General features: G+C 59.1%; 101 protein-coding genes and 1 pseudogene (1 of these 102 cut by a window edge). 51 read left to right on the top strand and 51 right to left on the bottom strand.

The window, feature by feature from the left end:
* Together ispA and M5G20_RS12370 are read right to left on the bottom strand one after the other, a co-directional pair.
* On the bottom strand, nucleotides 1–719 hold the 5' portion of the coding sequence (gene ispA, locus M5G20_RS12375; RefSeq protein WP_273919338.1) for a (2E,6E)-farnesyl diphosphate synthase. Its footprint begins 169 nt before the window's first position; the window shows 719 of its 888 coding nt (coding positions 1–719); it begins with the start codon at nucleotides 717–719; its stop codon lies beyond the left edge, outside the window.
* Nucleotides 716–958: an exodeoxyribonuclease VII small subunit gene (locus M5G20_RS12370; RefSeq protein ID WP_007894317.1), complete on the bottom strand. Its 243-nt coding sequence runs from the start codon at nucleotides 956–958 to the stop codon at nucleotides 716–718. Before M5G20_RS12370 ends, ispA begins: the two co-directional genes overlap by 4 nt.
* 248 nt (nucleotides 959–1206) lie before the next feature.
* On the opposite strand from M5G20_RS12370, the gene M5G20_RS12365 reads away from it, so the two are divergent.
* From M5G20_RS12365 to M5G20_RS12340, 6 genes are read left to right on the top strand one after another with little or no spacing between them, the layout of a single operon-like run.
* A complete protein-coding gene (locus M5G20_RS12365; protein WP_273919337.1) occupies nucleotides 1207–1995 on the top strand; it encodes a YfaP family protein in 789 nt (262 codons plus the stop codon).
* A gap of 36 nt (nucleotides 1996–2031) precedes the next feature.
* Complete coding sequence (locus M5G20_RS12360; protein ID WP_273919336.1) at nucleotides 2032–3744, top strand: DUF2138 domain-containing protein; 1713 nt, start codon at nucleotides 2032–2034, stop codon at nucleotides 3742–3744.
* Nucleotides 3729–4379, top strand: coding sequence for a DUF1175 domain-containing protein (locus tag M5G20_RS12355; protein WP_150734625.1), 651 nt, complete (start codon nucleotides 3729–3731; stop codon nucleotides 4377–4379). The genes M5G20_RS12360 and M5G20_RS12355 overlap by 16 nt, the downstream gene beginning before the upstream one ends.
* On the top strand, nucleotides 4376–8935 hold the full coding sequence (locus tag M5G20_RS12350; protein ID WP_273919335.1) for an alpha-2-macroglobulin family protein: 4560 nt from the start codon (nucleotides 4376–4378) through the stop codon (nucleotides 8933–8935). Before M5G20_RS12355 ends, M5G20_RS12350 begins: the two co-directional genes overlap by 4 nt.
* Before the next feature lies 1 nt (nucleotide 8936).
* Nucleotides 8937–10556 carry a DUF2300 domain-containing protein gene (locus M5G20_RS12345; protein WP_273919334.1) on the top strand — a complete coding sequence of 540 codons (1620 nt, stop codon included), beginning with the start codon at nucleotides 8937–8939 and terminating at the stop codon, nucleotides 10554–10556.
* 3 nt (nucleotides 10557–10559) lie between these two features.
* Nucleotides 10560–11369 carry a YfaP family protein gene (locus M5G20_RS12340; protein ID WP_273919333.1) on the top strand — a complete coding sequence of 270 codons (810 nt, stop codon included), beginning with the start codon at nucleotides 10560–10562 and terminating at the stop codon, nucleotides 11367–11369.
* 66 nt (nucleotides 11370–11435) lie between these two features.
* Here M5G20_RS12340 and M5G20_RS12335 read toward each other — a convergent pair whose 3' ends face one another.
* Together M5G20_RS12335 and M5G20_RS12330 are read right to left on the bottom strand one after the other, a co-directional pair.
* Entirely contained in the window at nucleotides 11436–12497 is a 1062-nt protein-coding gene (locus M5G20_RS12335) for a PDDEXK nuclease domain-containing protein (protein WP_273919332.1), read from the bottom strand.
* A 680-nt stretch (nucleotides 12498–13177) separates the two neighbouring features.
* Nucleotides 13178–13837, bottom strand: a complete 660-nt coding sequence (locus M5G20_RS12330) for a hypothetical protein (RefSeq protein ID WP_273919331.1) — start codon at nucleotides 13835–13837, stop codon at nucleotides 13178–13180.
* A 338-nt stretch (nucleotides 13838–14175) separates the two neighbouring features.
* Here M5G20_RS12330 and M5G20_RS12325 point away from each other — a divergent pair, with 338 nt between their 5' ends.
* The 9 genes from M5G20_RS12325 (at nucleotide 14176) to M5G20_RS12285 (ending at nucleotide 29748) form a co-directional block, all read left to right on the top strand.
* Nucleotides 14176–15387, top strand: coding sequence for a hypothetical protein (locus tag M5G20_RS12325; RefSeq protein ID WP_273919330.1), 1212 nt, complete (start codon nucleotides 14176–14178; stop codon nucleotides 15385–15387).
* Nucleotides 15388–15457: 70 nt separating this feature from the next.
* A complete protein-coding gene (locus M5G20_RS12320; protein WP_248089636.1) occupies nucleotides 15458–15685 on the top strand; it encodes a helix-turn-helix transcriptional regulator in 228 nt (75 codons plus the stop codon).
* Nucleotides 15686–16020: 335 nt separating this feature from the next.
* Complete coding sequence (locus tag M5G20_RS12315; RefSeq protein WP_273919329.1) at nucleotides 16021–16968, top strand: YagK/YfjJ domain-containing protein; 948 nt, start codon at nucleotides 16021–16023, stop codon at nucleotides 16966–16968.
* Between the two features lie 162 nt (nucleotides 16969–17130).
* The gene (locus tag M5G20_RS12310; protein WP_273919328.1) at nucleotides 17131–19056 is read left to right on the top strand and encodes a type I restriction-modification system subunit M; all 1926 of its coding nucleotides are present in this window, start codon (nucleotides 17131–17133) and stop codon (nucleotides 19054–19056) included.
* Nucleotides 19053–20396 (top strand): restriction endonuclease subunit S, encoded by a 1344-nt coding sequence (locus M5G20_RS12305; protein ID WP_273919327.1) that lies wholly within the window; start codon nucleotides 19053–19055, stop codon nucleotides 20394–20396. The genes M5G20_RS12310 and M5G20_RS12305 overlap by 4 nt, the downstream gene beginning before the upstream one ends.
* Nucleotides 20393–21349 (top strand): GIY-YIG nuclease family protein, encoded by a 957-nt coding sequence (locus M5G20_RS12300; protein WP_273919326.1) that lies wholly within the window; start codon nucleotides 20393–20395, stop codon nucleotides 21347–21349. The genes M5G20_RS12305 and M5G20_RS12300 overlap by 4 nt, the downstream gene beginning before the upstream one ends.
* Nucleotides 21350–21419: 70 nt before the next feature.
* A complete protein-coding gene (locus tag M5G20_RS12295; RefSeq protein ID WP_273919325.1) occupies nucleotides 21420–22886 on the top strand; it encodes an ATP-binding protein in 1467 nt (488 codons plus the stop codon).
* Nucleotides 22887–23115: 229 nt separating this feature from the next.
* Nucleotides 23116–26298 (top strand): type I restriction endonuclease subunit R, encoded by a 3183-nt coding sequence (locus tag M5G20_RS12290; RefSeq protein WP_273919324.1) that lies wholly within the window; start codon nucleotides 23116–23118, stop codon nucleotides 26296–26298.
* 453 nt (nucleotides 26299–26751) lie between these two features.
* Complete coding sequence (locus M5G20_RS12285; RefSeq protein WP_273919323.1) at nucleotides 26752–29748, top strand: TrlF family AAA-like ATPase; 2997 nt, start codon at nucleotides 26752–26754, stop codon at nucleotides 29746–29748.
* A gap of 204 nt (nucleotides 29749–29952) precedes the next feature.
* On the opposite strand, the gene M5G20_RS12280 is transcribed toward M5G20_RS12285, so the two are convergent.
* Nucleotides 29953–30771 (bottom strand): hypothetical protein, encoded by an 819-nt coding sequence (locus tag M5G20_RS12280; RefSeq protein WP_273919322.1) that lies wholly within the window; start codon nucleotides 30769–30771, stop codon nucleotides 29953–29955.
* Nucleotides 30772–30880: 109 nt separating this feature from the next.
* Nucleotides 30881–31234 carry a hypothetical protein gene (locus tag M5G20_RS12275; protein WP_273919321.1) on the bottom strand — a complete coding sequence of 118 codons (354 nt, stop codon included), beginning with the start codon at nucleotides 31232–31234 and terminating at the stop codon, nucleotides 30881–30883.
* 137 nt (nucleotides 31235–31371) lie between these two features.
* Here M5G20_RS12275 and M5G20_RS12270 point away from each other — a divergent pair, with 137 nt between their 5' ends.
* Nucleotides 31372–31719, top strand: a complete 348-nt coding sequence (locus tag M5G20_RS12270; protein WP_273919320.1) for a helix-turn-helix domain-containing protein — start codon at nucleotides 31372–31374, stop codon at nucleotides 31717–31719.
* Between the two features lie 9 nt (nucleotides 31720–31728).
* On the opposite strand, the gene M5G20_RS12265 is transcribed toward M5G20_RS12270, so the two are convergent.
* From M5G20_RS12265 to M5G20_RS12230, 8 genes are all read right to left on the bottom strand, one after another.
* Nucleotides 31729–32052 (bottom strand): hypothetical protein, encoded by a 324-nt coding sequence (locus M5G20_RS12265; RefSeq protein WP_273919319.1) that lies wholly within the window; start codon nucleotides 32050–32052, stop codon nucleotides 31729–31731.
* 66 nt (nucleotides 32053–32118) lie between these two features.
* Nucleotides 32119–32331, bottom strand: a complete 213-nt coding sequence (locus M5G20_RS12260; RefSeq protein ID WP_102666332.1) for a hypothetical protein — start codon at nucleotides 32329–32331, stop codon at nucleotides 32119–32121.
* Between the two features lie 57 nt (nucleotides 32332–32388).
* Entirely contained in the window at nucleotides 32389–33285 is an 897-nt protein-coding gene (locus M5G20_RS12255) for a recombination directionality factor (RefSeq protein WP_273919318.1), read from the bottom strand.
* Nucleotides 33286–33373: 88 nt separating this feature from the next.
* Nucleotides 33374–34378: a YqaJ viral recombinase family nuclease gene (locus M5G20_RS12250; RefSeq protein ID WP_055137628.1), complete on the bottom strand. Its 1005-nt coding sequence runs from the start codon at nucleotides 34376–34378 to the stop codon at nucleotides 33374–33376.
* 72 nt (nucleotides 34379–34450) lie between these two features.
* A complete protein-coding gene (locus M5G20_RS12245) occupies nucleotides 34451–35419 on the bottom strand; it encodes a DUF932 domain-containing protein (protein ID WP_273919317.1) in 969 nt (322 codons plus the stop codon).
* Nucleotides 35420–35509: 90 nt separating this feature from the next.
* Entirely contained in the window at nucleotides 35510–35839 is a 330-nt protein-coding gene (locus tag M5G20_RS12240) for a hypothetical protein (RefSeq protein ID WP_262377875.1), read from the bottom strand.
* Nucleotides 35840–36326: 487 nt separating this feature from the next.
* Nucleotides 36327–37202, bottom strand: a complete 876-nt coding sequence (locus M5G20_RS12235; RefSeq protein WP_169839741.1) for a WYL domain-containing protein — start codon at nucleotides 37200–37202, stop codon at nucleotides 36327–36329.
* Nucleotides 37203–37318: 116 nt separating this feature from the next.
* The gene (locus M5G20_RS12230) at nucleotides 37319–38062 is read right to left on the bottom strand and encodes a hypothetical protein (RefSeq protein WP_273919316.1); all 744 of its coding nucleotides are present in this window, start codon (nucleotides 38060–38062) and stop codon (nucleotides 37319–37321) included.
* 358 nt (nucleotides 38063–38420) lie between these two features.
* On the opposite strand from M5G20_RS12230, the gene M5G20_RS12225 reads away from it, so the two are divergent.
* Nucleotides 38421–38678, top strand: coding sequence for a hypothetical protein (locus M5G20_RS12225; protein WP_273919315.1), 258 nt, complete (start codon nucleotides 38421–38423; stop codon nucleotides 38676–38678).
* A 9-nt stretch (nucleotides 38679–38687) separates the two neighbouring features.
* Nucleotides 38688–39740, top strand: a complete 1053-nt coding sequence (locus tag M5G20_RS12220; protein ID WP_273919314.1) for an ADP-ribosylglycohydrolase family protein — start codon at nucleotides 38688–38690, stop codon at nucleotides 39738–39740.
* 900 nt (nucleotides 39741–40640) lie between these two features.
* On the opposite strand, the gene M5G20_RS12210 is transcribed toward M5G20_RS12220, so the two are convergent.
* The 5 genes from M5G20_RS12210 to M5G20_RS12190 form a co-directional block, all read right to left on the bottom strand.
* Nucleotides 40641–40943, bottom strand: coding sequence for a YkgJ family cysteine cluster protein (locus M5G20_RS12210; protein ID WP_169839737.1), 303 nt, complete (start codon nucleotides 40941–40943; stop codon nucleotides 40641–40643).
* Nucleotides 40936–42429 (bottom strand): dynamin family protein, encoded by a 1494-nt coding sequence (locus M5G20_RS12205; protein ID WP_273919375.1) that lies wholly within the window; start codon nucleotides 42427–42429, stop codon nucleotides 40936–40938. Before M5G20_RS12205 ends, M5G20_RS12210 begins: the two co-directional genes overlap by 8 nt.
* A gap of 137 nt (nucleotides 42430–42566) precedes the next feature.
* Nucleotides 42567–44330 carry a dynamin family protein gene (locus M5G20_RS12200; protein ID WP_273919312.1) on the bottom strand — a complete coding sequence of 588 codons (1764 nt, stop codon included), beginning with the start codon at nucleotides 44328–44330 and terminating at the stop codon, nucleotides 42567–42569.
* Nucleotides 44331–44337: 7 nt separating this feature from the next.
* Nucleotides 44338–44931 (bottom strand): hypothetical protein, encoded by a 594-nt coding sequence (locus M5G20_RS12195; RefSeq protein WP_273919311.1) that lies wholly within the window; start codon nucleotides 44929–44931, stop codon nucleotides 44338–44340.
* Nucleotides 44932–44945: 14 nt separating this feature from the next.
* Nucleotides 44946–45812, bottom strand: a complete 867-nt coding sequence (locus M5G20_RS12190) for a GTPase (RefSeq protein WP_273919310.1) — start codon at nucleotides 45810–45812, stop codon at nucleotides 44946–44948.
* 372 nt (nucleotides 45813–46184) lie between these two features.
* Here M5G20_RS12190 and M5G20_RS12185 point away from each other — a divergent pair, with 372 nt between their 5' ends.
* Nucleotides 46185–46670 (top strand): hypothetical protein, encoded by a 486-nt coding sequence (locus M5G20_RS12185; protein WP_273919309.1) that lies wholly within the window; start codon nucleotides 46185–46187, stop codon nucleotides 46668–46670.
* A gap of 7 nt (nucleotides 46671–46677) precedes the next feature.
* Here M5G20_RS12185 and M5G20_RS12180 read toward each other — a convergent pair whose 3' ends face one another.
* From M5G20_RS12180 to exaC, 9 genes are all read right to left on the bottom strand, one after another.
* On the bottom strand, nucleotides 46678–47943 hold the full coding sequence (locus M5G20_RS12180; protein ID WP_273919308.1) for a tyrosine-type recombinase/integrase: 1266 nt from the start codon (nucleotides 47941–47943) through the stop codon (nucleotides 46678–46680).
* Between the two features lie 384 nt (nucleotides 47944–48327).
* Nucleotides 48328–49080, bottom strand: coding sequence for a LexA family transcriptional regulator (locus M5G20_RS12175; protein ID WP_273919307.1), 753 nt, complete (start codon nucleotides 49078–49080; stop codon nucleotides 48328–48330).
* 222 nt (nucleotides 49081–49302) lie between these two features.
* Nucleotides 49303–49830: an inorganic diphosphatase gene (gene ppa, locus M5G20_RS12170; RefSeq protein ID WP_273919306.1), complete on the bottom strand. Its 528-nt coding sequence runs from the start codon at nucleotides 49828–49830 to the stop codon at nucleotides 49303–49305.
* A 113-nt stretch (nucleotides 49831–49943) separates the two neighbouring features.
* Complete coding sequence (locus M5G20_RS12165; protein ID WP_273919305.1) at nucleotides 49944–50756, bottom strand: zinc-dependent peptidase; 813 nt, start codon at nucleotides 50754–50756, stop codon at nucleotides 49944–49946.
* A gap of 6 nt (nucleotides 50757–50762) precedes the next feature.
* On the bottom strand, nucleotides 50763–51419 hold the full coding sequence (locus M5G20_RS12160; RefSeq protein ID WP_150701623.1) for a DedA family protein: 657 nt from the start codon (nucleotides 51417–51419) through the stop codon (nucleotides 50763–50765).
* 238 nt (nucleotides 51420–51657) lie between these two features.
* Nucleotides 51658–52119 (bottom strand): GNAT family N-acetyltransferase, encoded by a 462-nt coding sequence (locus M5G20_RS12155; RefSeq protein WP_150734631.1) that lies wholly within the window; start codon nucleotides 52117–52119, stop codon nucleotides 51658–51660.
* 116 nt (nucleotides 52120–52235) lie between these two features.
* Nucleotides 52236–53060 carry an ethanolamine ammonia-lyase subunit EutC gene (gene eutC / locus M5G20_RS12150; RefSeq protein WP_273919304.1) on the bottom strand — a complete coding sequence of 275 codons (825 nt, stop codon included), beginning with the start codon at nucleotides 53058–53060 and terminating at the stop codon, nucleotides 52236–52238.
* Between the two features lie 8 nt (nucleotides 53061–53068).
* Nucleotides 53069–54463 carry an ethanolamine ammonia-lyase subunit EutB gene (locus M5G20_RS12145; RefSeq protein ID WP_273919303.1) on the bottom strand — a complete coding sequence of 465 codons (1395 nt, stop codon included), beginning with the start codon at nucleotides 54461–54463 and terminating at the stop codon, nucleotides 53069–53071.
* Nucleotides 54464–54804: 341 nt separating this feature from the next.
* Nucleotides 54805–56325, bottom strand: coding sequence for an acetaldehyde dehydrogenase ExaC (gene exaC / locus M5G20_RS12140; RefSeq protein WP_273919302.1), 1521 nt, complete (start codon nucleotides 56323–56325; stop codon nucleotides 54805–54807).
* A gap of 325 nt (nucleotides 56326–56650) precedes the next feature.
* Here exaC and M5G20_RS12135 point away from each other — a divergent pair, with 325 nt between their 5' ends.
* From M5G20_RS12135 to M5G20_RS12120, 4 genes are all read left to right on the top strand, one after another.
* Entirely contained in the window at nucleotides 56651–58564 is a 1914-nt protein-coding gene (locus tag M5G20_RS12135) for a sigma-54-dependent Fis family transcriptional regulator (RefSeq protein ID WP_273919301.1), read from the top strand.
* 96 nt (nucleotides 58565–58660) lie between these two features.
* Nucleotides 58661–60010 (top strand): UDP-N-acetylmuramate:L-alanyl-gamma-D-glutamyl-meso-diaminopimelate ligase, encoded by a 1350-nt coding sequence (mpl, locus tag M5G20_RS12130; RefSeq protein WP_075949048.1) that lies wholly within the window; start codon nucleotides 58661–58663, stop codon nucleotides 60008–60010.
* Complete coding sequence (gene ubiX / locus M5G20_RS12125; protein ID WP_075949049.1) at nucleotides 60007–60639, top strand: flavin prenyltransferase UbiX; 633 nt, start codon at nucleotides 60007–60009, stop codon at nucleotides 60637–60639. The genes mpl and ubiX overlap by 4 nt, the downstream gene beginning before the upstream one ends.
* Nucleotides 60632–60916: a YceK/YidQ family lipoprotein gene (locus tag M5G20_RS12120; protein WP_273919300.1), complete on the top strand. Its 285-nt coding sequence runs from the start codon at nucleotides 60632–60634 to the stop codon at nucleotides 60914–60916. Before ubiX ends, M5G20_RS12120 begins: the two co-directional genes overlap by 8 nt.
* 57 nt (nucleotides 60917–60973) lie before the next feature.
* On the opposite strand, the gene M5G20_RS12115 is transcribed toward M5G20_RS12120, so the two are convergent.
* The 3 genes from M5G20_RS12115 to M5G20_RS12105 form a co-directional block, all read right to left on the bottom strand.
* Nucleotides 60974–61615 carry an oxidoreductase gene (locus M5G20_RS12115; RefSeq protein WP_075949051.1) on the bottom strand — a complete coding sequence of 214 codons (642 nt, stop codon included), beginning with the start codon at nucleotides 61613–61615 and terminating at the stop codon, nucleotides 60974–60976.
* Nucleotides 61616–61642: 27 nt separating this feature from the next.
* A complete protein-coding gene (locus M5G20_RS12110) occupies nucleotides 61643–63361 on the bottom strand; it encodes a C13 family peptidase (RefSeq protein ID WP_273919299.1) in 1719 nt (572 codons plus the stop codon).
* A gap of 113 nt (nucleotides 63362–63474) precedes the next feature.
* Nucleotides 63475–63930 carry a MaoC family dehydratase gene (locus M5G20_RS12105; RefSeq protein ID WP_150701613.1) on the bottom strand — a complete coding sequence of 152 codons (456 nt, stop codon included), beginning with the start codon at nucleotides 63928–63930 and terminating at the stop codon, nucleotides 63475–63477.
* A 197-nt stretch (nucleotides 63931–64127) separates the two neighbouring features.
* On the opposite strand from M5G20_RS12105, the gene M5G20_RS12100 reads away from it, so the two are divergent.
* The 4 genes from M5G20_RS12100 to M5G20_RS12085 all read left to right on the top strand — a co-directional run bounded on the left by M5G20_RS12100 (nucleotide 64128) and on the right by M5G20_RS12085 (nucleotide 66083).
* The gene (locus M5G20_RS12100; RefSeq protein ID WP_075949054.1) at nucleotides 64128–64490 is read left to right on the top strand and encodes a CidA/LrgA family protein; all 363 of its coding nucleotides are present in this window, start codon (nucleotides 64128–64130) and stop codon (nucleotides 64488–64490) included.
* Nucleotides 64487–65203, top strand: a complete 717-nt coding sequence (locus M5G20_RS12095) for an LrgB family protein (RefSeq protein ID WP_273919298.1) — start codon at nucleotides 64487–64489, stop codon at nucleotides 65201–65203. Before M5G20_RS12100 ends, M5G20_RS12095 begins: the two co-directional genes overlap by 4 nt.
* 11 nt (nucleotides 65204–65214) lie before the next feature.
* Entirely contained in the window at nucleotides 65215–65805 is a 591-nt protein-coding gene (locus M5G20_RS12090) for an LON peptidase substrate-binding domain-containing protein (protein ID WP_273919297.1), read from the top strand.
* A gap of 116 nt (nucleotides 65806–65921) precedes the next feature.
* Nucleotides 65922–66083 carry a hypothetical protein gene (locus M5G20_RS12085; protein WP_191635257.1) on the top strand — a complete coding sequence of 54 codons (162 nt, stop codon included), beginning with the start codon at nucleotides 65922–65924 and terminating at the stop codon, nucleotides 66081–66083.
* Between the two features lie 270 nt (nucleotides 66084–66353).
* On the opposite strand, the gene M5G20_RS12080 is transcribed toward M5G20_RS12085, so the two are convergent.
* Both M5G20_RS12080 and M5G20_RS12075 read right to left on the bottom strand, forming a co-directional pair.
* A complete protein-coding gene (locus tag M5G20_RS12080; protein ID WP_273919296.1) occupies nucleotides 66354–67670 on the bottom strand; it encodes a bifunctional DedA family/phosphatase PAP2 family protein in 1317 nt (438 codons plus the stop codon).
* A 79-nt stretch (nucleotides 67671–67749) separates the two neighbouring features.
* Nucleotides 67750–68448: a DNA-3-methyladenine glycosylase gene (locus tag M5G20_RS12075; protein ID WP_273919295.1), complete on the bottom strand. Its 699-nt coding sequence runs from the start codon at nucleotides 68446–68448 to the stop codon at nucleotides 67750–67752.
* A 190-nt stretch (nucleotides 68449–68638) separates the two neighbouring features.
* Here M5G20_RS12075 and M5G20_RS12070 point away from each other — a divergent pair, with 190 nt between their 5' ends.
* The 13 genes from M5G20_RS12070 to M5G20_RS12010 all read left to right on the top strand — a co-directional run bounded on the left by M5G20_RS12070 (nucleotide 68639) and on the right by M5G20_RS12010 (nucleotide 81230).
* Nucleotides 68639–69910: a glutamate-5-semialdehyde dehydrogenase gene (locus tag M5G20_RS12070; RefSeq protein WP_273919294.1), complete on the top strand. Its 1272-nt coding sequence runs from the start codon at nucleotides 68639–68641 to the stop codon at nucleotides 69908–69910.
* 46 nt (nucleotides 69911–69956) lie between these two features.
* A complete protein-coding gene (gene nadD, locus M5G20_RS12065) occupies nucleotides 69957–70601 on the top strand; it encodes a nicotinate-nucleotide adenylyltransferase (protein ID WP_273919374.1) in 645 nt (214 codons plus the stop codon).
* Between the two features lie 73 nt (nucleotides 70602–70674).
* The gene (gene rsfS / locus M5G20_RS12060; RefSeq protein WP_150734645.1) at nucleotides 70675–71169 is read left to right on the top strand and encodes a ribosome silencing factor; all 495 of its coding nucleotides are present in this window, start codon (nucleotides 70675–70677) and stop codon (nucleotides 71167–71169) included.
* A gap of 9 nt (nucleotides 71170–71178) precedes the next feature.
* Nucleotides 71179–71646: a 23S rRNA (pseudouridine(1915)-N(3))-methyltransferase RlmH gene (gene rlmH / locus M5G20_RS12055; RefSeq protein ID WP_007937439.1), complete on the top strand. Its 468-nt coding sequence runs from the start codon at nucleotides 71179–71181 to the stop codon at nucleotides 71644–71646.
* A gap of 10 nt (nucleotides 71647–71656) precedes the next feature.
* Nucleotides 71657–73552, top strand: a complete 1896-nt coding sequence (gene mrdA, locus M5G20_RS12050) for a penicillin-binding protein 2 (RefSeq protein WP_273919293.1) — start codon at nucleotides 71657–71659, stop codon at nucleotides 73550–73552.
* A 31-nt stretch (nucleotides 73553–73583) separates the two neighbouring features.
* Nucleotides 73584–74687, top strand: coding sequence for a rod shape-determining protein RodA (rodA, locus tag M5G20_RS12045; protein WP_273919373.1), 1104 nt, complete (start codon nucleotides 73584–73586; stop codon nucleotides 74685–74687).
* A 17-nt stretch (nucleotides 74688–74704) separates the two neighbouring features.
* Nucleotides 74705–75715, top strand: a complete 1011-nt coding sequence (gene mltB, locus M5G20_RS12040) for a lytic murein transglycosylase B (RefSeq protein ID WP_273919292.1) — start codon at nucleotides 74705–74707, stop codon at nucleotides 75713–75715.
* Nucleotides 75715–76722 (top strand): septal ring lytic transglycosylase RlpA family protein, encoded by a 1008-nt coding sequence (locus M5G20_RS12035; protein ID WP_273919291.1) that lies wholly within the window; start codon nucleotides 75715–75717, stop codon nucleotides 76720–76722. Before mltB ends, M5G20_RS12035 begins: the two co-directional genes overlap by 1 nt.
* A gap of 196 nt (nucleotides 76723–76918) precedes the next feature.
* Entirely contained in the window at nucleotides 76919–78076 is a 1158-nt protein-coding gene (locus M5G20_RS12030) for a D-alanyl-D-alanine carboxypeptidase family protein (protein WP_273919290.1), read from the top strand.
* A gap of 83 nt (nucleotides 78077–78159) precedes the next feature.
* On the top strand, nucleotides 78160–78435 hold the full coding sequence (locus tag M5G20_RS12025; RefSeq protein WP_273919289.1) for a DUF493 domain-containing protein: 276 nt from the start codon (nucleotides 78160–78162) through the stop codon (nucleotides 78433–78435).
* A complete protein-coding gene (lipB, locus tag M5G20_RS12020; protein WP_075949066.1) occupies nucleotides 78435–79082 on the top strand; it encodes a lipoyl(octanoyl) transferase LipB in 648 nt (215 codons plus the stop codon). The genes M5G20_RS12025 and lipB overlap by 1 nt, the downstream gene beginning before the upstream one ends.
* 1 nt (nucleotide 79083) lies before the next feature.
* A complete protein-coding gene (lipA, locus tag M5G20_RS12015) occupies nucleotides 79084–80106 on the top strand; it encodes a lipoyl synthase (RefSeq protein WP_075949067.1) in 1023 nt (340 codons plus the stop codon).
* 173 nt (nucleotides 80107–80279) lie between these two features.
* Complete coding sequence (locus M5G20_RS12010; RefSeq protein WP_273919288.1) at nucleotides 80280–81230, top strand: S66 peptidase family protein; 951 nt, start codon at nucleotides 80280–80282, stop codon at nucleotides 81228–81230.
* Between the two features lie 92 nt (nucleotides 81231–81322).
* Here the strand turns inward: M5G20_RS12010 and M5G20_RS12005 are convergent, their stop codons facing one another.
* The 5 genes from M5G20_RS12005 to leuS form a co-directional block, all read right to left on the bottom strand.
* Nucleotides 81323–82645 carry a lytic murein transglycosylase gene (locus tag M5G20_RS12005; protein ID WP_273919287.1) on the bottom strand — a complete coding sequence of 441 codons (1323 nt, stop codon included), beginning with the start codon at nucleotides 82643–82645 and terminating at the stop codon, nucleotides 81323–81325.
* 62 nt (nucleotides 82646–82707) lie between these two features.
* Nucleotides 82708–82872, bottom strand: a complete 165-nt coding sequence (arfA, locus tag M5G20_RS12000) for an alternative ribosome rescue factor ArfA (protein WP_056855798.1) — start codon at nucleotides 82870–82872, stop codon at nucleotides 82708–82710.
* Nucleotides 82873–82998: 126 nt separating this feature from the next.
* Nucleotides 82999–84036, bottom strand: coding sequence for a DNA polymerase III subunit delta (gene holA / locus M5G20_RS11995; protein WP_150734653.1), 1038 nt, complete (start codon nucleotides 84034–84036; stop codon nucleotides 82999–83001).
* 39 nt (nucleotides 84037–84075) lie between these two features.
* Nucleotides 84076–84681 (bottom strand): LPS-assembly lipoprotein LptE, encoded by a 606-nt coding sequence (locus M5G20_RS11990; RefSeq protein WP_273919286.1) that lies wholly within the window; start codon nucleotides 84679–84681, stop codon nucleotides 84076–84078.
* 88 nt (nucleotides 84682–84769) lie between these two features.
* A complete protein-coding gene (gene leuS / locus M5G20_RS11985; RefSeq protein WP_273919285.1) occupies nucleotides 84770–87376 on the bottom strand; it encodes a leucine--tRNA ligase in 2607 nt (868 codons plus the stop codon).
* A gap of 280 nt (nucleotides 87377–87656) precedes the next feature.
* Between leuS and M5G20_RS11980 the strand changes: the two genes are divergently transcribed.
* Together M5G20_RS11980 and M5G20_RS11975 are read left to right on the top strand one after the other, a co-directional pair.
* Complete coding sequence (locus M5G20_RS11980; RefSeq protein ID WP_273919284.1) at nucleotides 87657–87977, top strand: hypothetical protein; 321 nt, start codon at nucleotides 87657–87659, stop codon at nucleotides 87975–87977.
* Nucleotides 87978–88082: 105 nt separating this feature from the next.
* Nucleotides 88083–88844 carry a YdcF family protein gene (locus M5G20_RS11975; protein WP_273919283.1) on the top strand — a complete coding sequence of 254 codons (762 nt, stop codon included), beginning with the start codon at nucleotides 88083–88085 and terminating at the stop codon, nucleotides 88842–88844.
* 52 nt (nucleotides 88845–88896) lie between these two features.
* On the opposite strand, the gene lnt is transcribed toward M5G20_RS11975, so the two are convergent.
* The 5 genes from lnt to miaB form a co-directional block, all read right to left on the bottom strand.
* Nucleotides 88897–90420, bottom strand: coding sequence for an apolipoprotein N-acyltransferase (gene lnt, locus M5G20_RS11970; protein ID WP_273919282.1), 1524 nt, complete (start codon nucleotides 90418–90420; stop codon nucleotides 88897–88899).
* 8 nt (nucleotides 90421–90428) lie between these two features.
* Nucleotides 90429–91268, bottom strand: coding sequence for an HlyC/CorC family transporter (locus M5G20_RS11965; protein ID WP_007909641.1), 840 nt, complete (start codon nucleotides 91266–91268; stop codon nucleotides 90429–90431).
* A gap of 5 nt (nucleotides 91269–91273) precedes the next feature.
* Nucleotides 91274–91768: an rRNA maturation RNase YbeY gene (gene ybeY / locus M5G20_RS11960; protein ID WP_273919281.1), complete on the bottom strand. Its 495-nt coding sequence runs from the start codon at nucleotides 91766–91768 to the stop codon at nucleotides 91274–91276.
* On the bottom strand, nucleotides 91761–92768 hold the full coding sequence (locus M5G20_RS11955) for a PhoH family protein (protein WP_150701589.1): 1008 nt from the start codon (nucleotides 92766–92768) through the stop codon (nucleotides 91761–91763). The genes ybeY and M5G20_RS11955 overlap by 8 nt, the downstream gene beginning before the upstream one ends.
* Nucleotides 92769–92980: 212 nt before the next feature.
* On the bottom strand, nucleotides 92981–94309 hold the full coding sequence (miaB, locus tag M5G20_RS11950; protein ID WP_273919280.1) for a tRNA (N6-isopentenyl adenosine(37)-C2)-methylthiotransferase MiaB: 1329 nt from the start codon (nucleotides 94307–94309) through the stop codon (nucleotides 92981–92983).
* 136 nt (nucleotides 94310–94445) lie between these two features.
* Here miaB and M5G20_RS11945 point away from each other — a divergent pair, with 136 nt between their 5' ends.
* Complete coding sequence (locus M5G20_RS11945) at nucleotides 94446–94775, top strand: DUF1820 family protein (RefSeq protein ID WP_003185742.1); 330 nt, start codon at nucleotides 94446–94448, stop codon at nucleotides 94773–94775.
* A 164-nt stretch (nucleotides 94776–94939) separates the two neighbouring features.
* Here M5G20_RS11945 and M5G20_RS11940 read toward each other — a convergent pair whose 3' ends face one another.
* From M5G20_RS11940 to M5G20_RS11925, 4 genes are all read right to left on the bottom strand, one after another.
* The gene (locus M5G20_RS11940; RefSeq protein WP_273919279.1) at nucleotides 94940–95494 is read right to left on the bottom strand and encodes a tetratricopeptide repeat protein; all 555 of its coding nucleotides are present in this window, start codon (nucleotides 95492–95494) and stop codon (nucleotides 94940–94942) included.
* Nucleotides 95495–95719: 225 nt separating this feature from the next.
* Entirely contained in the window at nucleotides 95720–97003 is a 1284-nt protein-coding gene (gene hemL / locus M5G20_RS11935; protein WP_273919278.1) for a glutamate-1-semialdehyde 2,1-aminomutase, read from the bottom strand.
* Between the two features lie 15 nt (nucleotides 97004–97018).
* Nucleotides 97019–97642 (bottom strand): thiamine phosphate synthase, encoded by a 624-nt coding sequence (thiE, locus tag M5G20_RS11930; protein WP_075949081.1) that lies wholly within the window; start codon nucleotides 97640–97642, stop codon nucleotides 97019–97021.
* Between the two features lie 32 nt (nucleotides 97643–97674).
* Nucleotides 97675–98472, bottom strand: coding sequence for a hydroxymethylpyrimidine/phosphomethylpyrimidine kinase (locus M5G20_RS11925; RefSeq protein WP_212626479.1), 798 nt, complete (start codon nucleotides 98470–98472; stop codon nucleotides 97675–97677).
* A gap of 334 nt (nucleotides 98473–98806) precedes the next feature.
* Here M5G20_RS11925 and M5G20_RS11920 point away from each other — a divergent pair, with 334 nt between their 5' ends.
* From M5G20_RS11920 to M5G20_RS11905, 4 genes are all read left to right on the top strand, one after another.
* Complete coding sequence (locus tag M5G20_RS11920) at nucleotides 98807–101191, top strand: hybrid sensor histidine kinase/response regulator (RefSeq protein ID WP_273919277.1); 2385 nt, start codon at nucleotides 98807–98809, stop codon at nucleotides 101189–101191.
* Nucleotides 101192–101265: 74 nt separating this feature from the next.
* Nucleotides 101266–102915, top strand: coding sequence for an acyl-CoA dehydrogenase family protein (locus tag M5G20_RS11915; RefSeq protein WP_273919276.1), 1650 nt, complete (start codon nucleotides 101266–101268; stop codon nucleotides 102913–102915).
* 172 nt (nucleotides 102916–103087) lie between these two features.
* The gene (gene amn, locus M5G20_RS11910) at nucleotides 103088–104587 is read left to right on the top strand and encodes an AMP nucleosidase (RefSeq protein ID WP_273919275.1); all 1500 of its coding nucleotides are present in this window, start codon (nucleotides 103088–103090) and stop codon (nucleotides 104585–104587) included.
* Between the two features lie 71 nt (nucleotides 104588–104658).
* Nucleotides 104659–105294, top strand: coding sequence for a pseudouridine synthase (locus tag M5G20_RS11905; RefSeq protein ID WP_150734664.1), 636 nt, complete (start codon nucleotides 104659–104661; stop codon nucleotides 105292–105294).
* Here M5G20_RS11905 and M5G20_RS11900 read toward each other — a convergent pair.
* Entirely contained in the window at nucleotides 105289–105498 is a 210-nt protein-coding gene (locus M5G20_RS11900; protein WP_150734665.1) for a DUF2788 domain-containing protein, read from the bottom strand. The two genes, M5G20_RS11905 and M5G20_RS11900, sit on opposite strands and share 6 nt — an antisense overlap.
* A 213-nt stretch (nucleotides 105499–105711) precedes the next feature.
* A complete protein-coding gene (locus M5G20_RS11895; RefSeq protein WP_056855781.1) occupies nucleotides 105712–106191 on the bottom strand; it encodes an Lrp/AsnC family transcriptional regulator in 480 nt (159 codons plus the stop codon).
* A 436-nt stretch (nucleotides 106192–106627) separates the two neighbouring features.
* Here M5G20_RS11895 and M5G20_RS11890 point away from each other — a divergent pair, with 436 nt between their 5' ends.
* On the top strand, nucleotides 106628–107611 hold the full coding sequence (locus tag M5G20_RS11890) for a DUF6515 family protein (RefSeq protein ID WP_273919274.1): 984 nt from the start codon (nucleotides 106628–106630) through the stop codon (nucleotides 107609–107611).
* Here the strand turns inward: M5G20_RS11890 and M5G20_RS11885 are convergent.
* Both M5G20_RS11885 and M5G20_RS11880 read right to left on the bottom strand, forming a co-directional pair.
* Nucleotides 107593–108501: a cation diffusion facilitator family transporter gene (locus M5G20_RS11885; protein WP_273919273.1), complete on the bottom strand. Its 909-nt coding sequence runs from the start codon at nucleotides 108499–108501 to the stop codon at nucleotides 107593–107595. The two genes, M5G20_RS11890 and M5G20_RS11885, sit on opposite strands and share 19 nt — an antisense overlap.
* A gap of 29 nt (nucleotides 108502–108530) precedes the next feature.
* A complete protein-coding gene (locus M5G20_RS11880; RefSeq protein ID WP_273919272.1) occupies nucleotides 108531–108950 on the bottom strand; it encodes a polyribonucleotide nucleotidyltransferase in 420 nt (139 codons plus the stop codon).
* A gap of 109 nt (nucleotides 108951–109059) precedes the next feature.
* Between M5G20_RS11880 and hrpB the strand changes: the two genes are divergently transcribed.
* The 3 genes and pseudogenes from hrpB to M5G20_RS11865 all read left to right on the top strand — a co-directional run bounded on the left by hrpB (nucleotide 109060) and on the right by M5G20_RS11865 (nucleotide 113063).
* On the top strand, nucleotides 109060–111591 hold the full coding sequence (hrpB, locus tag M5G20_RS11875) for an ATP-dependent helicase HrpB (RefSeq protein WP_273919271.1): 2532 nt from the start codon (nucleotides 109060–109062) through the stop codon (nucleotides 111589–111591).
* A gap of 10 nt (nucleotides 111592–111601) precedes the next feature.
* A pseudogene (locus tag M5G20_RS30285) lies at nucleotides 111602–112159 on the top strand (DUF637 domain-containing protein); the annotation flags it as partial.
* Between the two features lie 688 nt (nucleotides 112160–112847).
* Nucleotides 112848–113063: a hypothetical protein gene (locus M5G20_RS11865; protein WP_273919270.1), complete on the top strand. Its 216-nt coding sequence runs from the start codon at nucleotides 112848–112850 to the stop codon at nucleotides 113061–113063.
* Nucleotides 113064–113242 lie beyond the last annotated feature (179 nt).

The raw sequence follows: 113242 nt of genomic DNA, 5'->3' as shown, positions 1-113242 counted from the left end.
GCGCCCTGGCGCTTGCCGAGGGTTTCGGTATCGCTTTCGACGTCGAGAATGTCGTCCTGCACCTGGAACGCCAGGCCGATGGCCTGTGCATAAGTCTGCAGGGATTTCAGTTCGTCCTTCTCGGCACGGCCGCTGGCCAGGGCACCGAGCTTGACGCTGACTTCGATCAACGCACCGGTCTTGTGCCGATGCATGTATTCGAGGGCTTTCTGATCAAGCTTCAGACCGACTGAGCCAAGATCGATGGCTTGACCGCCGACCATGCCCGCCGGGCCTGCGGCCTTGGCCAATGCACTGACCATTTGCAGGCGAATCTCTGCGTCAGCGTTGCTCAGGCGCGGGTCGAGCAGGGCGCTGAAGGCCAGGCTCTGCAAGCCGTCGCCGGCGAGTATCGCGCAGGCTTCATCGAATTTCTTGTGGGTGGTTGGCTGGCCGCGACGCAGGTCGTCATCGTCCATGGCCGGCAAATCGTCATGCACCAGCGAGTAAGCGTGGATCAACTCCACCGCGCAGGCTGCGCCGTTGGCTTGCTCGGGCTTGCTGCCCAACGCTTCGCAGGCCGCGTAGGCCAGCAAGGGACGAACACGCTTGCCGCCGTTCATCACGCTGTAGCGCATGGCTTCGTACAACCGCGCCAGCTCAGGGCCCGGTGCAGTGAACAGGGTTTCCAGTGCCGCATTGACCCGGCCCTGGCTGGTCGCCGAATACGCTGCAATCATTCTGGCTGGTCCGCGTCGAAGGGTTCCTCGGCCAACTCGCCATCACGCTCGAGCAGCACCTGAACCTTTTGCTCGGCCTGAGCCAGCGCCGCCTGGCAATCGCGGGTCAGACCGATGCCTTGCTCGAAAGCGGTCAACGAATCTTCCAGCGACAATTCGCCATTCTCCAGACGCTCGACCAGCGTTTGCAGGTCGGCGAGAGATTGTTCGAAATCCAGTGCAGCTTTTTTGCGGGCCATGGCGGCGATTTCCGGTTGACGTTAAACCGGCGCGACACTAGCAGATAGGGGGTTCATGGGCAAATGAGCGGGGTGATTCCCGCCGCATTTTCAAAGGGATCCGATTGTGATGAGGCGCAGCAACGTCTAATCTTCGCGCCTTGTACGACCCAACCGTCACGGGTCTTTCAGACGAAACGCAGTATCTCCATCTGTAACGCGCCGAGGATCAGGCGCAAGGTTTCGTCATGCATGGCAGGAGGCGTCACATGCGCTCATTTTTTTTGCTGCTGATCGGGTGGGTCTGCATGCCGGCAATGGCCGCGCCGAGTGCCGAATTGTCGGAACCGGTGGGCGGCTGGCGCTTTAACGGTTTGCTGGACCGCACGGAAAACCCGCGAGTCGCCTATCCCACGCCACCCATCGACCGGGGCGTGCAGCGTAATCGCACGATGATCGAAGGCCAGCTCAAGGCCATCGGTACGCAACGCGGGCCTCACACGCTGGCGGTCAATGGCAATCCCCTGAACCTGTACACCGACGACCAGGGCCGTTTTGCCCGGCCGTATGCGTTCGGTGCCGGTTCCAACAGCGTCGAAGTGCGCAGTGCCGAAGGTCAGTCGCTCAAGCGCGTTCAATTCTATGAAGCCAATAACTTGCGCACGCCGGCGCGGATTCGCGTGGTGCTGGGTTGGGATGATCCGAAGGCCGAACTCGATCTGCACATCATCACGCCTGACGGCCAACACGCGTTCTGGGCTCACTCGGCGCTGACCAACGGCGGCGGCCTCGACCCGGACGGCGTCGACGGCCCCGGCCCGGAAATGTTCACCATGACCGCGCCGATGCATGGCACCTATCTGGTTTACGTCAACTATTGGGGCAACTTTGGCAGCGGCGGCTATAACTTCGATGAGGCTGGCAACCAGAACGAGGTGATCACTTCGCAGATCAACCTGGTGCTCAACGAAAACACCGTCGACGAAAAACGCGAGACCTTCATCGTGCCCCTGCGGGCCATCGGTGACCTGCTGCTGGTCAAGACTTTCAACTATTAAGCATCCCGCACCACGGATGACATCGGGTTTTGTGAAATGAGCGATAACTCTGTTACCCCGGCTGCCGAAACACCGAGCGCCAAACCGTCCCGTCGCTGGCCGGCCATTGTGGTCGGGCTGTGCCTGGTCGCCGGCGTGGCCGCTGGCATGGGCTGGCTGATGAAAAAAAGCACCGCGCCGGCGCCGCAACTGGCGGCGGAAAAACTGGGCATGAGCCGCCCCGATGGTTTGCTCGAAACCCGTTCCTTGAGCCAATTGCCCAAGGATTTGCTGGCCGTGCCGTTCCTCAAGGAGACCCTGACCGAAGATTTCGTCTTCTATTACGAAGCCCACGCCGATCGCCTCGGGCTGATCGGTAGCCTGCGGCGGATCATCTACGAACATGACCTGAAGTTGCAGGACACGCTGATCGAGCATCTGTTCGACCAACCGGCGGACGTCGCGCTGTGGCGCGGGGCGGATGGGCGGCTCAAGGATTTCCTGCTGGTGATGGATCGCGGTGGCTTGGCCAAAGTACTGGAACCGCTGGCAAAAGTGGCGCTGGATGATTCGCAACTGAGCAAAGTCGCAGAGGTGAAAGTCGGCACCGATGACGTGGTGCTTTACCAGCTCACCTACAACGCCAGCAAGGCGCTGGTGTTCGGCTCCCATGGCGACAAACTGGTGGTGCTGTCCAACCCGACCAGGCTTTACGACCCTGACAGTGGCGTGACACTGGAAGCGGGCGGCGTTTCAACCAAGGCCATCGCGGCGCTGCTCAACGGCGAAAAACTGTTCCCTGAAGCCTTCGGCCTGCCACCCCGTGCGCCGGAGGTGAAACAGCGCCTGTCGGTCAACGCCAGTGTGTTGGCCATGGGTTATCAGCGCTTCATTCCCAACTTCGCCGGCTTGCGTTTCGACATGGACGATAAAGGCTGGCACAGCTTCCTGGCCATGGATGAACTGGAGAATCAACCGGACTTCGATTTCAAACCGGTCTGGCAAGCCATGCCCATGGGCGCGAGCGCTTGTGTGGCGCTGCCGCTGGCCGCTGAACAACAGACACCGTTGCTGGTAAAACTCGGTGCCGAAGAGCGCGCCGCTCAAGCGTTGACCGAGCACATGGGCGGTGCGGCAGGCCTTTGCTGGTACGCCGACTCGCGCCTGTACACGCCGCTGCTGGTGGCCAGTCTCAAGGATGAAGATAGTGCCAGCCTCGATGGCGATCTGGGCAAATTGTTCGGTTCGATGGTCGGCGCCTACGAAGGCAAGGTTGATGAACATGCTTTTCCGGTGGTGGAGAAACAGGAAGGCCAAAGCCATCAATGGCAGCGTCAGGTCAGCTCCAACTTTGGTGCCTACCAAGCCAAGGACGCCGAGAATCCGGACGCGATCAGCGGTAAGGCATTCATGCGTGTCAGTCTCGCGCGGCACGGTTCGACGCTGTTGTTTTCCCTCGACGACAAGCTGGTGGACAAGGCACTCGGTACCCTCGACAAACGCTTCCCGCCGATGGCTGACGTGGTGCCGAAAGACCTGCTGATGCCGGTGTATTTCGGCCCGGACTCCATGGCGCAACTGATGCAACGGGAAACCCTCGACAGCCTGCCCCAGGACATGGAACCGGTGTTTTACAACGCCGCGCAAACCTACCTGATCCCGAAACTGCGCAAGCTCGGCGGCTACGGCAAGTACGCCCTGACCCTGCCTGAAGGCAGCGAGCCGGACGGTCATTGGCAATGGCTGCCGCTGGAATGGAAAGCCCTGTGAACACGTTGATCCGCAGCCTCGGTTTCCTCGCTTTGCTGCTAAGCGCGGGTGCCTGGGCGATCGAAACACCCGCGCTGAATGTGCAGCAATCCCAAGTGTTCCGCGCCTGGTTTGTGCGCATCGCCCAGGAGCAACTTAGCCAGGGCCCGAGCCCACGCTGGTACCAACAGGACTGCGCCGGGCTGGTGCGGTTTGCCGCCAACGAAGCGCTGAAAGTCCACGACGACAAATGGCTGCGCAGCAATGGCCTGTCCAACCGTTATCTGCCGCCGGAATTGCAATTGAGCGACGCCCAGCGTGGCCTCGCTCAACAATGGCAACAGGGTGGCGGCAAGGTCGGGCCGTACGTCAATGCGATCAAGTTGATTCAGTTCAACAGTCACCTGGTGGGTCGCGATGTTGCGCAAGCACGGCCCGGCGACCTGATGTTTTTCGATCAGGGCGACGACCAGCACCTGATGATCTGGATGGGCCGCTTCATCGCCTATCACACCGGCACCACCACTCCCACCGACAACGGCATGCGCTCGGCAAGCTTGCAACAACTCATGACATGGAAGGACACCCGATGGATACCCGATGCAGCCAACCCCAACTTCATCGGCGTTTATCGACTGAATTTTCTCTCCCAATGACCGGTGCCCGCATGCTGCGTTTTCTGTCTCTGCTGTTGGTCATGGTGTTGCCTTTGTCGGCGGTCAACGCCGAAGACACTGTTGAACCCAGCGGCTACACGCCGGTCCCCGGCGAAAGTTTTTTCCTGTTGGCCGACAGCAGTTTTGCCAGCGACGAACAAGCGATGGTGCGCCTCGAAGCGCCAGGTCGTGACTACCGGCGCTTTCGCATGGAGCCTTACGGCGGCGCCGACATTCGCGTGTATCGCATCGACAAACCGCTGGACTTCCTCAAGCGCCAGAAGAACCTGCACCGCGTGGTCAGCGATGGCCAGTTCAAGGGCGAAGGCTTGTCCAACACGCTCGCGTACCTGTGGGACAACTGGTATCGAAAATCCCGTCGCGTGATGCAGCGGGCGTTCTCCTATGAGTCGCGCAAACAGGTCACCGAGGAAGTGCCGGAACTGAAAATGGGCGCCGCCATGGCCGCGCCGACGCCTTACGACGCGCCACCACAATTCGCGCTGATTCCGGGCCTGCCGGTAGTCAGTCAGTTCCGCTATCCATTGTGGCAAGCCAAACCGATCCAGCCGCCGCAAGGCGTGAACCTGGCCGGTTCTTCCAGCGAATTTGTCAGTGTCGCACCGGGTAACGTTTACATCCCGCTGGGTAATTTGAAGCCGGGGCTGTATCTGGTGGAAGCGCTGATCGGCAAGTACCGCGCGACCACCATGGTCTTCGTCTCCAACACCGTGGCGGTGAGCAAGATTGCCGGCGATGAATTGCTGGTGTGGGCCGCGCGCAAACACCAAGGCAGTTCGGTGCCCAAGGTCAATGTGCTGTGGACCGACGGCCTCGGCGTGATGAGCAGTGGCGCCACCGATGCCGAGGGGTTGCTGCGCCTGAAACACGTCAGCCCCGAGCGCTCGTTCGTGATTGGCGAGGACGAAGAGGGCGGGGTTTTCGTCTCGGAAAATTTCTACTACGACAGCGAAATCTACGACACCAAACTTTATGCCTTCACCGACCGGCCGCTGTATCGGCCGGGTGATTGGGTGTCGCTGAAAATCGTCGGTCGCGAGTTCAAGAATGCCCGCGATTCGGTGCAGCCAAGCGCTGCCGACGTCAGCGTGACTGTGCTGGATGCGACTGGCACCGCACTGCAAACCCTGGATTTGAAACTCGATTCGAAGGCCGGTACCCAAGGCCGCTTCCAGTTGCCGGACAACGCCGTGGCCGGTGGTTACGAGTTGCGCTTTAGCTACAAGGATCAGGCCTACAGCAGCGCCTTCCGCGTGGCTGAATACATCAAGCCGCACTTCGAAGTTTCCCTCAACCTGGCCAAACAGGATTACCGCACCGGCGAGCCGGTCAAGGGCAGTCTGGTGTTGCTGTACCCGGATGGGAAACCGGTGGCCAATGCCAAATTGAGCCTCAGCCTGCGTGCCCAGCAACTGTCGATGGTCGACAACGAACTGCAATACCTCGGGCAATTCCCGGTGGAGCTGACCAGCACCGAATTGACCACCGACGCCAAGGGCAATGCGACTCTCGATCTGCCGGCCGCCGACAAACCGAGCCGCTACATGCTCACCGTGTTTGCCAGTGACGGCGCGGCGTATCGGGTCAAGACCACCAAGGAAATCCTCATCGATCGTGGTGCGGCGAATTTCCGCTTGAGCGCACCGCAGCGGTTCAGCGCGGTGGGCGACAAGGTGGCGTTCAGCTTCGTCAACGAAAGCGAACAGAGCGCAGCGGTTACCCCGAGCAGTTACGGCTGGGTTCGCCTGGAAGATCAGAGCACTGGCGAAGGCAAGCTGGCGGCCGCCGATAAAAGTTTCACCCTGGCCTTTGAACGGCCCGGCACCTACAACCTGACACTTCGTGACGACCACGGCCGAACCCTCGGCGCCACCGGGCATTCAGTCACCGGCGACGGGGTCAAAGCCGTACCGGGTACCGTGGAAATCGTCCTCGATAAACCGGAGTACAAGGCCGGTGATGAAGCGCTGGCGTTGATCACCTTCCCCGAGCCGATCAACGATGCGTTGCTGTCGCTGGAGCGTGACAAGGTCGAGGCTACCGCGCTGCTGTCCAAGGGCGGCGACTGGTTGAAGATGGACAAACTCAGCGACACCCAGTACCGCGCGCGCATTCCGGTAAAGGACGGTTTCGCACCGAACCTGACGTTCTCGGTGCTGTACACCAAGGGCGGTCAGTACAGCTTCCAGAACGCCGGGATCAAGGTGATTACGCCGCAGATCGACGTGGCCATCGCAACGGATAAAGAGACTTATCAGCCGGGCGAAACGGTTTCTGTCGATCTGACGACGCAGTTCGCCGGCAAGCCGATTCCGGCACATCTGACGGTCAGCGTGGTCGACGAAATGGTCTACGCGCTGCAACCGGAAGTCGCACCCACCATCGACCAGTTCTTCTATCACCCACGACGCAACAACGTGCGCACCAGTGCCAGCCTGTCGTTCATCAGCTATGACGTTGCGCTGCCCGGCAGCCCCGGCGCACCGGGTAAAGCCAATCGCAGCGAACGCGGGGTGAAAGTGCTGGAGCGCCCGCGTCGCGAAGACGTCGACACCGCCGCCTGGCAACCGGAGCTGCTGACCGATGCCGAGGGCAAAACCCGATTCACCTTCAAGATGCCGGACTCGCTGACCCGCTGGCGCATCACCGCGCGGGCCATCGCCGACGACGGTCAGGTCGGGCAGAAAAAGCAGTTCGTGCGTTCGGAGAAACCGCTGTACCTGAAGTGGAGCGGGCCGAGCAAGTTCCGCACGGGTGACCAGCCTGATCTCGGTGTGTTTGCTTTCAGTCAGGCGCAAAACCCGGTCAAGGCTGAGCTGGTGACGCATTACCGGGGCAGTGAGCAGCGCATACCTGTCACGCTCAACAGCGGCATCAACTACATCCCGTTACCCGCGTTCGCGCTGACGAGCGGCGAGTGGACCGCCGAGCTGCTGCAGGACGGCACAATCGCGGACGCCCTGGCTGTGCGCTTGAGCGCAAGCGGCGAGGGCTGGCAAGTGACGCAAAGCCAACGCCTGGATGTCGCCAGCGGTGATACGCCGCTGGCGTTGCCGACAGACGCCACGGACATTCGCCTGCGTCTGGATGACAGCCCGCAAGCGCTGTTCCGTTCAGCGCTGGATGATCTGTTGAGTTATCCGTACGGCGGTGTCGAGCAAACCGCCAGTCGCCTGTTGCCGCTGAGCATCGCCTATCCGACGCTGTCGTCGAATCCGCAGATCCGTGATCGCTTGCGCCTGATCATGCAGAACAGCCGTTTGCGCCTGGTGCAAATGGCCGGGCCTGCGGCGAGTTTCACCTGGTGGGGCATGGATGGCGAGCCGGATGCGTTCCTTACGGCCTATGCCTATTACGCGGATTGGCACGCCAGCCAGGTGCTGGAATTGAGCCTGCCACCGGAGCATTGGCAGCGGGTGCTGGAGGTCTATTCGAAGCAGGCGAAGAACACCCCGCTGTTGCAGCGCGCGTTGATTGTGTCGTTCGCCAAACAGATGCAGTTGCCGGTTAACACCTTGCTCAGCGGCTTGATGGACGATCTGGCGAAAGCCGGCGAGGGCCATGCCGCGAACCTGATGGAGGACGGCGAAGACAGCATTGTCATGAGTGATCCGGATTCGGCGTTGGGGCTGGCGGCGGCGCGTGTGTTGACGGCATCGCTGGCGCGTCAGTCCAAGGTAGCGTTGCCGGATGCTTTCAATCGTCAATTGGCGGACGCGCAGGAGCGTTTGGCCGTCAGCTCGCAGCCGTTCGCCGAAGCGTTGAACCTGTCGCTGCAACCCTTCGATCAGGCACGCGCTCAAGCGTTGTTGCAACGCCTGTTGCCGCAACAATCAACCCTCGAACGGGCACTGGCATTGACCTGGCTGCAACGCAGTATCGAGCAGGCCTCGCCAACCATCGCACTGGCGCCCGGAGAGGGCTGGAAGAAGCAACACGGTGTCACCGGCGAAATGTACTGGACCTGGCAGGGCACAGCGCCGGTACCGAGTGTGTTGTCGCTGTCGGGCGCGCAGGAGCGTCCGCTGCGCGCGGCATTGAGCTTCCAGACCCGACAGCCGCCAGTCGATCCGATGGCCGTGACCATCACTCGTCGCCTGTCGCGACTGGTACCGGGTGACGAAGCCTTCACGTTCAAACTCGAAGCGGTCGGCACCACGCCGCTGTCCAGTGACAGCCTGTATCTGGACGAAGTGATCATCACCAGCAAAGCCGCCAAGCCGCTGCGTTACGGGATGATCGAAGTGCCGCTGCCGCCCGGTGCGGATGTCGAGCGCACTACTTGGGGCATCAAGCTGCAAGGCAAATCCGGCACTGAACCGACGGCACTGGAGAAAGCACGTTTCGAACCGGGACAACTGGCCTATGCCGTGCCCGTCGATGCGCTGAGCGGCGAATTGCGTTTGCGACATTTGGTGCGCTTCTCGCAGAAGGGCCAGTTCAATCTGCCGCCCGTGCGTTTCACTCAGGTCTATGCACCGCAGCATCAAGCCCAGGAACAGCAACCGGCGCTGGGTCAGGTCACGGTCAACTGACATGACCCGACATTTGCTCTGGTGCTTGCTGTGTTTGATCCCTGCGCTGGCGACGGCGCAGGACGAACCGCTGCGCCTGGGCTTCGAAGGCGAACTGCTGTCGTTGAGCCGGACTCAGGTTATCGCTCGTGAACCGTTGCCCGACACTTTGCAGACGCCGCTGGGGAGTTTGTGGAAGTTGTTCGTCTACGGCTGGCTGGTAGACACCGGCGCCCGGGAGCCTGCCTATGAATGTCGCGGGCAGTCGAAAGAGGAAGTTTATTGCTGCGCGGCGGGCGGCAGGATTGAACGTGATCAGGCGTTGGTGAAGTCCTGCGGGTTGTACTTCGAGCCTGCGCGATTGGGCATTTCCGGCGCAGCCTGGCGCCAGTATTGGCAAACGCGGCAAGCGCCGGAGTGGCTGCTTGATTTGCCTTCGATGCAACCCTCCACGCGCGTGTCAGTGGTGGAGTTGCTGCGAATGCTGGCCGTGATGCCCGCGCAGGATCAGGCACGCCGGGTGTTGCTGGACGTCGTGTTGAGCGCCGCCGACGGCAATGTCGTGGGCGAGCTTGGTGGCCGGTTGCGGGTGAAAACCTGGAGCTGGTTGGGGGAGCAGGATCCTTCGTCGCGTCAGGGTGGTTTCGCCGGTTGGACGGCGAATGTCACGCCGATCTGGGCCGGTGGGAGGGGAACCAGTCAGAGGGTTTTGCGCACTTACGCTCAGGCGTTGGCGTCGGTGTTACCGGTTGACTGGCCTGCGGATCCGGGTCGTTGTGTCGAGGTGGGGCTGTTTTCACGTTATCCGATCGGACGCGTTCTGGCGGGCGATCGTGTTGTCTCATCCGGGCCGATCAGGGGCGATTTTCGCGTCGAATTCACCAATGGCAACCAACTCGATATCCACAGCGACGGTGAACTGTTTTTGTTGAACAGCCAGCTGGTCGCCCGCCTGGATCGCGAGGAATACGTCGCCCGCGTGCTTCAGCGTGAAGCCACCGCCGAACCCGTCGAAGCCGCCAAAGCCCTGGCCGTCGCCATCCGCACTTATCTGCTGCAAAACGCCACGCGTAACGGCGATTGCCTAAGCATCGACGACAGCAGCCAGCGGCAACGAGTCGCCCCACGACCGGCCACCACCGAAGCGCGCAACATCGCTGCGTGGACCAGCGACCTGGTGCTGGCGGGCAGCGCCGTCACTTACCATTCTGATCAACCCGGGCCGGACAAATTGTCCTGGCAACACGCCGTCGAGCAGGCCCGCGCCGGCCAGCGTTATGACGCCATTTTGCTGCACGCATACCCGCGCGCCAGCCTCAGCCGCTGGGACAACCCCGTCGCCTCCTGCGAAACACTGCCCGCCGCGCAAGACTGGCTGCAGAAACAACGGCGCGGCTGGCGCCCAAGGCTTGAAAGCGAAACCGGCTACAACGAAGTCAGCACCTTCGCCGTTTGCCGCTTGAGCTTTGGTCGGCCCTATGTCGACCGCGAACGCCAGCGCATCTATGTGCGTGGCGTGCTGTCCCTGCAGGACCGCCTCGACCTGACGCACGAATACCTGCACCTGGCCTTTGAAGCACACCCCAACGGCCAGGATGAAACCTACATCGAAGGGCTCGCCCGCCACCTTTTGCTGGAATAGACCATGACACTTCGTTATTCACCGGTCTTGCTGTTGCTTTGTTCGCTGACGGCGTTGCCGTGGGCAATGGCGCAAGGCATCAAACTCGACACCCCCAGCGGCGGCTGGCGAACCGGAATGCCCGAAGGTGAAGGCGAGAGCTTCCGCCAGACCGTCAATTACCCCGCCTCTTCGGTCAACACCCCGGCAGGGCAGGCCAACACCGCGCGTATCAGTGGCCAGATCCACGCCACACCGAAATCCGCGGAGCCCGGTCGACTGATCGTCAACGGCGTCAGCATGCCCCTGAAAATCGACCCCGCCGGCCGCTTCGACCGCCCGTTCTCATTTCCCAATGGCAGCAACAGCGTGGAAGTGCGCAGCCCCGATGGCCAACAACGCCACCGCACGCAATTCCTCAACGCCAGCGGCGGCGCCACCCCCGCCAAACTGCGCGTACTGCTGGCCTGGGACAGCGATGGCACCGACCTCGACCTGCACCTGATCACCCCCGACGGCGCCCACATCTGGTACGGCGACCGCGCCGTCGCAAACGGCGCAGCCCTCGACGTCGACGTCACCACCGGCTACGGCCCGGAAATCTTCGCCATGCCCGCACCGATCAAGGGCCAGTACCTGGTGTATGTGAATTACTTTGGTGGTGGTTACCGCAGCGATGAAGCAGGGCAGGAGGAAGCGGTACAACCGCTGACAACGGCGCAGGTGACGGTGATTACCGAGGAGGGGACGCCTGATGAAAAAATGGAGACGTTTCTGGTGCCGATGCGAGCGGTGGGGGAGTTGACGTTGGTTAAGGGGTTTAGTTATCCGTGAGGCTCAGATTCAGCGACTGCAATGTTTGCATGCGGCTGCTCTCCTTAAATTTATAGGTCTGTACCGTCATTGCGCGTCGTCCTCCAAGGGGGCGTCATCACTTGCCAGCTCGCGTTCGATCTGTTCGATACTGGGCAGACTGGTTTGTAACTCTGCCGGCAGGGATTCCACCAACTGGTATTCGGCCACGCCAATGGGGCGGGCGTTATCGCGCAAGGCATATTCGGCCACGACCTTGTTCTTGCTCTTGCACAGCAGAAGGCCGATGGTCGGGCCGTCCTGTGGATACTTGAGCTGAGCATCCACTGCAGTGAGGTAAAAACCAAGCTGACCCAGATGTTCGGGTTTGAACTTGCCAGTCTTGAGTTCAATCACCACATAGCAACGTAGTTTGAGGTGATAAAACAGCAGGTCGATGAAAAACTCGTCACCGCCTACGTCCAGCAGCACTTGCTTGCCGACGAAGGCAAAGCCCGCTCCCAGTTCCAGCAAAAAGTCGGTAACGTGTTTAACCAGAGCGTTTTCGATCTCGCGCTCCTGGGCATCAAGAGTCAGGCCGAGGAAGTCGAAACGGTAAGGGTCTTTCAGTGATTCTCGGGCAAGGTCGGATTGCGGTTTGGGCAACTGTCTATCGAAGTTGCTGACGGCCTTGCCGCTGCGTTCCAGCAGACGGGTTTCAATCTGCACCACCAAAATATTCCGCGACCAGTTGTGCTCGATGGCCTGTGCGGCATACCAGCGGCGGGTTTCAGGGTCGTGAAGCTTGTCTAGCAACATCAGATTGTGACCCCAAGGCAATTGTGCAGCAGCTTGTTGCACAAATTCCGCGTCGGGCCACGCTTCGGCAAACGCGCGCATGTATTTGAGGTTGCGTGGAGAAAACCCCTTCATATCAGGAAAGGCTGCGCGCAAGTCCTGAGCCAGTCGGTCGATCACCTTGGTGCCCCAGCCCTGTTGCGCTTGACGGATCAAAATATCCTGACCGATCTGCCAGTAGAGCAGCACCAGCTCGCGGTTCACCGCCAGAGTGGCGCGCTGTTGGGCTTGATGGATTCGGGTTTTGAGGTCGGCCAGCCAATCGCCATAGCCTTCGGGTGGAATGCTCAGGCTAGCGGGGGTGGCGCTCATGCATTTTTCCCTGATGGCTTTTTTCGGCGCGGCCTTCGCCGCGTGTGCCGCTATCTCGGTTTAGAGGTCAGTAGCGACGGTCGAAGATTAGTCAGCCCATTTGTCAGGCGCAAGCAGGTTGGGCTTTATAGGAACTTTCCTTCAAAAGACAGCGAAGATGCTTACTTTTAGGTCGTTATTGCTCAAGACACGGAAAATAAATCTGTCCCGTTTTATCACAGTCCCGTTTTATCCGAACGATCAACGACACGGAGGCGCCCGGCTGGAAGGTGGCTTCGACGACTTGGCGTTTAAAGTTCAGCGGAAAGTTGGGGCGGCGACCAGCTCGACGGGCAGGGGCAACTGTATCCAAGATAGTGTCCACTAAAAAATGGTGTCCACTATCTTGGCCAATTTGGAGGGCTGTCAGGATAGAGTGCTGGCCGGACGGTTACCAACGGGTTCCCGAGCCAGACAACCCTATTCTGATTTTTCAGATGGGAGGTTTGCTTTTCAGCAGGCATTAAAAAGCCGGCTTGTGGCCGGCTTTATTATCTCGTAACTATCAGATAAATAAGGATAAAAATATTATACGTAGGATTAACCCACACCTTGACCCATACTTTGGCGGTGAATGGGTTGGGACTGTGATCGGGAGGGTTTTGTGCTTTTTCCCTATTAAGGGGGGGCGGGCCTGGTCGTTAGACAGACCTTGGGCTCATCATCTCATGCATTGCTACGGAAGCATCGACAGCCTCCTGGATTACACGCATTCGATTCTCTACGTTCGCAATCGCTTTTGCTTCCTCGTCAGCGGTTAGCGTTGGTAGCTCGTTTCCCATTGAAGTCTCCCACAGCGTGAGCCGCTTCAGGCAATGGCGCAGCTGCTTCTTGGTCTCCTCAATCCGTATCTGATTTAGTTCGTTCGCAAGCTTGCTTGTGTTGCGTGTGACCTTCGCCATCAGGTTTTCCTGGAGCCTTGTCTCTTTTTGCGCTTCGGCCAGGTTAGCTGCATCTTCGATAAAGCGCTGGATCAGCGCTGTTTCAGTTGTTCTGTGGTTTTTTGCAAGTCTCTTGAGCGTGGTCTTGGTTTCAAGCGGCAGTGTGAAGGAGCAGGTCTTTCTGCCTCCTTTGGATAGGCGATACCGCCTTTGTCTGATTGCGCTTCTCAAACGCTCGATGAGCTTTACACCTTCAGCCTCGGATTCGAGGGCATGGATCGATCTGACCAGATAGCTGAAGTTGCTATCTGCAAGGGCGCTCAGGCTGTTTTGCAACGACGAAGAACCTCGGCGCGATAGGTAGCTGGCAGCCCAGCGCCACTCATCGCTGTCCTTCTCATTGAGCCAGCTCGGTTTCATCTCTGTCCCTTTCAACCCCGTTCCTCCTGATCAGTACCCTCGGCAGGGTAGCGATAGCTCATAGCTATGATTTTTCGTTAACGGATTTGTTCATTGATCTGTTAGCAGGATCTTATCACGCGTTGTTAATGTATGTGTGAACATTCCTGTTATAGGAGTTGTTAACAGAACTGTTACATGAAGTAGATATTCTGATTTTATAGGTATAAAATCTCATCTAAATTCGCGATTTTTTGGTGGAATTTGTGTCAGAGCTGTTAGCTTTATCGGAAGATCTAGAGATTAGTTCTGATTCTAGGTTCTTTCTTCAAGCCCTGATATGCCGAGAGCAGGCCCTTTTGACTACCTCGATCAAGGTCAAGCCGGTTGCGAAGCTCCTCTGCTTGACGGATAGGTTGGTCAGAGACGCCACGCGAGGGTTGGCCGAAGCTGGGTTGTTGGTGAACAAAAAACAGGCAGGTAAGGTGGGGCGTCCGGGGCAGGAATATGAGGCGTCGCAGTACCTCCTTGATCTGCTCGCTCAGCCAAGAGGGAGTACGCTTGCTCATCAGGAACTGGTCCTGCGTCTCTTTAATGAGCCGGAGATTTATGCCGAGGGGCCTCTGCATGAAGCAGATGGGGGGAACGAGAAGGCTGCTCGTAAACAGATACGTAAGGATGGGCGACCGGCAGCTCCTGGCGCTTGTGGACGCCTGGGGGCTGCCACGAGAATGGTTTTGGCTGCCCTTTTAACCTTTGCCGATCAGTGTGGGGTTGTGACCGTAGTGGGGGAGGCGAAGCTTCGAGCAATGACGGGTTTGAGTTCAGTTGCGCTCAAGCACCAGGTGAAGCGGCTAGTCAGCCTGGGTTTCATTCGTGTTCATGTACCGGGTGTATCCAATGGCTTTTTCGTTGGGGCCAAGGTTCGCAGTACCTACTACCTGAACCTCGATCACCCTCAACTAGGTAAGCAGAGTTTCCGTTGCGCCGTGCTGGTTTATGCAGAAGATGGACTGTCCCACAGCGCAAGGTTGGCCAGTGGGCTGCGGTCTGACGTAGCAGGAGCTCTTCTCGCTCTGGGACCTGCTGCGCTGGATGTCCTGTATCACAAGCTGGCCGGGTATACGTCGCATCTGCTGTCCCTAACATGGGGAGGGCCAGGCGAAAGATACGGCAAAGTTCCTGCGTCTCTAGAGGGCCTGATCGGTCGAGAGCTGGCGCAGCTGAAGGTAGGAAGGCCGGGGCAGGACGAGGCCGGCTACTACTGGCCTGGAGTGCTCGATCACTTCTTTGAGGTGGCGTTCGAGTGGGCCGAACACTTGAAGCAGAAGTTAAATGGCAAGGCGTGGCCGGGGTACCAGCCCCAGGTGATTAGGCTGATACCTGCGCCGGAGTCAGAAGAGGGCGATGGTGATTTGAGGGTCGTTTCCCTGATCGTCTATCCGGCTCCCGAGAATCAGAAGGCCTGCATTGTCTACAAGGATGTCCGTGGCGGATTCCTTCGTGAGTTCGACAGCGAGGCTGACCTGGATGTGTGGAACCGCTACGAGTTTGGCTTGCTAACCGAGTAGGTGCCCGAGCCTTCGAGTTATTTCTTACCGCCCCTGCAGATCCTCTGAACGAATACGAGGAGCCCCGTTCATGAGGATCATCCGCCTGAAAGAAGTCATCGACTCGACTGGCCTGGCCCGGTCGACCATCTATAAGTACATCGGGGAGGGCACTTTCCCGAAGCCGGTCTCATTGGGTGACCGTTGTGTCGGTTGGGTTGAAAGCGAGGTGCACGACTGGATCCTGGCAAGGATTGAGGAACGAGATCTGGCTGAGAGCGCTTCAGCCCGACCTGGCCGTCTGAGTATGGCCAGCTAGAAACCAGCATAAACGCCATGACCGGTTAGTAGCTGGTCATGGCGTTTATGCTGCTTGGAAAGATCCTGCATTCTCAGCTAACTCCCCCAGGACCCCAATGGGTTAATCTCTCGATAGGCTTGGCAATGTTGCTCCCCATTGCTCTGCCTGGCCGGAAGCGTCCACCTTGGGGTGAGGTGCTTCTAGTTATATAGCAATTAACTATCAATCAATAACGACCCAATAGATTATCTAACCCAGCTACACACCACCACCTCAAGCTAGTGATAGGTCATCAGTTAAAAAGTACATAGCGCACCTACCTGATATGCAAACCACCAATCAGGTACACCCCCATGACCAAACGCAACACCTACACATACCTTTCCCAGTCCGACATCGCCATTCAGATTGAACGACTCGTCCAGGCCACCGAGCAGCATGACAGCCCAGCCTTTCGGTTCAGGCAAACCCGTACAGGTTATGAGCGAGTAGAGGAGACCCGGCTCTCCAGGTACTTCACTCACATCCGCCAGATGATGGATCTGTTCGATGACCGAGTTGAATACCGCTACAGCGAACACCTACAAGCGTTTAGGGAAGCATGCCAAGACATTGGACTGGAGCGTCACCCTGATGGTCCTGTCTGCCGGGATGAAAGTGGTACGGCTTGGCTCGATCATCATCACAGCATGAACGTGTTGGTCGCTCGTATCCGTCAGTTGACTCGTGAGCGATGGTATCTCCGCAGGAAGGATGACCTCCGCCTCCAGGCTAAGAAGCAGGAGGGCAGCGTCACCGATTACGTTGATGCTGTGCTTGATCGTTACTCTCGCACCACAATAGTCAGGGTCAATCTCTACTACCGCTCGGAAGCGCAGGCAAGGTTACGTGTTGAGCACGTATTCGACGACCTGGATCGGCTGATTGCTGAGCGTGAGCGCAATCCGATCTTTGACCACCTCACTGGTTACATCTGCGCGGTTGAGCAGGGGGAGGGTCGGGGCTACCACGTCCATGCGGCTTTCTTCTTCAACGGTAATGAAGTGCGCGGAGACATCTATAAAGCCAAGCAGATTGGCGAGTTGTGGGAGCGTATTACGCGGGGGCAGGGCTACTTCAATAGCTGCAATCACAACAAAGAAAAATACGGGAATAGGCGCGGTATTGGCATCATCTTGCGTAGTGATCGAAATATTCGTCCCCATGTCCACGACGCGGTGCGCTACCTGGTCAAGGATGATCAGCAGTTGCGGATGAAGCCGCTCCGGGGCAAATGCCTGCGCAAGGGATTGCCACGGTAGCTATCTACCTGAAATCTTAACAAGTCGCAGCTCGCGTGCTGGTTCTCAGTTCCCTGACCGGTTAAGGTTCTGCCATCTGCAACACTACCAACGCAGGGAGGCACCGGGGCGGTCATCGCACGACAAGCCTCCCTGCGTTCACCCCGTTTAAAGGATTCCTGCGTGAACCAGCAACAGCAAAATCTCGCCGATTTCATCTGGAACGTGGCCGACGTACTACGTGGCGATTTCAGACAGTCCGAGTTCGGTCGCATCATCCTGCCCTTCACCGTGCTGCGCCGCCTAGAGTGCGTACTGGAGCCGACGCGTAAAAAGGTGCGCAGCCAGTTTCTGGCAATGCACGCCAGTGGCGTGGATATGGATTTGATTCTGCCTGCCACTGCCGGGGCTACTTTTTATAACGTCTCGCAGTTCGCTCTCGACAGCGTCGGCTCCACCAGCACCCGCGCCAACCTGGAAGATTACATCGCCAAGTTTTCGTTCAATGCCCATCAGGTATTTCAGCACTTTAATTTTGCTGATTGGCTTAGCCGACTGGAGACCGCCAACCTGCTGTACCTAGTGACGCAGAAGTTCGCTAGCATCGATTTGCATCCCAACGTCATTAGCAACCACGAAATGGGCCTGGTGTTTGAACACCTGATCCGCAAGTTCGCCGAATCCGCCAATGACACCGCCGGGGAGTTCTTCACCCCGCGAGACGTGGTACGCCTAGCCACCACTCTGATCTTCGCTCCCGACCATCAAGCTCTGAATGGTGATGGCGTGGTGCGTACCGTGTATGACTGCGCGGCTGGTACGGGCGGCTTCCTCTCCTCGGCCATCGAGCAGGTGGCCGAGTGGAATCCCAATGCCCGCCTGGTGCCCTACGCCCAGGAATTGAACCCGGAAACCTACGCCATCTCTGTGGCGGATAAGCTGATCCAGGGCTTCGAGACCAAGAACATCAAGCTAGGCAATACCCTCTCTAACGACCTGCTGTCCCATGAGCAATTCGACTACTGCTTGGCCAATCCGCCATTCGGCGTGAAGTGGGAGAAGGTGCAGAAGCAGGTGCAGGACGAGCAAACCAGTCTTGGTTTCGCCGGGCGCTTCGGTGTCGGCCTGCCACGAGTGGGTGATGGCTCGCTGCTGTTTCTTATGCACCTACTGTCCAAGCGCAAACCGGCGGAGCAGGGGGGCACACGGATCGGTATCGTCTTGTCCGGCTCTCCGCTGTTCAATGGCGGTGCGGGCTCCGGCGAGTCGGAGATCCGCCGCTGGATACTGGAAAACGACTGGCTGGAGGCGATCATCGCCCTACCCAACGACCTGTTCTACAACACCGGCATTGGCACCTATATCTGGGTGCTGTCCAACCACAAGGAAGCCGCGCGCAAAGGTCAGGTGCAACTGATTGATGCCACAGCCATGCACGCGCCCATGCGCAAAAGTCTGGGCAGCAAACGCAAGTTTCTTTCCGAAGAGCAAATCGCCGAGATTGCCAAGCTCCACGAGGCCGGCGAGAGCGGCGTGAACAGCAAGGTATTTGCCACAACCGAATTCGGCTACCGCCGCATCACCGTCGAGCGTCCGCTGCGTCTGCGTTTCTCGGTTACGCCGGACAAGCTCGCCGCCTATCAGGACACCAAGGGTTCCGATCAGGCCGAAGCCTTTGCCAAGGTATCCGGCAGCTTCGACAACCTATCTGACTTCCTCAAGGCCGCCAGCATCAAGAAGCTCGGCAAGGGGGCGCAGAAGGCCATGCTGTCCTGCTTCGGCGAACGCGACGCCGAGGCCCAGCCGGTACTGGACGACAAGGGCAAGGTGCAGGCCGATAGCGACCTGCGCGAATTCGAGAACGTGCCGCTGAACCAATCCATCGATGATTACTTCGCCCGCGAAGTGTTGCCCCATGTGCCGGATGCCTGGATTGACACCAGCAAGACCGACGCGAAGGACGGCCAAGTCGGCATCGTCGGCTACGAGATCAACTTCAACCGCTACTTCTACGTCTACCAGCCGCCGCGTGCGTTGGCCGAGATTGATGCCGATCTTAAGACCGTGGAGGCCGAGATCGCCGCACTGTTGGGTGAGGTGACGGCGTGAGTCATTACAAACGCTATCCGGTGTATAAGGATTCCGAGGTTGAGTGGCTGGGGGCGGTGCCGGAACATTGGGCGGTTAAGCGCCTAAGGTTCACTGCAACTTTAAATCCAGCGATACGCCTGGATCTACTAGATAATCAGGATCGTGATGTTTCTTTTCTTCCTATGGAAGCCATAGGCGAGGACGGATCTCTTAATTTTGAACAGACCCGGCCTGTGCGCGATGTACGCAATGGTTATTCCTACTTTGAAGACGGAGATGTGGCGTTCGCAAAGGTCACGCCATGCTTTGAAAATGGCAAGGGTGCCCTAATGCAAGGGCTGCTGGATTCAGCGGGCTTCGGCACGACCGAACTGACAGTTCTCCGACCCAACACAAAAATCATGGACGCTCGTTACCTCAACTACGTTGTGCAGAGCCCGCGGTTCCGGGCACTCGGTGTAGGTGCCATGACCGGGGCTGGTGGTTTAAAACGCGTCCCAGATGAATTCACACGAAATTTCCCTACAGCGTTACCTGATCGTATTGAACAGGAATCCATCGCCGGACACCTCGACCGCGAAACCGCCCGCATCGATGCGCTGGTGGAGAAGAAAACCCAATTTATCGAGCTGCTACGCGAAAAGCGCCAGGCGCTGATCACCCATGCCGTCACCAAAGGTCTTGATCCGAATGTGAAGATGAAAAACTCCGGCGTGGAGTGGCTGGGGGATGTGCCGGAGCATTGGGGGGTACTGCAGCTTAGGCAGACTGCACGGCTTGAATCTGGACACACTCCTAGCCGTTCAAAGCCTGAGTACTGGGTAAATTGTACAGTTCCGTGGTTCACCCTTGCTGATGTCTGGCAAGTTCGCAGTGGCGAGCAGAAATATGTGTCTGAGACCTCAGAGAAAGTCAGCAAACTTGGACTAGAGAACTCCTCAGCGCGTTTGTTGCCTGCAGGGTCCGTATTTCTGTCTCGCACGGCGTCTGTGGGTTTTACTGGGATTTTGGAAGTCGATATGGCGACATCCCAGGACTTTGCGGTGTGGACATGCAGTCGCGATCTTTTTAACGAGTACCTCTACTATGTCTTGCTAGGGATGAAGCCTGATTTTGACCGGCTGATGATGGGCTCCACTCACAAGACCATCTACATGCCGGACATTGAGGCAATTCGGATTACTCGCCCACCGATGGAGGAACAAAAGGAAATTGTCCATGCCTTGGGCGGGCAGCTTGTTCGCTTTAAGTCGATCATTGATAGGACCGAATGCAGCATTGTCCTCCTCAAAGAACGCCGCTCAGCCCTAATCACCGCCGCCGTCACCGGACAAATTGATTTGCGGGAGGCCACATGAACCCAGGGCGCAGCATTCGTCTATTTCTGGTGGATGGTACGCCCAACGGCCTGCTTACTGCCGAGATCATGAACTGGACAGGTCATGTGCTCACCGGCCCGCGCAGCAAGCTGGCCGAGCTGGCCGAGCTGGTGCAGCGTCCAGAGTGTGGGCGAACTGGCGTGTATTTTCTGGTCGGCCTCGACCCGGAGAACAACCTGCGCTCCAAGGTGTATATCGGCGAGTCGGATGACGTGGCCAAGCGCCTCAAACAGCACAACCGCCCCGAGGCCTCCGAAGGCACGACCGGAGGCAAGGATTTTTGGGAAAAGGTCTGCCTTGTCACCAGCAAGGACCAGAACTTGACCAAGACCCATGTGAAGTATCTGGAAAGCCTGCTGATCAGCATCGCTAACCAAGTCGGCCGCTGCGAGCTGCTTAATGGCACTGCGCATGATTATGGCAGTCTGCCGGAGTCCGACCGCGCTGATATGGCCTTCTTCCTAGAGCAGATCCGTACTGTGCTGCCGGTGCTGGGCTTCGACTTTCTGCGCGAGCTGAGTAAGCCTTCCGCCGCCGTCAGTGCCAGCTCGGTCACTCCGGTCAGCCACTCGCCGCGCTTCAATCTGGAGGTGCCGCGTTACAGCATCAGTGCTCAAGGGCAGGAAATCGACGGCGAGTTCTTCGTGCTCAAGGGCTCGAAGGCCCGTGCCGAGTGGGTGGGCACCGAACGTGGCTACCAGGGACTGTTCAAGCAGTTGGTCGTCGAAGCTGTCATGGTCGCACAGGGCAGCAATAACCTGGTGTTTAGCGACGACTATGCCTTCAGCAGCCCCAGCGCTGCCGCCGCCGTGGTGTGTGGCCGTTCCGCCAATGGGCGCACCTCCTGGGTGGTTGAGGGCACGGGGCAAACCTACGCAGCCTGGCAGGATCAGCAGTTAAACAGCGTTACCCCCGAACCGGAGGCAGAATGAGCAAGCCAGACACTTTTCTGTGCAGCTCAGTGAGTCAGTTGTCGGGCACCCATAATTTCAGGAGGGCGTCATGACCTTAGAGCGAAATGCCGATTACCTGATCAGCTTGGTCAGGGAGCTGTGTAAGCTGCCGGCCGAAACCCCTTGGCTGGAGTTCAAACACAACAACGCCGATCCACAGGAAATTGGTGAGTACCTAGCTGCTTTATCCAATGCGGCAGCTCTGGACGGCAAAAGCAATGCCTATCTGGTCTGGGGCGTGAGTGACAAGACCCATGAGATTGTCGGTACTACTTTCAAACCGCACAGCGCGAAGAAAGGTAACGAGGAGCTGGAAAGCTGGCTGCTGCGGCTGCTGAGTCCGCGGCTGCATTTTCGTTTTCATGCCTTCGAGGTCGACAGCAAGCCTTTGGTTTTGTTGGAAATTCCCAGCGCACACAGTAAGCCGACGACCTTTGAGGGGCGTGAGCTAATCCGGATTGGCTCCAACAAGAAGCCGTTGAAAGACTTCCCTGAACAAGAGCGTGCGCTCTGGCGAGTATTCGATCGAACCCCTTTCGAGGAGCTGTCGGCGGCAAGCAATCTAGATGCTTCTGAGGCTTTGGCCTTGCTTGATTATCCTGCTTATTTCCAGTTGCTGGGGCTTCCACTGCCTACGGATCAGAGCGGTATTCTCAACCGTCTGCAAGAAGATGGCATGCTGCGTTGTGATGCGGCCAAGCGCTGGGAGATCACCAACCTCGGCGCGATTCTGTTTGCCCGTGAGTTGCAGAAATTCAAAGGGCTAGCGCGCAAGGCGGTGCGGCTGATTGTTTATGAAGGCAAGGGGCGTCTGAAAACCGTACGTGAGCAGCAGGGGCACAAGGGCTATGCCAGCGGTTTCGAGGGGTTGATTGATTTTCTCAGTGCACTGCTGCCTCGAAATGAGGTAATTGGAAAGGCTCTGCGCAAGGATGTGCCGATGTACCCGGACTTGGCAGTGCGTGAGCTGATTGCGAATGCCCTGATCCATCAGGATTTCTCTGTGTCGGGTGCAGGCCCTATGGTGGAGATTTTTGATGACCGCCTTGAGATCACTAATCCCGGTGAGCCTCTGGTCGATGTTGATCGTTTTCTCGATAGTCCGCCTCGCTCACGCAATGAGGCGCTGGCCTCTTTTATGCGACGCGTCGGCATCTGTGAAGAACGGGGTAGCGGCGTGGACAAGGTGGTTTCCGATACGGAACTCTATCAATTACCACCGCCGCGCTGGGAGCGCCCTGATGGCTCTCTACGGGTCGTACTGTTCGCTCACCGAGCACTCAAGGACATGGACAAGCAGGAGCGGGTATATGCCTGCTATCTGCATGCTTGCCTGCGTTATGTGTTGCGTGACCCGATGACTAATACGACGCTGCGTGAGCGCTTTGGAATCGATGCCAAAAACAGTGCGATGGCATCGCGGATCATTCGGGACGCAAAAGAGGTACAGGTCATTAAGCCGTATGAAGAGGGGCAGTCCAACAAAAACTCACGCTATCTGCCCTACTGGGCTTGAGTGGCGTTGTATTTGACGGGTATTTGATTCGTCGTCTGTTGGGCGGCATATTTTCAAGGCTAAAGCCTATAAATCAGTACGCTTGCGGCTTTAGCCTGATGTTTTTTGTATTTGATGGGTATTTGACTGGCGACTCAGCTTGTCGGCACCGAGCACTAGACGAACTCAAGACCAACTTTAGACAAACTGCCTCTCTCAGATAGGGGTGGGCCAGACGAAGGATCGCCCCATGAGCCACATCCACCACGAATGCGAACTCGAACGCCATATCGTCGAGCAACTGGCTGCTGCTGGTTGGTTGGTCGGCAAGTCCGCCGACTATGACGCGGCGCGGGCGCTGTTCCCTGATGATGTGCTCGGTTGGCTGGAGGAAAGCCAGCCGCAGGCCATGGCCAAGCTGCGGACCATGAACAGTACTGGCACTTGCGATGTGGTGCTGGATCGGCTGATTAAACAACTGGAAAACAAGGTCGATGGCGGAACGGTGAATGTGCTGCGTTACGGCTTCGCCGTGGCCGGTGGCGGTACCTTAGCCATGAGCCAGGGGTTACCGGAGGATGATCGCAACGAGACGGTGATTCTGCGCTATGCGGCCAACCGCCTGCGCGTGGTACCGCAGTTGCGTTACTCGTTGGACAAGACCGACGAGATCGACCTGGCCTTCTTTATCAATGGTATTCCCGTGGCTACGGTGGAGCTGAAGACCGACTTCACCCAGTCGGTGCAGGCTGCCATGCAGCAGTACCGGATGGACCGCAAGCCGGAGCGCAAGAGTGGCGGGCTTGAACCGCTGCTGAGCTTCAAGCGTGGTGCAGTGGTGCACTTCGCCATGAGCGACAGCGACATCCGCATGACCACCAAACTGGCCGGGGATTCGACTTTCTTTCTGCCGTTCAACCGGGGAAACGATGGCGCGGCGGGCAACCCACCCGGCGACAATCACAGCTACCCGGTGAGCTACCTTTGGAAGCGGGTGCTGCAGAAGGATAATTGGCTACACATCTTCCATCGCTTTGTGCTTCAGGAGCGCAAGGAAGCCCAGGATTTGAACGGCAAGACCTACTTCAAGGAAGGTTTGATTTTCCCGCGCTTCCATCAGTGGGAAGGCGTAACCAAGATTATCGACGCGGTGCGCATCGAGGGTGCCGGTCAGCCTTATCTGATCCAACACAGCGCTGGCTCGGGCAAGACCAATACCATTGCCTGGACGGCGCATTCGTTGATCCGTGTGCGGCGCCCGGATGGCGAGCCGTACTTCCATAGCGTGATCGTGGTCACGGACCGCCAGGTGCTGGATCAGCAGTTGCAGGATGCCATCCAGCAGATCGAGCACCAGGCAGGTGTGGTGTGCGCCATCGACCGTCAGCAATCCAGCCTCCCCAAGAGCCAGCAGTTGGCCAAGGCAATGCTAGACGGCGTGCCTATCATCGTCTGTACCCTGCAGACTTTTCCCTATGCACAGAAGGCCATTCTGAGTGAAACCAGCCTGCGTGACCGTCGTTTCGCCATCATCATCGACGAGGCGCATAGCTCCACTGGTGGCAGTACCGCCGATGACCTGCGCTATGTACTGACCGGGCAGAGTGAGGCCGAGTGGGACAAACTGAGCAAAGAGGAGCGTTTGTCGGTATGGCAGTCATCGCGTAGTCGACCGGGCAATGCCAGCTACTTTGCCTTTACCGCCACGCCCAAGCATTCGACCCTAAGTTTGTTTGGCCGCCCGCGAAATGCGGCGCAGCCGGTGAACCAGGAAAATCCTCCGGCACCGTTTCACCTTTACACCATGCAGCAGGCCATCGAGGAAGGCTTTATCCTCGATGTGCTGAAAAACTACACCGGCTATAACGTGGCGTTCAAAATCGGCAGCGAGTTTGTCGACGACAAGCGTGTGGACGAGACGAGTGCCCGGCGCAAGCTGGCCAAGTGGCTGTCACTGAATCCGGTGAACGTGGGGCAGAAGGTCGAGCTGATCGTTGAGCACTTCCGCAAGAACGTTGCACACCTGCTCGGTGGCCAGGCCAAGGCCATGGTGGTGACCAGCTCACGTGCCGCTGCGGTGAAGTATCACCTGGCGCTGCTGGATTACTGCCAGCGTAAGGGTTACGACAACGTGCAGGCGATGGTGGCGTTCTCCGGTGAGGTGGCCAATAGCGATGTGCAGGAAACCGGCCTGCCTGCGGATCACCAGTTCAGCGAGACAAACTTGAACCCCGGCCTCAATGGCCGCGATATGCGAAAGGTGTTCGACACCCAGGACTACCGGGTGATGATCGTCGCCAACAAGTACCAGACCGGCTTCGACCAACCCAAGCTGGTGGCAATGTACCTGGACAAAAAAATCTCGGGTGTGGAGGCAGTGCAGACGCTGTCGCGTTTGAATCGAACCTTCCCCGGCAAGGACAAGACCTACGTCATCGACTTTGCTAACGAGGCAGAAGAGATCCTGGCAGCGTTCAAGACCTTCTACCGTGATGCTCAGGTGGCCGATATTCAGGACCCGAACATTGTCTACGATATCAAGCAACGCTTGGATGGCATGTTCATCTATGAGGCCGCTGAGGTCGAAGCGTTTGGCGAAGCCATCGTGAATCGCAATGTCACTCATCAGAAGCTTTATTCGCTGACTCAATCAGCCACCGACCGTTTCAACGGCAAGCTAAAGATCCTCAACGATGCCATCGACCAGTGGGAAAAGGCCTGGGAGGCCGCTCACGACAACGGTGACGAAAAGGGGATGGAGTACGCCGACGTACAACGGGCGGAGTACTGCATGGGTCGTGATGAATTGATGATCTTCAGCGAGAGCTTGAACAAGTTCGTCCGCACCTATGAGTACATTGCTCAACTGGTGGAGTTCGGCGATCCGGCGCTGGAAGCTTTCGCAAGCTACGCAAGGCTTCTGCGTAAACGCTTGAAGGGCGTCAGCGCCGAACAGGTGGATCTGGGTGATCTCAAACTCAGCCACTACAAGATCAAAAAAGGGGAAGGCCTCGCAGGGCTTTCAGCCGTGGGTGAGGCCCCCGAGCTGTATGGCATCACCGACAACGGTCTGCGTGACGCTCGCGACCGGGAGAAAAAATACCTCGCCGAGCTGATCGAAAAGCTCAATAACGCTTTCGGCAAGGACATCACCGATACAGACCAGGTGGCATTCGCGGTGCATGTGTCCGAAAAGCTGCGTGGCGATACCGTGGTCATGGCTCAGGTGCAGAACAACACCATGGACCAGGCGATGAAGGCTGACCTGCCGAGCAAAGCCATCCAGGCCATTGCCAGTGCCATGAGCAGCCACACCAACATGGCGACCAAGTTGTTGAGCGACGAATCCACGCGGGATGTGTTCCTGACGGTGGTGTATGAGTTGCTGAAGAAAGATGCGGGGGCTGATCTGCTCGGTTCGGCGCGGACTTAAGCGGCAACAGCTAAAAGCAAAAAAAGAAAAATGAGATTGAGGCAGGCAGGAGGCACAGTAGCCCCCTGTCCGCTTCATGCTGTAATTGCAATCACGACAAGTATCAGTACGGTGAACGGTGCATTCTCGGTGTTGTACGACGAGGCGATCTGAATCTCCGGTGCCGTGTTCACTACGCGATGCGTTATCTGGTCAAAAATGACCAGATAACGCATGAAACCGTTGCGAGGTAAGTGCCTGCGTAAAGGACAGCTTCGGTGACCAGGGCGTTATGTGATCACCTGGCTGTCGGGTGGTGAAAAGTCGAGTAGGCTTAGGCCTTTGAACACGGCTTTAGGGCCACCATGCACATGTCTGTAGTGATACTCAGGCAAGCTGATCGGAGCGACTAGCTCTGTTTACGTGAGGTGGAGAACAAGCAGGCAAATGCTGTCCGAGAGGGATCTGAGCAACATGGCAGAAGAAACATGCGAGTTTGGCAGTAAAATGCACAGTGACCGCGGCTCCGAGTGGCACCGGTGGGATCCGCACATACACACTCCTGGCACGGTTCTGAATGATCAGTACAGAGGGGGGGACCCTTGGGAGGCTTTTCTTTCCAGGGTGGAGACCTCCGACCCCACGATTGAAGCATTGGGCATTACCGATTACTTCGGTATCGATCCCTATGAAAAAGTGCTCGAATTCAAGCGTCAGGGACGCCTGCCGAATGTTGGACTCATCTTTGCCAATGTCGAGCTTCGTCTAAACATCGAGACGAATCGTGGAGCGGCGCTCAACCTGCATCTGCTCTTCCCACCGGATGATCCAGATCACATCGGTCGAATCAAGCGTTTTCTATTGGAGTTCGAGTTTCCGTACCAGGGGGAGAACTTCCGCTGTCATCGTGAGGATTTGATCCGCTTGGGTAAGAAGCACAAGCCGGAGCAGACGGATCTTGAGGCGGCTCGTTCTGTCGGTGCAAACCAGTTCAAGGTCAGCCTAGAACAGTTGAAGGCCGCTCTGGGCAAGCATGAATGGGTTAAGCAAAATGCACTGATCGCAGTTGCAGGGGGCCAAAAGGATGGTACTTCCGGTCTAAGAGACTCGGGTGACTCCTGGGCGGCGCAGCGCAAAAACATCGAGCAATTGGCCCATATCATTTTCGACTCCAATCCCAAGCAGATAAGCTTCTGGCTTGGCCAAGGCGCACTTTCAGTGCAAGACCTGGACGCGCAATACAACGGCCGAAAACCTTGTCTTCATGGGTCGGATGCGCATACGGCTGATATGGTGGGCGTGCCGGACAAGCAGCGCTACTGCTGGATCAAAGGCGATCTGGCCTTTGAATCGCTCCGTCAGACCTGCCTGGAACCCGAGGAGCGCGTGTTCATTGGGCCAGAGCCGCGACGCGGCTCCCTGCAGAGCCATACCATCGAGTCTTTGACGGTCAGCGGTGCGCCATGGCTGACGAAGGCAATGGTTCCGCTAAATGCCGGCTTGGTCGCTGTGATTGGTGCACGTGGCTCGGGGAAAACAGCACTGGCCGATTTAGTTGCTGCTGGGGGATACGGGCTGTCATCGCATATCAACACCGAGTCATTTGTTTTCCGGGCCAAACAGCATCTGGATGATTGTAGGGTAGAGCTAACTTGGGAGAACGGTGAGGCAACCGGCAGCGAAGTAGTACATGCTGATTTTGACGATCTTCTATACAGCCCTCACGTACAGTACCTTTCCCAGCAGTTTGTGAACAAATTGTGCTCGGCAGAGGATACGAGTAACCCGTTGAATGCGGAGATAGAGCGAGTCATCTTCAACGCGCACCCGCGAGATGACCGTATGGGCACCTCCGTCTTTCAGGAGCTGCTTGAGCTGAGGCTAGAGGGCACGCATCAGAAGCGCCGGCGCCATCAGGAGACGCTACGCAAGGCCTCCAATGACCTGACAGAGGAGCGCACTCGAAAAGCAAGTTTGGCGGGGCTGCGGAAAGACCGTGATGGGAAGGCCAAGGCGATCGAGCAAGACAAACGCGATCGAACGTCACTGATCCCCAAAGGCAATGAGGAGCGTGCCAAGCGTTTGGAAGATGTCTCGCAGGCCGCTGAACAGAAACGCCTGCAGGTCGAGCGGGCGAAGCGCCGCCACCAGACATTGCTTAACCTGAAAGGGGACGTCGAGGACTTCCGCACCCGTCGAGCGCCAGAGCTTCTGGACGAAATGCAGCAAGAGCGTCCTGATACGGGCTTGTCGGACTCCGACTGGGATGCATTCAAAGTGGACTTCGTGGGTGATGTCGACACGCTGTTAGCGGAGCGGCTGCGCCAAGTGAAGGCTCTGGTGGTGAAACTGCAAGGACCATCCGAACTTGATCCCCCGATTAATGAGGAGGCCGATCCCACGATTTCACTCATTCCTGAGGGGGCGGAACTTCAACTGCAGACTCTTGCATTGCTTGATCGAGAGGTTGTCCGCCTAAACCTGCTGGTTGGCGCCGATAAGACAAAGGTTAAACGCTATTCCGCGCTGAGCGATAAAATCATCAAGGCGGAAAGCGCTCTGACCAAGCTCGATGAGCAGATCAACCGTGCGCAAGAGGCGGATACCAAGATACGGGGCCTGATCCAACTGCGTCGTACTTCCTACGAGGGGGTATTTGAGGCCATTGTGGAGGAGGAGCAGGAACTCAAAGCGCTTTATGCACCGATCCAACAGCGAATCGAAGCTGATACTGGTTCAATGGCTCGGTTAGCCTTCACCGTTAAGCGCAATATTGACATTGAAAGCTGGGCTATAACCGGCGAAAACTTGCTCGACCTTCGTACCGGGCCATTCCGAGGACGTGGCCAGGTTCTGCTGGCCGCTAAAGGAATGTTGATCTCTGCCTGGCAGACAGGAACATCCGCCGAAGCCGCTGCTGCGCTGCTTGAGTTCGTCAAGACCAACGAGGAAAACCTGCGGGCGCATAAACCGGACAACGTCGAGTTCCGCGAGTGGGCCCGTCAGATCTCGGATTGGCTCTACAGTACGGAACACATAACAGTTGGGTACACCCTTCAGTACGACGGGGTGGAGATTGAGCAGCTTTCGCCAGGGACGCGAGGGATTGTGCTTTTGTTGCTATATCTGTCGATCGATGCGGAAGATGATCGGCCGCTCATCATTGATCAGCCGGAAGAGAATCTGGATCCGCAATCGGTGTTTGAGGAACTGGTTGCACGATTCCGGGAGGCTAAGCTGCGACGTCAAATCATCATCGTGACCCACAATGCCAACCTGGTCGTGAATACTGATGCCGACCAAGTGATCGTGGCGTCTTGCGGTCGCCATAGATTGGGGCAATTACCCGAGATCACGTACGAATGTGGCAGTCTAGAGAACCCCCGTATACGGCGGCGAGTCTGCGAGATTTTGGAAGGGGGAGAGCGGGCGTTCAAGGAGCGTGCTCGGCGTTTGCGCGTAGTGCTTTAGTCGGCTACGAACATCTCTCTGGCAATTGCTCTCATGCAGGCTACTGCTCAAAGTGGTCCTCGCCAATGCGATTGTCTGGACAGGCGATACGATTGCACTTGGCCAAAAATAAAAACTGAAGTGAAGTCAATAGGGGGCGTGTGCCCCCTATTTTCTGGATTAGCAAGGCCACTGCCTTAACCTGTCCAGCGGTACTCAGGATCGTTATTGCAGCAGGTAACCCATCAGCTGGTCATCCTTGTCGAAGCAGAGGATGGTTTCACAGCGACCGCCTAACTGGTCGGCATTCGATTCGCTGATGTCCGGTAGCCATTTACCCAGTTCAGCTATTGGCACCTTTTTGTTGTTGATGTAGCAATCGTCGTCAGCGCGTGGGTTGCACCAAGCACTCTTCACGTCCGGCCATTCGGATTTGGCGGTGACCGTTTTTTGCACATTGCTCTTGGATTGCAGGTGCTGACCGTTGTTTAGGTCAGTAAGGTACTGCTTGTAGCCGCCAACGTAATACTCGCCAAACAGGTTCTGTATCGTGCTTTCAGGCGCGCCAGCCTCTTCGTAAAAGCTATGGAGCAATTTCCCCGCCTCTACGTAGCTGAGGCGATCCTGGCCTTTGGCTGGGCCGCTGTCCAAGCGATAGGCGACTGGTTTGCCATCGGTGCTCTGGTCAATGTAGTACCAGAGCGACAGGCGATAGGGGATGTCGGCTGACCAGTGACCGACGATGTTTCCGCCGCCATCCCGGCAGTTCTCTTTGATGCAGCGCCCAGAAAACTGATTCGAATAGATGACATCCTGCTGGCGCTTTTCGTCCCAGATCTTCACGTCACGAGGCTGGTAGTACCAAACGCATTGAAGGCTGTAGTTTTTGTCCATTCCATTGATGAATTCCTTGACTCCACAAGGAATGGCTTGGGGCAAGCCTTCCATTGTTTGCTCGCTAGGGAAATAAAGTCCCAGGCCCTGGTAGGCGTTGGCGGTCATTGAAGTTATCAACAAGACAATGACGCTGATTATTTTTTGCATGAGATAGTTCCTTCTATGGTTTAAGTGAGCGAAGACCGACCGGAGCAGTCAATCTGTAATGACTGCTCTTTTTCATGATTGGAGATGCTTGGTCAGATCGGAGTAAGCGTTATTTCTTGTATCGGACGGTCAGTTTCTTATTGACGTAGTCCTTTACGATTTCGTAATCGGGGTTGTAGGTAGCGAGCGCATGACCGACACCTGCCGCAACAGTGAATGCAGCCAGGGTTAATGACGCTGGTGCTGACATCACGGTGGCTGCCGCCCCAAGCGCCCCACCATGCATTGCAGCACCTTTCAGGTCGCTTATTACGCGGCACTTCATTCCCAGGCTCTCGATCCTGGCCTCGACTAGCTTAATGCCTGCCATAAAGTTTCCCCGAAGGCCGATCACCTCGAAGGAGGTGCGAGTCCTCAGGAGGCTTTCGATCAAGGCTTCGTTCAGACCGGATACGACGTTCATGTTGTTCTGAGCTCCCGTAAGGATGATGGTTTAAGCAAAAAAGTCGAATATCAACCTTTTGAGGTGAGTCTCGGTTTGGGAGGTCCTTCATGTCAACAGGTTGATGCCCAACCATCCAGGTTGAACTGGAGGGCGGCATGTCAAAAACCGAATCGAAGCAGCTGGCAGAGCTTGTTGGCCAAGCAATTGCTCGCCAGCGTGCTCGTTGCAAGCTGAGTCAGGAGCAGGTTGCGGAAAAGCTTGGGATCGGAAGCGAGGCCGTATCCCGTATCGAACGTGGGATCGTCATGCCTAACATTGAGCGTTTGGTCGAACTGGCGGAAATTTTTGGCTGTGAAACCGCCGACTTGCTGACGGCGGGCAGTTCACGCCCAGAAGACCAGGCGCGCAGGTTCTACGATTTGCTGTCCACGCTGGATACGGATGACCGCGCACTCGTCATGGGTGTGGTGGAGCGTCTTGTTGACCGGCTCGGTCGTGACTGAGTTGCTATTTTACGGCGGCTGAGGCGCTTGCTCAGAAGCTTCCTTCACCGCCTCATCGAATAAAGCGCCGCAGCGCAGGCACAGACAGTCGAAGCCTGCGAAGTGATATTTGGCGACATCCTCAGCCAATCGCAGCGCCGATGGGTAAGTCGGTGCGATGGCGGCCAGCCCACTCAGTAGCGAGTTGTATCCGAGGCGATCCTGCGTGCCCTGATTCGTATCCTGAACTCCTCGTAGCGCGCCATCGGCCAGGCCGGCCAGCAGGGCAATGCCTCTTGCGGCCTCCTGGGTCAGGACGGCTCTTGAGTCGCAGATCAAACATTGTCTGATCATCGTTCATTCTCCTGATGGGTTAAGTGCGCCCATTCCCTGTCTGGCCGCTCATAAAGGTTGCTGAGGTCACCCCTGCGATGCGGGATTTCTCGTGGGATTGTCCTGGCCGGATGCGCGCAGCAGCTTGCACAGGCGGTTCAGAATCCAGCACGCAAGGACTACGGCGACCAGCAACGGCGGGAAACGCAGCATTAGCAGAATGCTCAGCACCAGTACGCCTGCTGCAGCCAGCGCCCCGATGAAAATGAATAGGCAGAATAGAAATCGAAGCAGGGTCATGACGGCTCTCCGAAAGAGCCTGCCTGGCCGATGCATTCAGTCCAGGCAGGAGTGGTATCAGTTGGCGTGCGAGGCGAGCGCTTCCAGCTTGCCCGCGAGTGAGTTGGGTGCCGGTTGCGGTTCGTCACTCTGGGCAGCGCCGGTGGCGGCATCCGTGCTCGAATAAAACTCCTCGATCACGGCGCCACCGTCTTCCTCGCTGTCCTCGAACGCCCCGTTGCCGAGCCCATGCTTCGCTGCGCAGTCCAATGAGGCCTGATCGAAGCCCGCAGATTGCCGGGCTTCATCGAGCTGCCGAGCGGCGAGCAATGCTTCCTCCATGCTCATGCCGCTGCGCACGGTGATATCGACGTAGAAGATCGGCGTGCCGTGGCTTTGCCGGGTGGACTTGCCGCGCAAACGCAGTTCCAGCGGCAGGCAGGCCAGGCGGTTGCCCGAGATGGCTTGGAAGTAATGCAGCCGAGCGGCCAGAGTGCGGATGCTATTGAAGCCGGTAGTACGGAACACGAAGCTGCCCAGCGGATCGTCATCACCGATGAGTACGTTCAGCCGACCATAAGGCTTGCAGGCCCCCCCTTTGGCCAATGGACACGCATCCGGCGAGGGGCAGGGGAGTGACTGCATGCCGTCTTGAGTGGCACGCTTGCAGGACTCGCCATTGCCCACGCACAACGGCCTGCCAGACTGCCGGTCGAACAGGGTGTAGTCGGCCCGGAAATTCAGTTCCGGTTCGTTGAACAATAGGCGTACAGGAATGCTGCGCAGCTTGTCTTCCTTACTCTGGCGCAGTTCGTCGTTGAGTGGGTGTAGCAGCCAGCCATCCCTGCTTTGCACCTGGGACGTGATGGTGAACTGATCATCTTTCTCCGGCAGGCGTTTGCCGTTTTTCTCGATGACTTTGCCGATGGAGATGCGTCCGAGCACAGGCGGTGTCACGGCTAAGCCTTTCAACATGATGGTTCTCCTGGAAATGAAAAAAGGCCAGCCACGCAGCGCGAACTGAATGGACTGGCCAAGGGGAGGGAATTGGGGAATAGCGGAGTCAGTTGATCAGGAAGCGGCGACTGCCTTCCTTGGTTTTGGTGTAGCGAACTTGTAGGTAGGGTTTCTCTTGCAATAGGCGTTGGACATCGAGTACGGCACTGTCCTTGGATTTCTTCCAGCTGATGTAACCGCTGGAAAACTCCGCTCGGGTGGCCTCGCCCATGGCCTGCAGCAGTATCTGCTTGAGCTGGGCCTCGCGCGTTTCCTTCTCGCCGATGGACTGGCGAACGGCCTTGAGCTCCAGGTAGGCCGCTGCTAAACCGGCGTGACTGCTGAAGTCGACGGTCTGGCCGTTGTCTTCTGGGTACAAGCAGCGCAAAGCTGCTTCAGCCGATGCGCTACCGTCGGCCGGTGGCGGGGTATCGGTTTCCACGTAGGTCCAGAATTTGCGCTCCAGTTCGATCAGGCGAGCGATCATTTGCTCGTCACGCTCGATGCGATGGATCTCCAGGTGCTGACCGCCCAGCAGTACCGCCACATCCGCGGCCTGCTTGCCAGTGACGGCGAGCTGGTGCATCACTTGAAGCTGCACATACTCGGGGACGCCGTCCTTCCAAAGACGTGCCCCATTTATGCCTGCGGTTTTGCATTCGAGGATCTGTACGTCGTCTGCGCCGATCACCTCGCGGTCGATGTTGGCGAGCATCCAGGGTAATTTGGGATTCGGATGCTGCAGCACGGCGTTGATTCGTCGCACCTTGTTTGTGGTGCGCTTGCTGTAGTGCCAAGCGACGATGGGCTCCAGCACATTGCCCCAATAGGCTGGGCTCTCCTCATCATGAGGATCTATTTTCGGTAACGTGGCATCGCGACCGGTCTTTTCAAGCCATAACTCCAACTGCGATTTGTACGGGTTGAGGCCAACCGCCGCGCCTGCGTCGGAGCTACCGATGCCTCGTTTGCGTATGGCGAGCCAGTCCTCACGCGGCAGCTCTTTAGTGCTGACCAGGCGAAGGGCAGGGCGGGGCTTAGGGGTACTACTATTCAATGAGGTTGCTTTCATCGTGTTCACCTTGCAGGCATAAATACGCCCGACCAGCACAAGGCTGACCGGGGGTGGCGATTGACGAGAAGGTTAAGCTGCGAGACGTAGGGCTGCATCCAGGGCGCGTTGCTTGATCTGCGCACCCTGACCAAACCACGCCGAGTCCATGCGGTACTCATTGCTACGTGCGCGGCGCTCATGATCGACGTACTCCGTCACCGCATTGAGCAAGCCCCAGGCGGTGCCGCGTGCCGATTCGAGCTGGCTGCCCCGACCACGGCCTTCATACAGCTCTTGCACCTTGCGCAGGGCGCGTTCGTTGGGTAGTTGCTCCGGTAGTTGATTGCTCGGATTGACCTCACACAACACCGACATGAAATATCCAAGAGCCTCATGCCACTGGACCTTGCGCTCAGCGAGATGGCGCATGCGGTACATGAACTCGTCCCAACCGGAGACGGCTATGCCGAGTTGCTTCTTCACTGCCTCCGGATCGAAGCGTGTGTTGTGCGGCACCTTAATCGCACGAGATGTGCCGTCCAGGGCTAAGGTCAGGGTGTTGTTGCACACCACCCGAACGGTGGTGGGTGTTGCCGTGGTTGCCAGGGTGCCGTCGCAGGACGTGGCCAGCAGCAGGTAGCCGTTGACCTGATCATTGCCCTTCAGGGCAGCGCCTTGTCCGGTACGCGCCAACGCCCAGAATTTGCGACCGCCCTTAAGTACCCCCGCAGTCTCCAGCTCGTAGCCGGAGACCTCAGTAAGATCACGGTAGAACTCCAGCACCTCACGCGGCTGCACGGTGTGGTAGCGCTGTGAGACCACCGACAGTGGTGCTTTGGTGTCGGAGCGGTACAGCACCTTTTGTTCCGGGAATGAATGGATGGAGCCTAGGTGACCGGCCAGCTCTGCTTTGAAGTGCACCAGGCTTTCTTGGATCGCCCAGTCCATCCCGGCTTCGCGTTGCCAAACTTCGATCGGTTGTTTCTGAGTGAGCTGATTGCCCAGGCCATGCCAGGGAGTTACGCCAGCGTAGGCCATAGTTTCGATGAGATGAGCCATGATTGAGATTCCTTTGGGGGCACGCCGGCATAAAGCGCCGCGCACTGCGCAGCACTGTCCGGACGTAATAAATGAGAGAGTGGAAATGGGTTAAGCAGGTAGGTTGAAACGGTGACCGCAGAGCAGGCAGAGGTTGTGGGCCAGGATATGGCGGTCGAGCGACTCGCCCAGTTGGGCGCCGAGTGCGCAGCCACCGACGCCACCGGCCAACCCGCCGAGGATGGCACCCGATACCGAACCGAGTGTGATACCGACAGGGCCGGCGATAGAGCCAATAAGCGCACCAGCTTGACCGCCAGCCAATGCAGCGCTGACGCCACGCGCAGCACCACCCACGGTGCCGATGGCCGCGCCGACTTTCATGGCGTGATGGAAAGAAGCGACTTTGGGGGAGTGACAGCGAGGACACTGCAATGACATGGGATGAATCTCCTTGGGGGGATGTCATTGCAGTAATATGTGGCTGAGATTTTTTTGAATCGGAATTGGTGTAGAACATGCTCTGAGGAGTGTCGGGGATCAGCAGTTGGCGGCAAATGGTGGACTCTCGTTGCTTTGACTTCCTAAAGGCAAAGCATTCGCGCATATCCAAACGCGCGTGAATGCCTTCAACTCAGTGTAAGCAGCGAGCGAAATCACTTGGTTTGTCATCGCGGAATTGGAATGTGGTCTGCCTAAACAACAACCGGATAACAAGCATCACGCTAAGAACAGCGAGGGCAATACCGCTCGAAATCTGGCCATTCTTTCTGGCTATCACGAAATAGCGGAGCAGTTGTTGATTCGGGAAATTGACAACTACATAAGCGCTTGGCGTACTTGGCACGAAATGTCGACCGGACGGTCATGGATGTCACCGAGTCGAAACGCCTGGCAGACAGTGATCGACTCGGGAGAAGCTTGAGGGTCAGTCATTCATGAGCCAAGGTCGCAGCTCCTTAAGGTTGGTGGCCACGATTTGCTGTGCCTCAGGGTTAGTGGCCTGGTTTCTCGGGTCGATCTGATAGCGTTGCAATACATACTTCACCAGCGCCCTGCGACTGGGTACCACTAACTGGCCATCAACCATGCCAAAATCGGTTTCGATGATTGCCTTCTGCGCCGCGTTCAATCGCCCATCGGCGGAAAATATCACCGGTATCTCAGTGTTCCAGTCTTCATCCAGCTCACGAGTGTTTGGCGATTCGTCGAGCAAATCCGGCTCGCCCCGTAGACGGCTGAGCACAAAGTCGCGGTACTGGCCGTTCTTCTCGCAGTAAGCCCGCACATGCCAGCGCATACCGGTGTAGACCAGTGTGTGAGGGGCGATAAGGCGAATTTCCACGTTTGGAGTGTTGAGTGACACATACTCGGTTTCCAGACGCAGGCCATCGCGACAGGCCTTGAGCAATGGGCGCAAAACCTCCGGGCGAATCGGGCGATCCGGGACTTCAAGTACCTTGGTGTGGGCGTAGGCGAGGGCAAGTCCATCTATATGTGGGGCGCGTTCGTTGTTCTGGTAAAGCAGGTGCAAATAAGCGCTGGCGCTGTCGTCGATGAACTTGGGCTTGAATTGCTTGGTGGGCACGTAACCTTTGAGCTGCTTGTCATATGCCAGGTTTTTTGACGCATGCTCGGTGATGTAGGTATTGATGTCTTTGGAAGCCTGCTGTCGGCTGATGCCGAAACTCTGGATCAAGTGCCCCGTGGTCAGTCGGCCTTCCCACCAAGCAACGGTCTCGATCAGCCTGTAGCGCAGTGCCAGGTCCCAACGTACCTGTTCGATGGATTGCTTGCGTTTCATTGCCCGTCCCTGTGTACGATTGCTTCGATCGCATCACTCTACAATAAAGACCTGTCGCTGTAGGCGACATATCACAGAAATATCACAGGGAGGGGCAGTGTGCTTTGTGCAGGTGCTCAGGCCTCCTCGAACACGTCCAGGGTTTCAAGCTGCAGCCCTTTCCACATGCCCCAGACTTCGTCAGTGACACAGCGGGAGCGGTTGCCCTGGCCCCGGGGTTGCGAGAAGAACGAGATGCCTTGTTTGAGGCTGATCAACTTCCCATCACTGCCGGACTTGCCGTTGCTGCCCACAGCGAAGTGAGGGCTGAAACATTCAATCCCCATCGCCAGTTGCTCACTAATGTCGCCACGATCCTGGAAGTGCGACTCCTTGGCGCGAATCATCTGGCGGATGATGGACAGGTCTATCATGGTGCTTTCATGCCAGAACGCGGCGCAATTGTAGGCAGCCACCCAGGCAAGGTTCGACTCCTGGACCAAGGCATTGATCGTGTCGGCCTGCGAACGGTCGGCAGTGCCAGCAGAGAAACACGAGCCCAAAACGACGCCGGTGATATTGGCTGCCACTGATTTGAGGCTGCACTGGACCATGATGTCGAGGATCCTGGCGCCACCCACACGCTGTCCGTCACCATGGCCGGCGACATAGACGATGGCATTCTTGTACTTGTGCTTGCTCAGTGCAGCGAATGCCAACCTGAAGCTGTTCACGTCGTAGAAACGTGAATGCAGAATCTCGACATCATTGGATTGTTTGGCCAGGCCCTGGAAAAAGGGCTCGACGGAACTGCGGTTGATATCCCCTTCATAGATGTTCCAGGGGGCTTCCAGAATCAGTACTGCGCTTTTGTCATGCATGAGGTCGACTTGTCGGTAAGGGTACTTTCGAGTCGGCGCCTTCCTTAGCAGTTGTCATATGTAAAGTTTCAGGACATATGTCGCTTGATAATTTATTCAAGCCCTTGCCCGCTCTAGCTGGCGCCGGGAATGCTGGATCTCACTTCAATCAAGCATTTCTGTCTGGGGCAGATCCTCCCTTAAGTGGTGGCGAAAAGCTACTTCTTGCTGAGGCTGTTCCCTGCCAGCTCAACCTTTTACGTCCGTTTACCTGCGTGATTTCTTTACCTGTATAAGTCTACATTCTATACCTGTCGTCAAACACTACATATCGTGTATCTGTACTTGGATGGGTCAAGGTCACGAAAAGGAAGTGGATATGAATATGGCTGAAGCGGTTTCGACCGGTGCGTTGGTGATGATGGGGGCAATCCTGCTGGTGCTTCTGTATCAGTGTCTGAGGTTGAACGAACTGTGGCAGATGGCTATGGGTTGCCAAAAGAGTGTTCGCTGGGCGCGGATCTGGGAAGTGGAAAACCGTGAACTGCGTTCAGCGTTGCGAGCTGAGAAAGAGCACGTTCAGCAGTTGCAAAGAAAGCTGGTGGTTTTGCAGGAATTGATCCCGGTCGAGGAATAAGGGAAAGATATGAACAGACTTGAACGCGTCAAAGGCTGCCTGCTGGGTGGCGCTGTCGGCGATGCGCTAGGTGCCCCAGTGGAGTTCCTGGAGTGGTCAGCGATCGAAGCTATGTTCGGTCCACAGGGAATCACCGATTTTGTCCCGGCTTACGGCATCACCGGCGCCATCTCTGACGACACGCAAATGATGCTTTTCACTGCGGAAGGCTTGATGCGGGCTTTTGTGCGCGGCAGCTCACGAGGGGTATGCCACGTTCCCAGCATTGTTCATCATTCTTTGCTGCGCTGGTTGATGACCCAGGATTACCCTGCTGCGATTCCGATCAGCGAGGATGGTTGGCTGATCAAGCAACCAGAGCTCTGGTCTCGCCGCGCCCCAGGGGATACCTGTCTGCTTGCTCTCAAGGCCAGTCGGCGGTTGGGCGCGGTTGCCGAGAACAACAGCAAAGGCTGTGGCGCATTAATGCGCGTTGCACCCTGCGCATTCTTTGCTAATGCCTTTGACTATGCTGCCCAGTCAGGGCGTCTGACTCACGGGCATCCGACGGGCTACTTGGCGGCTGGACTATTCGCCGACATTCTTCAGCGCGTTGTCGATCTACAAGACAGCCTGGAACACGCAGTGACTCAAAGTTTGGCCAAGTATGGGCAACTGCCGGGTATGGAAGAAACGCGCGATCTTATTGAACGCGTACTGTTCTTCTTTTACGAGGGCTATAAGCCCACCCCGCAAAGCATTGCCGATCTTGGCGGTGGCTTTGTCGCCGAACAAGCGCTGGCGATCGGACTGTGGTGCGCGCTGACAGCGCGATCGCTCGAAGAGGGGGTGATTGCGGCGGTGAATCACAGTGGCAATAGCGTCAGCACAGGGCTTATCGCCGGGCATTTGTTGGGTGCACAGCATGGTGCCGCTTCCATTCCTGCCCTCTGGCTCGAGCGTTTGGAGTTACGCGAGGTGATCGTGAAAGTGTCTGAGGATCTTGAGCGCATTCCGCGCGACTACTGCGGGATAGGTGGCGCATTTGATCAACTGATCGAGCAGGCGTATCCCGGTAGTTGAAAGCACTGATGGCAGTGAGTTTGCATAAGTACCAAGGAGAGTAGAAATGCCAATCAAGCCAAGGCCCTTCACCTTTGAATGTGAAACGTGCGGTTGGACGAAAACAGTGGCGCCGCAAAGTGATACGTTGATGCCCGGCGACTGGTTTGACCAGTGCCCGAAGTGTGGGAGCAAGGCGCTTAAGATGCGCACCGCAGGGTGGCTTGAAGGGGCGCTAGCGGAGTTGTTGGCGCGGCGGCGATTATGAGCACACAGGCCAGGGTCCGTAACACGCTGCGTGCCGGCGTTTACCGGCGTATGCGAGTGCGGAGAAATTCATCAGGTTCAACAGAGGTTCTCGTACGAACAAGTTCGCAAACCTCCAGAGCTTTTCGAGCGGCCAGCTTGAACTTTCGACGAAGGCCTTCGCATTCATCCACCAATTTTTCCAGCCCAGAAGAATAGAACATTTACTCAGATATGGGGAATGCTCGATCGATTCTGTCGAACAACGCAGCCCCCCTAATTTCAGGGTATCAACTCTCCTCTACGGCCTTCCAGCTGCGCGATATCGGCTTGAACAGCCTGTTTGTAGGTATCGAATGCGGCTTCGAGCTTGCTGGTAAACTTCCCGACCACGTCCACTGTACGGTTGATTGAGTGCAGGAAGTGGTCGAACTTCAGGCCGCTGGATGGATAGTCTTTCTGCTGCGGGGCGTTGCGGTACGACGTTTGGGAGGACGAGGATGTGCTGTTGTGTCGGTGCGGTTGGGAATACTGTCATTGGAAGCGCGCTTTAGGTACGAATTACTGCGCAAGTAATGCTGGCTCCAATGTTTTCTCGCTCAGGGGCTTAAACACGAGCCCCTTTGCAATAAGTACCTGCGGTTGAATTGGTTGCGGTAGCGCCCGACGGTTTTCTCAAACTGTAGGCACTCCGCTTGTTTCGCTGCTGGCTAGCACCTGTAACTGTTTACAACCTGCCTCATTCATTCTGACGAACGATTCCCATGTCATTGCTTGCTGATAGTGGAGTACGTACTGCCGATCGATGCGGCAAATGTCTGGCCGCTCGTCATAGATGCGACACAATGCATTCAGCTCATCCAAATGCTGGCATACCCCGTCGCCGCGATCCATCGCAGCGGTATCGGGGAGCAAATGGACACGGCGGCAGCATTCCAAGCAGCGGCTGCAGGCGAATGCCGGGTGGGTGTCAGGCATAGTCACCCATGACAGCCAGGCACTGGACCAGACGCTCACGATCCTCGCTGAGGCGTCGCTGATTCTGGTTGAGGCTGCCACGCAGGCTTTGCAGTTTGTCCTTGACCTCTGCAAAGCTGGCTTTGAGGTGCGTCTCGACCAAGGCGTTCAGCGATTGTGAAAACTCCCAAGCGGTTTCCTCACCGAAAGCCTTGATTGCCTGGTCGCGGCGCTCGCGCTCCTGCGCTTCCCGTTGAGCTTGCTCATTCAAACGCTGTTGCTCTGGATCGCCCGCGAACGCTGAATACAGCGTGCTACCAACCTGAAAGGCAATGCCGATTACCGGAATGACCTTACCGACAATCTGCTCGGCAACCTTGCCCATTGTGGCGGGGCCGATTCCCTTGAACAGAGTGGGCAACCATTCTTTTCCGACCTTCATCACGCTAATCACGTGCTCGGCCTTTACCATGCTGCCTGCTTGTCGTACACCCGTCTCAAGCAGGCTCATGTCGATGCCAGGCGATGAAGGCAATTGGTCCGTGTGCTCGACGTGGGCTTTGACGTCCGGGGCAGCTTGGCTACTGTAGGATTGGGGCTGCACCCGAACCTCCCGGATGACCTCGTCGAGCATTTCGGACGCATCCAGCCCCAGGCGCGTTAGAGCATCCTCAAGCTCGGCACATACCTCGTGATTGGCTTGGCCGATGAGTTGCTCAATCTTGCCTTGAGCACCTTCGCTGTTCAGTTGCAGGGCATTGATGGTGCTCTTGCTGATGAAAGCGGCCTTGGCTTCGACCAGCGACTTCAAACCACGGCGGATATCGATTTCGCGACGAGCGATTTCTCCGTAGAAAGTGTCCAGACGCTTGACCGAGGCCTGATCTTGCTGCTCATCCAAAGCGTCCACAGTCGACTGAATATAACTGCGAAATTCAGTGGCCACCCGTGCAACGATTGCCTTCTGTTCGACCGATGCGAAGAACTCAGCGAGCGCGTTCTCGAATTTCGGGAAGCCGGAGCTGTTTAGCAGGTTCTGCTTGTTCTCAAGTTTTGCCTTGAGCGCAGAGCGGGCATTTACCTCGACGATAGGGATGTGATCCAGCACTCGCTGATTGCCAGCTTTTAGTTGGATACGCTGGCGCAGTTCATCTTTTACACGCTCCAGATCGATCGGATCGAAACGGTTTTTGCAGTTGAGCACCAGGAAGATCATCTTCCCTGCGAGCACCAACTCAAGCAGCACATCGAGGGTCTTTTCTTCCTCGACGACGCCAAGTGGGTTGACCACGAAAATCACGACATCTGACTGAACCAGCTGTTCGCGAGTGATTTCCTCGTGCTCGAGTGGGGCGTCGATACCGGGTGTATCGAGCACTTCGAAATCGCCCCAACGGTAGCCTTGCACGCAGGCGGTCTCGGGTACATCAGCCACCGCAGCCAGTTCCTGGCCGAGCAGGGCGTTGATCAACGTGCTTTTACCGGCGTTATAAACGCCATACACCATAATGGACGCGCCGGCCCTGGCCTTCTTGGCTCGGCTTAGCTCACGAATGCTGGCAATAGCATTTGGATTGTAGGTTTCACACAAGGCATCTACTTCGTCATAGAGCGCCAGTAGTTGTGTCATTGGGCCTGGTTTTGTCATTGAACGGAACTCGTTTCGAGGGTGTTGAATGCCCCGCGCAGGCGCTGCATTTCGATGGTCAGAATCTGACAGTATTCGAGCATGGAGTTTCGTAGGGGCTCGTAAATGCCCTGTACTTGCTCGTTCAGATAGGTGGGTAATGCGTTGGCGTACTGGTCGATCGCGATCTGACGTTGTTCTTCCAGGTTGTCGCCGACTACCACATTGTGTTTTGCGAAGATGGCCTCGGCGCTGCGTCCGATCATGCTGGCAGCACTGCCCAGGGAGGCCCCTGCTGCTGCGCCTGCTGGGCCGCCGACGACGAAACCGATTACTCCACCCAGAATCGCCCCGCCCGTACCCCAGGCTGTTTTAGTACTGCTGCGAGTGCCGCTCATGTATTCCTTCTCGACGGTGACTTCTCGGTATTCCGGGATCGCCCCCAGACGGCTGGTGTCGAAGGCACGTTTCAGCGCCTTCTGCTGCGTTTCTCCGATGCTGTGCATGGCCTCGCTGGTCAGCTGGCCGACCACTTTGCCCAGCTGTTCTTGCAACTGGGTCTGGACGTTGGCCGGACGAGGGCCGTTGAACAACTGATTGACGAAGCTGCGCATCTCAGTGGTGCCTTTCTGGCTTAGCGTGCGCAGCACTCGTTCCACCGCCTGGTCCTGATCCTGGATCTGTCGCTCGAACGACTCGGTCAAATCTTTGATCAGGCTCAAATCGTCGTTGGTTTCGCCCACTGCCTTGCGCAGGTTGTTCAACGGCGTGTTCAGTTTGAGCTGCAACCCTTGGCCTTGGGACAGGGTTTTGAGGGTCTGGAACAGTGTTCCCAGGCCACTTTCCTGCAAGTGCGAAGGCTGCTTTTCAGCGAAGCGGGTAGAGAGAGGCAGTATGCTGATTTTATCCACAGCATCATGTTCCATCGCCTCCAGATTGCCTGTGACCTCCTTGATCTGGCGCTGTTGAGTTTCTTTGGACTTCATCAACACTTCGGTGATGAGTTGCCCGCCGTCATCCTCATCTTCTTCGGTGATATCGCTACCAGTCAGCAGGACCATCAAAGAGCGTTGGCCGTTCAGGAGGGCGCTGACTTCGCTCATGTCGGAGCTACGGGCAGGGGCTTGGGAGTTCATGGTGTAGAGGATCAAGTCCGCTTGATCGACATACCTGCGCGCAAGGTCACCATTGGCGGCATTGGTGGAATGCAGCCCTGGCGAGTCCACCCAGGTGAAGCCAGGCAACTTGAAGCCCTGGATCGAGCTGGTGGCCTCGGTGGCGCCGACTCTGAACTGTTCTGTGCGGCAAGCTTCGCCCTCGGCATCGCCGCTGGCCACTTCGGTACGGTCGTGGGAGAAGTAGACGGGTTTCAGGGCTGCTTGGTTTTTCAGTTCAGGGGAGGGTTCGCTGTGCCCCCAGGCCACATAGTTACCCAGTGAGCTTTTGCCCGACTTGACCTTGCCGTACACGAACACCAGCAGGGAGTCGTTGAAGTGTTCGCGGAACTCCGCGCCCTTCGCGCGTACCTTTGCGCGCTTTTCCCACACGGTGAACTGGTCGGTCAGACGCTGGGCTAGCTGAGCAGCAGCTTTTCCGAGCGGATTCTGATCGCCGACCTTGGCCGCCATGCGTTCAGTGCTGTGGTGCATCTGCTCCACAAAGCCAGTGCGCAGCGCATCGAAGCGCTGCTGGGCATGCACAAGGTCCTGCTTCTTGCTGGAGAATTGCCCCTGCAGTTGCTGAAAGACCTGCATCAACTCGTCGCGAGTAACGGTGCTCATGGATAGTTTACGCCTGGGGCAGAAGTTGACGTTTGAGTTGTTGCAGCCGCTCGATGCGCGATTGCGCGGCCTGTGCTTGAGCGAGCGCCGCATGGTCGCTGGCAGACGCATCGGCAGGAACAGTCACGGTTTCAAGCAGGTTCACCCCTTGCATGAAATGAATGATGTGCCCACCTTCCATCGCTGGGGACGACTGGAGGATGGCTTTGACCGTCTTGGCATAGCTCGACGTAGAGGACGCGGTGCTACGAATGCGTTGTTCGAGCTGATCACCTGTCACGCCATCTAGCGTTAATCGGGTCATTTTGCTCAAGCCTTCAGATACAGGATTGTGTTTGTCCGATGAGGATGCCAGCGCCGAGGCGGCCCTCCTGAGCTCAGCTTTGAGCTGTTCACGCCGCTCGCCCGCAAGCGATTGGACACGGGCCTTGAGGTTCTCGCGCTCCTGTTGGTGCCGGGCTTCCTGCTCCTGCTCACGCCGCTTGCTATCGTCGTAGGTTGTCGTGCTGTTCGAGGAAGAAGGGCTGTCGTCAGAAACAGCTTTGACAACGGCGGTTACGGCAGCGACTGCCGCAATGCCGATCAACCAGGGTAGAGGCATTGCAAATCTCCTTATTAGAGGCTGTCGAGTTTTTTACGGGTTTTCTGCATGTCGGACGTATGGTTTTTGAACGTCTGTTGAGCGCCGTGGACGAGCTCAACGAATGCTTTGGTTTTCACCACATACGGCTGGGTAACCTGCTCGATCAGCTTGATGTCCTGTTCTATTGCCACGTCGATACGTTCGCAGAGCTCAAGTGCCCGGCGTGCAAGCCGCTTTTGCCGGGCTGCTTCCAGCGAGTTCGTGAGGCTTTTCGATAGCATCTGCAGGTGCTGAACTAATGGCGGAATTCCGCTTTTGATGCACAGCCCTTCTTTTTTCTTCTCAACACCACTTTTGAATCGGGTGCTGGAGATGACGAAGCATTCTGGCATTGTGCCGAGATGGATCAAGGCCTGACGTTCGATCGTTTGCCGTACCTCGGCCAGGTCTGTGTCCTGAAGCTTGTCTAGTTGACTGATCACCAGTACTACGCGTTCGCCAACCTCGTCACCGTATGCATTGCGCAGTTGGTCGAGCAGCGCTACTTCTTCAGCGTCCAATTCGCCTGGTGGGGCATGAACGAAAAGCACGACATCAGCTTTATCGAGGCCTTCGTTTGCCTGCTGAGTATCGTCTGCGTCGATGCCCAGGCCCGGGGTATCGATAAGCACGTAGTCATTGAGCTCCAGTGCTTGATTGGTTCGGGTGGTGCGGATGTCACCTGTTTGGAAATGCTCGTCGCTGGCATGCCCGCTTAGCATATTGAGCAGTGAACTTTTCCCGGCTTTCACAAGGCCCCAGGCGGCGATGCGAGGCTTGGCCGGAGCGGCGTCGCTACGCTGGCTGGCGAAAAGCTGATACTCCGCTTCAAGCGCCTCGATTCGTTGTACTCGATCCATCAGTCCCTCCTGTCGCATTCCCATAACTGCCCAAGCAGCGCTTCTTTGTGCTGTGTAATTTCGAATCAGGCTAATAATGTCATATGGCCACAAAACTTGCTGCGTCGTTCGGTTTACCTTGAAGCGTTATCGGGTGCTGTGCTGAATACCTTAGAGTCGACATGCCTGTGTATTTAACCAGTACTCAGGCGCTGCACGTGTAACTGCTAGCGGTAGGGCTAGAACAAAAGTCGGCCAAGCTATTTTCTCGTCAGTAATTATTTGGCGACGACTCCATTTTTTTTGGTGGTGGCCTATTGGTACTATGCGAGTCGCGATTTTTGGTGATGGATATCGCTTGGTTATCAAGCGAACTCGCAGGAGCAGCAATACATGGTGGTAGTTATTGGTATCGTCGTCGCGTTGATTGGTTTTGCGATGATGTCCCGTCCTTTCAGGATTGGTTTCGCCCTCTATTTGGCCTTCCTGGCTTACTACATCTATCTCCATGGTGGTAAAGGGGATCTGGAAGAAGCGTCCACCGCACTTTCACTTGTGTCAGGGGCGGTAGGTCTTTTGGTCCTCGGCGCGGTGCTGGGGTGCATGCGGTCGAGTACTGGCAGCGAGTCGGAATACAAAGCCAAACGCAAGCGGGTATGGATTTTTCTGCTGAAGTTTGGGGGGGCATATGTTGTGTTTACCCAACTACTGACAGTGGCATTGTTTCTCAGCGGCGGCGGCCGCTCTTGGGGCGACTGGACAGCCGCAGGCTTCATGGTGAAATTGCTGCCATACAAGTGGGTTGGGTATTTGCTGATGTTGGGTGGGTACTACTGGCTGAAAAGCAAATTCCAAACGCCCCGGCCCCTTCGCACCTGACGCCGTTTTATCTCTTTACAGAACTGTCGAGCTTTAGCACCAACGGAGCCAAGGAATCGCCTGGTGCGATCTGCGTATTCGAGCAGAATGCTGCCCAGTCTTCCATGAGTGCTCTGCGCTTCTCTAAAAAATCAGAGCGGGAGTAGGCAGCTTCGGTTTGGTCGCGCTCATCATGAGCAAGTGCAAGCTCGCATATCTCGCGAGGATAGTGAGTGCACTCGTTTGCCCAGTCACGGAAGGTTGAGCGGAATCCATGTCGTGTGATCTCGTCATGCCCGAATTTATGCAGCAGGTTGCGCACAGCGTTAGCATGGATCACACCGCTTTGGCCTTGGCCTGGGAACAGATAAGGCGAGTCGGTACGGAACATACCTTGCAGTATTTCTATAGTCTGAGCGGCTAGAGGAATGACAAATGGCTTTCTCATTTTCATGCGCTCAGCTGGAAGCGCCCAGGTTCCTGCTGCGAGGTCGAACTCGGACCATTGAGCAAGACGGACCATATGGGATCTAGCGCCAGTCAGAATCAGTAGTCGGGCGGCGCAGGCGTCTCGGCCGTGATTTTGGGCTAGCTTATCCATCAATTTCGGCAGGTCGCGCCAGTGCATGGCGGGGAAGTGCTGGCGCTGTCGTGCTTTTTTCTTTTCCGAGTTGCTCAGAAGGTTTTCCAGGTGACCGCGCCAGCGAGCTGGATTGTCGCCTTCTCGTAAGCGACGAGACTTGGCCGCATCCAATATTTGCTCAATTTGGCCGCGCACCTCATCTGCTGTGCGGGTTTTGGTTGCCCAGATTGGATGCAGTACATTTAGCACATCTTCCGTTTGGATTGTGTCAGTCGACAGCTTGCCGATGATAGGGAACGCATAGAGTTCCAGCTTGCGTAGCCAACCTTTGCGCCACTTATCTGACCAACTGCTTCCATGTGCCTGCAGGTATTCGCCTGCGAGTTCCTCGAATGTCGTGCGACGTGCGGCAGCCTGGCGTTCTGCTTCGCGCTTCGCCTCCCTTTCGGCATCGCGGGTGGCGAGAGGGTCAGCGCCGGTAGCGAGTATCTTTCGTTGGTGTGCTGCGAGTTGGCGAGCTTCGCTGAGTGTCACGGTTGGGTAGGGGCCGAGACCCATTTCACGGCTTCGTCCATCCAGTTTGTAGCGAAAGATCCAGCTGGTGGTGCCGCTTTTGGATACTTGAAAATAAAGTCCGTCGCCGTCATTGGTTTTCCCTGGCGCGGATGTTTTAGCCAAGGACTCAATCGTCTTGCTCGTTAACTTGCCCATAGCGATTTCTCATCCGACCCACACGTTCCAACCCACACTCTGACCCACACCTTGGCGGCGGATTTTACGGGTCTTTCGTGGATCTCCTGAGACAGATAGTACGGGGTGAGCCCAGTAGTTTCTAGGGCTTGTAGACGTTGGTGGATTTCTGTGGGCATTAAAAAGCCGGCTTGTGGCCGGCTTCTCGGGGACTGGCTTGGATCATTTTTGGTAAACCGCGCCAGCCTTCAAAACGTACACCCGGATCTTGCGTCCGGCTGTGGGACTCGGCGAGACAATCATCTGCCTTGTCGGTGCGATCTGGGCCGCGGGGCGGGTCGATGCGCAAATGTGGGGCGCAGCATACTGATTTTTTTGGGGAATTCCCAGTCTGGTGTACGGGTGCTACAGAAATGGCACTTCCGGCCTGCGCTTGTTCAGTGTCGACCACCAGAACACCCAACCCAGGACTCTGATGTTCTGCTCCTCGATTTGCGCGGCCCTGAAGATTTCGTCCGGGTGCTCGGCGCTGTTGTGGCTGCGCATGCGCAACGCGTTGCCGGGGACTCGGTGCAGGTATTTGATTCGTAGCATGCCATCGTGCTCGATGGCGTAAATCTCGCCATCGACAATTTGCGTGAGTCCGCGATCAATGGCTAGCAATGAGCCGTCTTCGATTTTTTCGGTCATGCTGTTGCCGATCATGCGGGTGCAGATGGCATCCGCGTGCTTGATTTCCAGGGAGTCGAGATCGCTGCGCAGCATGCGGATGGATTGCTCGGGGTCTCTGATAATGTGGGTTTTGAGCTCGCCGGGTGTTATTGCCACTTCTTTATAGAAGGGCAGTTCCACGTCATTGGGTTCGATGACTCTGTAGGAGCCGCGCATTGCCTGAGCGTCGAAGGTGTTGCCGGAATCGTCGAGCACACGCAGTTCCATTGCGTCTTTGGGCCCTTCGCCAATTTTCAGCCACTTGATGTTGACGGACAGTTTCTTTGCGACTTCTTCCATGCGGTAGTGGGGCACTCCGCGGGTGTACCAGTTATGGACATTTTGTGGCTTGGGAATATTCAAGAATTCGGCAAATGCCGTCGTCGTGATATTCGCCTCTTCGAGGAGCATTTTGAATCGTGGACCGCAGGTTTTGTTCTTTTTCATAAACGCGAGTCTACCGGCGCCGCGTAAGGCTTTGGTTCAACGAGGCGTTCAAATTTCGCCAGAATTTTACGACCGGATGTAAGACGCTCCCGGGGAAAATTAAACAAGAAAAACCGAAGCCAATCTGGCCTAAACCGACGGTTTAATCAGGCTTTATGAGCGCCCACAAAAAACCCCGGATCAACCGGGGTTTTTCTTGAAGCTTGAATCTCGCAGCAGTGCTTAGCCTTTGTAGGCAGCAACCGACTTGGTGATCGCTTCGCGGGCGGCGTCTGCACCGGCCCAGCCTTCGATTTTCACCCATTTGCCTTTTTCGAGATCTTTGTAGTTCGCGAAGAAGTGCTCGATCTGCTGGATCAGCAGTGCTGGCAGGTCAGTGTATTCCTTCACGTCGACGTACAGCTGGGACAGCTTGTCGTGTGGAACAGCGATGACTTTGGCATCGCCACCGCCGTCGTCGGTCATGTTCAGGACGCCAACTGGACGAGCGCGGATCACCGAGCCTGGCGCAACCGGGTAAGGGGTCACGACCAGCACGTCGAGGGGGTCACCGTCGTCAGCCAGGGTGTTCGGGATGAAACCGTAGTTGGCCGGGTAGAACATTGGGGTGGCCATGAAACGGTCAACGAACAGGCAATCGCTGTCTTTGTCGATTTCGTATTTGATCGGCGCGTGGTTGGCCGGAATCTCGATCGCGACGTAGATGTCGTTCGGCAGGTCTTTGCCAGCCGGAATCTTGCTGTAGCTCATTGGGCGTTGCCCCCGTTAGTTGACCAAAAACACTTGGCCGGATTGACCAAAAAGTGGCGGCGATTATAGGCATATTCCTACGCCGACGCCATGTACCAGAGGTCGTGTAGACCTTAGTCGTGTGCCTGATAGACCGGATCATGGGCCTGAAGTTGCTTCAATCTCCCGAGCGGGTCCTGACGATAGAAAAGCTGCAACTGCTCATACACCTGCGGGTAAGCCTCATGCAGCAAATCCGGGGCACTGAAGAAGTATTCGCTGGTGACGGCGAAGAACTCGGCTGGGTTTTCCGCGGCATACGGGTCGATAGCGGTCTCGGCGTCCGGATTGCGTTCCAGTTGCCGGTCGAGATCGTCGTAGGCGTCCTGCATCACTTTGGCCCAGTCGCTGACCCGCATGTCGGCATGCAGCGGTGGCAGGCCGTTGGCATCACCGTTGAGCATGTCGAGTTTGTGTGCCAGTTCGTGGATGACCAGGTTGTAGCCTTCCCAGCCGCCGCTGGCCATCACGCCGGGCCAGGCGAGGATGATCGGCCCTTGCTGCCAGGCCTCGCCGCTGTGTTCGCCGTCCCATTCGTGTTCGACGCCACTGGCGTCACGATGACGCTGGGGGCTGAGGAAGTCGTCGGGGTAGAGGACGATTTCGTGAAAACCCTGGTACCAGTTCAGGTCCCCCAGGTTCATCAAAGGCAGTTGCGCCTGGGCGGCGAGCAGCAGGCGTTGTTCCTGGTGCAACTCGACACCGGGCAGGGCGGTCAGGTGTTTGTCTTCGAGGAACAGCACGCTGGCTTCACGCAGCCATTGGTCCTGGGCGGCGGTGATGCCGTCGAGAAAGGTCAGATGATGGCGCACCCGTTGCCACAGATCGTCGGCAATCGGGTGTCTGGCCAGGATGCGCCGGCGACGCCAGTCGCTCAGGGACCACATCTAAAGTCAGCGCGGGTGAGCTTTAGACGCTGCGTTGCCGAAGCGACTGCGCACGACCCCGATGATCATCGGCACCAGCGACAGCAGGATGATGCCGACGACCAGCAACGACAGGTTCGACTTGATGAACGGAACGTTGCCGAAGAAATAACCGAGGGTGACCAGGCCGCCGACCCAAAGGATCGTGCCCAGTACGCTGAACCCGAAGAAACGCGGGTAAGGCATCCGCGCAACGCCGGCGACGAATGGTGCAAACGTCCGGATGATGGGCAGGAAGCGCGCCAGGGTCACGGTTTTGCCACCGTGCTTTTCATAAAAGTCGTGAGTTTGCTGCAGATAGTCGCGGCGGAAGATCTTCGAGTTCGGATTGCTGAACAGGCGTTCGCCGGCCGTTCGTCCGATCACGTAGTTGGTGCTGTCGCCCAGTATCGCCGCCAGCATCAGCAGGCCCCCCAGCAGCACCGGGTCCATGCCGCCGCCTGCGGCGACTGCGCCGGCGATGAACAGCAGCGAGTCGCCCGGCAGGAATGGCATCACCACCAGGCCGGTTTCACAAAAGATCACCAGAAACAGAATGGCGTAGATCCATGGCCCGTAATTGGTTACCAGCAAATCGAGGTAAACATCGAGATGCAGGATAAGGTCGAGCGGGTTGAAATCCATGGAAAGCACCTGTGATAACGGTCCGGGTCTGCGGGCCTGTGCGGATGACTTCGCGAAAGCCTACGGAGGGGTGTAGTTTTTCTTACAAGCCGGAAGGTCGGCATTATACGAGTTGGGAGGTGAAAAGCGCGTCGAGATTGTAGCGGGGCATGTCGAGGGCGCGATGAGCTACCGAATGACAATTAATAACGTACAACGCTGCAGGCGCGAGCCTGCTCGCGCCTGCAGAATCTTCAACTTACAACTCGTCGCTGATCGGCAACACGTAGTTCTTGAACTCGGTGTCTTCCTTGAACCCGATGGATTCGTAGGTTTTCTGTGCCACTTCGTTGTCGCTGCTGGTGGACACCCGCATGCGCACGGCGTTGGTTTCCTTGGCCATTTTCTTAGCGGTGCGAATCAGGTTATCGGCGACCAACTGGCGGCGTGCGTCTTCGGCGACGTAGATGTCGTTGAGGATCCACACGCGTTTTAGCGAAAGCGATGAGAAGCTTGGGTACAACTGACAGAAACCCATCAGTTTGTTGTTGTCATCATCCGACAGGGCCAGGTAAATCACCGACTCCTTGCGACGCAGGCGCTTTTCGAGAAACGCCCGGGACGAGTCCGGGTACGGCAGGGAGCCGTAAAACTCGCGATATTTGACGAACAACGGGGTCAGCAGGTCCAGGTGTTCGAGGGTCGCTTGAATAATCCGCATGGTAGGTCTCGTCTTCAAGTGGCTGTCTTCACGTGCTCTGGCGGCAAAGGGTACACACTGGCAGCCGTCGGTCGATCCTGCCTGAAACTGGAACGAATGTGCAATGCGCAAGCGCTTCAGGCATCCGGCGGGCTGAGTAGGAAATTACCTTTCATATCCGCACCGGCGTCTGACTCCAGCGTCTGAACGTGCGCTTCGTCCTTCAGATTGACCCCGGATAGCTGCCGCCGACAGGCCTCGCGCATCAAATACTGCAAACGATGTGCCGCCATGCCGTAACTCAACCCTTCCAGACGCACATTGGAGATGCAGTTGCGGTAAGCGTCTGTCAGACCGACCTTTGGATTGTATGTGAAATATAACCCCAGGCTGTCCGGCGAGCTCAGGCCAGGGCGCTCGCCGATCAGAATTACCGTCATTTTGGCGCCGAGCAATTCGCCCACTTCATCGGCGACGGCAACGCGGCCCTGTTCCACCAGCACGACCGGGGCGACGGACCAGTTTTCGGCGCGAATCTGTTCCTCCAGCCGTGCCAGAAACGGCAACGTATGGCGATGAACGGCCAGAGCGGACAAACCATCGGCGACCACAATCACCAAATCGACGCCGCCCGGATGGGCCGAGGCGTGATCACGTAAGACTTGTGCCGACGCATCGCTCAGTTTTCGCCCGAGATCGGGACGTTGCAGATAGCTGTTCCGGTCGATTGCCGCGCTGTGCAGCAAAACACTTTCATGCCCGCGTTCGGCCAGTTGCGAGCGCAGTGCGCCATGGTCAAACGGCAGATGCACCGCATCCCGCGCCTGGGCGTGGGCGTATTGAAAGTCCAGCTGTGCGCGGGTGGGCAGGCTGGTGCCGGTGCGGCCAAGGGCAATGCGCGCGGGCGTCAGACGTCGTAGCTCCAGCCATGGGTTGTGGGGGTCGTAGGGTGGTTTTTCCATATCAACACTCATCCCAATTGCGCCAAGGCATGGCGGAACGCCGGTGGCAGGCTGTTGCCGAAGAGCACCCGGCCGTCCGCCTGGGTGAAGATGCCCATTTTCGCCAGCCACTGCTCGAACTCCGGCGCTGGCTTGAGCCCCAGGGTCTGCCGGGCATAGAGCGCATCGTGGAACGAGGTGGTCTGGTAATTGAGCATGATGTCGTCGGAACCGGGGATGCCCATGATGAAGTTGATCCCGGCCACGCCCAGCAGCGTCAGCAAGGTGTCCATGTCATCCTGGTCGGCCTCGGCGTGGTTGGTGTAACAGATGTCGCACCCCATCGGCACGCCCAGCAGCTTGCCGCAGAAGTGGTCCTCCAGGCCGGCGCGGATGATCTGTTTACCGTTGTAGAGGTATTCCGGGCCGATAAATCCTACGACGGTGTTCACCAGGAATGGATTGAAATGTCGCGCTACGGCGTAGGCCCGGGTCTCGCAGGTCTGTTGATCGACGCCATGATGGGCGTTGGCTGACAACGCGCTGCCTTGGCCCGTTTCGAAATACATCAGGTTTTGCCCGAGGGTGCCGCGATTGAGGCTCAACCCGGCGTCGTAACCTTCCTTGAGCACATTCAGATTGATGCCGAAGCTCGCGTTGGCAGCCTCGGTGCCGGCGATCGACTGGAACACCAGGTCCAGAGGCACGCCACGATTGACCGCTTCGATGGACGTGGTGACATGGGTCAGCACGCAGGCCTGGGTCGGAATTTCGTAGCGCTGGATGATCGCGTCGAGCATTTCCAGCATCGCGCAGATCGAGGCAATGCTGTCGGTGGCCGGGTTGATGCCGATCATGGCGTCGCCGTTACCGTGTAGCAGGCCATCGAGAATGCTCGCGGCAATGCCGGCCGGTTCGTCGGTGGGGTGGTTGGGCTGCAGGCGAGTGGACAGGCGGCCGCGCAGGCCGAGGGTGCCGCGAAATTGCGTGACCATGCGGATTTTCTGCGCCACCAGCACCAAATCCTGCACGCGCATGATCTTCGACACGGCTGCCGCCATTTCCGGGGTCAGGCCGGGGGCGAGGGTACGCAGGACCTGTTCGTCGGCGGCATCGCTGAGCAGCCAGTCGCGAAAGCCGCCCACGGTGAGGTGGCTGACGAGGGCGAAGGCCTGCTTGTCGTGGGTGTCGATGATCAGGCGGGTGACTTCATCGTCCTCGTAGGGAATCAGGACTTCCTGCAGGAAATGGCTCAGCGGAATATCGGCCAACGCCATTTGCGCCGCGACGCGCTCGCCATCGTTAAGGGCGGCGACACCGGCCAGAAAATCTCCGGACCGCGCCGGGCTGGCCTTGGCCATCACGTCCTTGAGGTTGTCAAAGTGATAGGTCTGGGCGCCGACGGAATGGGCATATACGGCCATGGGCGGTGTCCTCCAATTCTCTTGAGAGCACTGACAATGCCTGAGGGAGCGAGCTTGCTCCCACAAGGGGCCTTTGTGCACTGTGATAAAGCACGCATCGGAATATCCCGGTGCCGGTGTATTCAAATACTGTCGAGCATAGCGTCCTGCGGTGCCTGCGCGCATTCGGTTGGAAGTACAGATAGCCGACGCATTTGCCTGCAGAGCGAACAGGCAAGGCCCGTGCCAGAGCAGCCAGGCTGTGGGTGGTGTGTCGTTCGAAATGCCATCGCCCGCCAGCCGGCTTCTACAGGTATACGAGGTCTGTAGGAGACGGCTGGCGGGCGATAGCAATGACGCGGTTAGAAGAAGCCCAGCGGATTGATGTCGTAGCTCACCAGCAGGTTTTTGGTCTGCTGATAGTGGTCGAGCATCATCTTGTGGGTTTCACGGCCGACGCCGGATTTCTTGTAACCACCAAACGCGGCGTGCGCCGGGTACAGGTGGTAGCAGTTGGTCCACACACGACCGGCCTTGATGGCGCGGCCCATGCGATAGGCGCGGTTGATGTCGCGGGTCCAGAGGCCGGCGCCGAGGCCGAACTCGGTGTCGTTGGCGATGGCCAGGGCTTCGGCTTCATCCTTGAAGGTGGTGATGCTCACCACCGGGCCAAAGATTTCTTCCTGGAACACGCGCATTTTGTTGGTGCCCTTGAGCAGGGTCGGCTGGATGTAATAACCGGAAGCCAGGTTGCCCTCGAGTTTTTCCACCTTGCCGCCGGTCAGCAGCTCGGCGCCTTCGCCCTTGGCGATTTCCAGGTACGAAAGAATCTTGTCGAATTGCTGCTCGGACGCCTGGGCGCCGACCATGGTGTCGGTGTCCAGCGGGTCGCCACGTTTGATCGACAGGACTTTTTTCATGACTTCTTTCATGAAATCGTCGTAGATCGACTCCTGTACCAGCGCACGGGAAGGGCAGGTGCAGACTTCGCCCTGGTTGAAGAACGCCAGCACCAGGCCTTCGGCGGCTTTTTCGATGAAGGACGGCTCGGCCTTCATGATGTCTTCGAAGAAGATGTTCGGCGATTTGCCACCCAGCTCCACGGTGGACGGAATGATGTTTTCGGCCGCGCATTTCATGATGTGCGAACCCACCGGGGTCGAGCCGGTGAAGGCGATCTTGGCGATGCGTTTGCTGGTGGCCAGGGCTTCGCCTGCCTCTTTGCCGAAACCCTGGACGATGTTCAACACGCCCGGTGGCAGCAGGTCGCCGATCAGTTCGATCAGCACGGTGATGCCCAGCGGCGTTTGCTCGGCAGGCTTGAGCACCACGCAGTTACCGGCGGCCAGGGCCGGGGCGAGTTTCCAGGCAGCCATCAGGATCGGGAAGTTCCACGGGATGATTTGCCCGACCACGCCCAGGGGTTCATGGATGTGATAAGCCACGGTGTGGCCGTCGATCTCGGCAGCGCTGCCTTCCTGGGCGCGGATGCAGCCGGCGAAGTAGCGGAAGTGGTCGGCGGCCAGCGGGATGTCGGCGTTGAGGGTTTCGCGAACGGCTTTGCCGTTGTCCCAGGATTCGGTGATTGCCAGCAGTTCCAGGTTTTGCTCGATGCGGTCGGCGATTTTCAGCAGCACCAGCGAGCGCGCCTGGGCGGACGTGGCGCCCCAGGCATCGGCCGCTGCGTGGGCAGCGTCCAGGGCCTTGTCGATGTCTTCGGCCGTGGAGCGGGGGAATTCGGCAATCGGTTGGCCATTCACTGGCGAGGTATTGGTGAAGTACTGACCTTTGACAGGCGCGACGAACTCGCCGCCGATGTAGTTACCGTATTTGCTCTTGAACGAAACGATAGCGCCTTCAGTACCGGGGTGAGCGTAACGCATGATGTTTTCTCCTTGGCTTTTTGTATTTGTAAGGAAGAGCGCATGGGCGCTTGCTATAAGCGTAGAGCAAAGGTCGGGCCACTGCCCCGCAGCTCAGGCAAATCAAGGCCTTGCGCATTTTTTCTCGGACGGGCGGGTGGCGCCTGTGACGCTTTCGGTACACCCTCTGTGACAGTTTGTACCGCTTATGGCACATCCTGTGACTGACGCGTCTTGCCAGCATTGCAATGCGCGCCCGGCTGGAGGATGCTCGGCGACGGGACGCCACAAGGTGCGTGCCCATTCCTTTAAGGGCGGGCACTGCTTTCGGGGAGAATAATAAGAAATGCACGACAATCATTTGAGTCGCCATGCCCAGCAAGTGTTGACCGTCAAGCAGGGGAAAACCCACCTGCACGGTCCAGGCAGCGATCCGTCCATCGCCCGTTCCTGGCTGCGCTGTCTTGAGGATTATCACCTCGACCCGGCCCTGACCATGGCGCCGACGGTGCTGGAGCATGGGCGCGTCCTCGAAAGCCGTGAGCGCCTGCAGCAAGTGCTGCACATCGCCGGCAATGAAATGACCAGCTTGCATCAGCAACTCTCCGGCGCCGGTCATGCGGTGCTGTTGACCGACGCGCGCGGGGTGATCCTCAATTGCGTGACGGCCCCCACCGAACGGAAGATTTTCGAGCGTGCCGGGCTCTGGCTCGGCGCCGACTGGAGCGAAGCCTGCGAAGGCACCAACGGTATCGGCACCTGCCTGGTGGAGCGCCAGGCGCTGACCATTCATCAGGACGAACACTTCCGTGGTCGTCACACGGGCCTGACCTGTTCGGCGAGCCCGGTGTTCGACCCGCATGGAGAACTGCTGGCAGTGCTCGACGTGTCCTCGGCGCGGAACGATGTTTCGCGTCAGAGTCAGTTTCACACCATGGCCCTGGTCAATCTTTCGGCGAAGATGATTGAGAGTTGCTATTTCCTGCGATGTTTCGACAACCAGTGGCTGCTGCGTTTTCATTTGCAGGCCGAGTCCGTCGGGCTGTTCAGCGAAGGGCTGCTGGCGTTTGACGGCGAGGGGCGGATCAGCGCGGTCAACCAGAGCGCCCTGAACCTGCTGGGCGTCGTGCGCGGCGGCTTGCTGGGCAAACCGGTGGAAGCGTTTTTCGACTGCTCGCTGGATGAATTGCTCGGCCGCGCGAGCATCAATGCCAGTGCGAGCTGGCCGTTGCGAACCCGTGACGGGCGCCGACTGTTCGCCGTGTTGCGCGGTGAGTCGCGCCGCATCCCGGTGCCGCTGGTGCCTGCTCCGGTTATTGAGGACCGGGCCGCGCTGGCTGGCATCTGCCTGGGCGACAGCGGTTTGCAGACGGACTTTCGCAAGGCCTTGCGCGTCTATGAGCGGGACGTGCCGCTGCTGATCAACGGTGAAACCGGCTCGGGCAAAGAGGCCTTCGCCAAAGCGGTCCATCAGGCCAGTCAACGCGCGGAAAAAGCTTTCGTTGCCCTCAACTGCGCAGCCATTCCTGAAAGCCTGATCGAGAGCGAATTGTTCGGCTATCGCGGCGGCAGCTTCACCGGCGCACGCAAGGAAGGCATGCGCGGCAAGCTGCAGCAGGCCGATGGCGGCACCTTGTTCCTCGATGAAATCGGCGACATGCCGCTGGCTCTGCAGACACGGTTGTTGCGGGTGCTGGAAGACCGCCTGGTGGTGCCGATCGGCGGCGAGCCGGAATTGGTCAACGTACGGATCATCAGCGCCACCCACCGCAATCTGCTGGAACGGGTGCAGGACGGCAGCTTCCGCGAGGATTTGTATTACCGGCTCAACGGCCTGGAGGTGGCACTGCCGGCATTGCATGAGCGCAGTGACAAATCACAACTGCTCGACTTTTTACTGGCCGAAGAAGCGCGCGGTGAAACGGTGGTGATTGATGAGCCGGCACGGGAAGCCTTGCTGGGGTTTGCCTGGCCGGGCAACGTGCGGCAGTTGCGCAATGTGTTGCGCACGTTGGCGGCGTTGTGTGACGACGGGCGGATCGGGTTGGAAGATTTGCCGGCGATGATTCGTTCGGCCCGGTCGGCGGTGGCGCAGGTGGTCGAAGAGCCATCGGGGCATCCGCTGGAGGACGCCGAACGGCTCGCGTTGCTCAATGCGCTGGAGCAGACGCGCTGGCATATGACCAATACCGCCGAGCAGCTTGGCGTAAGCCGCAACACCCTCTATCGAAAACTGCGTAAACACGGTATCGCCCGGTAAAGCGCCCTCGCCACAGTGATCGCGGTTAATCTCAGCTAAAGAGTGCGAATTTTTCCACCCTAAGCTAACCTGCGGCCATGTTTTACGAGGTCGACTATGCACATTCATATTCTTGGTATCTGCGGCACTTTCATGGGTTCGATGGCGGTTCTGGCCAAAGAGCTGGGCCATCACGTGACCGGCTCCGATGCCAACGTCTACCCGCCGATGAGCACGCAGCTTGAGGCTCAAGGCATTGAGTTGACCCAAGGCTACGATCCGTCGCAACTCGACCCGGCCCCTGACCTGGTGGTGATCGGCAACGCCATGTCCCGTGGCAATCCGGCGGTCGAATACGTACTGAACAAAGGCCTGCCTTATGTCTCCGGTCCGCAATGGCTGGCCGATCACGTGCTGCAAGGTCGCTGGGTGCTGGCGGTTGCCGGTACCCACGGTAAAACCACCACCAGCAGCATGCTTGCCTGGGTGCTGGAGCACGCGGGCATGAGCCCGGGCTTCCTGATCGGCGGTGTGCCGCAGAACTTCTCGGTGTCGGCGCGTCTGGGCGATACGCCGTTCTTCGTCATTGAAGCCGATGAATACGACAGTGCCTTCTTCGACAAGCGTTCCAAGTTCGTTCACTACCGTCCGCGCACGGCAATCCTGAACAACCTGGAATTCGACCACGCCGATATTTTCCCCGATCTGCCGGCCATCGAACGCCAGTTCCACCATTTGGTGCGGACCATCCCGAGCGAAGGCCTGGTGATCCATCCGACCACTGAGCCAGCCTTGCAACGCGTCATCGACATGGGTTGCTGGACCCCGGTGCAAACCACCGGCGCGGGCGGGCAGTGGCAGGTCAAGTTGCACAGCGAAGACGGTTCGAAGTTTGAAGTGATGTTCGAAGGCGTTTCCCAAGGCGTGGTGGAGTGGGACATGACCGGCCAGCACAACGTCGCCAACGCCCTGGCCACATTGGCTGCCGCGCGCCACGTGGGTGTGGTGCCGTCCATGGGTATCGCCGCATTGAGCGCCTTCAAAAGCGTAAAGCGGCGGATGGAAAAAGTCGCGGAAGTCCGTGGCATCACCATTTACGACGACTTCGCACATCACCCGACCGCAATCGCGACGACACTGGATGGCCTGCGCAAACGCATCGGCGACGCCCCGTTGATCGCGATCATCGAGCCGCGGTCCAACTCGATGAAGCTCGGCGCGCACCGTGACGGCTTGCCGGAAAGCGTGGTCGATGCCGATCAGGTGATCTGGTACGCACCGGCCAACCTCGGCTGGGACCTGGCCGGCACCGCGGCGTTGTGCACCGTGCCATCGATCGTCAGCGATTCGCTGGAAGGCATCATCGAACGCGTGAAGAGCCAGGCCCAGCCCGGCACTCACGTGGTGATCATGAGTAACGGCGGCTTCGGTGGCCTGCACGGCAAACTCGCCGAGGCGCTGAAATGAACAACGGTCCGGACCGCATCACGCTGGCGATGACGGGGGCGTCTGGCGCCCAATACGGCTTGCGTCTGCTCGACTGCCTGGTGCGCGAAGACCGCGAAGTGCACTTCCTGATTTCCAAGGCTGCGCAGTTGGTGATGGCCACGGAAACCGACGTGACGCTGCCGGCCAAGCCACAAATGATGCAGGCCTTCCTCACCGAATACACCGGCGCTCAGGCCGGGCAGATTCGCGTGTACGGCAAGGAAGACTGGATGTCGCCGGTGGCTTCGGGCTCCGGCGCACCAGCGGCGATGGTGGTGGTGCCGTGCTCGACGGGCACCTTGTCGGCCATCGCCACGGGCGCCTGCAACAACCTGATCGAACGCGCTGCCGACGTAACGCTCAAGGAGCGTCGCCAGCTGATTCTGGTGCCCCGTGAAGCGCCGTATTCGAGCATTCACCTCGAGCACATGCTCAAGTTGTCGAACATGGGCGTGACGATTCTGCCGGCCTCGCCGGGCTTTTATCATCAGCCGCAAACCATCGACGATTTGATCGATTTCGTCGTGGCGCGAATCCTTAATCTGCTGAACATTCCCCAGGACATGCTGCCACGTTGGGGCGAGCACCATCTGACCAGCGATGAATAAGCTGTTGGTGGTTGTGCTGGCATTGCAGCTGGCCGGATGCGCCACGGCGCGCACGCTGGATGCGGCCAAGCCGGGCGCGCCGGTGGTGTACGCCGGAACGCGGCTGGATTTGTATGCGTTGAATGGCGGTTGCTGCGCGAAGGATCGTTTCGGCGCGGAGGCGCCGAGCTATCCGGGTTTGGATCTGCCGGCCAGTGCGTTGCTCGACACGCTGCTGTTGCCGCTGTCGTTGCTGACGGTGATCGGCGTAAGTTTTCAGGCGACGGGCGGGCTGTAGGGGCAAGCCTGGCTTTTGTGGCGAGGGAGCAAGCTCCCTTGCCACAAGGTTCGTCGATTATTTACCCAACTTCCTCAATTCATCCGACTCGACAATCCGCACCCCGTCTTGCTCTTCCAGCGCCAGGCGCCACATCGCACGGGCCAGCTGGCAGGCTTCGATGCCATGGTATTTGCCGGGGATCAGCCGAGACAGCGGGCCGGCGACTTTCTCCGCCAGGCGCGGTTCGAGCCGCTCGCCCAATAGCAGTGATGGTCGGCAAATGGTCAGTTGCGGCCAGTCCTGCGCGCGCAATGCGTGCTCCATCTCGCCTTTGACCTTGTTGTAGAAAATCGAGGACCGTCGATCGGCTCCCAGCGCACTGATGACGATCAGGTGCCGTGCGCCCATCTCCCGCGCGCGTTTGCCAAAAGCCACGACCATGTCCAGGTCTACGGCGCGAAATGCCTCTTCGGAGCCGGCTTGTTTGATGGTGGTGCCCAGGCAGCAGTAGGCGATATCGACCCGGCCGTTCAACTGCGGCAGAAACACCGCCGGGTCGCCGACCGGGTTTTCAAGGTGCGGATGCTTGGCCAGCGGCCGGCGTGAGGGGGCCAATACTCGCGATATCGTTGGCTCGTTGAGCAAACGATCAAGTAGATGTTCACCGGTCAAACCGGTGGCTCCGGCAAGCAGCACATGCTGAGGCGTCAAGTACATAGTGTTTCTCCCTTGATACTGATCAGCTTAGTTGTTCTTTGCGTCCTTGTTGTCAATGGAGACACTTTGTAGCGCTTTTCGTGCCTGTTGTTTACGCAGAAGCTGCCAGTGTGAGAGGACGGTTTTCGGTGCCCAGATCTGCGGCTCGGAGGCTTCGAAGTTGTCGGCCAGTTCCCGCTCGGCGACGGTGGCCTTGGCCAGCTTGAAGGCTTGCTCCAGGTCGTCGGTCTGGTTCAATGCCTGGGCGAACAAGGCCTCGCCGAAGTAGGTGAAATTGGCTTCCTCAGAACAGCCGAATGACACACGGTCGGCCCGCGATGCGGTCATGATCAGGGTGCGCTCGTCTTTGAGGGCGGGGATGAAGCCCCCTGAGTAGCACGTCGAAATCACGACGATCTTGTCACGGTTCTTCAGCGGGGCGAGGACGGCCGCCAGCTCATCCGCCGGCAGATCGGCCAGCTCCATGCGCGGCTGGTCGAGTACCAGTTCGTGTTCGCTGGTGCCGTGGCTGGTCAGGTAGATGAAGATCAGGTCTTCCGGGCCACTGCGCTCGGCCAGGGTAAGCGCGGCGCGGCGCAGGTTTTCCCGGGTGGCCATCGGCCGGTCGCCGAGGTGGTCGCGATGATTGACCAGGCGGATCTGGCCAAAGGCGCCGAATCGACTGGTGAGCATGTTGGCGACATAGTCGGATTCGCGCAGGAACACACTCTGCTTGCCGTCGCCGCCGAGGGTCAGGGTGTACAGCTCTATCGCTGGCGTCGAGGCCGGTACGTTGCCCAGTGCGTCTTCAAGCAGGCGCCCCTGGGCCAGCAGGCCGAGTTCGAGGGTGTCCGGCAGCAACTTGCCATCGGCATCGCGCACGCGCTGGCCGTTGACCCACATGCCGCTGAGCACCGAGCCATCGGTCAGCACCAGAGTGCCGCGCCCTTGATAGCTGTCGCTGTCGAACTGGCCGACGTAGAAACTGCCGTCGGCCAGGTTCAGTCGGCCCTGACCGCTGAAGCGCCAGTCATTGAAGTGGCCGATGTAATGACTGCCGTCTGCGCCGATCAACTCGCCTTTGCCGTTGAGCGAGCCTTCCTTGAATTGACCCAGCCAGACGTCGCCATCGGCGTTTTCGTAGCGACCTTTGCCGTGCAGTTGATTGTTCTTGAATCCACCGACGTAGATATCGCCGTCGGCGCTGTTGAATGTTCCTTTGCCTTCCAGCTGACCGTCGACGAAGTGCCCGGTGTACTGGTTGCCGCTGGCGTCGCCGCGCTGGCCTTCGCCGTTGGGTTTGCCGTGGGCGAACTGGCCTTGATAGGCGCTGCCGTCATCGAGTTCGAGACGGCCAAGCCCGGAAAATTGATCGGCCTTAAACTCGCCGCGGTAGGTCATGCCGTTTTCTTTGAGGGTGCCTTCACCGTCGCGACGACCGAGTTTGAAGCCGCCGTTGTAGCTGCTGCCGTTGGTAATCAGTGTGCCTTGACCGTCGAACAAGCCCTGATTGAACTGCCCGCGAAAGACCTCGCCATTGCTGCCGTGCCATTCACCCTGGCCGTGCCATTGGCCCTTGTCGAATTCGCCGGCGTACCAGCTGCCGTTCGGGTAATCGATCCGGCCCTGTCCCTGCAGCAAGCCGTTGACCATGTCGCCGCGATAGCGTCCGCCGTCCGGCAGGCGGGCGTCAGGCGGCAGCAGCGATTCGCCGTCACCGCAAGCGGTGAGCATCAGGGTCAAGGCAATGAGTGCAAGTAAGCGCATAGCGGGTTCCGGGCAATTAGGCGACCGAGTATGCCGCAGCTATGTGTCCTTATACAGTCGATACAGAGGCAGGAAGCGCGAAACAGCGGGAGCTGTTTCGCATCCCGAAAGATTTATACGAAGCAGAGTGACAGCGGTTCGGCGATGTACGCCGGTTTGTCCGAACCTTCGATTTCCAGTGTGGCGGTGGCCTTGAGCAGCCATTGGCCGGGCTTTTTCTCCGTGACTTCGGTCAGGTCGACCTTGAGACGCACTTTCGAATTGACCTTGACCGGCTGAATGAAACGCACGCTGTCCAGGCCATAGTTGACCACCATTTTCAGGCCTTCAGGCAGGACGAGAATGTCTTCCATCAGTTTTGGAATCAGCGACAGCGACAGGAAGCCATGGGCGATGGTGCTGCCAAAGGGCGTTTGCGCGGCTTTGACCGGGTCGACATGGATGAACTGATAATCCCCGGTGGCTTCGGCGAACAGGTTGATACGCTCCTGATCAATGGTGAGCCATTCGGAACGTCCGAGTTCCTTGCCGACATAATCATTGAGCTCTGCAACTGGAACATAGGGCATTGAGACTCTCCTTGGGTTCATCGGTTTTATAGTTTTTTTTGAGGTGGGGGATTTGACCTCCCGGATTACCACTTTAGATCAACATGGCAATTCGCTCCGGTCAACCGACCATGCTTTTGGCGAATGCCGATGTATAGGGCAGGCATGCTTATAATGCCCGGGCCAATGCGGGTGAACGGATTTGCGGGAGATTAAAGATGTTGTTACGTGGCCTGACCTGGCTGGTGCTGTTCCAATTGCTCGGCACCGCGATCAACCATTTGTTTTTGCCGTTCTTGCCGGGGCCGATCATCGGCCTGCTGCTGTTGCTGGTGTTTCTGATCAGCCGGGGGCAGGTCGGTGAGCCGCTGAACCTGGCGGCCAGCAGCCTGTTGCGCTACCTGCCCTTGCTGCTGGTACCGCCGGCCGTGGGCGTGATGGTGTATGCCGCCGACATCGCCGCGGACTTCTGGGCCATTGTCGGCGCGCTGTTCCTGTCGCTGCTGCTGTCGATGGCGTTCGCCGGTGTGTTGATGCAGCGGCTGGTCAAACGCCACGTTCATCCCGAGGACAGCCAATGATCTTCGACTGGCACGGCGCCTGGACGTCGGTGATTCATCATCCCCTGTTCGGCATCGGCATCACCCTCGGCGCCTATCAGCTGGTATTGGCCGCCTACGAGAAAACCCGCTGGATCTTTTTGCAGCCGGTGCTGGTCTCCATGTTGCTGGTGATCGGTGTATTGGTGGGCTGCGGCCTGACCTATGTCGAGTACCGCAAGAGCACCGAGATCCTCAGTATCCTCCTGGGGCCGGCGACGGTCGCGCTGGCTGTGCCGCTTTACCTGAATCTGCGGCGGATTCGGCAGTTGTTCTGGCCGATATTTACTACGCTGGTGATAGGCGGTGTGGTCGCCACCGTCCTGGGTGTGCTGCTGGGCTGGTGGTTCGGAGCCGAGCACATGATCCTGATGACCATGGCGCCGAAGTCGGTCACCTCGCCGATTGCGATGTTGGTGGCCGAGCAGATTGGTGGTGTCGCCGCGTTGGCCGCGGTGTTTGTGTTGATCACCGGGGTGATCGGCGCGATCTTTGGTCCGAGTCTGTTGACCCGGCTCGGCGTCCACAGCCCCGAGGCCCGGGGCATGGCGCTGGGCATGACCGCCCACGCAGTCGGCACGGCGGTGGCGATGCAGGAAAGTGAAGAATGTGGCGCCTTCGCGGCGCTGGCGATGAGTTTGATGGGCGTGGCCACGGCGGTGTTGCTGCCGTTGGCGGTGTCGATGGTGGTGTAAAGGAAATGTCTATGAGCCTGCCGCTTTTCCCGCTGAACACAGTGTTGTTTCCCGGTTGCATCCTCGACTTGCAGATTTTCGAGGCGCGCTACCTCGACATGATCGGTCGCTGCATGAAACAGGGTGGCGGCTTCGGCGTGGTCTGCATTCTCGACGGCGAAGAAGTCGGCATCGCCCCGGCGGGGTACGCGCTGGTCGGCTGCGAAGCGCTGATCACCGACTTCAAGACCCAGGACAATGGTCTGTTGGGTATTCGGGTTCAGGGCGGGCGGCGCTTCAACGTACTGCGCACCGAATTACAGCGGGACCAGTTGATCGTGGCCGAGGTCGAGTGGCTGGACGAAGAGCCGGAACAGCCGCTGCAGGATGAAGATGCCGATCTGGTGGCCTTGCTCAAGGCCTTGGCTGAACATCCGATGGTTGAAGCGCTGAACATGGGCACTGAAGCCACCGGGCAGCAGTCGCTGGCCAATCAGTTGGCTTACCTGTTGCCCTTCGCCGAACTCGACAAGATCGACTTGCTGCAACTCGATGATCCGCAGCAACGACTGGATGCGATTCAAGCGCTACTGGATGAGTTGCAGGGCGAGTTGTTTGCCTGAGCAGCAATTGGCAATGATTGGACTGGATCGCCAGCATTGAAGAGTGCGAAGGATATATTTAGTTTGCGTATGTCCACACGAAGTGGCCAATTTCATTACTAAAAGGAATTACAACCATGACGATCTACACAACCGAACGTGCTGCCTGGGAAGCCGCTGCCGTGGGCTACATGCTTAAACATGCCAGCTACATGCAGCCTTTTGAGGCCACCGCAGCCGTCGCAGGTCAAGTCGCCGATGCCCTGATTCTTGAAATGCGCAAGCGTCAAAGTGCTTGAGCGTCGATGAGCTGAAGATGTTCTAAGAAACACCCCGGCCTGACAGGTCGGGGTGTTTTTTTTCAAGGTTTTTTTGCCCGCTGTATTCCGATCAAACACCTGCATCTCCGTTGATGCGTTATCACCGCGCTCCCCTTGTAGGGGCCGGCTTGCTGGCGATGGCGGCTGTTCAAACGACAGCGCTGTTCCTGATACACAGCTATCGCCAACAAGCCGGCTTCTACGGATTTCGCGTTATCTGTGTTTCCCGGGAATACGTGAAGAATCTTTTTAATAGGCGTACCGCAGCATCGTGTGCGGTAAATGCCGTAATACGAAGAATCCGAACATAGCCACCAGCGACGGCAATATCAGCCACCAGATTCTTGGCGACATCGGATTGAGCGATGCCTTGCGCTGGATCAGCCACAGGCTCGCCGCGCACACGCATGCCGCCAGCATCGCACCTGCTAACACATCCGTTGGCCAATGGGCGCCGAGGTACACCCGCGACAGGGCGATCGCCAGCGCCGGCAGACAAGCCACCAGCAACCAGGTCAGGCGCATCCGCGGGGGTTGACCGCGGCCCGCCAGCACGGCCAGGGTCAGGAACAGCGCAAAGGCACCTGATGCATGGCCACTGGGCATGCTGTAGCTGGTCAGGGGGTCGCTCAATACCTCCGGGCGCATGCGGGCGAAAAAGTTTTTGGTGGCGGTGTTGGCCAACGCGGTGCAAAGCAGCGTACTGCAAGCGAAGATCGCCTGGCGCCATTGTCGGGTGATCAGCAGCAGCGCCACCAGCAGGGCACTGAACAACAGCATATTGCGGAATTCGCCGATCAGCGTGAGTATCACGGCCACTTCATCCAGCACGGGCTTGCGATGTTCCTGGACCAGGGTCATGACGCCTTGATCCAGCGCGGTCAGATGGGGAAAACCGATAAACAGCCCGGCGAGAATCAGCAGGCTCATCCCGGTAATGAATACCGTGGCGTTGCGATGTCGACGCAAACTGCTGGTCACGCTCAATCCAATCATGACGGCGATGGCGCCGGCAACGATCCCGGCCTCCGGCCAGAAACCTTCTGGCAGCGGCAAACGAATGGCTGCGCCGGTGGCCCAGCCTGGCAGCAGATACGCCATCGACCATCCGGCGCCAGCCAGCAGGCTGACGGCGAAGAAGCGCGGGAAGGGCATGTCGAACATTCCGGCCACCATCGGCAGCATGGGGCGCAGCGGGCCGATAAAGCGTCCGACCAACAGGCTGGCGATGCCGTAGCGATGGAAGTACGACTCCGCCCCGGCGATCCACTCGGGGTGATGGCGCAAGCCTGGCAGGCGTCGGATGTTCTGATGGAAGTGGCGTCCGAGGAAATACGACACCACATCACCCAGTACGCCTGCGAGGAAGCCCAGCAACAGCGTTTCACTCAGCGACAACGCGCCACTGCCGGCCAGTACCGCGACGGCAAACAGCAATACCGTGCCGGGCACGATCAGGCCGGCAATCGCCAGACATTCGATAAAAGCCACGATGAACACCGCTGCCGCCAGCCATTGCGGGTTGACCGTCAGCCAACCGGTCACGCTATCGAGCCATGGGCCCATAAAAACAACTCCATTGAAATTTCAGTCCGCCCCTTGTGTTAGCAAGCAGGCTCGTTACCACAGGGGATCTTTCCCATTCTCACGTCAGCACAAAATAGTCGCGCCCTTCGACCTGTCCCCGTCGCAGCGGGTTCCGCGTGCACCAGGCAGCGTAGGTCGCGTCGACAAAGCGGTACATCAAATGTTCGTCTCGCCCATGGGGGATGCCCAGGCGCGTGGTCTGGATGATCTGCGCAGGGGGCTGGCCGACGTCCTCAACCAGCAGCACCTCGTGGTCGAAGCGTTTGGCATCCCAGACCGGCACCTTCAAACCCAGCGACTTACACAGCAGCGTTTGCCCGGCGCAGAGCTTTTGCGACGGGCGGGGGCGGCCCTGGGCGTCGGGGTTGTTCAGCAGCATCTGCGCCAGGCTCGCCGGCCCGCTCAGTTCATCGACCCACGGATAGGCCGATTTGATCAGCACCGCGTTGCCCGGGCCCTGGGCACTGAAGTTCAGGGAGTCGCCACCACGAGCGTAATACATGTAAATGTGCCCGCCATCCAGAAACAAAGCCTTACGTTTTTCCGTGTAGCCGAGGGACGCATGGCTGCCTTTTTCGGCGCAGTAATAGGCTTCGGTTTCGATGATCCGGGCGCTGAGCCACAGTTCGCCAACTCGATGACGAATGACTTTTCCGAGCAGGTCCCGGGCGAGAATTTGCGCGTCGCGGTCGAAAAATGCGTCCGGAAGGCCCATAGGCAGGCCCGCAGCGGACGTTCGGACAGTCAGGTTGGACATGATGAACAGTGTTTATCAGGGCTGATTGAGTCGTGATGATAACAATTTGCAGCTTAATCCCGGCTGAACGTCGGCAATTTGCCCTCCATTTCGACCATCCGCCTGTCACCGCTGTTAGTCAGGAGGCACGACAGCTATAATCTGCCGCTTTACTCTTTACCAAGACCTTAGAAAAGACCACGCCCAGACCATGACCGAGTCCGTTGTTGACTACATGACCCGCTTGGGTCGCGCCGCCCGCGAAGCGTCTCGCGTGATTGGCCGCGCCAGCACAGCGCAGAAAAACCGCGCCCTGCAGGCTGCCGCCAACGCACTGGACGCCGCCCGCGCCGAGCTGACTGCAGCCAATGAGCTGGACTTGGCGGCCGGTCGCGCCAGTGGTCTTGAGCCGGCGCTGCTTGAGCGTCTGGCGCTGACCCCGGCGCGCATCGACGGCATGATCGTCGGTTTGCGCCAGGTGGCCGCGCTGCCGGACCCGGTTGGTGCGATCCGCGACATGAGCTTCCGTCCGTCGGGTATCCAGGTCGGCAAGATGCGCGTGCCATTGGGCGTGATCGGGATCATCTACGAATCCCGTCCCAACGTGACCATCGACGCCGCCAGCCTGTGCCTGAAGTCCGGAAACGCAACCATCCTGCGCGGCGGTTCCGAAGCCATTCATTCCAACCGTGCCATCGCTGCGTGCATTCAACGCGGCCTGGCCGAGGCCGATTTGCCGGCCGCCGTGGTGCAAGTCGTCGAAACCACTGACCGTGCTGCCGTTGGCGCGCTGATCACCCTGCCTGAATACGTCGATGTCATCGTGCCTCGCGGCGGTCGAGGCCTGATCGAACGTGTCAGTCGTGACGCCCGCGTGCCAGTGATCAAGCACCTGGACGGCATCTGCCACGTTTATGTAGGCGAACACGCCGATCTGGCGAAAGCCCGGCGCATCGCGTTCAACGCCAAGACCTACCGTTATGGCATCTGCGGTGCCATGGAAACGCTGCTCGTCGACCAAACCGTTGCCAACGATTTCTTGCCCGCGATGGCAGCCCAGTTCCGCGAAAAAGGCGTCGAACTGCGTGGCTGCGAACGCACCCGGGCGATCATCGATGCCGTGCCGGCCAGCGAAGAAGACTGGAGCACGGAGTATCTGGCGGCGATTCTGTCGATCCGCGTGGTCGACGGCCTGGAGCAGGCCATCGAGCACATCAACCATTACGGCTCGCACCACACCGATTCGATTGTCAGCGAACACCAGGGCGACACCCGGCGTTTCGTGGCTGAAGTCGATTCGTCGTCGGTGATGATCAACACCCCGACCTGCTTCGCCGATGGTTTTGAATACGGATTGGGTGCCGAGATCGGCATTTCTACTGATAAGCTGCACGCCCGCGGCCCGGTCGGCCTCGAAGGCCTGACCTGCGAGAAGTATGTCGTGGTCGGTGATGGCCAGCTGCGCGGACAGGAGCCGGCCTGACTTGGGCGACTTCGACCCGTCAGCCCCGTCGACCGTCAGCGAGCCATTGCCTCGCCGTATTGGCGTGCTGGGCGGAACGTTCGACCCGGTGCACATCGGTCATTTGCGTGGTGCGCTGGAAGTCGCCGAAACCCTGGCGCTCGATGAACTGCGCCTGACACCCAGTGCCAGGCCGCCCCATCGGGATACGCCGCAGGTATCGGCGCAGGACCGCTTGGCGATGGTCGAGTGCGCGGTGGCCGGCGTGGCACCGTTGGTGGTGGATGACCGCGAATTGCAGCGGGACAAACCGTCCTACACCATTGATACCCTGGAGTTGATGCGTGCCGAAATGGCCGTAGAGACCCAGGTTTTTCTGCTTTTGGGCTGGGACGCATTTTGCGGCCTGCCCACTTGGCACCGCTGGGAAGAGTTGCTCCAGCATTGCCATATCCTGGTGTTGCAACGCCCGGATGCCGACAGCGAACCGCCGGATGCCTTGCGCAACCTGCTGGCAGCGCGCTCGGTGAGCGACCCGCTGGCCCTCAAAGGGCCGAGCGGACAGATTGCATTCGTCTGGCAGACACCGCTCGCGGTATCCGCCACCCAGATCCGTCAACTGCTGGCCAGCGGTAAGTCGGTACGTTTCCTGGTGCCCGACGCGGTCCTGGCCTACATCGATGCGCACGGACTCTACCGTGCGTCGAACTGAACAGGAGTGCCTCAAGGCACGTAGCAACAACGTGTATTGAAGCGCCCGAACATACGAGCAAAACGAGTTTTATATGACGAACAACGACGTAAACAAAGTTAAGCGCAAAGGCACGTTCAAGAGTGCCCCGCTGCCTGAGAAGGTCCTGGCTGCCGAGCCGCCTAAAGGCGACGAGCTGGTCAAGATCGCCGTAGCGGCACTGGAAGACGTCAAGGCCCAGGACGTGCTGGTCATCGATGTCCGCGACAAGCAGAGCATCACCGACTTCATGATCATCGCCACCGGTACCTCCAACCGCCAGATCGGCGCGATGCTGGACAAGGTTCGCGAAGCCGTCAAAGCCCTGGGCATCAAGCCGCTGGGTGAAGAAGGCAAGGGCGACAGCGACTGGGTACTGCTGGACATGGACGATGTGATCGTTCACATGATGACCTCCAACGCCCGTCAGTTCTACGACCTGGAGCGCCTTTGGAAAGGTGCCGAGCAGAGCCGTGCCGCTGACGGCAAACACCACAGCCCTGAAGTTGGTCACGAGCATTTCAACAAGCTCAACAAAGACCAGGAATAAGGAACGGCTGTGCGACTGCGACTGATCGCCGTCGGTTCTCGCATGCCCAAGTGGGTGGAAGAAGGCTGGCATGAATATGCCAAGCGTCTTCCGTCCGAGCTGGCGCTGGAACTGGTGGAAATTCCGCTCAACACCCGGGGCAAGAACGCCGACGTGGCGCGCTTTATCCGTCAGGAAGGCGAAGCCATGCTGGCCAAGGTCGGGCCGAACGAGCGTGTTGTCACCCTCGAAGTCCACGGCAAGCCCTGGAGTACAGAGCAGCTGGCGGTGGAACTCGACCGCTGGCGGCTGGACTCGCGCACCGTCAACTTCATGGTGGGTGGCCCCGAGGGGCTGGCGCCGGAAGTCTGTGCCCGTGCCGATCAGCGTTGGTCGCTCTCGCCGTTGACGTTGCCGCATCCGTTGGTGCGAATCCTCATCGGCGAACAGCTGTATCGTGCCTGGACAGTTCTGTCCGGTCACCCTTACCACAAGTAGTTCTGCCCTCATGCCTCAGCCGATCCGCATCAAGGACCACGAAAAAGACGCCCGTCTGGTGCGTGGCCGTGTCGTGTTCGGGGCCATTGCGGTGGTGGCGCTGATCGGCGTGCTGATCGCGCGTCTGTATTTCCTGCAGGTGATCCAGTACGAGTACCACTCGACCCTGTCGGAAAACAACCGCGTCCACGTGCAGCCGATTCCGCCGACCCGTGGGTTGATTTTCGACCGCAACGGCGTAGTGATTGCCGACAACCGGCCGAGTTTCAGCCTGAGCATGACCCGTGAACGGTCCGGCAACTGGCAGCAAGTGCTCGACGTCATCGTCGAAGTGCTGGAAATGACGCCCGAGGACCGGGTGATTTTCGAGAAGCGCATGCGCCAGGGGCGTCGGCCGTTCGAGCCGGTGCCGATCCTGTTTGAGCTGACCGAAGAGCAGATCGCCCGGATCGCCGTTAACCAGTTCCGCCTGCCGGGTGTGGAAGTGGTTGCGCAACTGGTTCGTCACTATCCGCAAGGTGCGCATTTTGCGCACTCGGTGGGTTACATGGGGCGGATCAACGAGAAAGAGCTCAAGACCCTTGATCCGGTCAATTACAGCGGCACCCACCACATCGGCAAAACCGGTATCGAGCGCTTTTACGAGCCCGAGCTGCACGGCCAGGTGGGCTACGAAGAAGTGGAAACCAACGCTCGGGGCCGCGTATTGCGGGTGCTCAAGCGTACCGATCCGATTCCCGGCAAGGACATCGTCCTGAGCCTGGACATCAAGTTGCAAGAAGCCGCCGAGGCTGCACTCGGCGGACGTCGCGGCGCTGTCGTGGCGCTGGACCCGAAGACCGGTGAAGTGCTGGCGATGGTCAGTCAGCCGAGTTTCGATCCGAACCTGTTCGTCACGGGCATCAGTTTCAAGGCCTATTCCGAGCTACGCGATTCCATTGATCGGCCGCTGTTCAACCGCGTGCTGCGCGGTCTCTATCCGCCAGGTTCGACGATCAAGCCGGCGGTGGCGATTGCCGGTCTGGACGCGGGCGTGGTGACAGCTTCGTCCCGGGTGTTCGACCCGGGCTACTACATGCTGCCCAACTACGATCACAAGTATCGCAACTGGAACCGCTCCGGCGACGGTTTCGTCGACCTCGATACGGCGATCATGCGTTCCAACGACACCTACTTCTATGACCTGGCGCACAAGCTGGGGATCGATCGGCTGTCGGCCTACATGTCCAAGTTTGGCATTGGCCAGAAAGTCTCCCTGGACATGTTCGAAGAGTCGGCAGGCCTGATGCCGACGCGCGAATGGAAGCGTGCAACACGTCGTCAGGCGTGGTTCCCGGGGGAGACGCTGATTCTCGGGATCGGTCAGGGCTACATGCAGTCGACGCCGTTGCAACTGGCCCAGGCCACTGCGCTGGTGGCCAACAAAGGGGTCTGGAAGCGCCCGCATCTGGCCAAGACCATCGAAGGGGAGAAGCCGGTGGATCATAATCCGATGCCGGACATCATCCTGCGCGACCCGGCGGACTGGACCCGAGTGAACCATGGCATGCAGCAGGTCATGCACGGTGCTCGAGGGACTGCGCGCAAGGCCTCGATTGGTGCGCAATACCGGATTGCCGGCAAAAGTGGTACGGCTCAGGTGGTCGCGATCAAGCAGGGCGAGAAGTACGACCGCTCCAAGGTCCAGGAACGCCATCGCGACCACGCTTTGTTCGTCGGCTTCGCACCGGCCGACGATCCGAAAATCGTGGTCTCGGTGATGGTCGAGAACGGTGAGTCGGGCTCCGGCGTGGCTGCGCCGGTCGTGCGTCAGATCATGGATGCGTGGCTGCTGGATCAGGACGGCCACCTCAAAGCCGAGTACGCCAACCCTATCAGTGCAGAGGCTACTGCCCGTGATGAATAATTTTGATCGCATGCTCTCCAGCGAGGATGTGATGCGGCGTCGCGCGACGCTGTTGCAACGCCTGCACATCGACGGACCGCTGCTGATCCTGCTGCTGACGCTCGCCGCTGGCAGTCTGTTCGTGCTGTATTCGGCCAGTGGCAAGAGCTGGGATCTGCTGGCCAAACAGGCCACTTCGTTTGGTATTGGCCTGGTGTCGATGATCGTCATCGCCCAGTTCGAACCCCGTTTCATGGCCCGTTGGGTACCGGTCGGGTATGTGATCGGCGTGCTGTTGTTGATAGTGGTGGACGTGATGGGCCACAACGCCATGGGCGCCACGCGCTGGATCAACATCCCCGGTGTCATCCGCTTCCAGCCATCGGAGTTCATGAAGATCCTGATGCCGGCGACCATCGCCTGGTACCTGTCCAAACGCACGCTGCCGCCGCAGCTCAAGCACGTGGGCGTCAGTCTGATGTTGATTGGTGTTCCGTTCATATTGATCGTGCGCCAACCGGACCTCGGCACGTCGCTGTTGATTCTGGCCGGTGGCGCATTCGTGCTGTTCATGGGGGGGCTGCGCTGGCGCTGGATCCTCAGCGTGCTCGCCGCCGCTGTGCCGGTGTCTGTCGCCATGTGGTACTTCGTCATGCACGATTATCAAAAGCAGCGAGTCCTCACCTTCCTCGACCCGGAGAGTGATCCGCTGGGCACTGGCTGGAACATCATCCAGTCGAAAGCCGCCATCGGTTCCGGCGGCGTGTTTGGCAAGGGTTGGCTGTTGGGCACCCAGTCGCACCTGGGCTTCCTCCCGGAAAGCCACACCGACTTCATTATTGCGGTGATGGGTGAAGAGTTCGGCCTGGTGGGCATTTGTGCGCTGCTGCTGATCTATCTGCTGTTGATCGGGCGAGGGCTGGTGATTACCGCCCAGGCCCAGACATTGTTCGGCAAATTGCTGGCCGGCGCGTTGACCATGACGTTTTTTGTTTACGTTTTCGTCAATATCGGTATGGTCAGCGGCTTGTTGCCGGTGGTGGGGGTGCCGTTGCCGTTCATTAGCTACGGAGGAACTTCGCTGGTGACGCTGCTGTCAGCGTTTGGGGTTTTGATGTCGATCCATACCCATCGTAAGTGGATCGCACAGGTTTGAATAAGGTGAAGAGTTCAATGCAAGTAATGCGTGGCTGGGCGACTCGATATGCGCCGTGGGTCGGCCTGGTAAGCATCCTTGGCACTGCGCAGGACGCGGTGGCCGGCGATTACGAAGGCTCACCGCAAGTGGCCGAATTCGTCGGTGAAATGACCCGCGACTACGGTTTTGCCGGTGAACAGCTGATGGGCGTGTTCCGCGAGGCCGAGCGCAAAAAGTCGATCCTGGACGCCATTTCGAAACCCGCTGAGCGGGTCAAACAGTGGAACGAATACCGCCCGATGTTCATCACCGATGCGCGCATCGCACGCGGCGTGGATTTCTGGCGCGAGCACGAAGCGGTGCTGGCCCGGGCGGAACAGGAATACGGCGTGCCGGCCCAGGTGATCGTCGCGATCATCGGCGTTGAAACCTTTTTCGGCCGTAATACCGGTAATTTCCGGGTAATCGATGCCTTGTCGACCCTGGGGTTCGACTATCCTCCCCGTGCCGAATTTTTCCGCAAGGAATTGCGCGAGTTCCTGCTGCTGGCCCGTGAAGAACAGATCGACCCGTTGACCCTCAAAGGCTCCTACGCCGGGGCGATGGGGCTGCCGCAGTTCATGCCCAGCAGCTTTCGCGCCTATGCGGTGGATTTCGACGGGGATGGCCACATCAATATCTGGAACAATCCGGACGATGCCATTGGCAGCGTCGCCAGCTACTTCAAGCGTCACGGCTGGGTCGCCGGCGAACCGGTGGTCAGCCGCGCCGATGTGCGGGGCGAGCAGGTCGATGAAGGTTTGACCACCGGCATCGAGCCGACTAAAACCGTTGGAGAGTTGCGGGCCTTGGGCTGGTCAAGTCATGATGCGCTGCGCGATGATATGCCGGTTACCGCATTCCGGCTGGAAGGCGGCAATGGCCCTGAATACTGGATGGGCCTGAAGAATTTTTACGCGATCACGCGATATAACCGCAGCGTGATGTACGCCATGGCCGTACATCAACTGTCTGAACAGCTGGTCCAAGCACGGGGCGTCAAGTAATGCGGGCATTGCCTATGAATAAACCCCTGAAGCTGATGGCATTTGCCGCGTTGGCGGTGCTGGTCGCCAGTTGTTCGACCAGCCGCGCGCCGGCGCAGAAGTCCTCCACTGCCGTGCGCTCGACGCCGGGGCTGGACATCAACCGGGCTCACAAAGATGGCGCACCCTGGTGGGACGTCGACGTTTCGCGCATCCCGGATGCCACGCCAACCTTGCACACCGGCCCGTATAAGGCCGCGCCTTATTCAGTACTGGGTAAAACCTACTTCCCGCTGCAAGAGTCCAAAACCTACGTGCAGTCGGGCACGGCGTCCTGGTACGGCACCAAGTTCCATGGCCAGAACACCGCCAACGGCGAAGTCTATGACCTGTACGGCATGAGTGCCGCCCACAAGACTCTGCCACTGCCAAGTTACGTTCGGGTGACCAACCTGGACAACAACAAGACCGTGATCCTGCGGGTCAATGACCGCGGGCCGTTCTATTCGGACCGCATCATCGACCTGTCCTACGCGGCCGCCAAGAAGCTCGGCTACGCCGAAACCGGCACCGCACGGGTCAAGGTCGAAGGCATCGATCCGCAACAATGGTGGGCCGCCAAGGGCCGTCCGGCGCCTTTGATGCTCAACGAGCCGAAAGTCGCGCAGAATAGCGCCCCGGTCATTACGGCTTCGGCCGGTACCGTAGAGCAATGGACTCCGCCGCCGCAGCAACACGCCGCCGCTGTCGTTCCTGTACCAATCGATGCAAAAAAAAACGCTTCTGCACCAGCGTCTGGCCAGTATCTGCAGGTGGGCGCGTTCGCCAACCCGGACGCTGCAGAACTGCTGAGGTCGAAGCTCAGCGGGATGGTGAGCGCTCCGGTGTTCATCAGCTCGATCGTGCGCAATCAGCAGACCCTGCATCGGGTGCGCATGGGGCCAATCGGTTCGCCGGGTGAAGTCCAGCAAGTGCAGAACAGTGTGCGCCTGGCCAATCTCGGTTCGCCAAGCGTAGTGACCGAGTAAGCCACTGAGTAATACGTAGAACTTGATTGACGGTTCATCTGCGGTTTTGGGGGGTGAACCAGGTTGTTGGCTCGTTGAAGAACAAAAGCCCGGCAAGGGTTACTGAGTGAGCAGCTGAACACGCGATGGCCCGTTAGAAGGCTGTCTGAATAGTTTTGCCCTCGGGCAAGTTTCCATTAGCGATTTCGAGAGACGGATGAACATCACCACCTTTGCCAAACGCCTGTGCCTTCTAGTCCCGCTGCTCCTCTCGCCAGCCGCTTTCGCGGTCGAGATGATGCCGTCCCCACCGCAACTGGCCGCCAAGGCCTACGTGCTCATGGACGCCAGCAGCGGCAACGTGCTGGTCGAAAACAATGGTGACCAGCGTCTGCCGCCAGCCAGCCTGACCAAGCTGATGACGGCTTACATCGCGACCCTGGAAATCCGTCGCGGCCAGATCGGTGAAAACGATCCGGTCACCGTCAGCGAAAACGCCTGGCGTACCGGCGGTTCGCGGATGTTCATCAAGGTTGGCTCGCAGGTGACTGTCAGCGACCTGCTGCACGGCATCATCATTCAGTCGGGCAACGACGCCAGTGTTGCACTTGCCGAGCACATCGCCGGTAGCGAAGATGCCTTCGCCGACATGATGAACAAAACCGTTGGCGACCTGGGCATGACCAACAGCCACTTCATGAACCCGACCGGTCTGCCGAACCCGGAGCACTACTCGTCGGCTCACGACATGGCCGTGCTGGCTCGCGCGATCATCCACGAAGACCCGGCTCACTACGCGATCTACTCGCAGAAAGAGTTCTTCTGGAACGGCATCAAGCAACCTAACCGCAATCTGCTGCTGTGGCGCGACAAGACGGTCGACGGTCTGAAAACCGGCCACACCGAGGAAGCAGGCTACTGCATGGTGTCCTCGGCCGTGCGTGATGGCATGCGTCTGATCGCCGTGGTGTTCGGTACCAACAGCGAAGTGGCGCGCGCCGCCGAAACCCAGAAGCTGCTGACCTACGGTTTCCGCTTCTTCGAAACCCAGACCTTCTATCAGAAAGGCGCCGAGCTGGCTCAGGCACCTGTCTGGAAAGGTTCGACCAACCAGGTCAAGGCTGGCCTGGCTGAAGACCTGACCATGACCCTGCCGAAAGGCCAGCTGAAAAAGCTCGCGGCCAGCATGACCATGAACCCGCAACTGATCGCACCCATCGCCAAGGGCGACGTGATCGGTAAAGTCGAAGTCAAACTGGACGACAAGGTGGTGCACAGCGCTGATCTGATCGCTCTGGACGGCGTCGAAGAGGGTGGTATCTTCCGTCGCATGTGGGATAGCATCCGTCTATTCTTCTACGGCTTGTTCAACTGATAGTGTGCACCTGCAAAGCCCCGTGCTGATCCGGCGCGGGGCTTTGCCGTCGCCACGGCTTACGCTTACGAGGCCGTTACGCCATGACCGATACCGAAGTAAAGGCGCCCAAGATCGAATTCCCTGCCACCGATTATCCGGTCAAGGTGATCAGCGACACGGGTGTGGGCAACAAGGACAAGATCATCGACATCGTCCGCAAACACGCCAAAGTCAACGAAGAACGTGTGGACGAACGTCAAAGCAGCAACGGCAAATACACCACTATTCAGTTGCACATCGTCGCGACCGACCAGGACCAGCTGTACAACATCAACAGCGAACTGCGGGCCACCGGTTTCGTGCACATGGTGCTGTGATGTCCGGTACGCTGGGCTTTCGCGAACTTGGTCAGATGGCTTACGAGCCGGTCTGGCACGCCATGCAACGCTTTACCAATGAACGTGGCACTGATGCTGCCGACGAGATCTGGCTGGTCGAGCACCCGCCGGTGTTCACCCAGGGCCAGGCCGGCAAGGCCGAGCATTTGTTGCTGCCGGGAGATATCCCGGTGGTGCAGGTGGACCGGGGTGGGCAGGTTACCTATCACGGCCCCGGACAACTGGTGGCCTACCTGCTGCTGGATGTGCGCAAGCTGGGTTTCGGTGTACGTGACCTGGTGAGCCGCATGGAGTCATGCCTGATCGAGCTGCTCGCCAGCTACGGCGTGACGGCGGCGGCCAAGCCGGATGCGCCGGGTGTCTATGTCGACGGCGCGAAAATCGCTTCTCTGGGTCTGCGGATCCGCCACGGTTGTTCCTTTCATGGCCTGGCCTTGAACGTGGACATGAACCTGGAACCGTTTCGACGGATTAATCCCTGCGGCTACGCCGGGCTGGCGATGACCCAGCTGAGCGATCACGCAGGATCGATTGAATTTGCCGAGGTAAGTGCCCGGCTGCGCGCGCAGCTCGTCAAACACCTCGACTATGCTGAGCAGACGACCCTAACGGGCGGAATCGACTGATATGACTACTGATGCAGTGCAAACCATGATCCCGACGCAGGATGTCACCGAGCGTCCGGCCCCGCGTGCCAAGGTTGAAGCCGGCGTAAAGCTGCGCGGCGCCGAGAAGGTTGCACGCATCCCGGTCAAGATCATTCCGACCACTGAGCTGCCGAAAAAGCCTGACTGGATTCGCGTGCGCATCCCGGTGTCCCCGGAAGTCGACCGTATCAAGGCTCTGTTGCGCAAACACAAGCTGCACAGCGTCTGCGAAGAGGCCTCCTGCCCGAACCTGGGCGAGTGCTTCTCCGGTGGCACCGCGACCTTCATGATCATGGGCGACATCTGCACCCGTCGCTGCCCGTTCTGCGACGTTGGTCACGGTCGTCCGAAGCCACTGGACGTCAACGAGCCGGAAAGCCTGGCCATCGCCATCGCCGACCTGAAACTCAAATACGTGGTGATCACCTCGGTAGACCGTGATGACCTGCGTGACGGCGGTGCCCAGCACTTCGCCGACTGCATCCGCGAGATCCGCAAACTGTCGCCGAACGTGCAGCTGGAGACCCTGGTCCCGGACTACCGTGGCCGCATGGACATCGCCCTGCAAATCACCGCCGCCGAGCCGCCGGATGTGTTCAACCACAACCTTGAAACCGTACCGCGCCTGTACAAGGCTGCGCGTCCGGGTTCGGATTACCAGTGGTCGCTGACCCTGCTGCAACGCTTCAAGCAGATGATGCCGCACATTCCGACCAAGTCCGGCCTGATGCTGGGCCTGGGCGAAACCGACGAAGAAGTCATCGAAGTCATGAAGCGCATGCGCGAACACGACATCGACATGCTGACCCTGGGCCAGTACTTGCAGCCGTCGCGCAGCCACTTGCCGGTGCAGCGCTTCGTGCACCCGGACACCTTCGCCTGGTTCGCCGAGGAAGGTTACAAGATGGGCTTCAAGAACGTCGCTTCCGGTCCGCTGGTTCGCTCGTCCTACCACGCCGACGAGCAGGCGAAGCTGGTCAAGGCCGAGCTGATGTCGTCCTGATCCGCCGAAAGAAATAAAATGCGCCCGCAAGGCATTCAGCCTTGCGGGCGTTTTTTTGCCTGCCCACGGCCACTGCCGTCTTTTCCTGCAACCTGCGGGACGACAATCGCTCTTCTGTTTGTCCCCGTTCCTGACTACTGTGTGCTCAAGTGTTCACGCAGGGAGATTCATGGATGACCGTTCGACCGACCCACACCCTTTGTCCTCACGCCCCGGTCCCGGCCTTGCCGTCGCAAGGGGTGATCGGCGTCATTGCGCCTGCCGGGCCGGCGCCGCTGGACACTGATAAAGCCGTGCAATGGATGCGCGCCCGAGGCTATTCACTGAAGATTTACCCCGGTGTCTACCAGAAGGAGGGTTACCTGGCCGGCAGCGACGAGGTCCGCCTCAACGACTTGCACGCGGCGTTCGCCGATGACGAGGTCGATGCGATCATTTGCCTGCGCGGTGGTTATGGCACGCCGAGGTTGCTCGATCACATCGATTTCGAGTTGCTGCGCCGTAACGCCAAACCCTTCATCGGCTACAGCGACATCACTGCGCTGCACCTGGCGATTAGTCGCTATGCAGGGTTTGTGACGTTTCATGGCCCGTTGCTCAATGCCGATCTGCTGGGCGACAGGCAAAAGCCCACCGAGCCTTCTTTTTTCAACATGCTGCGCGGGCAGGTGAAGGCGGGTAGCGTTTTGGCGCATCCGGTGGCTTACCCCTTGACCACAATCGAGCCTGGCATTGCCCATGGGCGTTTGCTGGGGGGCAATCTGTCGATGATCGCCGCGACCATGGGCACGCCATACGAAATCGATGCCGAGGGCGTCATTCTGTTCATTGAGGACATCAACGAGCCGCTGTATCGCATTGACCGGCTGCTGACTCACCTGCGACTGGCCGGCACACTGGGCAAGCTGCGCGGGGTGCTGGTTGGCGATGTGGCGGGGGTCGACGTGCCAGCGCTGGAACGGTTGCTCAAGCAGACGTTCGAGCCTTTGCGGATCCCGGTGTTGTCCGGGTGGCGCAGCGGCCACTGTGATCCGAACCTGACGTTGCCGATGGGGGCGCTGGTCAGGCTGGATGCGGGGAGCAAGGAATTGATGCTGGAGCAGGATGTGGTGATCAGGCCTTAGAGTTTCATCGCCTGATAGTCAGTCATCGCGGGCAAGCCCGCTCCCACAGGGATTGCGAATAACCTGTGGGAGCGCGCTTGCCCGCGAAGCTTTTAACGGTTACGCAACCCTTCCAGCAGCTTGTGCGTCGGATACCCGTCCGCCGGCCAGCCAAACGACTGCTGGGCGCTGCGGATCGCTTTGCGCGTGTTGGCGCCGATGATGCCGTCCGCCGTGCCAGCGTCGTAATTCTGCGCGCTCAGGAGGTTCTGCAGCTCGATCCGTTCGGTACGGCTCAGCGGCAGATCATCCTTCGGCCACGAGCCGTTGATCAGGCCTGCGCCATTGAACCGCTCGGACAACAGGCTCACACCCAGCGCATAGGACGACGAGTTGTTGTACTTGAGAATCGCGCGGAAGTTGTCCAGCACCAGGAAGGCCGGGCCACGGTAGCCGGCCGGCAGCAGCAGCGCCGCGGACAGGTTTTCAGAGCCTGCCGGAACCCGGCCGCCGTTGGGCAGCGTGACGCCCAATTGCTGCCACTCAGCGACGCTCTTGCGGATGGTGCCGTCGGCCAGCACGTAGTTGAAATTGCCCGGCAGTTGCACTTCAAAGCCCCACGGCTGGCCTTTCTGCCAACCGGAGCTTTGCAGGTAGTGGGCGGTCGAGGCCAGGGCATCGGTGGCGCTGCCCCAGATGTCGCGACGCCCGTCACCATCGAAGTCCACGGCGTGGGTGTTGTAGGTCGTCGGGATGAACTGGGTCTGCCCCATGGCGCCGGCCCAGGAGCCGAGCATTTTCTCCGGCGCGATATCACCCTGTTGCAGAATTTGCAGCGCAGCAATCAATTGCGCGTGGGCGAAGCCCGGGCGGCGACCTTCATAGGCCAAGGTCGCCAGCGAGTTGATCACCGACTTGCTGCCCTGGAACTGGCCGAAGTTACTTTCCATGCCCCACACGGCAACGAGGGCCTGACGATCGACACCGTAGCGCTGCTCGATGCTTTGCAGGATGTCGGCGTACTGGTCGACCAGCGCCTGACCTTTGCGGACCCGCAGCGGCGACAGGGCGCCATCGAGGTATTCCCACACCGGTTTGGCGAACTCCGGTTGGCTGCGGTCGGCACGGATCACGCTGGAATCGAAGCTGATATTGGCAAAGGCACGATCGAACAAATCAGCTCGAATGCCGGCGGCCAGGGCATCCTTGCGGAAACCCGCTTGCCACTCGGCGAAGGTCTGGGTTGGCTGGATGTCGAGGTTTTCACCGTTGGGAACCACCGGCGGAACAACCGCGGGGGCGGTGACGACAGGCAGGGTCTTCAATGGCTGGGCATCGGCGGCGGTGGGTTTTTCCGCGCAGGCGACTAGCAAAACGAGGCTGGAGGCAGCAATCAATTGGCGCAGGTGCCAACGACGGGAAAGACAAAGGGGCATGCACGGGTCCAGGGAAAACGGATCAAGTGCAGACCTTAACATGTTGAGCGGATGCATGCCTTTCAGGCCGCCAGAAAGTAAGAAGCCTCCCAGTTGTCAGACTGGAAGGCTTCGCGGCGGTAGCTGCCTTTGCCCTTGCCGGCTCGTTCTTGTCGGCTGCGGAACAGAGGCTGGGCGATGATGGATTTGGCCTTGTTGGGGCCGCGTTTGGACGGCTTTTTGCTCATGACGATCTCTCGCAAGTAATGGTTTTTGCGGTGCAAATCATCGGCCGAAGTTGGGGGTCTGTCCAGTCCTGCAATGTAGGAAATGACGACCTGTGACGAGAGAGCAAGCTCTCTTGCCACAAAACCTTACTCGGCAGGCAACGTCAAACGCTGACCCGCCATCAACAACGTCAACCGACTCAAGCTCATCCACGGCGAACCCGCCGCCTGGCCCTTGATCTGCGCGTCGATGCGCTGTGCTTCGAGCAACAACTGCGCCCAGCGTTGCGCCGAGTAACGTTGCAGGGCTTTGCTCATCAGCGGTTTACGCTTGTCCCAAACCGGTGGTCTGGCCTGGCTGAAGGCCTTGTCCAGCGGGGTGCCCTGGCTGTATTGCAGTGAAATATTGGCCAGCAGCCGCAACTCGCGAGCAAGGGCCCAAAGGATCACCGGTGGCTCGACACCTTCACCGCGCAGGCCTTCAAGCATGCGCAGGGCATGGGCAGCCTCGCCGTTGAGAATCGCATCGGTCAGCCCGAAGACGTCGAATCGCGCACTGTCGGCAACCGCAGCCTGCACGGTTTCGACAGTGATCTGACCGCCTTCGGCCATCAGTTTGAGCTTTTCGATTTCCTGGGCGGCGGCCAGCAAGTTGCCTTCAACCCGTGCGGCAATCAGTTCAACGGCGTCCTGGCTGGCGGACAACCCGGCCTGGGACAAGCGTTGACGGATCCAGCTCGGCAACTGGCTGGCATCCACCGGCCAGATTTGCACGAACTGGGTGTGCGGGCCTTCGACCAGCGCCTTGCCCCACTTGGTTTTCTGCGCACTGCCGTCGAGCTTGGGCAGGCTGATCAGCAGCACCGTGTCTTCGGCCGGTCGTGAGCAGTATTCGATGAACGCGGCGGCACCTTTGTCACCAGGCTTGCCGGAGGGCAGGCGCAGTTCCAGCAGGCGCTTTTCGGCGAACAGCGACATGCTCGCACCGGCTTGCAGCAACGTGCCCCAGTCGAAACTGGCGTCGGCGGCAAAGACCTGGCGTTCATCGAAGCCCTGTTGACGGGCGGCGGCACGGATGGCGTCGGCGGCTTCCTGGCACAGCAAGGGGTCATCGCCACTGATGACGTAGACCGGCGCCAGAGCGCCTTGCAGGTGTTTGCCGAGTTGGGCGGGAGCGAGTTTCATAGAAGGCGGCAAACGGGGCGCCTGAGCGCCCCGTAAGACTTACTGCTGCGGCAGTTCGATAGGCGACTGACGCGGGGTTTCCGCTTCAGCCTTCTGCGCCGCTTCCAGTGCCGCGGCTTCGGCCTTGGCCTTGGCATCAGCGGTTTGCTGCAACTGGTCCAGCTGGGCCGGCGTCAGTTGCTGCAAGCGCAGCATCATGCGCTGAACCAGCTCGCGACGGGTTTCCTTGCGAGCGTCGGTGGCTTCCTGATCAGAACCCACCAGGTTGTTGCCGTCGTGGATGAAGATTTTCTGCACTTCAAGCTTGTCGCTCATCAGTGGCAGGTTGCCTTGGCCGAGGATGTCGTAGTTGAGCACCGTGGTGACCTGGTACTCGCCAGTACGGCCCGCGCCTGCATAGCTGAGGATGCGCTGGGTTTCCTGTTCGTCGGCCAGGAACAGCTTGTAAGGTGCGCCGGTGTAAACCTTGACGCCGCTGCTTTCCAGAACCTGGCGCAGCTGGGTCACGGTTTCGCCGTATGCGTTACGGGCGCTCAGGTCGAGTTCCTTGATCGCCAGTTCGGTGGTGCCGGTGCCGCGCAGCTGGAATCCGCAGGCGCTCAACAGGACCGCGAGGCCCATCACCAGCAAGTTGCGTTTGATCATTGTGTTGCTCCCCTTGAAACCATGTGGGCCGATGATGCGGCCCGAAAGGTTTTACTCGGCGCCAGGCATGACCTGGCGCCTGATCCAATTAGCTGGCGACGATGTTGACCAGTTTCCCGGGCACCACAATCACTTTACGAATGGTCAGACCGTCGACGAAGCGCAACACGTTTTCGTTGGCGCGTGCGGCGGCTTCGACTTCTTCACGGGTCGCGGTGGCCGGCATTTCGATCTGGCCACGCAGCTTGCCGTTGACCTGGATCACCAGCGTCAGGCTGTCCTGCACCAGTGCGCTGTCGTCCTGCACCGGCCAGCCGGCGTCGATCACCGGGTCGGCGTGACCCAGTTGATTCCACAGCTCGTGGCTGATGTGCGGCGTGATCGGAGCCAGCAGCAGCGTTACGGTTTCCAGACCTTCGTGAATCAGCGCGCGATCCTGTTCGGTGGCTTGTGCGGCTTTTTCCAGCACGTTCATCAGCGTCATCACTTGGGCGATGGCGGTGTTGAATTTGTGGTTCTGGCCGACGTCCTGGCTGGCTTGTTTGATGGCCAGGTGAATCGAGCGACGAACGGCTTTCTGCTCGTCATTCAGGCGGGCGACGTCCAGTTTGCCCGGCAGGCCCTGGCTGACGTGGGCTTGCGCCAGACGCCAGACGCGCTTGAGGAAACGGTGCGAACCTTCGACGCCGGAATCAGACCATTCCGCGCTCATGTCAGGTGGCGAAGCGAACATCATGAACAGGCGGCAGGTGTCTGCGCCGAACTGGTCGATCATCGACTGTGGGTCGACGCCGTTGTTCTTCGACTTGGCCATCTTCTCGGTGCCGCCGATTTCCACCGGCAAACCGTCGGTTTTCAGTTTGGCGCTGATGACCTTGGCTTTGCTGTCACGCTCGAGTTCGACGTCCGCCGGGTTGAACCAGGTGTAGGCACCGTTGGCTTCGCGACGATAGTAAGTCTCGGCGATCACCATGCCTTGGGTCAGCAGGTTCTTGAACGGCTCGTTGGAGCTCACCAGGCCTTCATCGCGCATCAGCTTGTGGAAGAAACGCGCGTAGAGCAGGTGAAGAATCGCGTGTTCGATACCGCCGATGTACTGATCCACCGGCAACCAGTGGTCGGCCGCCGATTTTTCCACCAGGCCACCTTCAAAGTGCGGCGAGGCGTAGCGGGCGTAGTACCACGAGGACTCGACGAAGGTGTCCATGGTGTCGGTTTCACGCTTGGCAGGCTGGCCACATTTCGGGCAGTTGCACTCGTAGAACTCGGGCATGCGCGCCAGTGGCGAGCCGGCACCATCGGGTACGACATCTTCGGGCAGCACGACAGGCAGTTGATCTTCCGGCACCGGCACGTCACCGCAAGCGGCGCAGTGGATGATCGGGATCGGGCAGCCCCAGTAGCGCTGACGGCTGATGCCCCAGTCGCGCAGGCGGAACTGGGTGCGCGAGGCGCCCAGTGTTTTCTTGATCAGTTCCACTTCGATGGCGTCGAAGGCACCGGCAAAGTCCAGACCGTCAAACTCACCGGAGTTGATCAGCGTGCCGTGTTCGCCATAGGCGTCTTGCCATGGCGCCGGGTTGGTGTCGCCTGCGCTGGTGCGCACCACCGATTTGACCGGCAGGTTGTACTTGTGGGCGAATTCGAAATCCCGCTCGTCGTGGGCCGGAACCGCCATCACCGCGCCGTCGCCGTAGTGCATCAGGACGTAGTTGGCGACCCAGACCGGCAGTTTTTCGCCAGTCAGCGGATGTTCGACGAACAGGCCGGTCGGCAGGCCTTTTTTCTCTTGGGTGGCAACGTCGGCTTCGGCCACGCTACCGCCTTTGCATTCAGCGATGAACGCTTGCAGCTCGGGATTGTTGCGGGCGGCCAGGGTGGCCAGGTGGTGCTCGGCGGCTACGGCAACGTAGGTCGCACCCATCAGGGTGTCCGGACGGGTGGTGAACACTTTTAGCGTGCCGGCTTCGCCGATGGAATCGACGTTGTACGGGAACTGCACTTCCATGCCGCGGGACTTGCCGATCCAGTTGCGCTGCATGGTCTTGACCTGTTCAGGCCAGCCCGGCAGGTCGTCGAGACTCTCCAGCAGCTCATCCGCGTAGGCGGTGATCTTGAAGTAGTACATCGGGATTTCGCGCTTTTCGATCAGCGCGCCGGAACGCCAGCCGCGACCGTCGATCACCTGTTCGTTGGCCAGGACGGTCTGGTCGACCGGGTCCCAGTTCACGGTGCCGCTTTTCTTGTAGATCACGCCTTTTTCGAACAGACGGGTGAACAGCCATTGTTCCCAGCGGTAGTAATCGGGCTTGCAGGTGGTCACTTCACGCGACCAGTCCACCGCCAGGCCCAGGCTGCGCAGCTGGGATTTCATGTAGGCGATGTTCTCGTAGGTCCACTTGGCGGGCGCTACGTTGTTCTTCATCGCGGCGTTTTCCGCCGGCATGCCGAAGGCGTCCCAACCCATTGGTTGCAGAACATTTTTGCCTTGCATGCGCTGGTAGCGGGAGATCACGTCGCCGATGGTGTAGTTGCGCACGTGCCCCATGTGTAGCTTGCCGCTGGGGTAAGGGAACATCGACAGGCAGTAGTAGGTCTCCTTGCCTGGCTGTTCACTGACTTCAAAGGACTTTTGCTCGTCCCAGAACGACTGGGCGGCGGCTTCGATTTCACGGGGCTGATATTGTTCGTGCATGGCTACTTTTGAACTGAATAGGGGTGGCCTAATCCTCTTCAATGCAACGCTGGACGGTGATCACGCCAAATCGGCGTTTCGGTGTCCAGTCGCGCTGGAAGTGGAGTTACAGGAAGCGCCGTAGCATACATGACCGCACTCTACCGAGGGAAACCCTGATTGCTGCCGCGCGTCTTGCGAAAAACGCCGCGAGGGCCGTTGGTCGCGGCGCTCAGCCGGTTTGTGCATGGAAGCTAAGCTCTAACTGGGGAGTAGGTCTTATCTTCCAATGAGGTGAGGGATGGTTGAGTCACAGCGAAAAGTTACAAAGCCGGAGTTGTACGAAAGACTGATCGATCGTCTTGGAATGGCCCTGGAAGCGGCAAAAACCGCAGGCCGGTTGCGTGATGAACGTCCACTGGAGCTGGAATTGCGCGGCTTGAGCCCCGCTGAGTTTGCTTTGGTCAAGGCGTACCTGGATCGCAGCGAGCGTGAGACACACGGATGCTTGTCCGAGGCAGTAAAGCAACTCGACGCACCACGCTCAGCCAAGATTATCTGGCTCAAGGACAAAGTACCCGGCAGAGACGCGGTAAAGGTCCGGTCTCTGCAGTTCAAGTAAGGTACCGAGCCATGCTCCAGGGTTTTTTGAAGCATAGTCCTTCTGTATTTATTGTCGCACTGCATCAACCCACTTAGGCTTCGGGCATCTTTAAGGAGATGCTCGATGCCTTTTCGTTATTTCGTCAAACAACTTCTCTTGCCCCCCGGCATTCTTTTGCTGCTGCTGGCGCTTGCCTGGTGGTGGCGCCGCTCAAGGCCAAGGCTGGCTGCCGTGTGTTTTGCCCTGGGTTTTGGCGGCTTTTTGCTGATGAGCCTGCCGATTGTCGTGCAATGGAGCGCTGCATTCCTGGAGCGCGAGCCGCCGCTGGCGCTCGACGAATGGGCGACGCTGGCGCAACACGCTGATGCGATTGTGGTGCTGGGTTCGGGGCGCGAGCGCGGTGATTCCGCGTGGGGCGCCGATCAGCCGACCGGCGTAGGCCTTGAACGTCAACGCTACGCGGCGCGCCTGGCCAAAGCCTCGGGCCTGCCGATTTTGACCAGTGGGGGCTTGCATTACGGTACGCCGCCCACCGAGGCCAAGATGATGGCTGACTCGTTGCGTGATGATTTCGGTGTGTCGGTGCGTTGGCAGGAAGGCCGTAGCCGCACGACTTGGGAAAATGCGCAGTTCAGCGCCGAGGTGTTGTTGCCCGAAGGGGTCAAGCGCGTGGTGCTTGTGACTCACGCCTGGCACATGCCGCGAGCGGTCTGGAGTTTCCAGAAGGCCGGGTTTGAGGTGGTGCCGGCGCCGATGGGCTTTTTAGGCACGGATGACGCCCCGCCATTCGGAGGCTGGTTGCCGGAGTTCAAGTCGATCTGGCAGAGCGGGCAGTTGATGAATGAGGCGGTGGGGCAGGTGGGGTATTCGTTGTTCTATCGATAGCAGCGATAGCCAACAACCTGTGGCGAGGGAGCAAGCTCCCTCGCCACAGGGTTTAGACCGTCTTCGCCATCCGGTTCGCGATCAGCGCCCAGCCAAACAGCAACACGCAAACAATGATCAACGGCCACGAGCGCCATTGCAGATAAGGCGTCAGGTTGTGCATCGGCACCACTTCGCCGTACAGGATGCCGCGTTCGAACTGCGGGATCTGCTCGGTGATCTGCCCAAACGGATTGATCAGCCCGGTGACGCCGTTGTTGGTGGCGCGGATCATCCAGCGTCCGGCCTCCAGGGCGCGCATCTGTGCCATCTGCAGATGTTGCAGCGGACCGATGGAGGTGCCGAACCAGGTGTCGTTGCTGATCGTCAGCAGCAACTCGCTCTGGGCGGCCAGGCCCGCGGCGAATTCCGGGTACACCACTTCATAGCAGATGAACGGCGCGATCTGGTAACCCTTGGCTTGCAGCATTGGCTGATCGGCCGGGCCGCGGGCAAAGTCCGACATCGGCAGATCAAAGAACGCGATCAACCCGCGCAGTACATCCTGCAGCGGCACGTACTCGCCAAACGGCACCAGTTTCTGCTTGAGATAAGTGCCATCGCCTTCGCCGACCACGGTAATACCGTTGAAAAAGCGCTTTTCCTGATGGACGACTTCGCGGATCGGGACGCCGGTAATCAGGGCTGAGTCCCGTTGCGCAGCGAATTTACCCATCATGTCCAGGTAGCCCTGGGCGGACTCCTTGAGCACCGGTACCGCGGTTTCCGGCCAGATCAGCAGGTCGACGCGCTTGGAGCTCATGCTCATGTCGCGGTACAGCGCGAGCTGTGCGTTGAGCTGCGCCGGGTCCCACTTCATGTTCTGTTCGATGTTGCCCTGAATCGCCGCGACACTCAGGGGCGCACCGGCCGGGGTGGTCCAGGCGTGGTGCTTCAAGGCCATGCCGGCGATCCATGGGGCGACCAGCAGCAACGCGCCGATCACGATGAAGCCTTTACGTCCGGCACGGATCAGGCGCACACCGTTGTAGATCAGCGCGGCGGTCAGGGCCAGGGAGAAGGAAATCAGCCACATCCCGCCGACGGGGGCGAGCCCGGTCAGCGGGCCGTCGAGCTGGCTGTAGCCGGAATAAAGCCATGGGAAACCGGTCAGGAACCAACCGCGGAATGCCTCCTGGCCAACCCACAGCGCCGCAAATGCCAGGGCGTCCGCCAGCGGGGCTTCGTTTCGCCTTAGCCAGCGCGCCCAAAGCCAGGCGGGCAGGGCGAAGAACCAGGCAATCGCCGCCGTGAAGATCAGCATCAGGAAACCGGCCAGCAGCACCGATGCGCCACCGAAGTGGTGAATGCTGTAGTAGATCCAGCTGGTACCTGCGCCAAACAGGCCGAAGCCGAAGCACCAGCCACGGCCCAGGGCCTGGCGGGGCGTCAGCTCGCGCAGACCTGCGTAGAAAAGCCCGACCGCCAGCAATGCCAGCGGCCAGATATCGAACGGCGCCAATGCCAGGGTGGTGATTGCACCGGCCGCCACGGCCAGCAGGTTACCGGGCCAGCCGGGGCGGGTTGTCCAGCGCATTTCAATCCTTAGCGAGCAATGGGCGTCAGGCGCAGCAGGTGAATCCGACGGCTGTCGGCATTCAGGATACGGAAACGATAGGCACCGATTTCAGTGATTTCGTTGCGTTTAGGCAGGTGCCCGAACGCGCTCATCACCAGACCGCCCACGGTGTCGAATTCATCATCGGAGAATTCGCTGTCGAAGAACTCGTTGAAGTTCTCGATCGGCGTCAGGGCCTTGATCAGGAAGTCACCGCTGGGCAGCGGCTTGATGTAGCTGTCTTCTTCGACGTCGTGCTCGTCTTCGATGTCGCCGACGATCTGTTCCAGCACGTCTTCGATCGTCACCAGGCCGGCAACACCGCCGTACTCGTCGATGACGATGGCCATGTGGTTATGGTTGGCGCGGAACTCGCGCAGCAACACATTCAGGCGCTTGGACTCCGGCACGAAGGTGGCCGGGCGCAACAGGTCCTTGATGTTGAAGCTGTCGCCGTTCTCCTTGAGGATCAACGGCAGCAAGTCCTTGGCCAGCAACACGCCCATCACGTCATCGTGGCTTTCGCCGATGACCGGGTAGCGGGAGTGAGCCGAATCGACCACGGCCGGCAGGAACTCGCGAGGTGTCTGGGTCGCCTTGATGCTGATCATCTGCGAGCGTGGGACCATGATGTCCCGTACTTGCAGGTCCGCAACCTGGATGGCGCCTTCGACGATGGCCAGCGCTTCGCTGTCCAGCAGTTTGTTCTGGTGTGCGTCGCGCAGCAGCTCCAGCAGCTCCTGGCGGTTTTTCGGCTCGTGGGCAAAAGCCTGGGTGAGCTTACCCAGCCATGACTTCTGCCCGTTGCTCGATCGATCTTCGCTCATAGCGATTACTCTGAATCCTTTGTTGTTTCGGTAGGGAATGCGTCGGTTTCGTCGTCCGCGTACGGATCGGGAAAGCCCAGTTCAGCAAGCAACGTTCGTTCCAGTGCTTCCATTTCTTCGGCTTCTTCATCCTCTATATGGTCGTAACCCAATAGATGCAAGCAGCCGTGAATCACCAGATGGGCCCAATGGGCCTTGAGTTCCTTGCCTTGTTCAGCGGCTTCGCGTTCAACCACGGCCACGCAGATCACCAGATCGCCCAGCAGCGGGATGTCGAGAAACTCGTCCGGCACGTCCGCCGGGAACGACAGGACGTTCGTTGGGTAATCTTTTTGCCGCCACGTGCGGTTCAGCTCGCGGCCTTCGGCTTCGTCGACCAGGCGAATGGTCATTTCCGAATCCGCCGTGCGCTGGCGCAAGGCCAGTTCGCACCATTGGCGGAACTCGGCTTCGCTGGGGGCGCTGGCTTCGGTGGCGATTTGCAGGTCAAGCTCAAGCATCGCGGCGGCTTTCCTTGGCGGCTGCATCGTCGGCCGCTTTGGTTTCGAAGCGCTCATAGGCTTCGACGATCCGCTGCACCAGTGGATGGCGCACGACGTCCTTGGGCTGGAAGTGAGTGAAGCTGATGCCCGGTACGTCCTTGAGCACTTCAATCACGTGGTGCAGACCTGACTTGGTGCCGCGAGGCAGGTCGACCTGGGTGATGTCGCCAGTGATGACGGCCGTCGAGCCGAAACCGATCCGGGTCAGGAACATTTTCATCTGTTCGACGGTGGTGTTCTGGCTTTCATCGAGGATGATGAAGCTGTTGTTCAGTGTCCGGCCGCGCATGTAGGCGAGTGGCGCAACTTCGATCACCTGGCGCTCGATCAGCTTGGCCACGTATTCGAAGCCGAGCATTTCATACAGTGCGTCGTAGAGCGGGCGCAGGTACGGGTCGATCTTCTGTGACAGATCGCCAGGCAGGAAGCCGAGCTTTTCACCCGCCTCAACCGCCGGACGCACCAGCAGGATACGGCGAATCTGCTCGCGCTCCAGCGCGTCCACCGCGCAGGCAACGGCCAGATAGGTCTTGCCGGTACCGGCCGGACCGATGCCGAAGTTGATGTCGTTACCCAGGATTTCCTTCACGTAGCGCAGCTGATTCAAGCCGCGAGGGCGAATCATGCCTTTTTTGGTGCGCAGGGCGACGGAGGCTTCGGCGGGCGAGTGGTTATCCAGCTCTTCGACAGCGGATTCCTGCAGGAACAGGTGAACCATGTCCGGCGACAGCTCGGTACCCTTGGTTTCCCGGTACAGGCGGCGCAGAAGGTTTTCCGCGGAGGTGGTGTGTTTGGGTTCGCCGATCAGCTCGAACTGATTGCCGCGATTGCGGATCTCGATGGTCAGGCGCTGTTCGATAAGACGCAGATGCTCGTCGAATTGCCCGCACAGATTGGCGAAGCGGCGAGCTTCAAAAGGCTCGAGGATGAAACGATGTGGTTCGATGGGTGCGTTCAAGGTCGTATTTAGCCGCCCTGGGGCAATAGTGATGAATCAAGGATAGCGCCAGTGGCGCGGGTGCGAAAGCTCTTAAATGGATCAACCCGTTCTCAAGAACAATGCATTTCACTGTGGGAGCTGGCTTGCCAGCGATGGCGATGTCACTGGCGACATCGTTGTCGGGCTTGCTGGCCCTGTCGCTGGCAAGCCAGCTCCCACAGGGATCGGTGTTATTGGATCAGCGAGCCCCGCAGCGAGTGCGGCTGCGCGGCATCGATGTGCACGTCGGCGAACTGGCCGATCAGGGTCGGATTGTCGCAGCGGAAGTTGACGATCCGGTTATTCTCGGTCCGTCCCTGCAGCTCGCCAGGGTCTTTTTTCGAGTAATCGGTGACCAGAATGCGCTGGAGCGAGCCGACCATTTGTCGGCTGATTTCGAAACCCTGCTGGTTCAGGCGATGTTGCAGGGCGTTCAGGCGTTCTTTTTTCAGCTCTTCCGGGGTGTCGTCGGCCAGGTCCGCGGCGGGAGTGCCCGGGCGCTGGCTGTAGACGAACGAGTAGGAAAAGTCGAAGCCCACGTCCTGAATCAGCTTCATGGTTTGTTCGAAATCTTTCTCGGTTTCGCCCGGGAAGCCGACGATAAAGTCCGAACTGATGCAGATTCCCGGCACAGCGGCGCGCAGTTTGCGCAGTTTGGATTTGTATTCCAGCGCGGTGTGGTTGCGCTTCATCGCGGCGAGGATGCGGTCCGAGCCTGATTGCACCGGCAAGTGCAGGTGTTTGACCAGTTCCGGCACGTCGGCGTGGGCCTGGATCAGGCTGTCAGAGAACTCCAGCGGATGCGAGGTGGTGTAGCGGATGCGGTCGATGCCGTCGACAGCGGCGACCACGCGGATCAGCTCGGCCAGATCGGCCAGGCGCCCGTCGTGGGTCTTGCCGCGATAACCGTTAACGTTCTGCCCCAGCAGCGTCACTTCGCGCACGCCGTTTTCGGCCAGGTGAATGATCTCGGCGATCACGTCGTCGAACGGCCGGCTGACTTCTTCGCCGCGGGTGTAAGGCACCACGCAGAACGTGCAGTACTTGCTGCAGCCTTCCATGACCGACACATAGGCGCTCGGCCCATCGATGCGCGGCTCTGGCAAGTGGTCGAATTTTTCGATTTCCGGGAACGAGACGTCGACTTGCGGCAGTTTGCTGCTGCGCGCGGCGTCGATCATTTCCGGCAGACGGTGCAAGGTTTGCGGACCGAACACCACATCGACATAGGGTGCGCGATCGCGGATCGCCGCGCCTTCCTGGCTGGCCACGCAACCGCCGACGGCAATGACCATGTCCGGGTTGGCCAGTTTCAGTTCGCGCCAGCGGCCCAGCTGCGAATAAACCCGGTCCTGGGCACGTTCACGGATCGAGCAGGTGTTGAGCAGGATCACGTCTGCATCTTCAGCGCGAGCGGTGACTTCCAGGGCCTGGTGTTCACCCAGCAGATCCACCATGCGCGAGCTGTCGTACTCGTTCATCTGGCAACCGTGGGTTTCGATGTAAAGCTTCTTGGCCATGGAATAGAGTCATCACGTGATTCAAAGAACCGCGCATTATAGGGAACATGAACCCAGGTTCCTACCGCTACGCGTCCGATGGCTATGCTATAGTTCGCGCCCTCATTTTTATCCCCCGATGTGTTGCTCGCCCACCATGACCAAACGTGAAGCTCCAATCTACAAGGTGATTTTCCTCAACCAGGGCCAGGTGTTCGAAATGTACGCCAAGCAGATCTATCAAAGTGATCTGTGGGGCTTTCTGGAAGTGGAAGAGTTCGTCTTTGGCGAGCGCACGCAAGTGGTCGTCGATCCGAGCGAAGAGAAGCTCAAGGCTCAGTTCGAAGGTGTGGTGCGCAGTTTTGTGCCGATGCATTCGATCGTGCGCATCGATGAGGTCGAGCGCCTGGGAACACCGAAAATCAGCGAAGCCCGCGGCGCGGTCGGCAATGTCATGCCGTTTCCGATGCCTATGCCTGAGAAGTAAAACGCTAGAGCGCTTCTGTGGCGAGGGAGCTTGCTCCCGCTGGGGCGCGAAGCGGCCCTGAGATCAGCTTACGCGTTCTTGCCGGTAGATCATATCGGTTGATTCGACGACTGCTGCGCAGCCGAGCGGGAGCAAGCTCCCTCGCCACAGGGGGCGTATTCAATTCAGGGAAGAGGCGCGAACGGCGTACGCCCGTCGGCGCTTTGCAGTTCCATCAGATATTTACGGAAAATTTGCCCAAGCACCTGGGTAGCGACTTCCAGTTCTTCGCGGGGCATCTTTTCGGTGACTTCGTCCGCAGTATCCAATGCCTCTTCAGCGCCGTTGACCGCCGCCATTTTCAGCAGGATATACGCCTGAACGTTATTGGCCGGGACACCTTCGCCATGGAAGAACATGCTGCCGAGTTTGAATTGCGCCTGGGCGTGTCCTTGCAGTGAGGCTTTCTCGAAATAGCTCAGGGCTTGATTGAGGTCGCGGGGCGCGTTCTTGCCGTCGTAATAGAACTCACCCAACTCGTATTGCGCTTGTGCATCCCCTTCATCCGACGCCTTTTGGCAGGCAGCGAGTGCCTGTGCCAGGTCTTGCGGCTGGGTATTGAGGGTGCAGCGACCCATCGCTGGGATTAACAACGAGTTACCGCCTGCTTGTGCGAGCGCGAGCAGGGGCTGAAGGAGCAACAGGCAGCCCAGTGAAAGGGCGCGGCCGGTGCGGTTCATGGGAATCGACTTACCTCTGAAGGGCGCGCGGACCCATCGAGGGGATCCAATAAGCGCGCATTATGAAATAAGCAGGGCCAACCTTACAAAGTCTTTACTCGTTTTTCTGCTGCGCGGGAAATATATCGCCCACTTTGCGGAGGATTATTAGCAGATGAACAGGAAAAAGGGCAGGAGTGCAGGGAAAAGCTGACGCCGGCGTTGGCCGGCGTCAGTGCAACAGCGTTACTTCAGTGCAGCAAATGCGCGCTCGGCGGCATCCAGGGTCAGCTTCAGTTCGGCTTCGCCGTGGGCGATCGAGGTGAAGCCGGCTTCGAAGGCGCTCGGTGCCAGGTACACGCCACCTTCGAGCATCAGATGGAAGAAGCGACCGAACAGGGTGGCGTCGCTGGCCATCACGTCTTCGAAGGTCACGATATCGTCGGCACCGCTGAAGTACAGGCCGAACATGCCACCGGCCTGGGTGGTCACGAACGGAATGCCCGCCGCATCGGCGCGGACTTGCAGGCCATCGAGCAGGCGCGTGGTGTAGTCGGTCAGCTCGGCGTGGAAGCCAGGGCGGCTGATCAAGCGCAGGGTGGTCAGGCCAGCAGCCATCGCCAACGGGTTACCCGAGAGCGTGCCAGCCTGGTAGACCGGGCCCAGCGGAGCAATGCGCGACATGATCTCGCGCTTGCCGCCGAAGCAACCTACCGGCATGCCGCCACCGATGATCTTGCCGAAGGTGGTCAGGTCCGGCGTCACGCCGTAGTACGCCTGGGCGCCACCGAGGGCAACGCGGAAACCGGTCATCACTTCGTCGAAAATCAGCACCACGCCGTGCTTGTCGCACAGGGTACGCAGGCCTTCGAGGAAGCCCGGAGCCGGAGGCACGCAGTTCATGTTGCCGGCCACGGGCTCGACGATGATGCAAGCCACGTCCTCGCCGACTTCGGCGAGCATCGCTGCAACGGCGTCGATGTCGTTGAACGGCAGGGTCAGGGTGTGTTTGGCGAACGCCGCCGGCACACCGGCCGAACTCGGTACGCCCTGGGTCAGGGCGCCGGAACCGGCCTTGACCAGCAGGCTGTCGGAGTGACCGTGGTAGCAGCCTTCAAACTTGATGATGCTGTCGCGACCGGTAAAACCACGGGCCAGGCGGATCGCACTCATGGTCGCTTCGGTGCCGGAGCTGACCATGCGCACCATTTCCATCGACGGCACGAGGGAGCAGACCAGATCCGCCATCTGGGTTTCCATCTCGGTCGGCGCGCCGTAGGACAAACCGTGCGCCAGCTGCTTGCGCACTGCGTCCAGCACGTCCGGGTGGCTGTGGCCGAGGATCATCGGGCCCCAGGAGCCGACGTAATCCACATAACGCTTGTCGTCCTCGTCGGTGACGTAGGCGCCTTCGGCGTGTTTGAAGAACAGCGGCGTGCCGCCGACGCTCTTGAACGCGCGAACCGGCGAGTTCACGCCACCGGGAATGTGTTTCTGGGCATTGGCAAACAGGGTTTCGGAACGAGACATGATCGGGCTCTCAAATCAGATTTTCAGTAATTCGTTGAAGGCGCGGGCGCGGCGGGTCACTTCTGCCGTGCTCTCGGCGCCGAACAGGCCATGCACCACCGCCAGCAGATCGACCCCGTGGGCCACCAGCGGCGCGGCGTTATCAAGGGTGATGCCGCCGATCGCGCAGATCGGCAGGTGCAGTTGCTTGCGGGCCTGGTCGAGCAGATCGAGGCTGCAGGTCGGTGCGCCGGGTTTGGTGTTGGAATTGAAGAAGCGGCCGAAAGCGACGTAACTGGCGCCTTCTTTTGTGGCTTGCTCAGCCAGTTCGATTTGCGCGTGACAGGTCGAGCCGATGATCGCTTTGGAACCGAGCAGTGCGCGGGTCGGCGACAGCGGGCCATCGGTCTGGCCCAGGTGCACGCCGACGTTCAGGCGCGCGGCGAGTTCGGCATCGTCATTGATGATCAGCTGGGTTTTGTAGCGATCGCACAGGTTGCGCAAGGCCTCGGCCTCGCGCAAGCGACGGGCCTCGTCGCTGCTCTTGTCGCGGTACTGCAGCAGGGTGACGCCGCCTTCCAGCGCCGCCTCCACGTACGAAAGAAATCTACCGGCCAGTAGCTGGCTGTCGGTAATGGCGTACAGGCCACGTAGTTTCATCAGGCAAGCCTCACCGCATCACTAATTGAAAGTTACGAACAGAAATCCAGCGGCAAGCGACGCGGTACGAACTGACCTTTGCCCAACTGCTCGGCATCGCGCAGGGTGCGCCACGTGTAGTTAAGCGCGGTCTGTACGGCACTGGCGAGGTTTTCGCCCTGTGCCAGACGACCGGCAAGCGCGCTGGCCAGGGTGCAACCGGAGCCGTGATAGCTGCCCGGCAGGCGCTGGCAAATAAAGGTTTCGCGCAGACCGTCGCGAGTGTAGAGGCGGTTGTGGATTTCAGTCTCGTCGCCATGACCGCCGGTGATCAGCAGGTGTTTGACGAACGGCAGCAGTTTTTCAGCGCATTCGTCCGCGGTGCCTTCAGGCAGTTCGGCGAGGATGCGGGCTTCGGGAAGGTTAGGGGTGGCGATGATCGACAGCGGCAGCAGGCGTTCGCGCATGGCGTAGCCGACCTCATCCTTGCCCAGTCGTCCGCCGCCGCCGGCGCGCAGCACCGGGTCGCAGACCACTGGCAGGTGCGGGTTTGCCGAAAGCAGTTCGACCACGGTGTCGACCATTTCCAGGGAACCGAGCATGCCCAGTTTGACGGCCGCCACTTCGGAGTCGTTGAGCACGGCATTGGCCTGGGCCAACACCCACTCACGGTCGAGGACGCGGAAGTCAGTGACATTGACCGTGTCTTGCACGGTCAGGGCGGTGACGGCCGGAGCCGCATGGCAACCCTGAGCGAGCAGGGCTTCGATATCTGCCTGCAAGCCGGCGCCACCACTTGGGTCGTGGCCGGAGAGACAGAGGACAACGGGGCGAGAGCTGTAGATATTCATGGTGCGCGAGCTTACCACCAAACATGTTTTTTCGGGTGTAGCGACAAGCGGTCCGGGCGATGCATTGTGGCGAGGGAGCTCGCGCCCTCGCCACAGGTGCTTCCTGTCCGCGATGCGTTTGAAGATCTCATCAAGTCAACAGTTCTATCTCAATAACATTCGCTGGAACGCCCGTTCTAGAGCCCTTGTAGGAAAAATTCCTGTAGTGCTCAATAGCCATCAACGGCTATGCTAGAGTGGATCCAAACAAATAACAGAAAACACCGGTTTTACGTCTACTCAAAAGGAATGGGGGGCTTCCTGACAGAACCGGACAGGCCACGCTGGGGCATAAATGCGCTATTTGCTGATGTTGCTGTTGTGTTTGCCCCTTTTGGCGAACGCCGTCGAATTCGATGAGTTCACACAGAGCCTTCCCCTGGGCCGATTCCTGCAAGTGTTTGAAGACGCAGACGGTCAGGCGAGCATTGCGCAGGTGCGCGCGCAAGCGGCCGCCGGAAACTTCCAGCCTCATGACCAGGCCACGCTCAACGCTGGCTATTCGCGCTCGGTGTTCTGGCTGAAAATCGACCTGCAATACCGCCCGACCCAGCCGGCGGCGCAACGCACCTGGCTGCTGGAACTGGCCTATCCGCCGCTCGACCACCTTGATCTCTATTTGCCCGATGCCACCGGCGACTATCAGAGGGTCCGGCAGACGGGCGATGCCTTGCCGTTTGCCAGTCGCGAGATTCGCCAGAACAACTACCTGTTCAATCTGGACTTCACGCCCGGCCAGACGCAAACCGTGTACCTGCGCCTGCAAAGCCAGGGCTCGATCCAGGCGCCGGTCACGTTGTGGTCGAGCACGGCCTACCTCGAAGAGCAGCCCGTGCGGCTCTATGTGCTGGGGCTGATTTACGGTGTATTGCTGGGCATGTTGATTTACAACCTGTTCATCTACCTCAGCGTGCGTGACACCAGCTACCTCTATTACATCTTCTATATCGCTTCGTTCGGCCTGTATCAGCTGTCGGTGAACGGCGCGGCCGTGCAGTATTTCTGGCCGGACAGTCCCTGGTGGGCGAATGCCGCGACGCCGTTTTTCATTGGTTGCGCCGGGTTGTTCGGCAGTCAGTTCGCCCGCAGTTTCCTGCAGACGTCCACCCACAGCCGCTGGCTCGACCGCTTGCTGCTGGCGCTGGTGGCGTTCAGTGCGCTGGTGGTCGGGCTGTCGCTGATGACCAGTTATGCCCTGGCCCTGCGCCTGGCGACAGCCTTGGCGCTGACCTTCACCGTGGTGATCTTCGCCGCCGGGATATTTGCCTGGCTGCGCGGGTTGCGGGTTGCACGGTACTTCATCATTGCCTGGTCGGCATTTTTGCTTGGCGGCATCATCAACACGATGATGGTGCTGGGGTATCTGCCGAACGTCTTCCTGACTATGTACTCCAGCCAGATCGGCTCGGCCATCGAAGTGGCGCTACTGTCCCTGGCCCTGGCCGACCGCATCAACGCCATGCGTGAACAGCAGGCGCAAACCCTGTTCGATGCAGGGCAAAAGCTTGAAGTGCTCAATCAGCAACTGGCCCACAGCAACAAGCTCAAGGACGAATTCCTCGCGACCTTGACCCACGAGCTGCGCACGCCGATGAATGGCGTGATTGGTTCTCTGGAGCTGATGCAAACCGTCGAGATGGACCCGGAGCTTGAGCAATATCAGCAAACCGCTTCCGGATCGGCGCGGGAGATGATGCGCATGGTCAACGGCATCCTCACCCTGACCGAGTTGCAGGCCGGCAAGCTCAAGGCATCGCCGTCGACGTTCAGCTTGCGCGGTGTGGTCGAGGCGTTGCGCGTGCAGTTCGACGGCAATGCGACGAGCAAGTCGCTGGACTTCAAGGTCGATGTGGCGCCCGGTGTGCCGGATCGTTTGCACGGTGACAGCGCCAAGCTGGCGCAATGCCTGGAATGCCTGCTGGATAACGCGATCAAGTTCACCCGGGTCGGCGGGCTGGCATTGCGGGTGTCCGGAAAAACACTCACGCCCGATCGGCTGGCGTTGTCGTTTGCGGTGATCGACACCGGTATCGGCTTCACCGATCTGGGGGAGGCGACGATGTACCAGCGCTTCTTCCAGCTCGACGGCTCGATGACCCGTGAATACGGAGGTCTGGGGGTCGGCCTGGCGATTTGTCGCCAACTGGTCGAACTGCTCGGCGGTCGCCTGACTCACCGCTCGGAGCCGGGGCGCGGCAGTCGCTTCCAGCTCGACGTCGAGTTTGAAGTGCCGGCGCTGGAGCGTCCTTCATCGTCTTTCATGCCCCAGGATCTTTCGCGTCTGCGACTGCCACAGGACTGCGCGGTGTTGCTGGTCGATGACAACAAGGTCAATCAACTGGTGATGCGCGGCATGTTGCTCAAGCTCGGGTTTCGCGTGCGCACTGCTGACAGCGCCAGCGCTGCGCTGGATTTCCTGCAGCGTGAAACGGTTGACGCCGTGTTGCTCGATTACGAGCTGCAGCCAATGGACGGCGTATCCGTGTGCTGCCAGATTCGCGCGTTGCCGGGTTGCTCGCAATTGCCGGTGTTCGTGATTGCCCAGGGTGTGGATCGCGAGCGCTGTCCGACCGGTGCGTTGATCGATTACCTGAGCAAACCGGTGAAGTTCGAAGATTTGCAGGTGGCGCTCTACCGCCGGGTACTCTGTTCGCAACAGGGCGAAAGCGCCGACAGTTAGGCGGGTATGACACTTTTTTCAGCCGGGGGGCGGTGCTTAACTGAAATCCCTTGGCTGACCAAAGGAGCCCCGCCATGAACCTGCATCAGTTCGCCGAAACCCACGAAGTCACCAATCAGCCGCCGTCACTGGACGGTGCCAACCTGTATCGCATCGACTTGCCGTTACAGGAGTGGTCGCGGCGTTTCGGTGCCGGTTGGGCCGAGTCGCGGATCGACGCGTATGGCGCACTGGCCGGTGGACCGTTGATGGAAGCCGGGTTTCTGGCCAATCAGAACAAACCGGTGTTCAGCAGCCATGATCGATACGGGCACCGGATCGACCTGGTGGAGTTCCACCCGGCCTATCACGAGCTGATGCGCACGGCGGTCAAGCATGGCTTGACCTCGTTGCCCTGGGCCCATCCGCAGTCCGGCGCCCACGTGGCCCGCGCGTCCATGACGTATTTGCACAGTCAGGCCGAAGCCGGCAGCGGTTGCCCGTTGACCATGACCTTCGCCAGTGTTCCGGCGCTGCGCGTGCAAGCGGATCTGGCAGAACAATGGTTGCCGAAAATCCTCGCCACGGAGTACGACCCGCGCAACGTCGGCATGGCCCACAAGGCGGGGGTCACCATCGGCATGGCGATGACCGAGAAACAGGGCGGCACCGATGTGCGCGCCAACACCACCAAGGCCTATCCGGTGGGCGCCAGCGGTCCGGGCCAGGCCTACGAACTGGTGGGGCACAAGTGGTTCTGCTCGGCGCCGATGTGCGATGCCTTCCTGACTCTGGCGCAGACCGACAAGGGCCTGACCTGTTTCCTGTTGCCGCGCCATCGCCCGGATGACACGCGCAATCAGTTCTACATCCAGCGCTTGAAAAACAAGCTCGGCAACTGCTCCAACGCTTCCAGCGAAGTGGAGTTCCGGGGCGCGCTGGCGTGGATGGTCGGTGAAGAGGGGCGTGGCGTTCCGACGATCATCGAAATGGTCGCCATGACCCGCTTCGATTGCATGGTCGGCTCCAGTTCCCTGATGCGCCAGGCGCTGACCCAGGCCAGCCACCACTGCGCTCACCGCTCGGTGGGCGGTAGATTGCTCAGCGAACAACCCTTGATGCAAAACGTGCTGGCGGACCTGGCGCTGGAAAGCGAAGCAGCGCTGGCGTTGAGTCTGCGCATGGGCCGGGCGCTGGACCATCTGGATGATGCCCGGGAAGCCAAATTCGCCCGGCTGGTGACGGCGGTGGGCAAGTACTGGATCTGCAAGCGTGCGCCGGCCATGATCAACGAAGCCGCCGAATGCATGGGCGGTGCCGGTTATGTCGAAGACAGCATCCTGCCGCGCCTCTACCGCGAGGCGCCGGTCAACTCGACGTGGGAAGGCTCCGGCAACGTGCAATGCCTTGACGTGCTGCGCGCGCTGTCGAAAGAACCGGGTGTGCTGGATGCGTTGTTCAGCGAATTGGGCGATGGCCATGGCGACAAGCGCCTGGCTGCACATATCAGCCAGTTGCACTCAGCCTTCCAAGACACCAGTGACATTCAGTATCGCGCCCGGCAGTTGACCGAAGACATTGCGCTTGGGTTGCAGGCCAAACTGTTGCTGGAGGCCGGGAATTCGGCGGTCAGCGATGCGTTTATCGCCAGCCGCCTGAATGGCGGTGGCCGGGTTTACGGTGCGTTGCCGCGTGGGTTGGATGTGGAAGCGATTGTCGCCCGTTCGACTCCACAAAACGACTGACCACTACAAAACCCTGTGGGAGCGAGCCTGCTCGCGATGACGGTTCAACATTCAACAGTGATGTTGACTGATACACCGCCATCGCGAGCAGGCTCGCTCCCACATTGGATCTGCGGCGTTCAAGGCATTTGTGTCGTGGCCACTGTTCCCGTGACGCTTTGATGCAGGCAAGATGAAGCTCTGCAAGTCAGAACACAGGATGCTGATCGTGACCGAAGCTTTTATTGTCGTTCAAACCGCCGAGCAAGCCGTGGATCGGCTTGCGCTTTTGCACAATCGTGCAACCACCGCGCTCAATCAGGCGCTTAAGCGCTACCTCAAGGATCGTGTCGAGCCCGATGCCGAGCAGCGTGCTCTGTTTCGTTATCCCGAATTGCGCCTGACCTACCATTGCCAGGGCGAAGTCCCGCAGACCACCCGCGCCTACGCCAAGGTGCAGTTGCCAGGCACCTACAGCGTCACCGTCACCCATCCGTCGGCGTTCCGTAAATACCTGCTGGAGCAGCTCGTGCCGTTGATGCACGACTTCACCGTGACCGTGGAAGTCGGTGTCAGCCAGCAGAACATTCCTTATCCGTACGTGGTTGAGCAGGGCGATGAGCTGGCCGGCTCCGGCGTGACTGCTGCCGTGCTGGCGCGCGTATTCCCGAGTACCGACCTGTCGGCCGCCACTGATGGTATCGCCGATGGCCTGTACGATTGGGAAAACACCGATCCGCTGCCGCTGGCGCTGTTCGACGCCGCGCGAGTGGATTTCTCCCTGCGCCGCTTGGTGCATTACACCGGCAGCGACTGGCGCCATGTGCAGCCGTGGATCCTGCTGACCAACTACCACCGTTACGTTGACCAGTTCATCGTCCATGGCCTGGAGCAGTTGCGCAGCGATCCGCGTTTCGTGCGCATGGTGTTGCCGGGCAACGTGATTATCGAAAAGAGCATGGATCACGGTGAAGCCTCGGCGATTGCCGCCGGTGTGGTCTGGCACCGCTACCAGATGCCGGCCTATCACCTGATCGCCACCGACGGCCACGGCGTGACGCTGGTGAATATCGGCGTCGGCCCGTCCAACGCCAAGAACATCACCGACCACCTGGCCGTGCTGCGTCCACATTGCTGGCTGATGATCGGTCACTGCGGCGGCTTGCGTCAGTCGCAGACGATTGGCGACTACGTGCTGGCGCATGCTTACATGCGTCGCGACGGGATTCTCGACCGGGTAGTGCCGCCGAACATTCCGATCCCGGCCCTCGCCGAAGTGCAGATGGCTTTGCAGCAAGCGGCGGCAAACATCACCGGCGAGAAGGGCGACGAACTGAAGAAACGCCTGCGCACCGGCACCGTGTTGACCTACGACGACCGTAACTGGGAGTTGCGTTGGGCTCAGGAGCGGCCGCTGATCAACCTGTCCCGCGCCGTGGCGGTGGACATGGAAAGCGGCACCATCGCCGCCCAGGGTTATCGTTTGCGGGTGCCTTACGGCACGTTGCTCTGCGTTTCGGACAAACCGCTGCACAGTGAGATCAAGTTGCCGGGCTCGGCCAACGCCTTCTATGAGCGCGCGGTCAGCCAGCATCTGAAAATCGGTATCGAAGCGGTCGATCTGTTGCGCACCGAACTCAACTCGCTGCACTCGCGCAAACTGCGCAGCTTCGACGAGCCGCCGTTCCGCTGATTGTTCTCGTGGTCATTTGGCGGTCAGGCCACTAGCATAGTGAGCCCTGACCGCTAGATGTTCTCTTCGCCATGTCCCGTCCACAACGTCCCGTTTCCCGCCGCCCTGGCGCGAAGCCAGCCCCCTCAGCCGCACGCCGTGTTGCCAAGGCGCCACCGGCCGAGCCGAAGCTGATCCTGTTCAACAAGCCGTTCGATGTGCTGACGCAATTCAGCGACGGCGAAGGGCGCGCGACCCTCAAGGATTACATCGAGATTCCCGGGATCTACCCGGCAGGGCGACTGGACCGCGACAGCGAAGGCTTGCTGCTGCTGACCAACGACGGTCAGCTTCAGGCGCGCATCGCCGACCCCAAACACAAACTGGCCAAGACGTATTGGGTGCAAGTGGAGGGCGAGCCGAGCGCCGAGCAGTTGCAGCGTTTGCGTGATGGCGTTGAATTGAACGACGGCATGACCTTGCCCGCCGAAGCCCGGCAATTGGAAGAGCCTGAGTTGTGGCCGCGCAATCCGCCGGTACGCTTTCGCAAAAGCGTGCCGACCCGTTGGCTGGAATTGGTGATTCGCGAAGGACGCAACCGTCAGGTGCGGCGCATGACGGCAGCGGTGGGCTTGCCGACGTTGCGGCTGGTGCGGGTCAGGATCGGCGACTGGACGATCGAAGGGCTCGATCAGGGCCAGTGGAAGGAAGTGCCGGCGCGCTTATAAAGAGCCGGATTCGATCATGCCGATGACCACGCTCTTGATCACGAACGCCGCCACGCCCAGGCCCAGCACAAAGAACAGAATGAATGAGCCGAAACGCCCGGCCTTGGACTTTTTCGCCAGATCCCAGACGATGAAACCCATGAAAATGATCAGGATGCTGACCAGTCCGGTCATCATCCACTCTTCGAATACAGCAGGATCCATCGAACTTCTCCAGCGCGGGCGAGGCTAAAAGGGCGCGGGGAGTATACGCCTGGCAGGTCGCGTGCAGTATTGGCCTGCGGCAGTGTGTCGCGGCTATTCGTCGCCTGTGCTGGCCCCATCGCTGGCAAGCCAGCTCCCACAAGGTTTAGCGTCAATCACAATGTTGCGAACGGCACATAACCTGTGGGAGCTGGCTTGCCAGCGATGAGGGCCTTAGCTGCGCAAATGAGTCAAAGGCAGTTCGGTACTGTTCAAAACCTGATTCAACACGAAACTCGAGCGCACGCTGGTCACGCCTTCAATGCGCGTCAAATGCCCCAGTAGCAACTTTTGATAGTGATCCATGTCCGGCACCACCACCTTGAGCTGGTAGTCCGCATCCATCCCGGTCACCAGGCTGCATTCCAGCACTTGCGGCAAGGTGCGGATGGCCTGTTCGAAATTCTCGAAACGCTCCGGGGTGTGGCGGTCCATGCCGATCAGCACGTAAGCGGTCAGGCTCAGGCCGAGCATCTTGCGGTCGAGCAGGGCGACCTGGCGGGAGATGTAGCCGTCGTCTTCCAGTTGCTTGACGCGACGTGAGCAGGGCGAAGGTGACAGGCCGATGCGTTCGGCCAGCTCCTGATTGGAGATGCGCGCATCGCGCTGCAATTCAGCCAAAATGCTCAGGTCGTATCGGTCGAGTTTGCTCATCAAACGGTCCCTTGTCGTATCTATTGCGGCAGATTATCTATCCAGGGTTAAAAATTGCGCAAGTGATGTTTATTTCAGCAATCTTCGCAATCCTCTGCCGGCGGCTCGAGCCTATTCTTATCACCAGAATCACTGCTCGGACAAACAGTCCAGTGCGACTCGCCCAATCAGGCCAGTCGCGGCCGCCACCCCCACCGGGGATGTGCAGGCCCCCGAGCTACACACTGTCCAGAAGACGGCGTGAGGTGAGCCGACGTCATAAGCGTCGAGCACGGACGAAGTTCTCAAGGGGAGGCCGACGGGTCTCCCCTTTTTCTTGTCCGAAATTTGCCGTTCCCCCCTCAATAAATAAGTGTCGCGACTGATAACCTGTTGCAGAACCGGCCTGTGCATTTCCAGTCTTACGTACACGCCCTAACCCGCAGTGAGGAAAAGCATGAAGTCGCGCATCTGGCGTTTGGCCGGTATTGGGTTGCTGTGTGTCAGTGTTACTGCGCAATCGCTGGCCGATGAGCCGCAGAGCCGTGGCCCCGATGGCGGCCAGCACGGCGAAGGCGGTCGTCAGGGCAACAACAATCAGGGGCATGGCGGCAACAATCAGCCGCGCCCGCAGAACAATGGCCAGAATCAAAACCAGAACAACGGCCAATGGCAGAGCCGTCCACCGCCTGACTACAACAGCCGGGTGCGTTCGCCGCCACCACCGCCGCAACTGCCGGCCAATGATTTGCCCATTCAGCCTCGGCCCGACACCGTGCAGCAAACCCAAGAGCCGCGCCGTGGATACTACAAGGACGAACCGCGGCGTAACGATCCCAACTCGCACTGGAATGGCTACATAGGCGCACCGTCCAACGGTCACAACCAGTGGCAAGGGCGCCCGAGCGGCCACGGCAATGGCTGGGGACCTGGCCCCCAGTATCGGCCGGGGCATGTGATCGACCGCTTCCCGGACCGTGACTATCGTGTGCCTTATGGTGGCCGCGATTATTTCTACTCCGGTGGCTACTGGTATCGCCCGCAAGGTCCGCGTTACGTGGTGGTGCAGCCGCCGCGCGGGATTCGCATCCAGTATTTGCCCGATTACGCCCGTGAAGTCTGGATTGGCGGTTCGCTGTTGTTCCTCGCAGCTGGCTCGTACTACGCCTATCAGGAGAGCACCCAGGATTACGTAGTGGTCGAGCCGCCCGGTCAGCCGCTGGCGACGGGCAATAGCTACGATGTGGAGGCTTACCCGGCCAACGGCCAGTCGCCGGAGCAGGTCAATCAGGATGGTTACGATTGCTATCGCTGGGCGGTCGAGCAGAGTGGTTTCGATCCGCGTGTCGACACCTATCAACCGGACCCGACCGTCGTGCAAGCCTACCGGCAAGCCCAGGGCGGTTGCCTGGGCAGTCGCGGTTATCGCGTGACGTTCTGAGCCCTGGCGGCTTTCACCACTTCCTGCGGGTCGGCGTGCACCAGCACTTCGGCTCGCGGGTAAGCGGTGTGAATCGCATCGGCGGCTTGATCGCTGATGCCGTGGGCGACTGACAAGGTCAGTTCCCCCGGCAGTTCCAGGTGCAACTGCACAAACCACTGATTGCCGGAAATCCGCGTACGCAAATCATGCGCGCCCAGCACCCCCGGCACGCTGCACGCCAGTTCCAGCATGTGCTGGCTGACATCCGGTGGCAGTTCTTCATCCATCAATACCGCAAAACTTTCCCGGGCGATCGTCACCGCGCTCCAGAAAATATACGCGGCAATCCCCAAACCGAACCAGGCATCGACCTGATGCCAGCCAAACCCGGCCAGCACCAGCGCCACCAGAATGCTGCCGTTAAGCAGCATGTCCGAACGGTAGTGCAAGGAGTCGGCGCGCACCGCGTTGGAGCCGGTGGCCTTGACCACCCGATGCTGCACCATCAGCAGTACCAGGGTCAGGGCCAGCGAAAAGATAATCACGCCGATGCTGATCCACGGCGCGCCCACCGGTTCCGGATGCTTGAGACGTTCGAACGCCTGCAACGCAATCAACACCGCACTGCCGCCAATGAACAACGCCTGCGCCATGCCAGCCAGTGATTCAGCCTTGCCATGCCCGTAGCGATGATCGTCATCGGCCGGGCGCAGGGCGTAATGCACCGCCAGCAAGTTGAGCAGCGAGGTGACGCCGTCGAGTGCCGAGTCGGTCAACCCGGCCAGCATGCTCACCGAGCCGCTTAGCCACCAGGCGATGGCTTTGGCGATGATCAACGCGCAGGCCACCGCCACCGAGGCACGGGTCGCCAGCCGCAGCAGGCGGGCGTGTTCGGAGCTTGAAATCATGTGTGCGGCTATTCCTTCAAGTGCACCGATTACGCGGCAGGTTGCAGGCCAAGCAGGGCCAGTTGCTGGGTGCTGCCCTTGTGCTGGATCAGACGCGGATCATCCAGCGGCAGGCTGCGGCCCGTCTCACGTTCCAGAATAGTCTGCAACTTGAGGTTATCGACCTTGCCGTCGGCGCCGATGGCTTCCTGGAGTTTTTCCGGGGCAACCTGGGCGGTCTCGCCGGGTGCGAAGTAAATCGCGCCAGTGGCGAAGTCCACGGCAAACGCAATCAGGCCGGGAACGATGTAGAACAGCAGGCCCACGGCATCAAGCACGGCAATCGCCGGGTCGATCTTGCCGTCGATCTGGCCACGACGATCGGGATAGAAAATCGAGCCACAGGCGGTCAGTTGAGTCAGCAAGGTCGCGACTAAAACACCGCCGATCAGGCGAAAGGGAACACGCATATGAAATCTCCTGGGTAATTTCAAAACGAAGCGTCGTCGATATGAATTAGGACCGCAACGAACACTGAGCAGTTCGCCGTTATACTCGCCGCTCTGTTTGGGAGCCAGCATGATTTCTTTGCCGATCGATGAAGTTTTACCCGCCCTGCGTGAAGCCCTCGCTACGCGCCATGAAGCCGTGCTCGAAGCGCCGCCCGGTGCCGGTAAAACCACCCGCGTGCCGTTGGCCCTGCTCAATGAGCCTTGGCTGGCCGGGCAAACCATTCTGATGCTCGAACCGCGTCGCCTGGCGGCGCGGGCGGCGGCGGAGCGGTTGGCCAGTGAGTTGGGTGAGAAGGTTGGCGAGACCGTGGGGTATCGCATTCGGCTCGACAGCAAGGTGGGTCCCAAGACGCGAATTGAAGTGGTCACCGAAGGCATTCTCACCCGGCGCTTGCAGGATGACCCGGCGCTGGAAGGCGTGGGGTTGCTGATCTTCGATGAATTTCATGAACGCAGTCTCGACGCCGATCTGGCGTTGGCCCTGAGCCTGAACGGTCGGGAACTGTTCCGTGACGACCAGCCGTTGAAAATCCTCTTGATGTCGGCAACGCTCGAAGGCGAACGTCTGGCCGGGTTGCTCGACGATGCGCCAATCCTGCGCAGCGAAGGGCGCATGTACCCGGTGGCGATGCGCTGGGGCCGACCGTTTCAGCCCGGGGAGTTCATCGAGCCGCGACTGGTGCAGACCATCCTTGAAGCCTTGAACGACGAAACCGGCAGCGTGTTGGTGTTCCTGCCGGGGCAGGCGGAAATCCGGCGCGTGCATCAGCAATTGGCTGATGCGCTGGGCGATAACCCTCAGGTTTTACTTTGCCCGTTGCACGGCGAACTGGACCTCGCCGCGCAACGTGCAGCGATTGATCCGGCCCCAGCGGGCAAGCGCAAAGTCGTGCTGGCCACCAACATCGCCGAGACCAGCCTGACCATCGATGGCGTGCGCGTGGTGATCGATGCCGGGCTGGCGCGGGTGCCGCGATTCGATCCCGGCAGCGGCATGACCCGCCTCGACACCCAGCGCATTTCCAAGGCCAGCGCCACGCAGCGCGCGGGTCGGGCCGGGCGACTGGAACCGGGCGTGTGTTACCGCTTGTGGTCGCAGGATCAGCACGAGCAACTGGCGGCCTACGGCAGTGCGGAAATTCTTTCGGCGGACCTCGCCGGGTTGGCCTTGCAACTTGGTCGTTGGGGCGTGACGCCCGGGCAGTTGGTGTGGCTCGATGTACCGCCCGCCGCCGCGTATGCACAGGCGCAGGATTTGCTCGAACGTTTGGGCGCGCTGGAAGGCGAAACGCTGACCCGTCACGGTCAGGCCATGGCCGAATTGCCGGCGCATCCGCGCATCGGCCATTTGCTGTTGCGCGGTCAGGCGCTGGGGTTGGCCGACATGGCGTGTGACGTCGCGGCATTGCTCGGCGAGCGCGATATCTTGCGCGGTGCTGGCGCGGATCTGCACAGCCGATTGGTGCTTTTGTCTGGCGAAGAGCGCGCCGCACGCGGTGCTCAGGGTGGCGTGCAGCGAGCGCGACAGCTGGCGCGGCAGTATCGCGGTTATCTGCGGGGCAAGGCGTCGGAGCCGGTCAGCGACCCCGATCATCCGCGCTGGCTCGGCGCGCTGCTGGCGCTGGCCTATCCCGACCGCGTCGCCCAGCAGCGTCGTGCCGGTGGTGCCGAGTATCGTTTGGCCAACGGCCGAGCCGCGTTGTTCGCTGAGGCGGACAGTTTGATGAAACAGCCGTGGCTGGTGATCGCCGACCTCGGCAGTCGTCAGGGGCAGCGTGAAGAGCGAATTTATCTGGCGGCGGATTTCGATCCGGCGCTGTTCGATTCAGTGCTGGCCGAACAGGTGCGCGTTGTCGACCAACTGGATTGGGACGAACGCGAAGGCGTGTTGCGCGCCGAACGCCAGCGCAAGGTCGGCGAGCTGATCCTCAGCCGCGAGCCGCTGACCGGCCTCGACGAAACCGCCCGCAGTCAGGCGTTGGTCAACCTGGTGCGGCGCAAAGGCCTGGAGCTGTTGCCGTGGACGCCGGAGCTGCGTCAGTGGCAGGCGCGGGTGGCGTTGTTGCGTCAGCTGGATCTGGCCGGCAAGGGCGAAAGCGAATGGCCGGACGTCAGCGACGCGGCGTTGCTCAAGGGACTCGAACACTGGCTGATGCCCTATCTGGGCAAGGTCTCGCGGCTTAGCCACTTCGCCAACCTCGACCTGTCGAGCATCGTCCACAACCTGCTGCCTTGGCCGCTGCCGCAACGGCTCGATGAGCAGGCGCCGCATCACTTGAGCGTGCCGTCGGGCTCATCGATTCGTCTGGACTACAGCGAGCAACCACCGATTCTCGCGGTGCGCTTGCAGGAGCTGTTCGGCCTGGCCGAAACCCCGCGCATCGCCGGTGGCCGGCAAGTGGTCAAGCTGCATCTGTTATCCCCGGCGCGGCGACCGGTGCAGGTGACGCAGGATCTGGCGAACTTCTGGCGCAGCACCTACGCCGAGGTGAAGAAGGATTTGAAGGGCCGGTATCCGAAACATTATTGGCCGGATGATCCCTTGGTGGCTGAAGCCACTGCACGGATCAAACCACGTAAGGATAATTCTGGCAGATGAATTAGATGCCATTTCGGGCGTCACGGCGGGCATGACCGCTGGCTACTTCAATGACTGGACCGGCACCACCACTAACCCTGTCACCGGCAAAATCACCACCAATCTCAGTACCTGGGAAGGTATCGGTCAGTTTGCGGCCAACCAAGGTCTGCAAAACGGTACCTCGTTGGCCATGAGCAAGATCATGGGCCAAGGCGGTGATTTGGGCGATGCCTTGCAGAGCACCCTATTCAATACATTGGCGGCCGCCAGTTTTAATGCGGTGGGTGATTACCTTTCGGCTGCTGATGGCAGCCTGCAAAAAATCATGGTTCATGCCGTGGTCGGTGGACTATTGGCCCAAGTCAGCGGTGGCGACTTCAAAACTGGAGCGCTAGCAGCTGGGGCTAATGAGGCGGTAGTAGCGGACCTCGATAGACTGGTTCAGGGTAATCCAAACCTACTGAGCATGAGCTCGCAGTTGGTTGGTCTGCTTGCCGCTTCCACACAAAGCGGCGCGGACGAAAACAGCCTGAAAACCGGGGCATGGGTGGCGCAGAATGGTACTGAATATAATTTCGGCAATCACATGCCTCCGGGTTTAACCGAGTATGCACAAGCGGCCACTACCGCCGTGGAGTACGTGCAAAGCCATGGAGGGACCGCTGAGGAGGTTGATCAGCTCGCACGAGCACTCGCGCGAGGTGAAGGGTTTGAGGGCGTCCAGCCAGCGACTGAATTCGTCAAGGCTTGGGGCCAGTTTATGGCTGGTGAGCTGTCGGGCGTAGGGATAGCCGCTATATTAGGAAAGGCAGGTTCATGGTTTGAAAAAGGCACGTTTAACACATCATTGCTTGATCAGTTAACTGCTAGTGGTGTGAAATTTACCCCTGAAAACGTCATCGCAACGGCTCGCAGCTCAAGCGGAAAAATTGTATTTCTAGAGACCGGCAACTCAAAAGCTGGATTGCAGCACATCATTGAAGAGCATGGTAGCCAATTCGCCCGGATGGGAGTGTCGGAAGCTCAAATTCCGAGAGTAGTGATGAGGGCGGTTTCTGAGGGTAAGCTGGTCGGTTATCAAGGCTCTGGAGTTGGGCGCCCGATATATGAGTTAAATATCAACGGCCAGATGCAGCGAATAGCTGTGACTGTCGGTGATAATGGCTTCGTAGTCGGTGCCAATCCAAGGGGGGCGTTAAGTGAAATTCATAAAATTAATGGCGGATTATCAGTGTTATCCGATCTGGAATATGTCCCCGGGTGAGTATGGGGACATGGCTCCTTATGAGCTTCCGATCTCGAAAGAGCTTCAAGATCGTTTGTTAAAATGGGCAGCCATTTATGATGAGACACTAGATGTTGACTATCCGCCAAACTCTGGGTTTAGGAATGATGAGTTAGAGTATGAGTTCAAATTAGAAGGTGAGCGATTGGTTGCAAGCTTGAGAGAAGAGCTCGGGCCAGAATTTTCTGTATCTCTTAAAGTTTAGTTGCTGCAAAAGGGAGGACTTGATTACCTTGAGAGAACCAAGAAACGGTCATCATTACGGCAGTTTTGGTGGGTTAACACAGGGGAATATTGGCACTCATAAGGTTTTTGGTGTAGTTACTACCAAGAAGAATCCTGAGGCACTCGCTCAGTATGAAACAGGGCGGTTGCAGGAGCTGA

This window comes from Pseudomonas sp. TNT2022 ID1044 (assembly GCF_028656895.1).
In the GTDB taxonomy this organism is placed as follows: Bacteria; Pseudomonadota; Gammaproteobacteria; order Pseudomonadales; family Pseudomonadaceae; genus Aquipseudomonas; species Aquipseudomonas reinekei.
Note: the sequence above shows the minus strand (reverse complement) of the source record. Positions and strands in the feature narration are given on the sequence as shown.

What these genes read in the sequence shown, in the direction of transcription:
- M5G20_RS12025 (WP_273919289.1), top strand. Translation starts at nt 78,160, where the DNA reads ATGACCGATACCGAAGTAAAGGCGCCCAAGATCGAATTCCCTGCCACC.
- M5G20_RS11945 (WP_003185742.1), top strand. Translation starts at nt 94,446, where the DNA reads ATGACCAAACGTGAAGCTCCAATCTACAAGGTGATTTTCCTCAACCAG.
- M5G20_RS12080 (WP_273919296.1), bottom strand. Translation starts at nt 67,670, where the DNA reads ATGGGCCCATGGCTCGATAGCGTGACCGGTTGGCTGACGGTCAACCCG.
- M5G20_RS11895 (WP_056855781.1), bottom strand. Translation starts at nt 106,191, where the DNA reads ATGAGCAAACTCGACCGATACGACCTGAGCATTTTGGCTGAATTGCAG.
- mrdA (WP_273919293.1), top strand. Translation starts at nt 71,657, where the DNA reads ATGCCTCAGCCGATCCGCATCAAGGACCACGAAAAAGACGCCCGTCTG.
- M5G20_RS12240 (WP_262377875.1), bottom strand. Translation starts at nt 35,839, where the DNA reads ATGTCATTGCAGTGTCCTCGCTGTCACTCCCCCAAAGTCGCTTCTTTC.
- rsfS (WP_150734645.1), top strand. Translation starts at nt 70,675, where the DNA reads ATGACGAACAACGACGTAAACAAAGTTAAGCGCAAAGGCACGTTCAAG.
- lnt (WP_273919282.1), bottom strand. Translation starts at nt 90,420, where the DNA reads ATGCGCTGGACAACCCGCCCCGGCTGGCCCGGTAACCTGCTGGCCGTG.
- M5G20_RS12365 (WP_273919337.1), top strand. Translation starts at nt 1,207, where the DNA reads ATGCGCTCATTTTTTTTGCTGCTGATCGGGTGGGTCTGCATGCCGGCA.
- mpl (WP_075949048.1), top strand. Translation starts at nt 58,661, where the DNA reads ATGCACATTCATATTCTTGGTATCTGCGGCACTTTCATGGGTTCGATG.
- M5G20_RS12180 (WP_273919308.1), bottom strand. Translation starts at nt 47,943, where the DNA reads ATGGGCAAGTTAACGAGCAAGACGATTGAGTCCTTGGCTAAAACATCC.
- M5G20_RS12255 (WP_273919318.1), bottom strand. Translation starts at nt 33,285, where the DNA reads ATGTTGAAAGGCTTAGCCGTGACACCGCCTGTGCTCGGACGCATCTCC.
- M5G20_RS12225 (WP_273919315.1), top strand. Translation starts at nt 38,421, where the DNA reads ATGAATATGGCTGAAGCGGTTTCGACCGGTGCGTTGGTGATGATGGGG.
- M5G20_RS12330 (WP_273919331.1), bottom strand. Translation starts at nt 13,837, where the DNA reads ATGAAACCGAGCTGGCTCAATGAGAAGGACAGCGATGAGTGGCGCTGG.
- M5G20_RS12300 (WP_273919326.1), top strand. Translation starts at nt 20,393, where the DNA reads ATGAACCCAGGGCGCAGCATTCGTCTATTTCTGGTGGATGGTACGCCC.
- arfA (WP_056855798.1), bottom strand. Translation starts at nt 82,872, where the DNA reads ATGAGCAAAAAGCCGTCCAAACGCGGCCCCAACAAGGCCAAATCCATC.
- M5G20_RS12250 (WP_055137628.1), bottom strand. Translation starts at nt 34,378, where the DNA reads ATGAAAGCAACCTCATTGAATAGTAGTACCCCTAAGCCCCGCCCTGCC.
- M5G20_RS12315 (WP_273919329.1), top strand. Translation starts at nt 16,021, where the DNA reads ATGACCAAACGCAACACCTACACATACCTTTCCCAGTCCGACATCGCC.
- M5G20_RS12200 (WP_273919312.1), bottom strand. Translation starts at nt 44,330, where the DNA reads ATGAGCACCGTTACTCGCGACGAGTTGATGCAGGTCTTTCAGCAACTG.
- lipA (WP_075949067.1), top strand. Translation starts at nt 79,084, where the DNA reads ATGACTACTGATGCAGTGCAAACCATGATCCCGACGCAGGATGTCACC.
- M5G20_RS12205 (WP_273919375.1), bottom strand. Translation starts at nt 42,429, where the DNA reads ATGGTGTATGGCGTTTATAACGCCGGTAAAAGCACGTTGATCAACGCC.
- M5G20_RS12070 (WP_273919294.1), top strand. Translation starts at nt 68,639, where the DNA reads ATGACCGAGTCCGTTGTTGACTACATGACCCGCTTGGGTCGCGCCGCC.
- M5G20_RS12355 (WP_150734625.1), top strand. Translation starts at nt 3,729, where the DNA reads ATGGAAAGCCCTGTGAACACGTTGATCCGCAGCCTCGGTTTCCTCGCT.
- M5G20_RS12135 (WP_273919301.1), top strand. Translation starts at nt 56,651, where the DNA reads ATGCACGACAATCATTTGAGTCGCCATGCCCAGCAAGTGTTGACCGTC.
- M5G20_RS12090 (WP_273919297.1), top strand. Translation starts at nt 65,215, where the DNA reads ATGAGCCTGCCGCTTTTCCCGCTGAACACAGTGTTGTTTCCCGGTTGC.
- M5G20_RS11990 (WP_273919286.1), bottom strand. Translation starts at nt 84,681, where the DNA reads ATGATCAAACGCAACTTGCTGGTGATGGGCCTCGCGGTCCTGTTGAGC.
- M5G20_RS11885 (WP_273919273.1), bottom strand. Translation starts at nt 108,501, where the DNA reads ATGATTTCAAGCTCCGAACACGCCCGCCTGCTGCGGCTGGCGACCCGT.
- M5G20_RS11975 (WP_273919283.1), top strand. Translation starts at nt 88,083, where the DNA reads ATGCCTTTTCGTTATTTCGTCAAACAACTTCTCTTGCCCCCCGGCATT.
- amn (WP_273919275.1), top strand. Translation starts at nt 103,088, where the DNA reads ATGAAGCTCTGCAAGTCAGAACACAGGATGCTGATCGTGACCGAAGCT.
- M5G20_RS11905 (WP_150734664.1), top strand. Translation starts at nt 104,659, where the DNA reads ATGTCCCGTCCACAACGTCCCGTTTCCCGCCGCCCTGGCGCGAAGCCA.
- M5G20_RS12105 (WP_150701613.1), bottom strand. Translation starts at nt 63,930, where the DNA reads ATGCCCTATGTTCCAGTTGCAGAGCTCAATGATTATGTCGGCAAGGAA.
- M5G20_RS12290 (WP_273919324.1), top strand. Translation starts at nt 23,116, where the DNA reads ATGAGCCACATCCACCACGAATGCGAACTCGAACGCCATATCGTCGAG.
- M5G20_RS12345 (WP_273919334.1), top strand. Translation starts at nt 8,937, where the DNA reads ATGACCCGACATTTGCTCTGGTGCTTGCTGTGTTTGATCCCTGCGCTG.
- M5G20_RS12350 (WP_273919335.1), top strand. Translation starts at nt 4,376, where the DNA reads ATGACCGGTGCCCGCATGCTGCGTTTTCTGTCTCTGCTGTTGGTCATG.
- M5G20_RS12245 (WP_273919317.1), bottom strand. Translation starts at nt 35,419, where the DNA reads ATGGCTCATCTCATCGAAACTATGGCCTACGCTGGCGTAACTCCCTGG.
- ppa (WP_273919306.1), bottom strand. Translation starts at nt 49,830, where the DNA reads ATGAGCTACAGCAAGATTCCGGCTGGCAAAGACCTGCCGAACGACATC.
- M5G20_RS12155 (WP_150734631.1), bottom strand. Translation starts at nt 52,119, where the DNA reads ATGCGGATTATTCAAGCGACCCTCGAACACCTGGACCTGCTGACCCCG.
- M5G20_RS12075 (WP_273919295.1), bottom strand. Translation starts at nt 68,448, where the DNA reads ATGTCCAACCTGACTGTCCGAACGTCCGCTGCGGGCCTGCCTATGGGC.
- M5G20_RS12115 (WP_075949051.1), bottom strand. Translation starts at nt 61,615, where the DNA reads ATGTACTTGACGCCTCAGCATGTGCTGCTTGCCGGAGCCACCGGTTTG.
- miaB (WP_273919280.1), bottom strand. Translation starts at nt 94,309, where the DNA reads ATGGCCAAGAAGCTTTACATCGAAACCCACGGTTGCCAGATGAACGAG.
- M5G20_RS11915 (WP_273919276.1), top strand. Translation starts at nt 101,266, where the DNA reads ATGAACCTGCATCAGTTCGCCGAAACCCACGAAGTCACCAATCAGCCG.
- M5G20_RS12095 (WP_273919298.1), top strand. Translation starts at nt 64,487, where the DNA reads ATGATCTTCGACTGGCACGGCGCCTGGACGTCGGTGATTCATCATCCC.
- eutC (WP_273919304.1), bottom strand. Translation starts at nt 53,060, where the DNA reads ATGGAAAAACCACCCTACGACCCCCACAACCCATGGCTGGAGCTACGA.
- M5G20_RS11900 (WP_150734665.1), bottom strand. Translation starts at nt 105,498, where the DNA reads ATGGATCCTGCTGTATTCGAAGAGTGGATGATGACCGGACTGGTCAGC.
- M5G20_RS12005 (WP_273919287.1), bottom strand. Translation starts at nt 82,645, where the DNA reads ATGCCCCTTTGTCTTTCCCGTCGTTGGCACCTGCGCCAATTGATTGCT.
- leuS (WP_273919285.1), bottom strand. Translation starts at nt 87,376, where the DNA reads ATGCACGAACAATATCAGCCCCGTGAAATCGAAGCCGCCGCCCAGTCG.
- M5G20_RS11925 (WP_212626479.1), bottom strand. Translation starts at nt 98,472, where the DNA reads ATGAATATCTACAGCTCTCGCCCCGTTGTCCTCTGTCTCTCCGGCCAC.
- M5G20_RS12185 (WP_273919309.1), top strand. Translation starts at nt 46,185, where the DNA reads ATGGTGGTAGTTATTGGTATCGTCGTCGCGTTGATTGGTTTTGCGATG.
- M5G20_RS12335 (WP_273919332.1), bottom strand. Translation starts at nt 12,497, where the DNA reads ATGAGCGCCACCCCCGCTAGCCTGAGCATTCCACCCGAAGGCTATGGC.
- M5G20_RS11890 (WP_273919274.1), top strand. Translation starts at nt 106,628, where the DNA reads ATGAAGTCGCGCATCTGGCGTTTGGCCGGTATTGGGTTGCTGTGTGTC.
- exaC (WP_273919302.1), bottom strand. Translation starts at nt 56,325, where the DNA reads ATGCGTTACGCTCACCCCGGTACTGAAGGCGCTATCGTTTCGTTCAAG.
- M5G20_RS12285 (WP_273919323.1), top strand. Translation starts at nt 26,752, where the DNA reads ATGGCAGAAGAAACATGCGAGTTTGGCAGTAAAATGCACAGTGACCGC.
- M5G20_RS12120 (WP_273919300.1), top strand. Translation starts at nt 60,632, where the DNA reads ATGAATAAGCTGTTGGTGGTTGTGCTGGCATTGCAGCTGGCCGGATGC.
- M5G20_RS12295 (WP_273919325.1), top strand. Translation starts at nt 21,420, where the DNA reads ATGACCTTAGAGCGAAATGCCGATTACCTGATCAGCTTGGTCAGGGAG.
- M5G20_RS11965 (WP_007909641.1), bottom strand. Translation starts at nt 91,268, where the DNA reads ATGAGCGAAGATCGATCGAGCAACGGGCAGAAGTCATGGCTGGGTAAG.
- M5G20_RS12010 (WP_273919288.1), top strand. Translation starts at nt 80,280, where the DNA reads ATGACCGTTCGACCGACCCACACCCTTTGTCCTCACGCCCCGGTCCCG.
- M5G20_RS12230 (WP_273919316.1), bottom strand. Translation starts at nt 38,062, where the DNA reads ATGCATGACAAAAGCGCAGTACTGATTCTGGAAGCCCCCTGGAACATC.
- M5G20_RS12210 (WP_169839737.1), bottom strand. Translation starts at nt 40,943, where the DNA reads ATGCCTGACACCCACCCGGCATTCGCCTGCAGCCGCTGCTTGGAATGC.
- M5G20_RS12265 (WP_273919319.1), bottom strand. Translation starts at nt 32,052, where the DNA reads ATGATCAGACAATGTTTGATCTGCGACTCAAGAGCCGTCCTGACCCAG.
- M5G20_RS12360 (WP_273919336.1), top strand. Translation starts at nt 2,032, where the DNA reads ATGAGCGATAACTCTGTTACCCCGGCTGCCGAAACACCGAGCGCCAAA.
- hemL (WP_273919278.1), bottom strand. Translation starts at nt 97,003, where the DNA reads ATGTCTCGTTCCGAAACCCTGTTTGCCAATGCCCAGAAACACATTCCC.
- M5G20_RS12275 (WP_273919321.1), bottom strand. Translation starts at nt 31,234, where the DNA reads ATGAACGTCGTATCCGGTCTGAACGAAGCCTTGATCGAAAGCCTCCTG.
- M5G20_RS12160 (WP_150701623.1), bottom strand. Translation starts at nt 51,419, where the DNA reads ATGGATTTCAACCCGCTCGACCTTATCCTGCATCTCGATGTTTACCTC.
- M5G20_RS11920 (WP_273919277.1), top strand. Translation starts at nt 98,807, where the DNA reads ATGCGCTATTTGCTGATGTTGCTGTTGTGTTTGCCCCTTTTGGCGAAC.
- M5G20_RS12175 (WP_273919307.1), bottom strand. Translation starts at nt 49,080, where the DNA reads ATGAAAAAGAACAAAACCTGCGGTCCACGATTCAAAATGCTCCTCGAA.
- mltB (WP_273919292.1), top strand. Translation starts at nt 74,705, where the DNA reads ATGCAAGTAATGCGTGGCTGGGCGACTCGATATGCGCCGTGGGTCGGC.
- M5G20_RS12110 (WP_273919299.1), bottom strand. Translation starts at nt 63,361, where the DNA reads ATGCGCTTACTTGCACTCATTGCCTTGACCCTGATGCTCACCGCTTGC.
- M5G20_RS12085 (WP_191635257.1), top strand. Translation starts at nt 65,922, where the DNA reads ATGACGATCTACACAACCGAACGTGCTGCCTGGGAAGCCGCTGCCGTG.
- M5G20_RS12260 (WP_102666332.1), bottom strand. Translation starts at nt 32,331, where the DNA reads ATGACCCTGCTTCGATTTCTATTCTGCCTATTCATTTTCATCGGGGCG.
- M5G20_RS11980 (WP_273919284.1), top strand. Translation starts at nt 87,657, where the DNA reads ATGGTTGAGTCACAGCGAAAAGTTACAAAGCCGGAGTTGTACGAAAGA.
- ubiX (WP_075949049.1), top strand. Translation starts at nt 60,007, where the DNA reads ATGAACAACGGTCCGGACCGCATCACGCTGGCGATGACGGGGGCGTCT.
- M5G20_RS12030 (WP_273919290.1), top strand. Translation starts at nt 76,919, where the DNA reads ATGAACATCACCACCTTTGCCAAACGCCTGTGCCTTCTAGTCCCGCTG.
- thiE (WP_075949081.1), bottom strand. Translation starts at nt 97,642, where the DNA reads ATGAAACTACGTGGCCTGTACGCCATTACCGACAGCCAGCTACTGGCC.
- M5G20_RS12165 (WP_273919305.1), bottom strand. Translation starts at nt 50,756, where the DNA reads ATGTGGTCCCTGAGCGACTGGCGTCGCCGGCGCATCCTGGCCAGACAC.
- M5G20_RS11940 (WP_273919279.1), bottom strand. Translation starts at nt 95,494, where the DNA reads ATGAACCGCACCGGCCGCGCCCTTTCACTGGGCTGCCTGTTGCTCCTT.
- M5G20_RS12370 (WP_007894317.1), bottom strand. Translation starts at nt 958, where the DNA reads ATGGCCCGCAAAAAAGCTGCACTGGATTTCGAACAATCTCTCGCCGAC.
- M5G20_RS12320 (WP_248089636.1), top strand. Translation starts at nt 15,458, where the DNA reads ATGAGGATCATCCGCCTGAAAGAAGTCATCGACTCGACTGGCCTGGCC.
- M5G20_RS12280 (WP_273919322.1), bottom strand. Translation starts at nt 30,771, where the DNA reads ATGCAAAAAATAATCAGCGTCATTGTCTTGTTGATAACTTCAATGACC.
- M5G20_RS12340 (WP_273919333.1), top strand. Translation starts at nt 10,560, where the DNA reads ATGACACTTCGTTATTCACCGGTCTTGCTGTTGCTTTGTTCGCTGACG.
- M5G20_RS12195 (WP_273919311.1), bottom strand. Translation starts at nt 44,931, where the DNA reads ATGCCTCTACCCTGGTTGATCGGCATTGCGGCAGTCGCTGCCGTAACC.
- M5G20_RS12235 (WP_169839741.1), bottom strand. Translation starts at nt 37,202, where the DNA reads ATGAAACGCAAGCAATCCATCGAACAGGTACGTTGGGACCTGGCACTG.
- holA (WP_150734653.1), bottom strand. Translation starts at nt 84,036, where the DNA reads ATGAAACTCGCTCCCGCCCAACTCGGCAAACACCTGCAAGGCGCTCTG.
- M5G20_RS12035 (WP_273919291.1), top strand. Translation starts at nt 75,715, where the DNA reads ATGCGGGCATTGCCTATGAATAAACCCCTGAAGCTGATGGCATTTGCC.
- rodA (WP_273919373.1), top strand. Translation starts at nt 73,584, where the DNA reads ATGCGGCGTCGCGCGACGCTGTTGCAACGCCTGCACATCGACGGACCG.
- lipB (WP_075949066.1), top strand. Translation starts at nt 78,435, where the DNA reads ATGTCCGGTACGCTGGGCTTTCGCGAACTTGGTCAGATGGCTTACGAG.
- M5G20_RS11880 (WP_273919272.1), bottom strand. Translation starts at nt 108,950, where the DNA reads ATGCGTGTTCCCTTTCGCCTGATCGGCGGTGTTTTAGTCGCGACCTTG.
- M5G20_RS12145 (WP_273919303.1), bottom strand. Translation starts at nt 54,463, where the DNA reads ATGGCCGTATATGCCCATTCCGTCGGCGCCCAGACCTATCACTTTGAC.
- M5G20_RS12190 (WP_273919310.1), bottom strand. Translation starts at nt 45,812, where the DNA reads ATGGATCGAGTACAACGAATCGAGGCGCTTGAAGCGGAGTATCAGCTT.
- ybeY (WP_273919281.1), bottom strand. Translation starts at nt 91,768, where the DNA reads ATGCTTGAGCTTGACCTGCAAATCGCCACCGAAGCCAGCGCCCCCAGC.
- hrpB (WP_273919271.1), top strand. Translation starts at nt 109,060, where the DNA reads ATGATTTCTTTGCCGATCGATGAAGTTTTACCCGCCCTGCGTGAAGCC.
- M5G20_RS12270 (WP_273919320.1), top strand. Translation starts at nt 31,372, where the DNA reads ATGTCAAAAACCGAATCGAAGCAGCTGGCAGAGCTTGTTGGCCAAGCA.
- M5G20_RS11865 (WP_273919270.1), top strand. Translation starts at nt 112,848, where the DNA reads ATGGCTCCTTATGAGCTTCCGATCTCGAAAGAGCTTCAAGATCGTTTG.
- M5G20_RS12220 (WP_273919314.1), top strand. Translation starts at nt 38,688, where the DNA reads ATGAACAGACTTGAACGCGTCAAAGGCTGCCTGCTGGGTGGCGCTGTC.
- M5G20_RS12100 (WP_075949054.1), top strand. Translation starts at nt 64,128, where the DNA reads ATGTTGTTACGTGGCCTGACCTGGCTGGTGCTGTTCCAATTGCTCGGC.